Origin of the sequence: Streptomyces tyrfis, assembly GCF_037034285.1 — a bacterium.
Taxonomy (GTDB): Bacteria; Actinomycetota; Actinomycetes; order Streptomycetales; family Streptomycetaceae; genus Streptomyces.
Map to the genome: position 1 here is coordinate 1 of NZ_JBAGJZ010000021.1, position 115343 is coordinate 115343.

Annotated in this window: 84 protein-coding genes, 2 tRNA genes and 2 pseudogenes (1 of these 88 running past the window's edge); 31 read left to right on the forward strand and 57 right to left on the reverse strand. The window is 72.2% G+C overall.

Annotated features, from left to right (window positions below; all coding sequences use genetic code 11):
• Window positions 1-162 precede the first annotated feature (162 nt).
• Entirely contained in the window at window positions 163-1866 is a 1704-nt protein-coding gene (locus WA762_RS17730) for a bifunctional 3'-5' exonuclease/DNA polymerase (RefSeq protein WP_335936754.1), read from the forward strand.
• A 75-nt stretch (window positions 1867-1941) separates the two neighbouring features.
• Here the strand turns inward: WA762_RS17730 and WA762_RS17735 are convergent, their stop codons facing one another.
• The 3 genes from WA762_RS17735 to WA762_RS17745 all read right to left on the reverse strand — a co-directional run bounded on the left by WA762_RS17735 (window position 1942) and on the right by WA762_RS17745 (window position 5150).
• Window positions 1942-2352, reverse strand: a complete 411-nt coding sequence (locus tag WA762_RS17735; RefSeq protein WP_335936755.1) for a hypothetical protein — start codon at window positions 2350-2352, stop codon at window positions 1942-1944.
• A 346-nt stretch (window positions 2353-2698) separates the two neighbouring features.
• On the reverse strand, window positions 2699-3541 hold the full coding sequence (locus tag WA762_RS17740) for a dioxygenase family protein (protein WP_335936756.1): 843 nt from the start codon (window positions 3539-3541) through the stop codon (window positions 2699-2701).
• Between the two features lie 235 nt (window positions 3542-3776).
• Window positions 3777-5150: an alpha-lytic protease prodomain-containing protein gene (locus tag WA762_RS17745; RefSeq protein ID WP_335936757.1), complete on the reverse strand. Its 1374-nt coding sequence runs from the start codon at window positions 5148-5150 to the stop codon at window positions 3777-3779.
• A 152-nt stretch (window positions 5151-5302) separates the two neighbouring features.
• On the opposite strand from WA762_RS17745, the gene WA762_RS17750 reads away from it, so the two are divergent.
• Both WA762_RS17750 and WA762_RS17755 read left to right on the forward strand, forming a co-directional pair.
• The gene (locus WA762_RS17750; RefSeq protein ID WP_335936758.1) at window positions 5303-6442 is read left to right on the forward strand and encodes a DUF2804 domain-containing protein; all 1140 of its coding nucleotides are present in this window, start codon (window positions 5303-5305) and stop codon (window positions 6440-6442) included.
• 102 nt (window positions 6443-6544) lie between these two features.
• Complete coding sequence (locus WA762_RS17755; protein WP_335936759.1) at window positions 6545-7258, forward strand: phosphotransferase; 714 nt, start codon at window positions 6545-6547, stop codon at window positions 7256-7258.
• 125 nt (window positions 7259-7383) lie between these two features.
• On the opposite strand, the gene WA762_RS17760 is transcribed toward WA762_RS17755, so the two are convergent.
• The 15 genes from WA762_RS17760 to WA762_RS17830 form a co-directional block, all read right to left on the reverse strand.
• The gene (locus tag WA762_RS17760) at window positions 7384-8538 is read right to left on the reverse strand and encodes a glutathione-independent formaldehyde dehydrogenase (protein ID WP_335936760.1); all 1155 of its coding nucleotides are present in this window, start codon (window positions 8536-8538) and stop codon (window positions 7384-7386) included.
• 574 nt (window positions 8539-9112) lie between these two features.
• The gene (locus tag WA762_RS17765) at window positions 9113-12202 is read right to left on the reverse strand and encodes a hypothetical protein (protein ID WP_335936761.1); all 3090 of its coding nucleotides are present in this window, start codon (window positions 12200-12202) and stop codon (window positions 9113-9115) included.
• Between the two features lie 2 nt (window positions 12203-12204).
• The gene (locus WA762_RS17770) at window positions 12205-14052 is read right to left on the reverse strand and encodes an HSP90 family protein (protein ID WP_335936762.1); all 1848 of its coding nucleotides are present in this window, start codon (window positions 14050-14052) and stop codon (window positions 12205-12207) included.
• Window positions 14053-14111: 59 nt separating this feature from the next.
• Window positions 14112-15098, reverse strand: coding sequence for a hypothetical protein (locus WA762_RS17775; protein ID WP_335936881.1), 987 nt, complete (start codon window positions 15096-15098; stop codon window positions 14112-14114).
• 379 nt (window positions 15099-15477) lie between these two features.
• Window positions 15478-15551: transfer RNA gene (locus WA762_RS17780), tRNA-Thr, on the reverse strand.
• A gap of 230 nt (window positions 15552-15781) precedes the next feature.
• On the reverse strand, window positions 15782-17308 hold the full coding sequence (locus tag WA762_RS17785; RefSeq protein WP_335936764.1) for an alpha/beta hydrolase: 1527 nt from the start codon (window positions 17306-17308) through the stop codon (window positions 15782-15784).
• A gap of 173 nt (window positions 17309-17481) precedes the next feature.
• Window positions 17482-18687: a DNA polymerase III subunit delta' gene (locus WA762_RS17790; RefSeq protein ID WP_335936765.1), complete on the reverse strand. Its 1206-nt coding sequence runs from the start codon at window positions 18685-18687 to the stop codon at window positions 17482-17484.
• A 375-nt stretch (window positions 18688-19062) separates the two neighbouring features.
• Complete coding sequence (gene tmk / locus WA762_RS17795) at window positions 19063-22308, reverse strand: dTMP kinase (RefSeq protein ID WP_335936766.1); 3246 nt, start codon at window positions 22306-22308, stop codon at window positions 19063-19065.
• A gap of 310 nt (window positions 22309-22618) precedes the next feature.
• Entirely contained in the window at window positions 22619-25525 is a 2907-nt protein-coding gene (topA, locus tag WA762_RS17800; RefSeq protein WP_335936767.1) for a type I DNA topoisomerase, read from the reverse strand.
• Between the two features lie 505 nt (window positions 25526-26030).
• Window positions 26031-26228, reverse strand: a complete 198-nt coding sequence (locus tag WA762_RS17805; RefSeq protein WP_335936768.1) for a hypothetical protein — start codon at window positions 26226-26228, stop codon at window positions 26031-26033.
• Window positions 26229-26872: 644 nt separating this feature from the next.
• Window positions 26873-28387 (reverse strand): DUF7059 domain-containing protein, encoded by a 1515-nt coding sequence (locus tag WA762_RS17810; RefSeq protein WP_335936770.1) that lies wholly within the window; start codon window positions 28385-28387, stop codon window positions 26873-26875.
• A gap of 210 nt (window positions 28388-28597) precedes the next feature.
• Window positions 28598-29251 carry a small secreted protein gene (locus tag WA762_RS17815; RefSeq protein WP_335936771.1) on the reverse strand — a complete coding sequence of 218 codons (654 nt, stop codon included), beginning with the start codon at window positions 29249-29251 and terminating at the stop codon, window positions 28598-28600.
• A 311-nt stretch (window positions 29252-29562) separates the two neighbouring features.
• Window positions 29563-32010: a sodium-translocating pyrophosphatase gene (locus WA762_RS17820; RefSeq protein WP_335936773.1), complete on the reverse strand. Its 2448-nt coding sequence runs from the start codon at window positions 32008-32010 to the stop codon at window positions 29563-29565.
• Window positions 32011-32557: 547 nt separating this feature from the next.
• Window positions 32558-33031 carry an ATP-binding protein gene (locus WA762_RS17825; protein WP_335936774.1) on the reverse strand — a complete coding sequence of 158 codons (474 nt, stop codon included), beginning with the start codon at window positions 33029-33031 and terminating at the stop codon, window positions 32558-32560.
• 1039 nt (window positions 33032-34070) lie between these two features.
• The gene (locus WA762_RS17830) at window positions 34071-34424 is read right to left on the reverse strand and encodes an STAS domain-containing protein (RefSeq protein ID WP_003967428.1); all 354 of its coding nucleotides are present in this window, start codon (window positions 34422-34424) and stop codon (window positions 34071-34073) included.
• 78 nt (window positions 34425-34502) lie between these two features.
• Here WA762_RS17830 and WA762_RS17835 point away from each other — a divergent pair, with 78 nt between their 5' ends.
• Window positions 34503-36980 (forward strand): DEAD/DEAH box helicase, encoded by a 2478-nt coding sequence (locus WA762_RS17835; protein ID WP_335936776.1) that lies wholly within the window; start codon window positions 34503-34505, stop codon window positions 36978-36980.
• A 233-nt stretch (window positions 36981-37213) separates the two neighbouring features.
• Here the strand turns inward: WA762_RS17835 and WA762_RS17840 are convergent.
• From WA762_RS17840 to ssd, 7 genes and pseudogenes are all read right to left on the reverse strand, one after another.
• Window positions 37214-37435 (reverse strand): annotated as a pseudogene (locus WA762_RS17840) (Rv3654c family TadE-like protein); the annotation flags it as partial.
• 167 nt (window positions 37436-37602) lie between these two features.
• Window positions 37603-38037, reverse strand: a complete 435-nt coding sequence (locus WA762_RS17845; protein WP_443080618.1) for a TadE family type IV pilus minor pilin — start codon at window positions 38035-38037, stop codon at window positions 37603-37605.
• On the reverse strand, window positions 38024-38224 hold the full coding sequence (locus tag WA762_RS17850; protein WP_335936777.1) for a DUF4244 domain-containing protein: 201 nt from the start codon (window positions 38222-38224) through the stop codon (window positions 38024-38026). The genes WA762_RS17845 and WA762_RS17850 overlap by 14 nt, the downstream gene beginning before the upstream one ends.
• Before the next feature lie 194 nt (window positions 38225-38418).
• The gene (locus WA762_RS17855; protein ID WP_335936779.1) at window positions 38419-39216 is read right to left on the reverse strand and encodes a type II secretion system F family protein; all 798 of its coding nucleotides are present in this window, start codon (window positions 39214-39216) and stop codon (window positions 38419-38421) included.
• Window positions 39213-40067: a type II secretion system F family protein gene (locus WA762_RS17860; protein ID WP_335936781.1), complete on the reverse strand. Its 855-nt coding sequence runs from the start codon at window positions 40065-40067 to the stop codon at window positions 39213-39215. The genes WA762_RS17855 and WA762_RS17860 overlap by 4 nt, the downstream gene beginning before the upstream one ends.
• A 23-nt stretch (window positions 40068-40090) precedes the next feature.
• The gene (locus tag WA762_RS17865; protein ID WP_335936783.1) at window positions 40091-41239 is read right to left on the reverse strand and encodes a TadA family conjugal transfer-associated ATPase; all 1149 of its coding nucleotides are present in this window, start codon (window positions 41237-41239) and stop codon (window positions 40091-40093) included.
• Window positions 41236-42363: a septum site-determining protein Ssd gene (gene ssd / locus WA762_RS17870; protein ID WP_443080619.1), complete on the reverse strand. Its 1128-nt coding sequence runs from the start codon at window positions 42361-42363 to the stop codon at window positions 41236-41238. The genes WA762_RS17865 and ssd overlap by 4 nt, the downstream gene beginning before the upstream one ends.
• Before the next feature lie 502 nt (window positions 42364-42865).
• Between ssd and WA762_RS17875 the strand changes: the two genes are divergently transcribed.
• Window positions 42866-43705: an HAD family hydrolase gene (locus WA762_RS17875; RefSeq protein WP_335936784.1), complete on the forward strand. Its 840-nt coding sequence runs from the start codon at window positions 42866-42868 to the stop codon at window positions 43703-43705.
• Window positions 43706-44488: 783 nt separating this feature from the next.
• Here the strand turns inward: WA762_RS17875 and WA762_RS17880 are convergent.
• Window positions 44489-45313, reverse strand: a complete 825-nt coding sequence (locus WA762_RS17880) for a Fic family protein (protein WP_335936785.1) — start codon at window positions 45311-45313, stop codon at window positions 44489-44491.
• Between the two features lie 102 nt (window positions 45314-45415).
• On the opposite strand from WA762_RS17880, the gene WA762_RS17885 reads away from it, so the two are divergent.
• Window positions 45416-46411 (forward strand): ATP-binding protein, encoded by a 996-nt coding sequence (locus WA762_RS17885; RefSeq protein WP_335936786.1) that lies wholly within the window; start codon window positions 45416-45418, stop codon window positions 46409-46411.
• Window positions 46412-46668: 257 nt separating this feature from the next.
• Here the strand turns inward: WA762_RS17885 and WA762_RS17890 are convergent, their stop codons facing one another.
• Complete coding sequence (locus WA762_RS17890) at window positions 46669-47955, reverse strand: polysaccharide deacetylase family protein (protein ID WP_335936787.1); 1287 nt, start codon at window positions 47953-47955, stop codon at window positions 46669-46671.
• A gap of 474 nt (window positions 47956-48429) precedes the next feature.
• On the opposite strand from WA762_RS17890, the gene WA762_RS17895 reads away from it, so the two are divergent.
• From WA762_RS17895 to WA762_RS17920, 6 genes are all read left to right on the forward strand, one after another.
• Window positions 48430-51450 carry a bifunctional SulP family inorganic anion transporter/carbonic anhydrase gene (locus WA762_RS17895; RefSeq protein ID WP_335936788.1) on the forward strand — a complete coding sequence of 1007 codons (3021 nt, stop codon included), beginning with the start codon at window positions 48430-48432 and terminating at the stop codon, window positions 51448-51450.
• Between the two features lie 771 nt (window positions 51451-52221).
• A complete protein-coding gene (gene acs / locus WA762_RS17900) occupies window positions 52222-54201 on the forward strand; it encodes an acetate--CoA ligase (RefSeq protein ID WP_335936789.1) in 1980 nt (659 codons plus the stop codon).
• Window positions 54202-54748: 547 nt separating this feature from the next.
• The gene (gene nhaA / locus WA762_RS17905; protein WP_335936791.1) at window positions 54749-56152 is read left to right on the forward strand and encodes a Na+/H+ antiporter NhaA; all 1404 of its coding nucleotides are present in this window, start codon (window positions 54749-54751) and stop codon (window positions 56150-56152) included.
• 47 nt (window positions 56153-56199) lie between these two features.
• Window positions 56200-56736 (forward strand): phage holin family protein, encoded by a 537-nt coding sequence (locus WA762_RS17910; protein ID WP_335936792.1) that lies wholly within the window; start codon window positions 56200-56202, stop codon window positions 56734-56736.
• A complete protein-coding gene (locus WA762_RS17915) occupies window positions 56733-57824 on the forward strand; it encodes an alpha/beta fold hydrolase (protein ID WP_335936793.1) in 1092 nt (363 codons plus the stop codon). Before WA762_RS17910 ends, WA762_RS17915 begins: the two co-directional genes overlap by 4 nt.
• A gap of 106 nt (window positions 57825-57930) precedes the next feature.
• Entirely contained in the window at window positions 57931-58137 is a 207-nt protein-coding gene (locus tag WA762_RS17920; protein WP_335936795.1) for a hypothetical protein, read from the forward strand.
• Between the two features lie 147 nt (window positions 58138-58284).
• On the opposite strand, the gene WA762_RS17925 is transcribed toward WA762_RS17920, so the two are convergent.
• The 3 genes from WA762_RS17925 to nth form a co-directional block, all read right to left on the reverse strand.
• Window positions 58285-59490, reverse strand: a complete 1206-nt coding sequence (locus WA762_RS17925; RefSeq protein ID WP_335936796.1) for a MarP family serine protease — start codon at window positions 59488-59490, stop codon at window positions 58285-58287.
• 89 nt (window positions 59491-59579) lie between these two features.
• On the reverse strand, window positions 59580-60443 hold the full coding sequence (locus WA762_RS17930) for an NUDIX hydrolase (protein ID WP_443080622.1): 864 nt from the start codon (window positions 60441-60443) through the stop codon (window positions 59580-59582).
• Window positions 60444-60665: 222 nt separating this feature from the next.
• Entirely contained in the window at window positions 60666-61712 is a 1047-nt protein-coding gene (gene nth / locus WA762_RS17935) for an endonuclease III (protein ID WP_443080620.1), read from the reverse strand.
• Window positions 61713-61965: 253 nt separating this feature from the next.
• Between nth and WA762_RS17940 the strand changes: the two genes are divergently transcribed.
• The gene (locus WA762_RS17940) at window positions 61966-62640 is read left to right on the forward strand and encodes a Crp/Fnr family transcriptional regulator (RefSeq protein WP_335936800.1); all 675 of its coding nucleotides are present in this window, start codon (window positions 61966-61968) and stop codon (window positions 62638-62640) included.
• A 271-nt stretch (window positions 62641-62911) separates the two neighbouring features.
• On the opposite strand, the gene WA762_RS17945 is transcribed toward WA762_RS17940, so the two are convergent.
• From WA762_RS17945 to WA762_RS17960, 4 genes are all read right to left on the reverse strand, one after another.
• Window positions 62912-63742 (reverse strand): MBL fold metallo-hydrolase, encoded by an 831-nt coding sequence (locus tag WA762_RS17945; RefSeq protein WP_335936802.1) that lies wholly within the window; start codon window positions 63740-63742, stop codon window positions 62912-62914.
• Entirely contained in the window at window positions 63739-64647 is a 909-nt protein-coding gene (locus WA762_RS17950; RefSeq protein ID WP_335936804.1) for an NUDIX hydrolase, read from the reverse strand. Before WA762_RS17950 ends, WA762_RS17945 begins: the two co-directional genes overlap by 4 nt.
• A 431-nt stretch (window positions 64648-65078) precedes the next feature.
• Window positions 65079-65549, reverse strand: a complete 471-nt coding sequence (locus WA762_RS17955; RefSeq protein WP_335936805.1) for a RidA family protein — start codon at window positions 65547-65549, stop codon at window positions 65079-65081.
• Entirely contained in the window at window positions 65549-65707 is a 159-nt protein-coding gene (locus WA762_RS17960; RefSeq protein WP_003967454.1) for a DUF4177 domain-containing protein, read from the reverse strand. The genes WA762_RS17955 and WA762_RS17960 overlap by 1 nt, the downstream gene beginning before the upstream one ends.
• An 83-nt stretch (window positions 65708-65790) precedes the next feature.
• Here WA762_RS17960 and bagA point away from each other — a divergent pair, with 83 nt between their 5' ends.
• Together bagA and bagB are read left to right on the forward strand one after the other, a co-directional pair.
• Window positions 65791-66801 carry an ATPase BagA gene (bagA, locus tag WA762_RS17965; protein WP_335936812.1) on the forward strand — a complete coding sequence of 337 codons (1011 nt, stop codon included), beginning with the start codon at window positions 65791-65793 and terminating at the stop codon, window positions 66799-66801.
• Window positions 66798-68465, forward strand: a complete 1668-nt coding sequence (gene bagB, locus WA762_RS17970; RefSeq protein WP_335936813.1) for an ATPase BagB — start codon at window positions 66798-66800, stop codon at window positions 68463-68465. The genes bagA and bagB overlap by 4 nt, the downstream gene beginning before the upstream one ends.
• A 150-nt stretch (window positions 68466-68615) precedes the next feature.
• Here bagB and WA762_RS17975 read toward each other — a convergent pair whose 3' ends face one another.
• Window positions 68616-68969, reverse strand: coding sequence for a WhiB family transcriptional regulator (locus tag WA762_RS17975; protein ID WP_335936885.1), 354 nt, complete (start codon window positions 68967-68969; stop codon window positions 68616-68618).
• 387 nt (window positions 68970-69356) lie between these two features.
• Between WA762_RS17975 and WA762_RS17980 the strand changes: the two genes are divergently transcribed.
• Window positions 69357-71636 (forward strand): transglycosylase domain-containing protein, encoded by a 2280-nt coding sequence (locus WA762_RS17980; protein WP_335936814.1) that lies wholly within the window; start codon window positions 69357-69359, stop codon window positions 71634-71636.
• Between the two features lie 324 nt (window positions 71637-71960).
• Here WA762_RS17980 and WA762_RS17985 read toward each other — a convergent pair whose 3' ends face one another.
• Complete coding sequence (locus tag WA762_RS17985; RefSeq protein ID WP_335936815.1) at window positions 71961-72425, reverse strand: GatB/YqeY domain-containing protein; 465 nt, start codon at window positions 72423-72425, stop codon at window positions 71961-71963.
• Between the two features lie 105 nt (window positions 72426-72530).
• Between WA762_RS17985 and WA762_RS17990 the strand changes: the two genes are divergently transcribed.
• Window positions 72531-73469, forward strand: coding sequence for a metallophosphoesterase (locus WA762_RS17990; RefSeq protein WP_335936816.1), 939 nt, complete (start codon window positions 72531-72533; stop codon window positions 73467-73469).
• A gap of 142 nt (window positions 73470-73611) precedes the next feature.
• Window positions 73612-73685: transfer RNA gene (locus WA762_RS17995), tRNA-Pro, on the forward strand.
• Between the two features lie 251 nt (window positions 73686-73936).
• Here the strand turns inward: WA762_RS17995 and WA762_RS18000 are convergent.
• Window positions 73937-74440 carry an FBP domain-containing protein gene (locus WA762_RS18000; protein WP_335936818.1) on the reverse strand — a complete coding sequence of 168 codons (504 nt, stop codon included), beginning with the start codon at window positions 74438-74440 and terminating at the stop codon, window positions 73937-73939.
• Window positions 74441-74695: 255 nt separating this feature from the next.
• On the opposite strand from WA762_RS18000, the gene WA762_RS18005 reads away from it, so the two are divergent.
• Window positions 74696-74866 carry a hypothetical protein gene (locus WA762_RS18005; protein ID WP_335936819.1) on the forward strand — a complete coding sequence of 57 codons (171 nt, stop codon included), beginning with the start codon at window positions 74696-74698 and terminating at the stop codon, window positions 74864-74866.
• Window positions 74867-75353: 487 nt separating this feature from the next.
• Entirely contained in the window at window positions 75354-76157 is an 804-nt protein-coding gene (locus tag WA762_RS18010) for an SGNH/GDSL hydrolase family protein (RefSeq protein ID WP_335936820.1), read from the forward strand.
• A 157-nt stretch (window positions 76158-76314) separates the two neighbouring features.
• On the opposite strand, the gene WA762_RS18015 is transcribed toward WA762_RS18010, so the two are convergent.
• Together WA762_RS18015 and WA762_RS18020 are read right to left on the reverse strand one after the other, a co-directional pair.
• Window positions 76315-76704, reverse strand: coding sequence for a nuclear transport factor 2 family protein (locus tag WA762_RS18015; protein ID WP_335936821.1), 390 nt, complete (start codon window positions 76702-76704; stop codon window positions 76315-76317).
• A gap of 55 nt (window positions 76705-76759) precedes the next feature.
• Entirely contained in the window at window positions 76760-77596 is an 837-nt protein-coding gene (locus tag WA762_RS18020; protein WP_335936822.1) for a class I SAM-dependent methyltransferase, read from the reverse strand.
• A gap of 207 nt (window positions 77597-77803) precedes the next feature.
• Between WA762_RS18020 and WA762_RS18025 the strand changes: the two genes are divergently transcribed.
• Together WA762_RS18025 and WA762_RS18030 are read left to right on the forward strand one after the other, a co-directional pair.
• Window positions 77804-79654 (forward strand): S9 family peptidase, encoded by a 1851-nt coding sequence (locus WA762_RS18025; protein ID WP_335936823.1) that lies wholly within the window; start codon window positions 77804-77806, stop codon window positions 79652-79654.
• Between the two features lie 93 nt (window positions 79655-79747).
• On the forward strand, window positions 79748-80653 hold the full coding sequence (locus tag WA762_RS18030) for an SURF1 family protein (protein WP_335936824.1): 906 nt from the start codon (window positions 79748-79750) through the stop codon (window positions 80651-80653).
• 309 nt (window positions 80654-80962) lie between these two features.
• Here WA762_RS18030 and WA762_RS18035 read toward each other — a convergent pair whose 3' ends face one another.
• The 7 genes from WA762_RS18035 to WA762_RS18065 all read right to left on the reverse strand — a co-directional run bounded on the left by WA762_RS18035 (window position 80963) and on the right by WA762_RS18065 (window position 88879).
• On the reverse strand, window positions 80963-82489 hold the full coding sequence (locus WA762_RS18035) for a hypothetical protein (protein WP_335936825.1): 1527 nt from the start codon (window positions 82487-82489) through the stop codon (window positions 80963-80965).
• A gap of 179 nt (window positions 82490-82668) precedes the next feature.
• Window positions 82669-83244, reverse strand: a complete 576-nt coding sequence (locus WA762_RS18040; RefSeq protein ID WP_335936886.1) for a SigE family RNA polymerase sigma factor — start codon at window positions 83242-83244, stop codon at window positions 82669-82671.
• 580 nt (window positions 83245-83824) lie between these two features.
• On the reverse strand, window positions 83825-84889 hold the full coding sequence (locus WA762_RS18045) for an aspartate-semialdehyde dehydrogenase (protein ID WP_335936826.1): 1065 nt from the start codon (window positions 84887-84889) through the stop codon (window positions 83825-83827).
• Window positions 84886-86157, reverse strand: a complete 1272-nt coding sequence (locus WA762_RS18050; RefSeq protein WP_335936827.1) for an aspartate kinase — start codon at window positions 86155-86157, stop codon at window positions 84886-84888. The genes WA762_RS18045 and WA762_RS18050 overlap by 4 nt, the downstream gene beginning before the upstream one ends.
• 624 nt (window positions 86158-86781) lie before the next feature.
• Complete coding sequence (locus tag WA762_RS18055) at window positions 86782-87441, reverse strand: DUF5063 domain-containing protein (RefSeq protein WP_335936828.1); 660 nt, start codon at window positions 87439-87441, stop codon at window positions 86782-86784.
• A 119-nt stretch (window positions 87442-87560) separates the two neighbouring features.
• Window positions 87561-88160 (reverse strand): recombination mediator RecR, encoded by a 600-nt coding sequence (gene recR, locus WA762_RS18060; protein WP_335936829.1) that lies wholly within the window; start codon window positions 88158-88160, stop codon window positions 87561-87563.
• A 383-nt stretch (window positions 88161-88543) separates the two neighbouring features.
• Window positions 88544-88879 (reverse strand): YbaB/EbfC family nucleoid-associated protein, encoded by a 336-nt coding sequence (locus tag WA762_RS18065; protein ID WP_335936830.1) that lies wholly within the window; start codon window positions 88877-88879, stop codon window positions 88544-88546.
• 364 nt (window positions 88880-89243) lie between these two features.
• Here WA762_RS18065 and WA762_RS18070 point away from each other — a divergent pair, with 364 nt between their 5' ends.
• Window positions 89244-90041, forward strand: a complete 798-nt coding sequence (locus WA762_RS18070; protein ID WP_335936831.1) for an SLATT domain-containing protein — start codon at window positions 89244-89246, stop codon at window positions 90039-90041.
• 195 nt (window positions 90042-90236) lie between these two features.
• Here WA762_RS18070 and WA762_RS18075 read toward each other — a convergent pair whose 3' ends face one another.
• The 3 genes from WA762_RS18075 to WA762_RS18085 form a co-directional block, all read right to left on the reverse strand.
• On the reverse strand, window positions 90237-90887 hold the full coding sequence (locus tag WA762_RS18075) for a hypothetical protein (protein WP_335936832.1): 651 nt from the start codon (window positions 90885-90887) through the stop codon (window positions 90237-90239).
• A 345-nt stretch (window positions 90888-91232) separates the two neighbouring features.
• Window positions 91233-92072 carry a GntR family transcriptional regulator gene (locus WA762_RS18080; RefSeq protein ID WP_335936833.1) on the reverse strand — a complete coding sequence of 280 codons (840 nt, stop codon included), beginning with the start codon at window positions 92070-92072 and terminating at the stop codon, window positions 91233-91235.
• A gap of 246 nt (window positions 92073-92318) precedes the next feature.
• The gene (locus WA762_RS18085; RefSeq protein ID WP_335936835.1) at window positions 92319-93683 is read right to left on the reverse strand and encodes an aspartate aminotransferase family protein; all 1365 of its coding nucleotides are present in this window, start codon (window positions 93681-93683) and stop codon (window positions 92319-92321) included.
• A gap of 624 nt (window positions 93684-94307) precedes the next feature.
• On the opposite strand from WA762_RS18085, the gene WA762_RS18090 reads away from it, so the two are divergent.
• Window positions 94308-96365, forward strand: a complete 2058-nt coding sequence (locus WA762_RS18090; RefSeq protein ID WP_335936836.1) for a serine/threonine-protein kinase — start codon at window positions 94308-94310, stop codon at window positions 96363-96365.
• Between the two features lie 213 nt (window positions 96366-96578).
• Here the strand turns inward: WA762_RS18090 and dnaN are convergent, their stop codons facing one another.
• Window positions 96579-97706: a DNA polymerase III subunit beta gene (gene dnaN / locus WA762_RS18095; RefSeq protein ID WP_335936837.1), complete on the reverse strand. Its 1128-nt coding sequence runs from the start codon at window positions 97704-97706 to the stop codon at window positions 96579-96581.
• A gap of 569 nt (window positions 97707-98275) precedes the next feature.
• On the opposite strand from dnaN, the gene WA762_RS18100 reads away from it, so the two are divergent.
• Entirely contained in the window at window positions 98276-100036 is a 1761-nt protein-coding gene (locus WA762_RS18100; RefSeq protein WP_443080623.1) for a helix-turn-helix domain-containing protein, read from the forward strand.
• 197 nt (window positions 100037-100233) lie between these two features.
• Here WA762_RS18100 and WA762_RS18105 read toward each other — a convergent pair whose 3' ends face one another.
• Together WA762_RS18105 and WA762_RS18110 are read right to left on the reverse strand one after the other, a co-directional pair.
• Window positions 100234-101124: a glycoside hydrolase family 19 protein gene (locus WA762_RS18105; RefSeq protein WP_335936839.1), complete on the reverse strand. Its 891-nt coding sequence runs from the start codon at window positions 101122-101124 to the stop codon at window positions 100234-100236.
• A gap of 304 nt (window positions 101125-101428) precedes the next feature.
• The gene (locus tag WA762_RS18110) at window positions 101429-102325 is read right to left on the reverse strand and encodes a glycoside hydrolase family 19 protein (protein WP_335936840.1); all 897 of its coding nucleotides are present in this window, start codon (window positions 102323-102325) and stop codon (window positions 101429-101431) included.
• Between the two features lie 628 nt (window positions 102326-102953).
• On the opposite strand from WA762_RS18110, the pseudogene WA762_RS18115 reads away from it, so the two are divergent.
• Window positions 102954-104482: pseudogene (locus tag WA762_RS18115) on the forward strand (substrate-binding domain-containing protein).
• Between the two features lie 322 nt (window positions 104483-104804).
• On the opposite strand, the gene WA762_RS18120 reads toward WA762_RS18115, so the two are convergent.
• Window positions 104805-106088, reverse strand: coding sequence for an adenylosuccinate synthase (locus tag WA762_RS18120; RefSeq protein WP_335936841.1), 1284 nt, complete (start codon window positions 106086-106088; stop codon window positions 104805-104807).
• A gap of 185 nt (window positions 106089-106273) precedes the next feature.
• On the opposite strand from WA762_RS18120, the gene WA762_RS18125 reads away from it, so the two are divergent.
• Window positions 106274-107161, forward strand: a complete 888-nt coding sequence (locus WA762_RS18125; protein ID WP_335936842.1) for a diacylglycerol kinase family protein — start codon at window positions 106274-106276, stop codon at window positions 107159-107161.
• 445 nt (window positions 107162-107606) lie between these two features.
• On the forward strand, window positions 107607-108233 hold the full coding sequence (locus WA762_RS18130) for a hypothetical protein (RefSeq protein ID WP_335936843.1): 627 nt from the start codon (window positions 107607-107609) through the stop codon (window positions 108231-108233).
• Window positions 108234-109173: 940 nt separating this feature from the next.
• On the opposite strand, the gene WA762_RS18135 is transcribed toward WA762_RS18130, so the two are convergent.
• Window positions 109174-109704 carry a GbsR/MarR family transcriptional regulator gene (locus WA762_RS18135; RefSeq protein ID WP_335936844.1) on the reverse strand — a complete coding sequence of 177 codons (531 nt, stop codon included), beginning with the start codon at window positions 109702-109704 and terminating at the stop codon, window positions 109174-109176.
• A gap of 99 nt (window positions 109705-109803) precedes the next feature.
• Between WA762_RS18135 and WA762_RS18140 the strand changes: the two genes are divergently transcribed.
• From WA762_RS18140 to WA762_RS18150, 3 genes are all read left to right on the forward strand, one after another.
• A complete protein-coding gene (locus WA762_RS18140) occupies window positions 109804-110826 on the forward strand; it encodes an ABC transporter ATP-binding protein (protein ID WP_335936845.1) in 1023 nt (340 codons plus the stop codon).
• Window positions 110823-112457 carry an ABC transporter permease gene (locus WA762_RS18145; protein WP_335936846.1) on the forward strand — a complete coding sequence of 545 codons (1635 nt, stop codon included), beginning with the start codon at window positions 110823-110825 and terminating at the stop codon, window positions 112455-112457. The genes WA762_RS18140 and WA762_RS18145 overlap by 4 nt, the downstream gene beginning before the upstream one ends.
• Window positions 112458-112591: 134 nt before the next feature.
• Window positions 112592-112903 (forward strand): hypothetical protein, encoded by a 312-nt coding sequence (locus WA762_RS18150; protein WP_443080621.1) that lies wholly within the window; start codon window positions 112592-112594, stop codon window positions 112901-112903.
• 212 nt (window positions 112904-113115) lie between these two features.
• On the opposite strand, the gene WA762_RS18155 is transcribed toward WA762_RS18150, so the two are convergent.
• The 3 genes from WA762_RS18155 to WA762_RS18165 all read right to left on the reverse strand — a co-directional run.
• Window positions 113116-114381, reverse strand: a complete 1266-nt coding sequence (locus WA762_RS18155) for a cytochrome P450 (protein WP_335936848.1) — start codon at window positions 114379-114381, stop codon at window positions 113116-113118.
• Between the two features lie 193 nt (window positions 114382-114574).
• Window positions 114575-115294, reverse strand: a complete 720-nt coding sequence (locus WA762_RS18160) for a response regulator transcription factor (protein WP_335936849.1) — start codon at window positions 115292-115294, stop codon at window positions 114575-114577.
• Window positions 115291-115343 carry the final stretch of a sensor histidine kinase gene (locus WA762_RS18165; RefSeq protein WP_335936850.1) on the reverse strand. It continues 1522 nt past the right edge of the window, so the window shows 53 of its 1575 coding nt (coding positions 1523-1575); its start codon lies off the right edge, out of view; it ends in the stop codon at window positions 115291-115293. The genes WA762_RS18160 and WA762_RS18165 overlap by 4 nt, the downstream gene beginning before the upstream one ends.

Sequence of the window (115343 nt, forward strand, 5' to 3'; positions counted from 1 at the left end):
GGGCGGGGGGCCCCCCCCCCCCCCCGCCCGCGTTCCCGCCCTCCGCCGCGACTCGTCTTCCCGGCCCCCGCCGCAGCCCACCGCCGCAGCCCACCGCCCCGGCCCTCCGCCGCGGTCCGTCGCCGCGGTCCGTTGTCAGTGGTGGGTGCCAGACTCGGCGGCATGACCGGACGCTGGGCACTGGCCCCCACGGAGACCGGCGGAGCGCTCCTCGCCCCGCTGGACGCCTCCGGCGTGCCCTCCGCCCCGGTCCTGACGGAGCCCGACCTGGTGGCGGCCGTCCGTTCCCGGCCGGAGGTCACGCGCTGGGTCTGGCGTTCCACCCCCGAGATCTATCCCCGGCTGCTCACGGCGGGCGTCCCGGTGGACCGCTGCTACGACGTCGAGGCCGCCGAATCCCTCCTCCTCGCCCACGAGGGCCGCCTGGGCGAGCCGCGCTCCGCGGCCGCCGCCCACGCCCGCCTGCACAACGCCCCCGTTCCCCCGGACCCGCCGCCCCGCTCGGCCGAGCCGGGCTCTCAGTCCGCCCTCTTCGAGCCGCGACCCGGTTCGCAGCTGCCGTTCACCGATCTCATCCAGGTCTACGCCGACCAGCTCCGCCGCCACGACGCCACCGCGCACCCCGGCCGGATGCGGCTGCTGACCGCCGCCGAGTCGGCGGGCATGCTGGTGGCCGCCGAGCTGAACCGATCCGGTCTGCCCTGGCGGGCCGATGTGCACCGGGAGGTGCTCCAGGAGCTGCTGGGCGAGCGGTACGCGGGCGGCGGCGAGCCCCGCAGACTGGCCGAGCTGGCCGACGAGGTCTCGGACGCCTTCGGCAGACGCGTCCGCCCCGATCTCCCCGCCGACGTCGTGAAGGCGTTCGCCCAGACCGGCGTCAAGGTGAAGTCCACCCGGCGCTGGGAGCTGGAAGAGCTGGACCATCCGGCGGTGGCGCCCCTCATCGAGTACAAGAAGCTGTACCGGATCTGGACGGCGCACGGCTGGAGCTGGCTCCAGGACTGGGTGCGCGACGGCCGGTTCCGCCCCGAGTACCAGCCGGGCGGCACGGTCAGCGGCCGCTGGACGACCAACGGGGGCGGCGCGCTGCAGATCCCCAAGGTGATACGGCGGGCGGTCGTCGCCGACGAGGGCTGGTGTCTCGTCGTGGCGGACGCCGACCAGATGGAGCCGCGCGTGCTGGCGGCGATCTCGCGCGACCCGGGCCTGATGGAGGTGGCGGGCCACGCCGGCGACCTGTACACGGCCCTGTCCGACCGGGCGTTCCACGGCGACCGGGAACACGCCAAGCTCGCCCTGCTGGGCGCGATCTACGGCCAGACCTCGGGCGACGGCCTGAAGAACCTCGCGGCCCTGCGGCGCAGGTTCCCGCTGGCCGTGGCCTATGTCGACGAGGCCGCGAAGGCGGGCGAGGAGGGCCGCCTGGTACGGACCTGGCTGGGCCGGACCAGCCCGCCCGCGGCCGGGCACGAGGAGGACGGCGAGGCCGGCATCCCGCAGGACGCCGAGGCCGAGGCCGAATCCCTCGCCCCGGGCGGTGGGTTCACCCCGGGCTACGCGTCGACCAACGCGCGTGCGCGGGGCCGCTTCACCCGCAACTTCGTGGTGCAGGGCAGCGCCGCGGACTGGGCGCTGCTCCTTCTCGCCGCCCTGCGCCGGTCGATCGCCGCCGCCGGCCTCCGCGCCGAACTGGTCTTCTTCCAGCATGACGAGGTGATCGTGCACTGTCCACGGGAGGAGGCGGAGGCGGTCGTGGACGCGATCCGGGCCGCCGGAGACACGGCCGGGCGGACCGTCTTCGGCGAGACGCCGGTGCGCTTCTCCTTCACGACGGCGGTGGTGAAGCGCTACTCGGAGGCGAAGTAGGAGGCCAAGGACATCCCGTGCCGTCAGCCGGGTTCGGCGCCGGGAGCGCCGTTCTCGCGGTGCTCGGTACTCGCGCTACTCGCCGTCCTCGCGGCTCTCGTGGCCCTCGTGCCTCACGCGGTCGCCGTGCCGGAGGCCCCCGTTCCGCCGCACCGGGTCCGTACCGGCGTCCCGGGCCATGCCCGTATCCCTGCCGGAAGCCGCGTCGGTACCGGAACCCGCGCCCGCGCCCATACCCGCGCCCATACCCGTACCGGAGTACTCACCGGAGCCGGCGTGCTCGCCCGGTCCGGGGCCCGGGCGTCCGGGGCCGGTGGCAGGGCCCGACGCGGGTCCGTTCCCGACGCTGCCGAAGCCGGCCAGCCCGTGGTCGTAGTGCGCGGGGCGCAGATGCTGATGACGGTGCCGGGTGTTGAGCAGATGGATGACGAACGCCGCGATCGCGATCATCGCCAGGACGACCACGACGTTGACCAGGGTGTCCATGCGGAACCGGCCTCCTTCGACGTGCAGGCCGACACGACGGGCTCGCCTCACCGGAAAGCCGTACGTCCAGGCTACTCCGCAGTCCGGCGCCCGCCCCCTGACGGCCGCTCCCCGCCCCCGGGCTTCCTCGGGCACCCCCGGGCCCCCCGGCACTCCGGCTCCCCGGTGCCGCTGCGCGTCGGTCGCCGCACGCCGGGCGCGTCCGCACGCCGGCCCGCCGCCCGCGCACGTGAAGCAGCCCGGGGCCGGAAGGAACTCCGGTCCCGGGCCGGGCGCGGCGCGCACCCCGCGAGGACACCCCGGCACGCGCCGCGCGGCGGTCACACGCCCGTGCCGTGCTGCGCGCCTACCCGCGTGCCCACAGCGCGGGGACGTTCGGCGGTTCCCACCCGGCCATGGCCGAGTGCGCCTGCAGACAGCGGTACGTGACCCCGCCGTACGTGACGCGGTCACCCGCGTTGTAGAGCGTCCCGACCGTCCAGGTGCCGCCGGTCGGCGGGTCGGTCGGGGGATTGGTCGGCGGGTTGGTCGGGCCCGCGTCGACGTTGAGCACGAAGTCGAAGGTCCCCTGCTGCCCCGAACCGGCGCCCCGGACGTTCATCAGCAGCGCGGGGTCGAAGATGCTGTCGGTGTTGTTGCGCGGCTCGCCCGGGAAGTACAGCTGTGTCGTCAGGATGCGCGAACCCGGCGCCTGCACCTTGACGTGGATGTGCCGGGTACGGCCCGGGTACAGCCCCGGCACGATCGTGGTCAGGGTGAAGGCCCCCGACTGGTCGCTGAACTGGTGGCCCCGGAAGGCGAACCCGTTCATGTCGTACGCGCCGTATGTGTCGGCCTGCCAGAAGTCGAGGAGCGCGCCCGCGATGGGCTTGCAGGACCGGCCGAAGACATAGCCGCTCACGGTCAGCGGGGTACCCGGGGTGCCGGCGGTCACCAGGCTGGTGCGGAGGGGGGAGTTGGGCTTGAAGTACGGCCCCTCGATCTGCTCGTGCGTCGGACCGTCGCCGTCGTGGCAGTCCGGGGTGGGGGCGAGGGACTTGCCGCTGTCGCGGGAGTCCCGGGCCAGCGCCACGCCGCCACCGGCGAGCAGCGGGACGGTCCCGGCGACGAGGGCGGCCTTGAGAAGCGTCTTACGGCTGATCCGGCGGTCGCCGCCGGACTCCTCGGGCACTTCGGGAGTGGGAGTCATGGCTGATTCCTCGGTATGGGGAGGGAGTAGTGCATGACGGGGGGAGACAGTGCGAGGCGTGGAGGCTGGTGCGTGAGCGCGTGTGAGTGAGTGCGTGCCGTGTCAGTGCGTGAGTGCGTGCGTGTCAGTGCGTGAGTGCGTGCGTGTGAGTGCGTGAGAGCCGGACCATTCGGAGCCGGGCCCGGGGCCGGACCTCTGGGGTCCGGGCCCCCGGGAACCAGGGCATGCGGAACGGTCAGACCCGCTGCCAGAGCGCCGGGGTGTCCGGCGGGGTCCAGCCGGGCTGGGCCAGGTGCGCCTGGAGGCAGCGGTAGCTGTCGGAGCCGTAGGTCACGACGTCACCGGCCGCGTAGTTGGTCCCGGCCGCCCAGGTGCCGCCGGCCGGCGGCTTGGTGGGCGGATTGGTGGGCGGGTTGGTCGGGGAGGTGCCGCTGGTGACCAGGGTCAGCCCGTACGCCTGGAGCGCCGGATTCACCGGCTGGAAGTACGTCGTACCGCCCTGGGAGCAGTTGCCGGAGCCGCCGGAGGTGACGCCCTGCGCCTGGCTGCCGGAGATGAACGAGCCGCCCGAATCGCCCGGTTCGGCGCACACGTTGGTGCGGGTGACACCGGAGACAGTGCCCTCCTGGTACGTGACGCTGGTGTTGCGCTGCTGGACGGTGCCGCAGTGCCAGCCGGTGGTCGAACCGGAGCGGCAGACCGACGAGCCCTCAAGGGCCTCGGTGGAGCCCGCGACCGTCACATCGGCGTTGCCGTAGCCGTTCACCAGGGGGCGCGCGGTCCAGCTGGTGTTGGTGGCGACCCAGGAGTAGTCGCGGCCCGGGAAGGTGGAGCCCTGGAAGGAGCCCTGCGCCTGCTGGTTGTAGCCGTTGGTGGTGACGCCCGGCGTGCCGCAGTGACCGGCGCTGACGAAACCGTCCTGGGTGCCGCGCTTCACCGGGAAGCCGATGGAGCAGCGCCCCAGCCCGTTCATGTAGTACGCGTCGCCGCCCCGCAGATCTGCGAACGTGCGGGGATGCTCGGTCGCTTGACGTATCGTCACCAGCTCGCGCGACACCTTGGCGGCGGAGAGGAAGGTGTCCGCGGCGGAGGCGTCGGCGGCCTGCACGACCACGCGGTTGGCGGCGATGTCGACGTACCACACCGGAACGTCCTGGGGCGCCTTGCGCAGCGCGACTCGGTCCAACGACGCCTTCGCCGCGTCCAGTTCGGCGAGGCTGTGGTCGACGACGACCGCCTTCGCGCCGGCCCTGCCGATCAGCGCGGCCTGTCCGGCGTCGGTGGTGGCGACGGTCAGCGCCGCGTCGTCACCGGTCACCCGCGCGCCGGCGAAGTCGGCGCCGAGGGAACGCTTCAGCCCGGCGGCGACGGACGCGGCCCGGGCCTCGTGGCCGATCCTGGCGCGCGCCTGCTTCTCGGTCAGGCCGAGATCGCGGTGCATCGCCTTCAGCAGACCCGGCGAGAGCTGCTCGGCGGCGGCGGGGGTGGCGAGCTGGGGGGCGGGGTCGGCGGACGCGGTGCCGGTCAGACCGGCCATCGCGAGGCCGCCGATGGCGACAGTGGCGGTACACGCGGCCAGAGCACGTCTGCGGAGGATGGACCTCTCCACGGAACTCTCCTTGACATCGGGGGAATTGCCGCCAAGGTAGCCGCGTACACGTCATTTCCAGGAGATGCCGTTCGCCCCCTCACTTCGCGTTATGGGGTCCGTGACCAGCGACGACGTACCCCGCTCGGACCCGGCCCCAGTAGGCTCCGCGCATGGCCACCCATGAGCGCGAGATCACCGAGCCCGTCGACCTGTGCCTGCCGGACGGCCGGCTGAACCCGTCGGCCGTCGGCTGGTCCAGGCGGCCGCTGCACCGGGCGAACCTGCGGGGCTGGGGGCGCAACAAGCGCTGGGAGTACTGGTGCGTGACCACACCGACCCACCTCGTCGCGCTGACCGTGAGCGATCTCGACTTCCTGACCCTGGACACGGTGTACGTGCTGGAGTATGGGCCCGACGGACAGCACGGGCCGGACGGGCGGGACGGGACCGGCGTCCGGCACGCGCCCGGCCGTCGCGAGTTCGAGCGCACGGCGATCGCGCCCGGCGGCCGGGCCGGACGCCTCCCGGAGACGATCGCGGGCGCGGCCGGCTCACCCGCCGCTGTGGTCGGCCCGACCCGGCCCACCGGCGGCAGGGTCAGGATCGAGATCCGCGAGGAGGACGGCGGCACCCGGCTGCGGGCCCGCTGCCTCACCCCCTCCTCGCCGAAGGAGACCGTGGAGGTCGACCTCTTCGCCGCCCTGCCCGCCGGTCACGAGACGCTGTCCGTGGTCGTGCCATGGGACGAGCGCCGCTTCCAGTACACGTCGAAGCACACGGCCCGCCCGGCCTCCGGCACGGTCCGGGTCGGGGGCAGGGTCCTGGAGTTCGGCGACGACGCCTGGGCGGTGCTCGACCACGGCAGGGGCCGCTGGCCGCGTTCGGTCGACTGGAACTGGGGCGCCGCGTCGGGCCGCACCGACGGTCACACGGTGGGGCTGCAGTTCGGCGGCCGCTGGACGCGGGGCACCGGATCCACCGAGAACGCACTCTGCGTGGACGGCCGACTCACCAAGATCGGGGCGGAGTTGGAGTGGCGCTGGGCGCCCGACGACCTCATGGCCCCGTGGACGATCACGTCGCCGACCATCGCCTCACCGACCGGCGCCTCGCCGGGCGACCGGCCCGCTGTGAACCTCACCTTCGTCCCGTTCCACAACCGGTCCACCCGCACCGAGGCCGGGCTGATCGCCAACCGCACCGACCAGTGCTTCGGCCACTACTCCGGCCGCGTCCGGGACGACGAGGGGCGCGAGATCGTCGTGGACCGGCTGCTCGGCTGGGCCGAGGACGTCCGCATGCGCTGGTGAGCCCCCACGCGCCCGCGCCCCCGCCCGCGCCCATGAGGTCGTCCCCATGGCGTCGTCCCCCATGACGTCGTCCCCATGGGTTCGTTCCCATAGGTTCGTTCCATGCGAATAGGTGAGCTACTGGATTCCGGACGCACCGCCGACGTGTACGCGCTCGACGCGAACTGGGTCCTGCGCCGCTACCGTGACGGGCGGGACGCCACCCATGAATGGGCGGTCATGTCCTATCTCAGCGCCCATGGCTACCCGGTGCCGCGGCTGGGGCCGCGCGACGCCGACACGGCCCCCCGCGACCTGGTGCTGCGACGCCTGACCGGCCCGAGCATGCAGGCGTCCCTGGAAGCCGGCGACCTCTCCCCGGCCGATGCCGCCGCTCTGCTGGCCGAGCTCCTCGCGGAACTGCACACCGTCCCGGCCCGGCTCTCCCCGCGCCCCGAGGACCGGATCCTCCACCTCGACCTGCACCCCGGAAACGTACTGCTGACGCCCGAGGGCCCGGTGGTGATCGACTGGGGCGACACCGCCGAGGGCGCCCCCGCCCTGGACCGGGCCGTGACCGCCCTGCTCCTGGCCCGAACCGCGGTCGGCCCCCGGGCCGGGGCCCGCGCCGCCGCCCGCGCCCTGCTGGAGGCCCTGCTCCCGCGCCTCTCCACGCACGGCGGCGTCCCCGAGCCCTCGCTCGCGAAGGCCGCCGCGCGTCTGGCGGAGGCCGCCGCACGCCGTACCGCCGCCCCGACGACCGGGGCGGCGGAAACCGCGCTCACCGAGACCGCGCTGAACGACCGCGCGATGTCCCTGCTCTCCGAACTGGCGTGACCTCAGCCCTTTCTGACGCTGTTTCGGATGCGATTCGAATGCGATTCGGATGCCTTCCGGTGCCTTCCAGTGCCTTCCGGCGTCTTCCCGACGCCTTTCCGACGCCTTTCCAGCAGCCCCCCGGCTCAGCTTCCGCCGTCGGGGTGGAGGACGACCTTGGTCCAGCCGCGGTCGCGGTTGTCGAAGTGCTCGTAGCCCTGCGCCGCCTCCGCGAGCGGGAGTTCATGGGAGACGATCCAGGACGGCTTGGCCTTCCCCTGCTGGATGAGGTTGCACAGCCGGCGGTTGTACGCCTTGACGTTGGCCTGGCCCGTGCCCATCGACTGGCCCTTGAACCAGTAGGTGCCGTAGTCGAAGGCGATCTCCCCCTCGTCCTTGTACAACTTGTCCGGGCTGCCCGGGTCATGGGGCACGAAGACCCCCACCACACCGATGGCGCCGGTGAACTTCACCGACTGCACCAGGTTGTTGAGCGTCAGGTTCGGGTGCTCGTGACCCTGGGTGTCGTGCGCCTGGTACCCCACGCATTCGCAGCCGCGGTCCGCGCCCAGCCCGTCGGTGAGGTCGTTGACCTGGTCGATCGGTGAGCCCTTGGAGTCGTCGATGGGGATCGCGCCGATCTCCTCGGCCAGCCGCAGCCGGTCCGGGTGCCGGTCGACGACCATCACCTTCGCCGCGCTCTTCAGGTTCGCGGACAGCGCGGCCATCAGCCCGACCGGGCCCGCGCCGTAGATGACGACGCTCTCGCCCGGGCGCACCCCGGCGAGCTCCGTGCAGTGCCAGCCGGTCGGGAAGATGTCCGACAGCATCACGTAGTCGGTCTGCTTCTCCCGCGCCTCCTCCGGCAGCACCAGGCAGTTCGAGTCCCCGTACGGCACCCGCAGGAACTCCGCCTGGCCGCCGCTGTACGGGCCCATGCCCGCGAACCCGTACGCCGCGCCCGCCATCCGCGGGTCCGTCGGCGTGGTCAGGCAGAACGCCGTCAGCCCCTGCTCGCAGTTGCGGCAGAACCCGCAGCTGATGTTGAACGGCAGGCACACCAGGTCGCCGACCTTCACCCGGTCCACGCCGTCCCCGACCTCGATCACCTCGCCCATGTTCTCGTGGCCGAGGACACGCCCCTTCTCCATGTCGGTGCGGCCCTCGTACATGTGCAGGTCGGACCCGCAGATGTTGGTCGAGGTGATCTTCACCAGCACGTCCGTCGGCCGCTCGATCCTCGCGTCCGGGACGTCCTTGACGCTCACCGAACGTGGTCCTTCGTACACCAATGCCTTCATGGGACTGCCTCCGCGCTCGTCGGTCCGGCGCGCCCCTGCCCGCCGCCCCGCAGGAATCGGCCCGCTCTGGGGGATTTCAGCCCGCCCCGCAGGGATCGGCCCGCTCTGGGGGATTTCAGCCCGCCCCGCAGGGATCGGCCCGCCCCGGAGGGATCGGCCCGCCCCGGAGGGATCGGCCCGCCCCGGAGGAATCGGCCCGCCCCGGAGGAATCGGCGCGGGCGCCCGTCGGCCCGACGCGTACGCGCGCCGCTCCCCGGGCCGCCCGCTCGCCCCAACCGCCCGGACTCGGGCGGGAACGGGCGGGAACGCCTCTTCAACCGTCCCACCGCGACGCCGCATGTCAAACGCAGAACCGGGCCCGGACCGGCCGTGGCGGCGGCCGCGGCCACGGTCGAACGGGACAGCCGCGGCCACCGCACCGGACGCGCGGCCGGCCGCCGCCCCCACAACCAACCGCCCCGCCGCGTCGCCCACGCCCACGCCCACGACGCTCCCCCACGACATTGCCGCCCGCGTCACTCCCCCCGCGTCACTCCCCTCGTGGCGCTCCCGCCCGCGACGCTCCCGCCCGCGTCACTGCTCGTCGCGCAGCTCGGCCGCCAAGGAGGTCAGCGGCTCGGCCTCCTCCGTGTGGCCCAGGGCGGTCAGGCGGGAGACCGCCGCGTCGAGGCGGGCGAGCGCGGGGGCGGTGCGTTCCAGGTAGATGCCCTCCACGGCGCCCGCGAGGCGGACGCACTCGGCCCACTCGCCGGCGTGAGCCTCCTCCGGGCCCGGCTCGCCGAGCAGGGCGAGGGCCTTCTCCAGGGCGGCCAGGGCGTCCTCGTACTCACCGGCGTAGGCGTTGACCCGCCCGTGTTCGTAGGCCAGGGCGCTGTCCAGGGAGCGACCGCGGGCCTCGTACTCGGCTGCGCGGGCCTCGTCGGCGACCCGCCCGGCGTCGGCGAGGTAGACCAGCGCGTCGGCCAGGCCGTCGGGCCCCTGCCGCTGGGCCTGGAGGCGGGCGAGTTCGCGCAGGCAGCTGCTGAGCTGCTCGTAGCGCGGGGCCCGGGCGTGGGCGGCGAGCGCCTGGTCCGCCGCCTCGCGGGCCCGGCCGAACTCGCCGGACTCCCCGAGGAGTGCGGCCGTCTCCGCGGCGATCATGGCGTGGCTTCCCGGATCGTCGTCCCAGCCGGCCGACTCGGCCGCGAGGACGACCAACTCCGCCGTGGCGGCCTTGAGATCCTCCCCCGCGTACAACGCCCGGGCGCGGGTCAGACGCAGCTGGGCGACGAGCCGGTCGTCCAGCTCCCCGGCGGCGACGTCCGGTTCGGCCAGGAGGGAGTCGAGCAGAGCGATGCAGTCCTCGACGCGGCCCAGGTCGAGGCAGAGCTGGGCCGCGTTGCTGTAGGAGCAGTAGGCGTCCGTCCGGCTGCCGCGGCGCATTTCCAGCTCCGCGGAGCGCGTCAGGTGCCGCAGGGCCTCGTCGGGGCGGCCGAGGTGCATGCTCGCCTCGGCCAGATCGGCGTGGAGCCGGGCGGTGTCGACCGTGTCGGCCGGCCAGTCGGCGGCCCGTCGCAGGGCCTCGGCCAGGTCCGCGTGCGCGGCCTGCGCGTCCCGGAGGCCGAGCCGGAGCCGGCCGAGCAGTCCGAGCGCGCGGGGCAGGTGCCACTCGGGGCCCCGCGTCCTCAGCTGGTCGAGGAGGCCGTCGATCTCGGCGACCGCGGCGGGCAGGTCTCCGGAGAGGGCGTGGGTGCCGGCCCGCAGCTGCCGGGCGCCGGCGATCTGCCCGGCGAGGTCGTGCCGGGCGGCGAAGGCGTGCAGCAGGTCCAGCTCGGCGAAGACCGGTGCGACGTGCTCCTCGCTGCCCGAGGTCTGCAGGCGCAGACCGAGCGCGGCCGACCTCAGGCGCAGCAGCCGCGCCTCCTGGTGGGGGGCGAGGCCGGGCGTCTGCTCGTGCAGGCGGACCATGGACGCGTGGGCGGCGGTCAGCGCGGCGGCCTTCGCCTCGGCCCCGTCGGCGTCCGCCGCAGCCATGCCCTCGGCATCCGCCGCGACCGTGCTCTCGGCATCCTTCGCGGCCGTGCCGACGGGAGCCTCGGCAGCCGTGCCGACAGGGGCCTCCCCGGCCGTGCCGACGGGAGCCTCGGCAGCCGTGCCGGCAGGGGTCTCCCCGGCCGTACCGGCGGGAGCCTCGGCGGCGGCGAGCAGGGCGCAGGCGCGGGCGACCGCCGCGTCACCCGGCACTCCGGCCTCGTCGTACAGGCCCGCGGCCTCCTCGAAGAGAGCGGCGGCGAGGGCGTGCTCGTCCTTGTTGCCCGCCCGGCTCGCCTCGTCGTTCAGCAGGTCGGCGCGCAGCCGCGCCTGCGGACCCACGGCCGGGTCGTCGGGATGGACGTAGCCGTCGGCGGCGACGAGCGTGCGCAGCCGCGCCCAGCAGGCCCCGTCGTCGGGATGCCCCTGAACGTCCAACTCCCTGGCGCGGAGGATGAGTTCGGGCAGCGAATCCGGCACTTCGGCGGCGGGCCGCGCGGCGGGCGCGGCGGCCGGTTCGGCCGGGGCCGCCTCGTCGAGGCCGCGGGCGCGCAGGGTCAGTTCCAGCCCGTCCAGGAGCGGGGCGCGGTCGAGGCGGGTCCTGCGGCGGTCGGTGTGGGCCGTGGTCCCGTTGCGGGCGTCGAAGCGGGCGGCGAGGTCGTCGGCGCGGCCGCGCACCTCGGCGCGCAGACCGGCCGCCGTCCAGGCGCGGCCCGCGTATCCGGCGGCGGGCAGTCCGCCGTGGCCGAGGAACTCGACGCGCTGGAGGAGGACCTCGACGCCGGTGAGGAAGTCGAGCAGGTCCAGCGGCGAGTCCACCTCGTCGAACAGGTTGCGGTTCTCGGCCAGCAGCTCCAGGCCGCGTGCCTCGTTGCCGGTCAGCGCGCAGAACTCCAGGTGCCGGCCGACCTCTCCGGACATCGAGGGGTTGCGGCGGCAGCTGCGGTATCCGGCGAGGTGCAGCGCGCGGGCCGGCTCGACGCGGCCGGTGCGCAGCAGCGGCAGCAGGGCGTACGAGACGGAGCGGGCCGGCTCCTCCTGGCAGGACTCCTTCCCCGCCAGGACGGGCTCCCAGGCGTCCAGCGCCCGCTCGTCGTCGCCCGCCGCCCGGTGATACAGGGCGCGCTCGCAGATCTCGCAGGCCTCGCAGTCGCTGAGCCGGGTACGGGAACGGCCCGCCCACAGCTCGAAGGCGAGGTGGGCACCCTCGCCGACGTGGGCGGCGAGCTGGTACGCCTGCCCGTAGTAGGGCTGGAGGCCCAGGCCGGCCTTCTCATACCGGTCGCGCATCTCCGTCAGCCACTGGCGCAGGCTGGCCAGCGGTATCTCGGGCAGCGCGAGCAGGGCGTTGGCGACCCACTTGAACCGCCAGAACAGCGTGTGGCGGCGGCGCTCGTCGAAGACGTCGGGCTGCTCGTCGAACAGGGTGAGCAGGCGGGCGAAGACGACCGGCGACTTCCGGGGCTCGGAGCCGTAGGTGTAGGCCTCCTGGAGCTCGAAGAGCGCGTCGACGAGCGGGGCGGGCTCCGCGAACTGCTCGGCGGCCTCCACGAGTTCCTCGGCGGTGACGGTGCGGGTGCGGCCGTAGGGGCGCCGGTCGTTCTCCTGGAGCGCCCGGTACAGCTCGTCGGTGGTCTGGGGTGCGGTCGGCATCGTCAGCTGTCCTTGCGGAGGGCGTGGGCGAGAAGGTCGAGGAAGGAGCGGTTGATGAGGCTCGATTCGGCGGGCCTGAGCGGGCGCCGGGACAGCAGCACGGCCTGCCCGTAGAGGGCTTCGGCGCTGGTGCGGGCCAGCTCGGGCTCGTCGATCGCCACGGCGGCGCGGACCAGCGGGTTGAGCTGGTTGAGGATCAGCTGGGCCCGGGGGGCCTCCTGGCGCAGGGCCCCGAGGATGTCGCCCCACAGGCCGCCCTCCTGCTCACGGGCGAGCTGGGAACGGGTGCGCTCGTGCCGGGCCTCGCGGCTGTCGACGAGGAGAGCGGGGGCGGAGGCGGGCTGGAAGGTGCGCAGCGCGACGTCGCAGTCGAAGACGGCGAGGGCGTCGCGGGCCTGGGCGAGGTACGCCACGGCGGCCAGCTCCGTCTCGCGGTCGACGGGGTCGAGGTGGGCGGTGAGGGTCGCCGGGTCCAGGTCGGCGACATTGACCTCGGGCCTGATCTCGGGCAGCCGGTGGACCAGTTCGCGGTCGTACGTGTAGCCGCCGTTGACGACGCCGAGCCCGGCGGCCGAGGCGATCGACGCGATCTGCCGGAACTCCTCCACGCTCGACGTCACGAGCACGGTGCGGTGGGTGCGCGCGAACTCGTCGAGGGTGGTGTGCCCGTCGGTGGTCTCGAACGGCAGCCAGGGCAGCAGCATCCGCAGGATCTCGTCGTCGTGCACCGCGAGCGACTTCACGGCCAGGTGGTGGGTCCGGAGGAAACGGGCGAGCAGGTCCGGGTCGCTGGCGGCGGCCCGGGCGATCCAGGCCCGCAGCCGCTCGGCGAGGGCGTCGCGCACGGCGGCGAGCGTGTCGTCCTCGTACAGGGACTCGCGGGACGCCGTCGGGCGCAGGCTCTCGGCGTCGACGACGCAGCGGACGAAGAACGCCCAGTCGGGCAGGATCTCCTCGGCCTGCTCGGACAGCAGCATGCCCTTGACGTGCACCCGGTGGCCGTGGCGGCGCCCGGCCGGCACCGCCTCGGGCAGCACGCACGCGATGCCCTTCAGCCCCACGGCCGGCAGGTCCAGCTCGATGGCGTCCAGCGGCGTGAACCCGAAGACTTCCTCGCCGTACGCGGCCAGCGCGCGGGACCGGGCCCCCGGGGTCGGGTACGTACGCGCCCAGGGGGCGGGCTCGGGATTGACGGACGTGCCCGGGCCGCCCGTGCCGTCGTCGAAGGTCACCGGGTGGCGCAGCAGGGAGCCGAAGTGCCGGGCCAGCGCGTGCACCCGCGCCGGGCGGGTCCACTCGCCCGCGTCGGCGCGCGGCGTCAGCGTGACGGTGGTGCCGGGCCGGGGGCGGGCGGACGCGGGCAGGGTGCGGACGGTGTAGCTGCCGTCGCCGCGTCCCCGCCACTCCACGGCGGGCGCGTCGGGGGTGCGGGCGGAGCGGCTCAGGACGTGGATCTCGTCCGCGACCAGGAAGCAGGAGAGCAGGCCGATGCCGAACTGGCCGATGAAGTCGCCGCGTTGCTCGGCGATCCGGTCGGCCCGCTTGCTGCTGCGGCCGATCGTGGCGAGGAAGGCGTGTACGTCCGTCTCGGTGAGGCCGACGCCGTCGTCCTCGACGCGCACCACCGCGCCGTCGGCGTGCAGCCGGATGCCGAACGCGCCGGCGGAGGCGTCCGGTTCGAGGCCGTGGCGGGCGGTCAGCGCGTCCACCGCGTTCTGCAGGAGCTCGCGCAGATAGACACGGGGGCTGGAGTAGAGGTGGTGGGAGAGGAGATCGACCAGGCCGCGCAGATCCACCTGGAAGGTGCGGTCGGCGCCGGCCTGGGTCGCGGTGCTGTCGGGCGAAGTCATCGGGCAGTCCGGGGTGGGAGAGGCGGCTGATGGCGGGAGGGGCCGGGACCGGCGTGGGCTCAGGCCCGGCGGTGGAAGCGGGCGAACTGCTTCTCGGGGTCAGCGAAATAGGTCCAGGGCCAGCTGGTGCGGGCGCCGTCGAGCGCCCGGAAGACGCGCCGGACCGTGTGGCGTTCGCCCGACAGCGACAGGGCCATGGCGAACATGTTGAAGTCAAGCTGCCACCCCGGGCGCCGCGCGTAGGCGGGGTGCAGGATGCTGTGATCGGCGGCGTCCCGCAACTCGGCCTGGATCTCGGGGGTTTCGAGGCAGTCGGCCTGATCCGACTCGAACCACTCCTCGATGTGCGCCATGGCGATCACACAGCCGAGCCGGTGTCCCTGTGGGGCGCGGGCGAGCGCGTCACGGGCGAACGCCAGGGCCTGACCCGGCTCGCCGCCCCAACGCGGCTGCAACTGCGACAGCCATTCGACATGGGTCTCCAGGTCCAGCGGGTCGCGGCGCAGGGCCGCGTCGCGCCGGGTCTCGGTCACGGCGGAGTCCAACGACATGCCCCGGCCGGAGGTGAGCAGGCGACGCCACGGCGTGACCCACTCCGGCCGCAGCTCGGCCGCCTCGAACAGCTGCTCCTCGGCGATGTGGAGCCGCTCGTGGAAGACGCGCCACTGCTCCTGCGTGACGTCCACGGCGCGCGCGGCGGTACGCGCCTCCCAGCCCCAGTCGACATGGCGCGTCCCGGATATGAGCAGGGCCGTCGCCCGGTGCTCCTCGTCCTCCTCGACGGCCCGGCCGATCCAGTCCTGCACGCCGTCCACCTCGGCCAGCTGACCGAGAACGCAGTGGTCGCGGCCGAGGTCGAAGGGAGCCTGCGCCGCCTTCACCGCCTCCCAGTCCCCCGCACGGGCCGCCTCCACCAGCGCCAGCACCCGCCGGTCCCCGAGCGCGCGCAGCGCGTACGTCCCGCTCCTCTCCCTGCGCGGGACGGGCAGGGCGTGCGGATCCGCCACCGGCCCCTCCCCGCCCCTGCCGAACAGCTTGCCGAACATCCCGCGCCCTCCCCTGGTCCGCATGCTTGCCGGTGCAGCATAAGCGGGCCCACTGACACCCCTTCCACCACGTATTCACGGGTACTACACACCTCCGGCCCGACACCGCGCGGCGCCTCCGCGGCACCCGTCCCCGGACCGACGAACACGGCGCGGGACGCCCCACCCACAAAACGGCCCCTCGCTCACGCGGCACTCGCGGCCTACGCACCCTCACCGGCTCACCCGGACCCGCGCAAGCGAATCCCCGGCACCCGAACCCCGGCAGCCCGACCCCTGGCAGCCCGATCCCCGGCAGCCCGAGACGGCCTGCGCCCCGCCATGCCCCCGGGCAACAGAAAAGGCCGGGTCGGAAACAATCCGACCCGGCCTTCTTCTGAGCCGCCTTCGGGATTCGAACCCGAGACCTACGCATTACGAGTGCGTTGCTCTGGCCAACTGAGCTAAGGCGGCACGCCCTGTCGCACTATGGTGCGATCAGCAGCGTCGCCAAGTCTACACAGTTTCCGGGGGTGCTCCGCACCATCCCGGATCCGAACCCTTTCCGCAGGTCAGCGGCCCGGAACGCGGCCAGGCCCGGGGCCAGGCCCAGGGCTAGGGCCAGGTCCATGGCCGGGCTGAGGCCGGGTCCGGGGACCGGTTCGTGGCCGGGTCCGGGTCACGGGACCGGTCGGCGGAGTGGATCACGTGCACTGGGTGCCGTCGGCCGGCGGGGTGCCCTCCAGAAGGTAGGTGTTGATCGCCGTGTCGATGCAGTCGCTGCCCCGCCCGTAGGCGGTGTGGCCGTCGCCCCGGTAGGTGAGGAGCGTGCCGGAGGAGAGCTGGCCGGCCAGGGACTTGGCCCACTTGTACGGGGTGGCCGGGTCCCGGGTGGTGCCGACCACCACGATCGGGGCCGCGCCCTCGGCCTCGATGCGGTGCGGGGTGCCCCGGGACGGGACCGGCCAGTGGGCGCAGTTCAGGGCGGACCAGGCGAAGGCGCGGCCGAAGGCCGGGGACGCCTTCTCGAACTCGGGCAACGCGTCGGTGACGGCCTGGGCGTCGGCGAAGGCGGGCGGCAGGTCCAGGCAGTTCACGGCGGCGTTGGCGGCCATCAGGTTCGCGTACGTGCCGTCCGGTTCGCGTTCGTAGTAGCTGTCCGAGAGGGCCAGCAGACCGGAGCCGTCGCCCTTCGCGGCGGAGGCGAGGGCCTCCCGGAGCCGGGGCCAGCCCGATTCGTCGTACATGGCGGCGATCACCCCGGTGGTGGCGAGGGACTCGGTGAGCTCGCGGGAGTCGCCCGTGGGGATCGGCTTGGCGTCGAGGGACGCGAAGAGCCCCTTCAGTCGGTTGGCCGCGTCGGCGGTGGAGGCCGTGCCGAGCGGGCAGCCCGTCCGCTTGACGCAGTCGGCGGCGAAGGACTGGAACGCGGTCTCGAAGCCCGCGGTCTGGTCGCGGTTCACCTGGAGGGCGGGGAGCGACGGGTCCATCGCGCCGTCCAGGACCATGCGGCCGACCCGGGCGGGGAACAGCTCGGCGTAGGTGGCACCGAGATAGGTGCCGTACGACGCCCCGACGTAGTGGAGCTTCTCGTCCCCCAGCAGCGCTCGGAGCATGTCCATGTCGCGGGCGGTCTCGGCGGTGGAGACGTGCGGGAGGACCCGCGCGGAGTGCTGTCGGCAGCCGTCCGCGAACCGCTGGTAGGCGCTGGTCAGCCGGTCGGTCTCGGCGGCGTCGTCCGGGGTCTGGTCGACCTGGGTGTACGCGTCCATCTGCGGGCCGGTGAGGCACTGGACGGCCTCGCTGCCGTCGACCCCGCGCGGGTCGACGGCGACCATGTCGTACCGGGCCCGGACCTGGGCGGGATAGCCGAGGGCGGCGTAGCCCTGGAGGTAGCCGACGGCGGAACCCCCGGGTCCGCCCGGATTCACCAGGAGGGAGCCGATCCGCTCCCCGGGGCCGGTGGCCCTGACGCGGGAGACGGCGAGCTTGATGTCGCCCGCGTCCGGCTTCGCGTAGTCGAGGGGGGCCTTCATCGTCGCGCACTGGAAGCCCTCGGCGCCGCAGTCCCGCCATTTCAGCTGCTGCGCGTAGTAGGGCTTGAGCTCGGCCGGGAGGGCGGGTGCGGCAGGGGACGGGTTCGCCGAGCCGCCGCTGGTGCAGCCGGCGACGAGCAGCCCGGCGGTGCCGAGCGCGGTGGCGAGAAAGCGGAGCGGGCGCCTGGTGTCCATCCCCGGAGCGTAATGGCCGGGCGGTGACTCGCCCGCCTTGCTCCCCGTACGGGTGAAAAAGTGCTGACGAACGGTGACGGGCGCGGCGCGTGGGGCGCCTGCCGCCGTTCGCCGGCGCGTGCTTCCGTGTTCCCGTGGTGCCGGGCCGGTTCCGATGCCGCGTACGCCGGGGCTCAGCCCGCGCGCAGGGCCATGGTCATCGCCTCCACCGCGAGCAGCGGCGCGACGTTGCGGTCCAGTGCCCGGCGGCAGGCGATGACCGCCTCTATCCGGCGCAGCGTCCGCTCGGGCGTGGAGGAACTCGCGACGCGGTCGAGCGCGTCCTGGGCGTCCGTGTTGGCGATGGCGATCCGCGAGCCCAGCTGCATCGCCAGCACGTCGCGGTAGAACCCGGTCAGCTCCGTGAGCGCGAGGTCGAGGCTGTCGCGCTGGGTCCGCGTCCTGCGCCGCTTCTGCCGGTCCTCCAACTCCTTCATCACGCCCGCCGTGCCGCGCGGCATGCGGCCCCCGGCGCCGGCGCCGAGCGCGGCCTTCAGCTCCTCCGCCTCCTTGACGTCGACCTCCTCCGAGACCTGCTTGGCGTCCTCGCTCGCGGTGTCGATCAGCTCCTGGGCCGCCTTGAAGCAGCCCCCGATCTCCTCGACCCGCAGCGGCAGCTTCAGCACGGCGGCCCGGCGCGAGCGGGCCCGTTCGTCGGTGGCGAGGCGGCGGGCCCGGCCGATGTGGCCCTGGGTGGCGCGGGCGGCGGCCCCGGCCCGCTCCGGGTCCACCCCGTCACGCCGGATCAGCACGTCGGCGACCGCGTCGACCGGGGGCGTGCGCAGCGTGAGATGGCGGCAGCGGGAACGGATGGTGGGCAGCACGTCTTCGAGCGAGGGCGCGCACAGCAGCCAGACCGTGCGGGGAGCGGGCTCCTCGACCGCCTTCAGCAGGACGTTGCCCGCGCCCTCGGTGAGCCGGTCGGCGTCCTCCAGCACGATGACCTGCCAGCGCCCGCCGGCCGGGGACAGCTGAGCGCGGCGGACCAGCTCGCGGGTCTCCTTCACGCCGATGGAGAGCAGGTCGGTGCGGACGACCTCGACGTCGGCGTGCGTACCGATGAGGCTGGTGTGGCAGCCGTCGCAGAACCCGCAGCCGGGCGCGCCGCCCAGGGCCCGGTCGGGGCTGACGCACTGAAGGGCCGCGGCGAAGGCCCGAGCGGCGGTGGAACGGCCGGAGCCCGGCGGTCCGGTGAACAGCCAGGCGTGGGTCATCTTCGACCCCGGCGGCACCGGCTCCCCGGCGGCGTGGGCGGTGACCAGGGCGTCGGCGTCCCGGGCTGCGGCGCCCAGCTGCTCCTGCACCCGGTCCTGTCCGACCAGGTCGTCCCATACGGTCACGGGTCACCGCCCTTCCGGTGCTGTGCGGCCTCGCGGCCGGATGTGGCTACTCGTCGGTCCGGGGTCCCGGGCCGGGACCCGTCCGGTCACGGGCCCCGTCGATGCCCCTCGGCTCCCGTTTCCTCTCGGCTCCCCGTCCCCCTCGGTTCCCCGTCGGCTCCCATTGTGGAGGACGGGTCCGACACTCCCGGCACGGCCGCCGGAGAGCGGCCGTGCCGGGAACAGGATCGAGCCGGAACGAGGACCGGGGCGGGATCAGAACCGGACGGGATCGGACGGGAACGAACGGGACCGGACGGGATCACGACCGGACGGGATCGGATGGACCCAGCACCGGACGGGATCAGGACCGGACGGGAACGGCGTCGAACGGGATCAGCGTCGCGGCCCGCGTCCCCGGCCCGAGGGCGCGGAGCCCCCGTCGTCCCGGTGGTCGCCGCCCAGGAGCTCGTCCGCCAGGGTCGGCAGGTCGTCCAGCGGGGTCTCCTCGGCCCAGTCGGGACGCGGGCGCCGGGCGCGGCGTTCCTGGGCGTCCCAGTGGTCCTGCGCCTGCCGCGGCCCGCCCAGGTGCGGGTCGCCGATCTGCGGGAGCTCACGCGTGCGCTCGTTCTCGCTCTCGGCCCCGGCACCGGCCGGACGCCGCTCGTCCCGGAAGATGCCGCGCGGAACCCGGTCCACCGGATCCGCCGGGCGCGCGCCCCGCGCACCGGACTCGCCCCGCGCGCCGGACGCGCCCCGCCCGTCCCCCGCCGGACGCCCGTCCCGTACCGGAGGAAGGACCGCCGTCTCGTCCGCGGCGCCCGCGACGCCGTGGTCTCCGGTCCGGCCGGCGGGACCGTCGTGGTCCGCCGGGTCCCGGAACTTCGGCAGCATCGCCGTCTCCGCCTCGTCGGAGCGCACCGGGCGTGCCGGACGTTCCGCGTGCGGCGGGCGGGTCCCCGGCGAGGGCACCTGCTGCGTCACGTCGTTCGGGTCGACGATGGGCGTCGGCACCGTGATCTCGTTGTCCGGCACGGACGCCGCCGCGGCCGCCTCGGCCCTGGCCGCCTCCGCCGCCTCGGCCCGGCGCCGGGCCTCCTCCGCGCGCAGCAGGGCCTCCTCGGCCGCGCGCTGCTTCTCCAGGCGCCGCTGCTCGGCCTCCCTGCGCTGCCGGGCCTCTTCCTCGGCCTTCTTGCGCAGCCGGGCCTGCTCCGCCTCGCGGGCCGCCTCCTCCGCCTCCAGCCGGCGTCGTTCCTCCTCGGCCTTGCGCCGGGCCTCCTCGGCCCGCTGCCTGGCCTCCTCTGCCTGGCGCTCGGCCTCGCGCCGGCGCGCCTCCTCCAGCTCGCGGCGCTTGCGCTCCTCCTCCTCGGCGCGGAGCTTGGCGAGCTGTTCCTGCCGCTCGCGCTCCAGCCGCTCCTCCTCGGCCTTGCGGGCCGCCTCCTCCTCGGCCTTGCGCCGGGCCTCCTCCTCGGCCTTCCGGCACGCCTCCTCCTGGGCCTTGATCTCGGCCTCGGACAGCGGAAGCAGCTGGTCGAGCCGGTGGCGTACGACCGTGGTGATCGTCTCCGGGTCCTGGCCCGCGTCGACCACCAGATAGCGGGTCGGGTCGGCGGCGGCCAGCGTCAGGAAGCCGGAGCGCACCCGGGCGTGGAACTCGGGCGGCTCGGACTCCAGCCGGTCGGGCGCCTCGGTGAACCGTTCCCGCGCGGTCTCCGGGTCGACGTCCAGCAGCACCGTCAGGTGCGGTACGAGTCCGCTCGTCGCCCAGCGCGAGATCCGGGCGATCTCGGTCGGGGAGAGGTCGCGGCCCGCGCCCTGGTAGGCGACGGACGAGTCGATGTAGCGGTCGGAGATCACGATCGCGCCGCGCTCCAGCGCCGGGCGGACCAGCGAGTCGACGTGCTCGGCGCGGTCGGCCGCGTACAGCAGCGCCTCGGCCCGGTTGGAGAGCCCGGCCGACGACACGTCGAGCAGGATCGAGCGCAGCCGCTTGCCGACCGGGGTCGCGCCCGGTTCCCGGGTGACGACGACCTCGTGCCCCTTGGCGCGGATCCACTCGGCGAGCGCCTCGACCTGGGTGGACTTGCCGGCGCCGTCGCCGCCCTCCAGGGCGAGGAAGAAACCGGTCGCGGCGGGGGCGACGGCCGGCTCGCCGCCGCGCAGCGCCTCGCGCAGGTCGCGGCGGAGCGGCACGCCGGAGCGGTCGTCCGTCTTCGCGAGCACGATCACCGCGACGGGCAGCAGCAGCGCGCCGGTCAGCATCAGGGCGAAGGCCGCTCCGCCATGGGCGAAGACGAAGGAGCCGGACGCCAGCCGGTGGGCGCCGATCGCCGCGGACAGCAGCGGACCGGCGAGCGCGCCCAGCGCGACGAGGACCCGCACGAGGGCCTGGAGGTGCTCCGTGGTCCTGGCCCGGCGCGACTCCTCGGTCTCCTGGTCGACCAGGACGTGCCCGGTGCGGGCGGCGACGCCCGCCGCGTATCCGGCGAGCACCGCGATCATCACGACGGTCGCCGTGTCCGGGACCAGGCCCATGGCGAGCATCGCGATGCCGGTGACGGCGACGGACAGCGCCAGCAGCCGGCGCCGCGACAGCGTGGGCAGCACCTTCTCCGCCGTACGGATGCCGACGCCCGCGGCGCCGGTCAGTCCGAGAATCAGCAGGGCGAACGTGGCCGGCCCGCCGCCCATCTCGCCCGCGTGCAACGCGGCGACGGCAGCGGCGGCGGCGATCGCCCCGGCGACGGCGGCCGAGGCGCCGATGATCACCGGCACGGCCCCGGTGCGGCCCCGGTCGGGCTCTCCCGCGGCCGACGGCCGGCGCAGGCCCTCCAGCGGGGAGCGCGGGCGCGGCGTCCGGTCGCCGGGCAGCTCCAGGAAGTACAGGACGGAGACCGAGGCCGAGAACAGGCCGGCCGCCACGTACGAGCCGAGCGCCGCCTGGTGGAACGAGAACCACTCCAGGCCCGAACCCAGCAGGTTGCCGACGAGCGTGGTGACGAGCAGGGCCGCCCCGGCGACCGGGATCGCGACGAAGCCCGTGCGCAGCGAGAGCCGGCGCAGCGCGTCGAGGTGGTCGGGGAGCGGGCGCACCGCCGCGCCCTGGGGGGGCGGGGCGGGCAGCAGCGCGGGCGCGGCGCCGTCCTTGGCGATCGTCCACAGGCGTTCGGCCGCGCCGGTCACGAAGACGGTGACGAGGATCATCAGGAGCGCCTGCCGCGGCATCCAGTCGATCCACAGCGGCGCGACGACCAGCAGCGCGAGCCGGAGCCCGTCCGTCCCGATCATCAGCCACCGCCGGTCCAGCGGCCCGTCCGGCGCGGTGAGCGTCGTCAGCGGTCCGAGGAGCACGGCTCCGAAGAGCAGGGTGGCGAGGATGCGGGCGCCGAACACCGTGGCCACGGCGAACGCCGCCCCCCGGTACCCGGCCCCGAATGAGCCCTCCAGGACCGCCGCTTGCAGCGACATCAGCACCAGCACGAGAAGGGCGAGGGCATCGCCGACGCCTCCGACGAACTGGGCGCTCCACAACCGCTTCAGCGGAGGGATGCGCAACAGGGCTCGTACGGCGCGCTCGCGTGAGTCTGCGGCAAGTGTGTCGGAGGTGGGGCTCACGACCGTTGGCTGCTCGGCTCGCGTCATCCGTCCAGCCTATCCGGACCGGCCGGGTCGCCGGATGCCCCGCCCGAACATGTGGACAACGTGGCGTGGCCTGTGGACAGCGCGGCGCGGCACGGCGGCCCGCTCTCCGCGCCGCGCCCGGGTGCCGCGCCCGGGTGCCGTGCCACGGGCCGCGCGGACCGGCCGTCGGTCGCCCGGGCCCGGGCCCCGCGCCCCAGGCGTCGCGGCCACGGCCCTCGCGCCGCCGTCCCGTACCCCGGCCCCCGTACGGCCCAGGGGCGACCCGGGCCGGGGCGTCCCCGCGCCGCGCCCAGTCCGTCGGCCCTCAGCCTCAGCTCTCCGCGGAGGCCGTGGTGGGTTCCTTCGCGGCGGCCGTCTTCTTCGCCGCGGTCTTCTTCGCGGCCGTCGTCTTCTTCGCGGCCACGGCCTTCTTGGCGGTCGTGGTCTTCTTGGCCGCCGTCTTCTTCGCCGCGGTCTTCTTCGCGGTCGCCTTCTTGGCCGGCGCCTTCTTCGCCGTCTTCTTCTTGGCGGGGCCCTTGGCCCGCTTCTCGGCGAGCAGCTCGTAACCGCGCTCCGGCGTGATCGTCTCGACGCTGTCGCCGGTGCGCAGCGTGGCGTTGGTCTCGCCGTCGGTGACGTACGGGCCGAAGCGGCCGTCCTTGACCACGACCGGCGCCCCGCTCACCGGGTCGGCGCCCAGCTCCTTCAGCGGCGGCTTGGCGGCGGCGCGCCCGCGCTGCTTGGGCTGCGCGTAGATCGCGAGCGCCTCTTCCAGGGTGATGTCGAAGAGCTGCTCCTCGGAGGCGAGCGAACGCGAGTCCGTGCCCTTCTTGAGGTACGGGCCGTAGCGGCCGTTCTGCGCGGTGATCTCGACGCCGTCGGCGTCCTCGCCGACGACCCGCGGCAGCGACATCAGCCGCAGCGCGTCGGCCAGCGTCACCGTCTCCAGCGACATGGACTTGAAGAGCGAGGCCGTCCGCGGCTTCACCGCGTTCTTGCCGGTCTTCGGCGTGCCCTCGGGCAGCACCTCGGTGACGTACGGGCCGTAGCGGCCGGCCTTCGCGATGATCTGGTGCCCGGTGACCGGGTCCGCGCCGAGCTCGAAGTCGCCGCTCGGCTTGGCCAGCAGCTCCTCCGCGTACTCCACGGACAGCTCGTCCGGAGCCAGGTCCTCCGGCACGTCCGCGCGCTGGTGGCCCTCGGCGTCCTTCTCGCCGCGCTCGATGTACGGGCCGTAGCGGCCGACCCGCAGCTTGATGCCGTTGCCGACGGGGAACGAGGAGATCTCCCGGGCGTCGATCGCGCCGAGGTCGGTGACCAGTTCCTTCAGGCCGCCGAGGTGGTCGCCGTCGCCGTTGCCCGCGTCGGAGGCCGCGCCCGCGCCCGCCAGATCGTCGCCGCCCGCGCCGAAGTAGAAACGCTTCAGCCACGGCACGGCCTGGGCCTCGCCCCGCGCGATGCGGTCGAGGTCGTCCTCCATCTTCGCGGTGAAGTCGTAGTCGACGAGCCGGCCGAAGTGCTTCTCCAGAAGGTTGACCACGGCGAACGACAGGAAGGACGGGACCAGCGCGGTGCCCTTCTTGAAGACGTAGCCGCGGTCCAGGATCGTGCCGATGATCGAGGCGTACGTCGACGGGCGGCCGATCTCGCGCTCTTCGAGCTCCTTGACCAGCGACGCCTCGGTGTAGCGGGCCGGGGGCTTGGTGGCGTGCCCGTCGGCCGTGATCTCCTCGGCGGACAGCGCGTCGCCCTCGGCGACCTGCGGGAGGCGGCGCTCGCGGTCGTCGAGCTCGGCGTTCGGGTCGTCGGCGCCCTCGACGTACGCCTTCATGAAGCCGTGGAACGTGATCGTCTTGCCGGAGGCGGAGAACTCGGCGTCCCGGCCGTCGCTCGCCCGGCCGCCGATCCTGACGGTCACGGAGTCGCCGACCGCGTCCTTCATCTGGGAGGCGACGGTCCGCTTCCAGATCAGCTCGTAGAGCCGGAACTGGTCGCCGGTGAGGCCGGTCTCGGCGGGGGTGCGGAAGCGGTCGCCGGAGGGGCGGATCGCCTCGTGCGCCTCCTGCGCGTTCTTGACCTTCCCGGCGTACGTGCGCGGCTTGTCCGGCAGATAGCCGGCCCCGTACAGCTGCGTGACCTGCGCCCGGGCCGCGGCGACCGCGGTGTCCGAGAGCGTCGTGGAGTCGGTGCGCATGTACGTGATGAAGCCGTTCTCGTACAGCTTCTGCGCGACCTGCATGGTGGCCTTGGCGCCGAAGCCCAGCTTCCGGCTCGCCTCCTGCTGGAGGGTCGTCGTGCGGAAGGGGGCGTACGGGGAGCGACGGTACGGCTTCGACTCGACGGACCGCACGGTGAACGCGCTGTCGGCGAGCGCGGCGGCCAGGGCGCGGGCGTTCGTCTCGTCCAGGTGCAGCACCTGGCCCGAGCCGGGCTTCAGCTGCCCGTCCGGGCCGAAGTCGCGGCCCTGGGCGACGCGGCGGCCGTCGACCGTGACGAGGCGGGCGGTGAGGGACGACGGGTCGGCGGCGTCCGCCGGCCTCGCGCCGCCGGACGCGGCCGCCCCGTTGGCGCCCGTTCCGGTGGAGAACGTTCCGGTCAGGTCCCAGTACTCGGCGGAACGGAAGGCGATGCGCTCGCGCTCCCGTTCGACGACGAGACGGGTCGCCACGGACTGGACCCGGCCGGCCGACAGCCGGGGCATGACCTTCTTCCACAGGACCGGCGAGACCTCGTAGCCGTACAGCCGGTCGAGGATCCGGCGGGTCTCCTGGGCGTCGACCATGCGCTGGTTGAGCTCGCGCGGGTTGGCGACGGCGGCCCGGATCGCGTCCTTGGTGATCTCGTGGAAGACCATCCGGTGGACCGGGACCTTGGGCTTCAGGACTTCCTGCAGATGCCACGCGATGGCCTCGCCCTCGCGGTCCTCATCGGTGGCGAGGAAAAGTTCGTCGGACTCGGCGAGGAGCTGCTTGAGCTTCCTGACCTGGGCTTTCTTGTCCGCGTTGACGACATAGACGGGCTGGAAGTCGTGCTCGACGTCGACGCCGAGCCGGCGGACCTCGCCGGTGTACTCCTCCGGTACCTCGGCGGCGCCGTTCGGCAGGTCGCGGATGTGCCCGACACTCGCCTCGACGACGTAACCGGGGCCGAGGTAGCCCTTGATCGTCTTCGCCTTGGCAGGCGACTCGACGATGACGAGTCGGCGGCCGCCCTGTGCGGTCTCGCTGGTCGGGGACAACTTCGCTCTTCTCTCCGGTCGACGCTCGGTGGGCATCCGGGCAACGCCATGGCGCTGCCGACGGTGCCGTCGCTGCGGAGTGTGACGGTACAACCCGCCCCCGTGTCAAACGGCAAAAGCCCGCAACGGCCACTCGAACGGTAACCCGACTCCCGCCATTCCTGCCGCCCGGACCACCCGCTTCGCCGGGCCCATGACCGCCGCCCAGCGGTTTCCGACCACTACGGCGGCGGTGCCGGACGGCCCGGCATGTCCGCCGCCCGGCGTGGGGCCCTCCGGGCGTGTTCCCCGCCGCGCCCTGCCGGTGTCCGGCGGGGAGACGCAGGCCCCGCGGGGCACGGGGGCCCGGCGGGACAAGGGGATCCGGCTGCGGGAGAAAGAGGAGACGGACCGGCGGAATGCGCGGGTCAGAGGGGAATGCGTGAGTCGGGTGGGAATGCGGGCGTCAGGTGTGCATGCGGAGGTCGGACGGGAAGTGCTCGGGTGGGAAACGGATCAGAGTGGATCAGATGCGAGTGAAGCACCACACACCGAGAACGAGAAAAAGTACGCCGAACAGTGTGGCGAGCGTGGCGGAAGCGAGGGGGCTCGCTCCGTGAGCCACCGGCGCGCGGTGGAACACCCGCGTCCCGGTCCACAGCAGGAGTGCGGCGCCGAACAGCGCGAACACTGCTCCGGCGAGGACCGCGGGTCCGCTCTCCATGTCCGTACGCCTCCCTGTCGCTGTTCGGCCGGGGCCCGTGCCGTCCGGTCAGGTGGAGGCTGTCACCCCGGGGCGTCCGGAACGCGAACCCCGGGTGAATGGCCGGAATCGCACTCCCCTGCGACCACGGGCCACGGGATGGCGTGGCGTGGTGCGGTACGGCGTGGCATGGTGCGGGCGGCGCGGTACGCGTGGCGTGGCGCGGTACGACGTGGGGCCCGCGCGGTGCGACGTGGGAACGACAGGCGCCGAACACCGTGCGCGGGGCGGCAGGCGGCGGGCGACGAACGCCGGACGACAGGCAGCGGCCGACGGGCGAGCACACCATCCCGCCGGACGCCAACCGGAACGCGCGGCACAGCACCCTCACCCGAGACGGCGAGCCCGAAGGCGCAGGTGACATGAGCGCCTCCCATACAAGAGGTACTACAGCCGAGCCGGAGCGGAACGGCCCCTGAACCGAACCGGACGGAGCTGAACGACCCCGGACCGACGCAGAACCGAGCTGGACGAAGCTGAGCAGGGCGACGCGGAAACGCGGCTCACCCCGACCCCGTCCCCGTCCTCCTCCCTCCTTCCCGTCCCCGTCCCGGCCCGGCCCCGTTCCGCCCCTTCCCCAGGAGCCGTCGTCCCCGGCGGAACCGTCACCCGTCCGACGGCACCGGCTCCAGGAAGCCCTCCTCCACCAGCAACCGGATCGCCTGCGGGGTGCGGTCGCGCAGCAGCACCGGGTCCTCGTTCATCAACTGGGCGATCGCGTCCAGGATCCGGCCCGCGGGCAGCGTCCCGTCGCACACCCCCGCGAAGCCCGCCCCGACGGCGTCGACCTTCGTCGCCCGCCGCATCCCGCGGTTCTGACGGAGCACCACGTGCTCGGGGTCCTCCGCGCCCGGCAGTCCGACCTGCTCCTGCACGACCTCGGCGGCCAGGGCGAACCGACCGGTCAGCAGCCCGGCGTCGTCCTGTTCACGCAGGTAGTCCTGACGGGCGAAGTGCGCCTCGACGGCCGGACCCAGCGGCTGCTCCACCGCGTGCGGCCACTCCTCGATCACGATGGACGGCTTCCCCGCGGCGGCCGCGGCGGACTTCCGCAGAGTGATCCAGCCGAAGCCCACGCCCTTGGTCCCGCGGGCCTCGAACTCGTCCAGCCAGGCGTCGTACCGTGCCGCGTACTCGGCGGGGTCCGTGCGATGGTCGCCGCTGTCGCGCAGCCACAGCTCCGCGTACTGCGTGACGTCCTGGACCTCGCGCTGCACGATCCACGCGTCGCAGCCGTGCGGCACCCAGGAACTCAGCCGGGTCTGCCAGTCCTCGCCCTCCACGTGCTGCCAGTTGGCGAGGAAGTGGGCGTACCCGCCCTCGTTGAGCCGGTCCCCCGACTGCCGCACCAGCGTCCGGCACAGGTCGTCGCCCGCCATCCCGCCGTCGCGGTAGGTGAGACGGGCGCCGGGCGAGATGACGAACGGCGGGTTGGAGACGATCAGGTCGTACGTCTCCTCGCCGACCGGCTCGTACAGCGAGCCCAGGCGCAGGTCCGCCGCGGGCGCGCCGGACAGGGCCAGCGTCAGCCGGGTGAATTCCAGCGCGCGCGGGTTGAGGTCGGTGGCCGTCACCCGGGAGGCGTGCAGCGAGGCGTGCAGCGCCTGGATGCCGGAGCCCGTGCCCACGTCGAGCGCGGAGGCGACCGGCTTGCGGACCGTGATCCCGGCGAGCGTGGTGGACGCCCCGCCGACCCCGAGGACCACGCCCTCCTCGCGCGAGCCGATGCCTCCGGCGCCGCCGACCGCGCAGCCCAGGTCGGAGACGATGTACCAGTCCTGGCCCTCGGGCCCGCCGTAGGGCCGCACGTCGACCACGGCACGCACCTCGTCGTCGGCGCGGACCACCCAGCCGTCCTCCACGCACTCCGCCAGCGGGAGCGCGGCGCGGGCGCGCTCGTGGGGAACGGGCCGCTGGAGCAGGAAGAGCCGCACCAGCGTCTCCAGCGGGGAATCCCCCCGGGTGGCACGGAGCGCCGGAACCGTCTCGCTGCGGGCGAGCGCGGCATAGGCGGGCGCGCCGAGCAGGTCGAGGAGCCCGTCGGCGGTGAAGGCGGCGGCGAGCAGGGCTTCGCGGAGCCGGGGCGAACGGTCGGGCGCGGGAAGGCGGGTCGTACTCACCCGACCATTGTGTCCGCTCCCGCCGACAACGGCGGCCCCGCCCGCGCCCGCCGGCCGGGCCGCCGCCCGCGTCGGCGGCGTCGACCGCCCGGTGACCGACAGCCCGGCGGCCCGGTGCTCGGCGCACTCGGACCACCGGGCTGCCGGGCTGTCGGGCCGCCGGGCCGCCGGGCCGCCGGGCCCCTCAGATCAACGGCCCGTCCAGCGAGCTCATGACTTGTCGCCGGACGTGGCGGTCGGGGACGGGGAGTCCGACCCGGTGGTGTCCGAACCGGTGGTGTCCGAACCGGGAGCGTCTGCCTTCGGCGGCGCGGAGGCGGACGGCTTCTGACAGCCCTTCTGCTTCGCCATCGCGTTGCCGACCTCGCCGGACTGCAGCCTCTTCAGCGCCTTGTCGCCACCGGTGCTGATCTTGTTCAGCTCGTCCGCGATGCCCTTGAGGCCGTCGGCGAACTTCGCCTGGTCCTTCGTGTCGAGGGCGTCGACCCTCTTCTGCAGGTTCGCGTAGGCCGCGGAGGAGGAGTTGAGCTCCTTCACCGCCTCCTTGTGCGTGGTCTCGCCGTTGTCGACGGGCGGCGGGCCGGCCGACTCGACGGCCGAGCCCAGTGCCTTGTACGCCTGCGAGATCTGCTGGAAGGCGGCCGAGTCGGTCTTCTGGACATCGGCGGGCTTGCTGTTGTCGGCGGTCTGCTGCTGGATGGCGGCGTTGGCGTTCGCGATCTTCTGCAGCTGGGGCTGGACCTGGTCGCAGACCGTCTTGGCCCAGTCGTTCACCTTGTCGCTCTTGTCGTCGCCACCGCAGCCCGACAGCGTGAGTACCAGTACCGCACCGCCGGACAGTGCGGCCGCAAGCTTCTTGTTCACCGGATCGGTCCCTTCCAAGACTCTCGGCCCCGGAACTTACACGTCGGCCGCCCTCCGCCCGGGTGCCGTGCGCCCGGTGGATGACCTTTTGCAGCCATTTGCACCAAACGAAATGAGGGAGATACAACTCACCCACACAGCCTTCAGAACACGCGAACACCGGAACGAGCAATCACGCGAACGGGTAAGCGTGTGCGGCCGGCGCCCATACGGGCCGGCGTGTGCGGGTCGGCGCATACGGATCAGCGCATACGGGTCAGCGCATACGGGTCAGCGTGTGCGCGGTCGCGCAGCTGCGGGGAGCCCCCGCCTCACGAAACGGCCGCCCGGTCGGGCCGGGCCGGACCGCCGTCGCCCCCGGGCCCCGTGTCCGGGCCCTCCTCGTCCCCGACCGCGACCCCCCGCCGCTTGGAGACGTAGACCGCGCCGACGATGACGACGACGGCGAGCACCGCCACCGCCGTCCGCACCCCGGGGCTGGCGTGCCGCCCGTAGCTGAACCGCACCACCGCCGGGGCGATGAGCAGGGCGACCAGGTTCATCACCTTCAGCAGCGGGTTGATGGCCGGGCCGGCGGTGTCCTTGAACGGGTCGCCGACCGTGTCGCCGATGATCGTCGCGGCGTGGGCCTCGCTGCCCTTGCCGCCGTGCCGGCCGTCCTCGACGAGCTTCTTGGCGTTGTCCCACGCGCCGCCGGAGTTCGCGAGGAACACCGCCATCAGCGTCCCCGTGCCGATGGCGCCCGCGAGATACGAGCCGAGCGCCCCGACGCCGAGCGTGAACCCGACGGCGATCGGCGCCAGTACGGCGAGCAGGCCGGGCGTGGCGAGCTCGCGCAGGGCGTCCTTGGTGCAGATGTCGACGACGCGGCCGTACTCCGGTCGCTCGCCCCGGTCCATGATCCCGGGGTGCTCGCGGAACTGCCGCCGCACCTCGTGGACCACGGCGCCGGCGGACCTGGCCACCGCGTTGATCGCCAGCCCGGAGAAGAGGAAGACGACCGCGGCGCCCAGCATCAGGCCCACCAGGTTGTTGGGCTGCGAGATGTCCAGACTGAGCGACATCGACCCGGCCCCGGCCGCCACGTCGTCGACCGCCCCGGCGATCGTGTCGCGGTACGAGCCGAACAGCGCCGACGCCGCCAGCACCGCTGTGGCGATGGCGATGCCCTTGGTGATGGCCTTGGTGGTGTTGCCGACGGCGTCCAGGTCGGTGAGGACCTGCGCGCCCGCGCCCGTGACGTCACCGGACATCTCCGCGATGCCCTGCGCGTTGTCGGAGACCGGTCCGAACGTGTCCATGGCCACGATGACGCCCACGGTGGTGAGCAGCCCCGTGCCCGCCAGGGCCACCGCGAAGAGCGCCAGCGTGATCGACATGCCACCGAGTAGGAAGGCCCCATAGACGGCCAGCCCGATCAGCAGGGCCGCGTAGACGGCGGACTCCAGGCCCAGCGAGACGCCCGCGAGCACGACGGTGGCCGGACCGGTCAGCGAGGACTTGCCGATGTCCCTGACGGGACGCCGGTTCGTCTCGGTGAAGTAGCCGGTCAGCTGCTGGATCAGGGCGGCCAGCACGATCCCGACGGCGACGGCGGCCAGGGCGAAGAGCCGGGGGTCGCCGCTGCGCGAGGTGATGGCGACCTCGGTGACCCCGGCCAGGTCCGCGTACGAGGACGGCAGGTAGAGGAAGACGCCCACGGCCACCAGCGCCAGCGAGATCGCGGCGGAGAGGAAGAAGCCGCGGTTGATGGCCGTCATGCCGCTGCGGTCGGCGCGCCGCGGGGACACCGCGAAGATCCCGATCATCGCGGTGACCACGCCGATCGCCGGAACGATCAGCGGGAGGGCCAGACCGAAGTCCCCGAAGGCGGCCTCGCCGAGGATCAGCGCCGCCACGAGCGTCACGGCGTACGACTCGAAGAGGTCGGCCGCCATGCCCGCGCAGTCCCCGACGTTGTCGCCCACGTTGTCCGCGATGGTGGCGGCGTTGCGCGGGTCGTCCTCCGGAATGCCCTGCTCGACCTTGCCGACGAGGTCGGCGCCGACGTCCGCCGCCTTCGTGAAGATGCCGCCGCCGACCCTCATGAACATGGCGATCAGCGCGGCGCCGAGTCCGAACCCCTCCAGCACCTTCGGGGCGTCGGCCGCGTAGACGAGCAGGACGCAGGAGGCGCCGAGCAGCCCGAGCCCCACGGTGATCATGCCGACGACGCCACCCGTGCGAAAAGCGATCCTCATCGCCCTGTGCGAAACGACGGTGAGGTCCTTTTCCGGTTCGCCTTCTTCCGGAGTCGCCTCACGCGCGGCGGCGGCCACTCGGACATTGCTGCGCACGGCGAGTCGCATGCCGATGTATCCGGTGGCCGCCGAGAAAAAAGCGCCCAGCAGAAAGAACAGGGAGCGCCCGGCGCGCTGCGACCAGTTGTCGGCAGGAAGCAGAAGGAGCAGAAGGAACACCACGACCGCGAACACGCCGATGGTACGGAGCTGCCGGGCCAGATACGCGTTCGCGCCCTCCTGGACGGCGGCCGCGATCTCCTTCATCCGCTCGGTCCCCTGGCCCGCCGCCAGTACCTGCCGCAACAGCAACCGGGCGACGACCAGCGCGGCGACCGCGACGACCGCGACGGCGACCACGATGACACGGTTGTCGTCCGTGAGCACCGCGGCCGCGAGGGAAGACGCCCGGCCCGGACGTGCGGAGAATGCGGAATCCTGTGCCGGCCCTGCCAGTGGAATGTCGAAGATCTCCGCCATACGTCCTCCTTGACGCTCAGCGTTCAAGACGTGGACGGATTGTAAGGAGACCTGGGTGAGCGAGCAGCGCACTGTGACCGCAATGGGCGTTCACGACCGGATCGATAAGAGATCGGGGCCGCGGATCACTCCGAATGCAGTAATGACACCGAATGACGAAAGACGAAACGGGCGGGAATCAAGGAAACAAGTAATCAAGGAAATCAACGAATCAGCGGCGCCGGGACGACGACGGGCGCGTCGGACGGCGAGGGCGCGCCGGGGCGACAGCCCATCGGTCGGCGCGGCGATGTGCGGCGAGAGGCGGCACGGGTGCCGTGGAGGTCGTCGGACGGCGGAGTCACGCGCCCCCGATCCCCGAGTACGGCTGCGGAACCCGGGGCGACCGCAGGCCCCGGGCCCGAGCCGTCACTCCACAAAGGCCCGGGCCCTGGTCCTCACGACCACAGAGACCCGGGCCTCGCCGCCTCAGGGAAGAGACGAGCGCCACCTCGGGCAGGGGGCGAAGGCCGGCTCAGGGAAGCGGGGAAGGGACGAGCGCCGCCCCTCAGGGAAGAACGGTCACCGGCGTCTTCGGCCAGGTCATACGGATCACTCCGCCGTTGACGCCCGATCTGACCTCCACGTCGTCGACGAGGCCGCTGATGACCGCGAGGCCCATCTCGTCCTCGCCGTCGACGTCGGTTCCGGGCCCCGGTTCGTCGAGGCCCGCGCCGGGCATGTCGCCGCGCGCCGCGGAGACCTCTCCGGGGGCGGGCGCGTCGCCCGGCCCGGGCACTTGGTCGCCGACCTCGATGGAGAAGGACTTCTCCTCCTCGATCAGAGCGACGGAGACGGGAGCGGTGATGTCGTGACTGCGGTGCAGCCCGACCGCCCGGCTGCAGGCTTCACCGACGGCGAGTCGGACCTCGTCGAGCACGGCTTCGTCGACCCGCGCTCGGCGCGCCACGGCGGCCGCCACGAGGCGCGCCGTCCTGACGTGTTCGGGCTGGGCACTGAAGCGGAGTTCAACGGTGGCCATGCGATCCCCCTCAGACGTACGGGCGTGCATCCCAGGAGCCCGGGCAGGTGGCCCGCCGCTCCGGCTCTTCTTCCGGTTTTCCTCTGGTCTTCACTTCGGCCCTCACGCGGTCCTCTTCCAGCCTGCCAGGCGTCGGCCCCGCCCTGGACCGAGCTGCCTCGTCCGGCCCTCCAGGGGCTCCTCATACGGTCCTCGCCCGGAAGCCGACCTTCCGCCCGGGACGAACCAACCCGTCGGCCGATCCGCGCCGGAACCGCCGACAGTCTCCGGACGGCTACGGCCGACGATCACCGGCCGCACCACCGACGCCCTCGCCCGAGCGGTCCAGTCGGCCCGATCCCGCGACCGGCCCGACCCCGCGACCGGTCCAGCCGGGCGACGAGCCCAACCGGACAACGCCGACAGGGCGACGGGCCGTCCGGGCGACGGACAAACCCGACCGCTGATCGAGGCCGGTGATCGGACCGGCGAAGGCCCAGGGGCACGCCCCGTCCTGTCATCGCGCGGACCCGCTGTCATACGCGGGCCGCCACCGAACCGCCGGCCCCGGGCATCGCTGCCGAACGCCACCGAACCCAACCAGTCGTCCGATTCAACCCATCGACTTCGACCCATCGACTTCAACCGTTCGGCTTCGACCGTTCGACTCTTACGTTCGACCAATCGACTACCCAAAAACAGGGCGCCCGACCCGCTCGGCGAGCAGAGATCCGGGAATATCCGGAATCGGCCGGCCAACCTCGACAAACCGAACCATCCGCTCCCGGGCATCCACGACCCAGCCGTCCGGGCCGCCCGGCACTCCCTCTTCGGGCACGCCCGTACTCGGACGTATCGGACCAACCCGCGAACATTCGGCGCACGTCGGCCGACGGCCACCGGCGCGCCGGCGCCATACCGACCCCCGCCACCCTCGGCGGAGACGTCCGGCGTGTACCCGATCGACCGTCGGCCAGTCCGGTCACCGGGGCGCACAGGGTCCCGGGCGCGGGCCCCACACGCGGGCGACCGGCCCGGCGAACCGGGCGGACCGCAGCCGTCAGTCGGTGGCCGCGACCGCCTCGTCGACCGTGGTGTGAATCGGGAACACCTTGGTCAGACCGGTGATTCGAAAGATCTTGAGAATGCGCTCCTGGTTGCACACGAGGCGCAGCGAGCCCTCATGGGCCCGGACGCGCTTCAGGCCGCCCACGAGCACGCCGAGGCCGGTGGAGTCGAGGAAGTCGACGCCTTCCATGTCGACAACCAGGTGGTAGCTGCCGTCATTCACCAACTCGACCAACTGCTCGCGCAGCTTGGGCGCGGTATACACATCAATCTCGCCACCGACCTCGACGACCGTGCGGTCGCCACCAGGGCCGGACACATTGCGAGTCGACAAGGACAGGTCCACGGATCCTCCAGCACCTTGCTATCGAGCGGTCGCCCCTCGGTCTCCCCGGCGGAGCCAGGGGACGGATCGCCAGCCGCGATGGCATTCAATCACTTACCAGCAGCCATGCACGACGCCTTGGGACCATTGTCCGTCACGCCAGTGACACACTCGGTGCCGATGGCCAAGAATCACCGCCCCAGTCGACCACCCGGGAACAGAGACTCCGGCTCCTCTCCCGACCTGGTCCTCGACCGGCTCGCCGCAGCGGCGGGCCGGTCCGCGCGCATCACTCATACGGAGCACTTGCCCCCGCGTACGGGCACCCATGCCATCTGGCCCGACCGCATCCGGCCAGAAGTGATCGCCGCGATCCAGGAGGCCGGAATCGATCACCCCTGGGTGCACCAGGCGGTGGCCGCCGAGCACGCCCTGGACGGCGAATCCGTGATCATCGCCACTGGCACGGCGTCCGGGAAGTCGCTCGCCTATCTCGCCCCGGTCCTCACCGCCCTGCTCGACGGCTCCGAGGCTCCGAACGGGCGGGGCGCGACCGCCCTGTACCTCGCCCCCACCAAGGCTCTGGCCGCCGATCAGCGGCGTGTCGTGAAGGAACTCGCGGCTCCTCTCGGCACCGCCATCAGGCCCGCCGTGTACGACGGCGACACACCGGTCGAAGAACGCGAATGGGTGCGCCAGTACGCCAATCACGTCCTGACCAATCCCGACATGCTGCACCGCGGCATACTCCCGTCCCACCCCCGCTGGTCCTCCTTCCTGCGCGCCCTGCGCTATGTCGTCATCGACGAGTGCCACACCTACCGGGGCGTCTTCGGCTCCCACGTCGCCCAGGTCATACGCCGGCTGCGCCGCCTGTGCGCCCGCTACGGGGCCGATCCGGTCTTCCTCCTCGCCTCGGCCACCGCCGCCGAACCCGCCGTCGCGGCGGGCCGACTCACCGGCCTCCCCGTCACAGAGGTCTCCGACGACTCCTCCCCCCGCGGCGAACTGGTCTTCGCCCTGTGGGAGCCGCCGCTGACCGAACTGCACGGCGAGAAGGGCGCGCCCGTTCGCCGCACCGCCACCGCCGAGACCGCCGACCTCCTCACCGACCTCACCCTGCAGGGCGTCCGCTCGGTCGCCTTCGTGCGCTCCCGCCGCGGCGCCGAACTGATCTCCGTCATCGCCAAGGAACGCCTCGCCGAGGTGGACCGCTCGCTGCCGGCCCGGGTCGCGGCCTACCGCGGCGGCTATCTACCCGAGGAGCGCCGTGCGCTGGAGCGGGCCCTGCACTCCGGCCGACTCCTCGGTCTGGCCGCCACCACCGCCCTGGAGCTCGGCGTCGACGTCTCCGGCCTGGACGCCGTCGTCATCGCCGGCTACCCGGGCACCCGGGCGTCGCTGTGGCAGCAGGCCGGCCGTGCCGGGCGGTCCGGCCGAGGCGCCCTGGCCGTGCTGGTCGCCCGAGACGATCCGCTGGACACCTTCCTCGTGCACCATCCCGAGGCGCTGTTCCAACAGCCTGTGGAGTCGACCGTCCTCGACCCGGACAACCCGTACGTCCTCGCCCCGCACCTGTGCGCCGCCGCCGCGGAGCTCCCGCTGACCGAACCGGACCTGGAGCTCTTCGGCCCGGCAGCGACGGAGCTGCTGCCGCAGCTGGAAGCCGCGAAACTGCTGCGCCGACGGGCATCGGGCTGGCACTGGACCCGCCGCGAACGTGCCGCCGACCTCACCGACATCCGGGGAGAGGGCGGCCGCCCCGTCCAGATCGTCGAGGAGGGCACCGGCCGGCTGCTGGGCACGGTCGACGAGGCCGCCGCGCACACCTCCGTCCATGAGGGCGCCGTCCATCTCCACCAGGGCCGCACCTACCTGGTCCGCAAGCTGGACCTGGAGGACTCCGTCGCTCTCGTCGAGGAGGCGGTGCCGCCATATTCCACGACGGCCCGCGACACCACGGCCATCGCCGTCCTGGAGACCGAGACCGAGATCCCGTGGGGAGACGGCCGGCTCTGCTACGGCTCGGTCGAGGTCACCAATCAGGTCGTCTCCTTTCTGCGTCGCAAACTCATCACCGGGGAGGTGCTCGGCGAGACCAGGCTGGATCTGCCGCCCCGCACCCTGCGTACGCGCGCCGTGTGGTGGACGGTCACGCAGGACCAGCTCGACGCCGCCCGCGTCAACCCGGAGATCCTGGGTGGCGCCCTGCATGCGGCCGAGCACGCGTCCATCGGGCTGCTGCCGCTCTTCGCCACCTGTGACCGGTGGGACATCGGCGGCGTCTCCGTACCATTGCACCCGGACACCCTGCTGCCCACGGTCTTCGTGTACGACGGCCACCCGGGCGGCGCCGGGTTCGCCGAGCGGGCCTTCCATACGGCCCGTGCCTGGCTGACCGCGACCCGTCAGGCCATCGCGTCCTGCGAATGCGAGGCGGGCTGCCCCTCCTGCATCCAGTCCCCCAAGTGCGGCAACGGCAACGATCCCTTGCACAAGCGAGGAGCCGTACGCCTCCTCGGCGAACTCCTCCGATCCGCCCCGCCGGAGCCGGAGAATCTCGAGAAGCCCGAGTAGCCGGAGAAGCCAAAAAACCCGGAGGAGCTGGGACGAACTGGAAGGACTGGAGGAGCCCGTGAAGCCTGACTCCCCGGTGTCCCCGGGTGCAGTGCTCCCGGGCGCAGCGCTTCCGGGTCCCCCGATCCCGGCCCCGGAGCAGGCATCGGGGGCTCGGGAGGAGGAGCCTGCGGAGGGCCGGCCCGGGATCTGACCTCCGGTTCGTACGGCCCGAGCGCCACCCGGGCCGTCACATCGGCGATCTCCCCGCGGACGGCGCACCGCACCACCGTCGCTCCTTGTGCCGCGGCCACCTTCTCGGCCGCCCGGCACGCCTGCTCGGCTCCTCCCAGGGCCCGGTCGGCCGCCGCCAGGGCGGCCAGGTCCGCCGCCCCACCGGCCCGGTGTCTGACGACCACCACCTGTCCGAGCGCCAGCACGATGGCGAACACCACGCACAACGTCGCCGTCGTCATCGCCACCCACACCGTCGCCAGCCCAGCGTCCCCGCCCGGCGCGTGCTCTCCCTCCCCGTCCGGAAGCGGTGCGCCGCCCGCGTCGGCCTTCCTCTTTTCCCCTTCCTCGCGCGTTTCTTCCTCCTCGCCCGCTCCGGTCGCGTCGCCTCCGCTCCCCGCCACTCCGATCACATCCCCTCCCAGCCCTGTCCCGGTGCCGCCCTCACCGTGTCCTCGGCCAGGGCCGCCGCCTCCGCGTGCAGAGTCAGGGCCAGCGGGCCGAGGCCGGGCGTCGGGGCCGCCACCCGCACACGCCACAGCTCACCGGCCCGTTCCATCGAGACCTCCGCTCCGCGGGGAGCCGCCGCCCGTGCGGCCTCCAGCGCCTGGGGCTCCGGCTCCGAGCGGGCCGCCGCTCTGGCCCCGGCCCTGGCCGCGTCCACGCAACGAATCTGGGCCGAGGCGGCCATCAGCGCCCAGACCAGCGACAGGGCGAAGACCACCAGCACCGGAACCGCCATGGCCGCTTCCGCCGTCACCGCGCCCCGGTCCCTCGTCCCGCCGACGACGGCCCCGGAACGATGTCCGTCACCCGACCGTCGGCTCGCTCTAGAACTTCGCATCGAGTGCTTCCTTCACCAGTGACTGCAACGCGGACATGACCGGCTGGCTGGTGACCACCTTGTAGAGCACCGCCGCGAACGCGCAGGCAGCGATCGTCCCCACCGCGTACTCGGATGTCGTCATCCCGTCGTCCGACCGGACCCGGCGCATCACGCCCCGCACCCAGTTCCTGATTCGCTGTGCCATGACAAACCCCCATGTCACGCATGCTTCGCATACGCGTTTCGTAATGCTCCGACGCTTCACCTTGATCGCTTTTCAACCGCTTTGAGTCGTTTTGTGTTGTGGATCGTCCTGCATGGAAAGCCGCTGGTTCTCCCGTCAGCTCTCCTTCAGCCGGCCCTCCTCCCTCAGCAGTTCCTTCCTCAGCAGTTCCTTCCTCACCTGGTGTGGAGCAGGCCGCTCGCCAGCCCGATCACGACAGGCGCCACCCCGACGGCCAGGAAGGCAGGAAGGAAGCAGAGCCCCACGGGTGCGGTGATCAGCACACCCGCCCGCTGCGCACGGGCCACGGCCGCGCTCGCCCGCTCCGCCCGCATCGCCTCGGCCAGCCGCGCCACCGGTTCCGCCGCCGGAGCTCCTGTCGCCCCCGCCCGGTACAGGCATCGGGACAGCTCGTGGGAGCCCGGTATCTCGCCGAACCTCCCCCAGGCCACCGCCGGTTCACCGCCGAGCCGGATCTCCGCCGCGGCCCGCGCCAGTCGCTCGCCCACCGGTCCGCCCAACGACTCACCGACAGCCTCCGCCGCCTCCCTCGGCCCTGCTCCGGCGGAGACGCAAGCCGCCAGGAGATCCGCCGCCAACGGGAGCTGGCGCACCGCCTCGGCCGCCTCCGCGTCGTCCGCCGCCGGACGCCGACCGCGCCGGGCCCGTAGCCACCGCCAGGTGCCGTACGCCGCCATCAGCCCGGCCACGCACCCCGGCAGGCCGCCGACCAGCACCGCTGCCGCCGTGGCAGCGGCCATCGGCAGCGCCCAGTCCTTCGCCCGGGCACCGGACACCGTCCACCCGCGGCGTCCCCGCTTCTCAGGACCGATCGCGAGCAACAGCGCGCCCCTGCGGCGCACCGCACGCCTTCTCCTGCGCCCCACCAGGGCGAGCACCAGCCACAGGGCCGCGCCCACGCCCGCCGACACGACCGCCGCCCCGTGGACGGCTTCGCCGGCCGCCCCGCTCATGCCGCCTCCCCCGCTCGTACGATGCGGCCGGCCCAGCCGAGCCCGGCCGCCTCCAGCAACCCGCCCGTCACCAGGCAGGCCAGCCCGGCCGGGGTGTGCAGCAGCACCCGCAGCGGTTCGGCTCCCAGCGCCGCCCCCAGCCCCAGTCCCAGCACCGGCAGCAGCGCCAGCACGGCCACCGTCGACCAGGCTCCCGCCAGTTGGGCCCGCAGCTCCTCTCGTCTGCGCCGTTCCGCCCGCAGAGCGCCCTCCAGACGGTCCAGCCCCGCGGCGAGTCCTGCTCCCCCGTCCACCGCCACCCGCCAGCAGGCCGCCACCCCGGCAAGCCCTTCCAGCCCCGGTACCCGTGCCGCCTGACCGAGCGCCCCCGGTACGTCGCCGCCGAACCGTGCCGCGGCGCACACACCGGCCTCCGCCGGCCCCATCGCCCCGGTCCCGCGCACAGCGGCGAGCAGCGCCCGCCCCGGTTCACGACCGGCCCTCAACTCGCCCGCGACAGCACCGCACAATGCGACGACGCCGTCGGCCCGGAGTTCCTGTTCCCGTCTCAGCGCCCGCCGCCGCAGCCACCGCCCCACCCAGGGGACCGCCGCCGCACCGGCCGGCAGAGGAAGCAGGGACTGCCCCAGCACGGCCACGACCAGCGCCACCGGAAGACAGAGCCACTCCCGCCGTTCCCGCACCCGTTTCCGCGACCAGGTCCACGTCCGCTCCCACCACCGGCACAGCGGCGGCTCCGCCGCGCCGCCGGTGAACATCGCCCGCGCTCTGCGCCGTCCCCGGCCCCGCACCACCAGCGACCACGCGACCACCGACAGGCACAGGGCCGCCGCGCAGTCCGCGCCCGTCACCGCTCCGGGCGTGGCGCCCCCGTTCACAGCGCGCCCCCGATCAGCGACCGCAGCCGCTCCCAGCCCCGCTCCTCGACGAAGCCGGCGCCGCCCCAGCGCAATGCGGGCTCGGTCACGACCAGCCCGGCCGCGTCCCTGCCCAGGACATGCACCTCCGCGATCCGCCGCCGCCCCGCCCGGTCCCGTACGAGGTGGACGACCACTGACAGAGCCGCCGCCAGCTGGCTGTGCAGCGCCGCCCGGTCCAGGCCCGCCGCCGTCCCCAAGGCCTCCAGCCGAGCCGGGACGTGCTCGGCGGCATTGGCGTGAACCGTCCCGCAACCGCCCTCGTGCCCGGTGTTCAGCGCGGCCAGCAGCTCGGTGACCTCGGCGCCCCGAACCTCCCCGACCACCAGCCGGTCGGGGCGCATGCGCAGCGCCTGCCGCACCAGGTCACGGAGGGTCACCCGTCCGGCGCCTTCCTGGTTCGCCGGGCGCGACTCCAGCCGCACCACATGCGGGTGATCCGGTCGCAGCTCCGCCGAGTCCTCGGCGAGCACGATTCGCTCCTGTTCCCCGACCGCGCCCAGCAGACTCGACAGAAGCGTCGTCTTCCCGGCGCCGGTACCCCCGCTGATCAGATACGAGACCCGGGCCTCCACCAGCGCCCTCAGCAGCCGGTCGCCGCCCGGCGGCACGGTACCCGCCGCGACCAGCTCCGCCAGCGAGAAGGCCTGGGGCCGGACCACGCGCAGCGACAGACACGTCGAGCCGACGGACACCGGCGGCAGCACGGCATGCATGCGGGTGCCGTCCGGCAGCCGGGCGTCCACCCAGGGCCGGGCGTCGTCGAGCCGCCGCCCCGCCACGGCCGCCAGCCGCTGCGCCAGCCTGCGCACCGAGGCTGCGTCCCGGAACGTCACCGCGGTGAGTTCGAGCCCGCGGCCCCGGTCCACCCACACCCGGTCCGGCGCCGAGACCAGTACGTCCGTCACCGCGGAGTCGGCGAGGAGCGGCTCCAGCACCCCCGTGCCGACCAGCTCGCCGCGCAACTCATCGGCCGCGCTGAGCACTTCGGCGTCCCCCAGCAACCGCCCCTGGGCCCGTAGCGCGGCCGCGACTCCGGCAGGGGTCGGCGCCGCGCCGCTCTGCGCCAGCCGTTGCCGTACGGCGTCGAGCAGCACATCGGTCATGGCGCGCCTCCGACGCCGCGTCCCGCCATGCCGTCCGAGGTCGATGCCCGTTCCCAGAACGCCGCGCAGAACCTGGCCAGTGGGTCGCGCGGACCGCCGCCCGGAGGAACCCCGCTGTCCTGAGCCGCCGACAGCCCCACGTCGACCGGGAGCTCACCGGCGAGCGGCAGGCCCAGGGACTGCGCGACCCATCGCTCGTCGAGGCCCGCCGCGTAGGGTCCGCGGGCCACCACTCGCAGGTCGTCCAGGACCATCCGGGCCATCGACGCCACGCGCTTCGCCGCCGCGACCGCACGGAGCTCCCCCGGCACCACCAACAACCCGAGATCCAGCTGGGCGAGCGCCTCGGCCACCGACTCGTCGACCCGGCGCGGCAGGTCCACGACCACCACTCCGCCGAGCCTGCGCGCTGCGGCCAGCACCGCCCGCATGGCCTGCGGCGGGATGGTCACACAGTCGTCACGGCCCCAGCTGAGCACCCGCAGCCCGTGCAGCGACGGCAGCGACTCCTCCAGTGCGCCGCCACCGACCCGCCCCTTCGAGTGGGCGAAATCCGGCCACCGCATACCCTCGGCCCGCTCGCCTCCGAGCAGCACATCGATCCCCCCGCCGAGCGGATCACCGTCGATCAGCATCGACCTGCGCCCCGACCTGGCGGCGGTCACCGCGAGGGCGCAGGCCAGTGTGGACGCTCCGGAACCACCCCTTCCACCGATCACCCCGACGGTGAGCGCGGGCCGACCGACGCCCTCCACCGCGTTGGCGATCTGATCGACGAGCCAGCCCTCCGCGTCGGGCAGCCGCAGCACGTATTCGGCTCCGATCTCCACGGCGCTGCGCCAGACGGCCGGGGCGTCCTCGTCCCGCCCGACGAGCATCACCCCCCGCCTGCGCGCCGCTCCGCGGCACCTGTGGGCGGCGTCGTCCCCCACCAGAACCATCGGGGACTGTTCCCAGCTGCCCCTGCGTTCGGGCAACGAGTGGTGAACTTCCGGTTCCGCTCCGGCGGCCGCGCACAGCCGCAGGAGATCGTCGAGGAGTTCCACGTCCTCGGTCACGATCAGTGGTCCGCCCCGGCGCGCTCCGGCGGCCGGCAGACGATCCCGTGCGATGGATTCGGCCACGATCTCCGTCCCCCTTCTCACTGCACGTTCATCGCGGTTCGCGACGATCTCGGAGACGTTCCGAGATCCGCGATTCCGCTGCCCGCGGACTTCGCGGTCGGAATCACCGTGCAGTGCTTCCGGAAAACTTGTGGATCTTGCTCGAAATCTGTGGACACCCTCGGCGTTGTGAATAACTCCGTCACCCATACCGGCGACATCCGGAGCGCACCCCTTCCGTCACGCAACGTGACGGCCCAAGATGATGAGGAACCGGTCGCCAGCAGGCCGGCCGGACCGAATTGGGGGGAGAATGATTGATTCCGATTGGCAGAAACGTGCCCGGACATGCGACGACCCCCGCCGGGGGGGAGAGCGGGGGTCGTCCCCACGGCCGACTCGGGGGGGGGAGGAGCCGGACCGGGTTAGCACGGTCGCGAACGATCCGTGACTTCCATGGTGTACCCGAGAGCCTTCTCAGGCAAACCCACGCGCCGGAGTTTACGCCGAATGGTGGGCCCCTATGCTCTGCGTTGTGGAAAACCGCTTCTTGCCGCGCACTGCAGCCTTCTTCGACCTGGACAAGACGGTCATTGCGAAGTCTTCGACGCTGACCTTCAGCAAGTCCTTCTACCATGGCGGACTGATCAACCGCCGCGCCGTACTGCGCACCGCGTACGCACAGTTCGTGTTCCTTGCCGGAGGTGCAGATCACGACCAGATGGAACGGATGCGGGAATATCTCTCCGCGCTATGCAAGGGCTGGAACGTCCGGCAAGTGAAGGAAATCGTCGCCGAGACTCTGCACGACCTGATCGACCCGATCATCTACGACGAGGCGGCGACGCTCATCGAGGAGCATCACACCGCCGGCCGCGACGTGGTGATCGTCTCCACCTCGGGCGCCGAAGTCGTCGAGCCCATCGGTGAGCTGCTCGGCGCCGACCGGGTCGTCGCCACCCGCATGGTCGTCGGCGACGACGGCTGCTTCACCGGGGAGGTGGAGTACTACGCCTACGGACCGACGAAGGCAGAGGCGATCAAGGCGCTCGCCGTGTCGGAGGGGTACGACCTCTCGCGCTGCTACGCCTACAGCGACTCCGTCACCGACGTACCGATGCTGGAGTCCGTCGGCCACCCACACGCGGTGAATCCGGACCGCGCCCTACGGCGCGAAGCGACCCTTCGCGAGTGGCCGATTCTCGTCTTCAACCGCCCGGTCCGTCTCAAGCAGCGGCTGCCCACGTTCTCGATGCCGCCGCGCCCGGCACTGGTCGCGGCAGCGGCGGTGGGTGCGGCCGCGGTCACGGCCGGACTGGTCTGGTACACCGCACGCCGACGGACTCCTATGGCCTCCGCCTGACACCGGGCCGGGCGACACCTCCCGACCAGCCGCCCCGCCTCTCGCCGCTCCGACGAGGGTCCGCCCGCCCCACCACGGCGGGCGGACCGGCCGTACATCGCGCCCGCTCCTCGCCCTCGCCGGTCAGGCAGGACGACTCACCCCGCCCAATCAGGCGATATGCGTAACTCACCCGTAATTGAATATAAAAGTAAAGAAGTGAGGTCATCTCTACCACTCCTCCCGTCCCCGGAGGTACAAAGGACTCAACGGCCCGCGAGACCAAGGACGTCCGAGAGGATCACCTGTAACGCATAAACGGCCCCACGGACCGAGCATGAAAACCGAGCACCCACGCGACGTCGACCCGTCGATTACGGGCCAGCCGCACCAGGGAACGGGCAAAGCCCCCGACCTGATGGGCACATATCGAGGACGCCTGGTAACTGGGTGGACATGCCAGCGGCGGTACCGAGGGCGGTACCGCCGCAACCCTTGTGCAGCCGGCGAGATCCATGGCGTGGACATCGCTCGCGACTCCGTGCCGCCGACGGGCGTGACTGTCGGCGCAGGCATGGCCCGTAGCGGGCAACTCCCTTGGGGCAGGCGGAAAACGCGGCCGTGACGCGAAGCAGCTCGCCCTGATCCGGTCTCCTGGCATCACGAAGCCCGCCTACACCGGCATCACGGACCCGCCACGCTGCGCCGACGCCCCACCGCCGCAGTACGCCGCGCGCCCGGTCACCGCATTACCCCGGGCGCCCTCCGATGTCGCTTCACGCCCGTCCCGTCACACGCGTCGCCTCACGCGGCGCCGCGCTGCAGCGCCTCGCACACCGCCGTCGACTCCCTGACGCCCAGTTCCACGGATCGCCCGCAGTGCGCGATCCAGGCCGCCATTCCGTCCGGCGTTCCGGACAGGTACCCCTCGAACGCCGCCGCGTACGCCGCCCGGCCCTGTTCCGCGTGGCCCACTTCGGCAGGACAGATCGACTTGGGGTCGAGCCCGGTACCGATCAAGACGATCCGTTCGGCGGTCCGGGCGACAAGGCCGTTGTGCGAGCAGAAAGGACGCAGGGCCAGCAGTTCACCGTGCACGACCGCTGCCGTCACCAGCGCGGGCGCGGCAGTCCCCGAAAGGAGCAATCCGGAAAGCCCGTCCAGCCGCCCGGCCACCTCGTCGGCATCGGGCAGCGGCGCTTCGATCAGAGGCTCGTCGACGCGTTCACCCGCGAGCCGCGGTCGGCCGACGGCGTCCTCCGGCTCCGCCCGCCCGGCCGCCACCAGGTGCAACCGCGCCAGCACCCGCAACGGCGACTGCCGCCAGATGGAGAGCAGTTGCCCCGCCTCGGCCGTGAGCCTCAGAGCCGCCCCGATCACCCGCGCCTCGTCGTCACCGCTGAAATCGCTGCGCCGACGCACCTCCTCCAGGCTCCAGTCGGCGCCGTACAGCGCAGCCGAACCGCGGGCTCCGCGCAGCGCGGCTTCGGCCGTGACCTCGTTGCTGCGGCGTCTCATGACGCGATGTCCGTAGACCCGGTCCACGGCCTTGCGCACGGAGTCCACCGACTCGGCGACTCCCGGCAGAGCAGCCAGGGCGGCGAGCGGATCGGGGGCAGTCGTACTCATAAGTAGCGAGGCTACGCGCCCGCCCCGCCGATAACACACGGGAGTGGGCATCTTCACGAGGCGCGACAGCGCACCGCATCCATAGGGCTACCCTAGGTGAACATGAAGATCGCTTTCGTAGGCAAGGGCGGCAGCGGCAAGACCACGCTGTCCTCGCTCTTCATCCGCCACCTCGCAGCCAATGAAGCCCACGTCGTCGCGGTGGACGCCGACATCAACCAGCACCTCGGGGCCGCCCTCGGCCTCGACGACCAGGAGGCCGCGGCGCTGCCGGCCATGGGGGCCCATCTGCCGCTGATCAAGGAGTACTTGCGCGGGAGCAATCCGCGCATCGCCTCCGCCGAGACGATGATCAAGACAACCCCGCCGGGCGAGGGCTCGCGGTTGCTGCGGGTCCGCGAGAACAATCCGATCTACGACACGTGTGCCCGCACGCTCCGGCTCGACGACGGCGACATCCGGCTGATGGCCACCGGCCCGTTCACCGAGTCGGATCTCGGCGTGGCCTGCTACCACTCCAAGGTCGGCGCGGTCGAGCTCTGCCTCAACCATCTCGTCGACGGCCCCGAAGACTACGTCGTCGTCGACATGACAGCCGGATCGGACTCGTTCGCTTCCGGGATGTTCACCCGCTTCGACATGACCTTCCTGGTCGCCGAACCGACCCGCAAGGGCGTCTCGGTCTACCGGCAGTACAAGGAGTACGCCCGGGACTTCGGGGTCGCGCTCAAGGTTGTGGGCAACAAGGTGCAGGGCAGGGACGACCTGGAGTACCTGCGCGCCGAGGTCGGTGACGACCTGCTGGTGTGCGTCGGGCACTCCAACTGGGTCCGAGCGATGGAGAAGGGCCGGCCGAACCGCTTCGAGCAATTGGAGGCGGACAACCGGATGGCCCTGCAGACGATGCAGGACGCCGCGGACGACTCATACGAACTGCGCGACTGGGAGCGCTACACACGGCAGATGGTGCACTTCCACCTGAAGAACGCCGAGAGCTGGGGCAACGCGAAGACGGGCGCCGACCTGGCCGCCCAAGTCGATCCCGCCTTCGTGCTCGACGAACGGTACGCGCGGGACGAGGCCGCACAGCCCGCCTGACGGAGTCCGCCCGGCCGTGGAGACGGTCGGCTGTGCCGCATGTCCGTGACAACACGGCGATGAGCACGGCGAGGGCCGATCTCCGCGTCCGAGGCGCGGCTGCGAACCCGGAGTACGGGGCCGGGTTCGCAGCCGGAACCGAAGCGCGGCCGAACATGCGGCCGACGCCGATGCGCAGCCGGGTCCGGTTCGCAGCCGGGTCCGGCCGGTGCGCGGCCAGATCCGGGGCCGCGCACCGGCACGCTCGCCGATCGTGGTCAGTCGGTAGGCGTCCGCCCCGGCTCGGCCTTTCCCGCCGCCCGGCTCGTCGGCTTCGACGGCTTGCCGGCGCGTACGCCCGCTGCCGCGCCCGTTCGCCCGATCCCGCCGAGGAATTCTGCCCAGCCCTCGGCCGGAGCCTGACCGACGCCGAGCGTGCGGAGCTTCTTCAGCGTCGGTGGGTCCTGCGCGTCCAGCCAGTCGACCAACTGCCGGAAGGAGACGCACCGCACGTCCGCTCTGGTGCAGACCTTCACGATGGTCTGCTCGACGGCACGCATGTACGTACCGCCGTTCCACGACTCGAAGTGATTGCCGATGATCAGCGGTGCGCGGTTTCCGTCGTAGGCGCGGTCGAACGCCTGGAGCAGACCGTCACGCATCTGGTTTCCCCAGTGCCTGTGCCGGGCCGGGTCGCCCTGTGTCGTGCCGGACTGGTTGAACATGAAGTTGTAGTCCATCGAGAGGGTCTCGAACTCCCGCCCGGGCACCGGCACGAGCTGCATCGGCAGGTCCCAGACCCCGCCCTTCCTCTTGGGCCAGACCTGTTCGCCGACGCCGCTCGAGTCATAGCGGAACCCCATCGTCCGTGCTGCGGCCACCATGTTCTTCCCGCCCTCCAGGCAAGGGGTGCGGCCGCCGACGAGTTCCTTGTCGTAGTCGAAGGGGAGCGGCTCCTCACCCTTGAGAGCGGGGACGTTGGTCTTCCAGTTCTTCACGAAGGACTTGGCCTGGTCGATCTCGCTCTTCCACTGCTCCACGGTCCAGGTCCCGACGCCGCCGTCGGGGCCGCAGAAGTGGCCGTTGAAGTGGGTACCGATCTCGCTGCCGTCCTCCCAGGCGCCTCGCATCTGGACAAGAGTGTTCCGGATGCCCTCGGTGTCGTTGAAGCCGATATCGGAGCTCCCGGCGTCGTGCTCCGGCGGGTCGTAGAGCTTCCGTTTCGTCTCCGGGAGCATGTACACGCCGCTGAGGAAGTAGGTCATGTCGGCGTGATACTTGCGGCCGACCTCGCGAAAGCGGGAGAACAGCTTCTGGCCGTCCTCCCCGGCTCCGTCCCAGGAGAACACCACGAACTGCGGCGGTTTCCGTCCGGGCGCCAGGCGCGTGACCGCGGGCTGGTTCGGCTGTCCGCCGGTGAACGCGGTGGAGCCGTCGCCGAGGAGGCGGAACACGCGCTCGGGCGCGGATCGCGGAGCGCCGTTCCTCGACCCCGCCTCCGGTTTCCCCGCACCGGGACCGGCGGCTCCGGATACCGCGCCCGGCTCGGAGGCGCAGCCGGCCATTCCCGCGGCCAGCGCGAGCGCAACGACGCACAGGCCGCTCCGCCCGGGGACACTCCCCCTCGCGGTTCCCCTCTTCGTGCCATCGGCCCTCACTGCGTCGCTTCTCCCGCCGTCGGCCTGTGCGACACCGGACCTCGGGCACCGGCCTTCGCGACACCGCCCGTCATGGCTGCCACCGTCATCGCGTCCACTCACCTTCTCCCTCGCAGGGAATTAGCGCTGAATGTACCGATATGCAGCGATCAGAGTCGCGCGGATACGCGACAGCCGTGGAACAACATTCCCGACATAAAAAATACCTATTCACTGAATTGGGTGATTCGCTAGCTCATTTGATCCCAACGATGGACATAGGCCTTTACTCTCCATTACCGTTTATTTACCAAGAGTTGGGAAACGTTCAGCAGCGCGCCCTCACTTCGCGGGCCGCTTTCCCCACATTTCGCGCCCACGCCACCCGAAGGAGACCGGAACATGTCCGCCTGCGTGCCCTCACGCCATGACCGCGCGTCCCGTACTTCCCGCCCGTCCCGCTCGTCAGGGGTGAAGCGGCCCCATAGCCCGCCATCGTCGCCGCCGGGCGGCCCACGTTTCCGCGTCACGGGTGCGGACCTCTCCGCGTCGATCACGGTCTTCCTGCTCGCCGTCCCCATGTCGCTCGGTCTCGCCGTCGCCATGGACGCCCCGCTGACGGCCGGGCTGATCTCCGCCGCGATCGGCGGCATCGTCGCCGGGCTCCTCGGCGGCACACCCCTCCAGGTCAGCGGTCCGTCCGCCGGACTGACCGTGGTCACGGCCGAGTTGATCCAGCTCTACGGCTGGCGCACCACCTGCGCGATCACCATCGGCGCCGGTCTGCTGCAGCTCCTGCTGGGCTCGCTGCGGGCGGCGCGCAGCGCTCTCGCGGTGAGCCCAGCCATCGTGCACGGCACGCTCGCAGGCATCGGCGTGGCCATCGCTCTCGCCCAACTGCACATCGTGCTCGGCGGTTCCCCTCAGAGCTCCGCCGTTTCCAATGTCCTCGCCCTTCCCGACCAGTTGAGCCAGGTGAATCCGCCGGCGCCTCTGATCGGCGCTCTGACCATCGCCGTCCTGCTCCTGTGGCCGCGGACGCCCGGCCGCGTCGGTCGGGTGGTGCGACGGGTCCCGACGGCCCTGGCAGCGGTGGTGATCGCAACGGTGGTGGCCGCGACCGCGACGCCGGGAATCACCCGTGTCGATCTGCCCTCCTGGCGCTCTCACGCACTGCCGGAAATGCCACAAGGTCCAGTGCTCGCGCTCGCGACCGCCGTGTTCACGGTGATGCTGGTGGCCAGTCTGGAGTCCCTGCTCGCGGCAGTCGCCGTGGACAAGCTGTCGGCCGACCGCGTCGGCGGACGAGCGGCCGCCCGGGGCACAAGCCCCCCTTCGTCATCGAGGGCGAGGCCGACGCCGGACGTGCCCTCCGGCCGCGTCACGCCTCCCGCCACGGACGTGGATGCCGTCTCCGGTACGGATGCGGATACGGCCTCGGCCACTGGCACCAGCACGGCTTCGGCTTCGGCTTCGGCTTCGGCTTCGGCTTCGGCTTCGGCTTCGAGCATCGACACGAATCCGCTCGCCCCCGCAGCTCCCTCCCCGGCACTGCCCCACTCGCCTTCTCCTCCGAGCGATCCGCCAGGCCCTGTCGGCTCCCTCCCGTCTGCCGCTCCCTCCTCCGCCGCGCAGGCCTCGCCGCCCGGCCTTCCCGCCAGGCGCTCCGACCTCGACCGCGAGTTGCGTGCGCAAGGCATCGCCAACACTCTGTCGGGGCTGGTGGGCGGGTTGGCGGTATCCGGGGGCGCGGTGCGCAGTTCCGCGAACGTACGGGCCGGGGCCACGAGCCGAGCCTCGACCGTATTGCACGGCGTCTGGGTGGTCCTCGCCGCCGGAGTGCTGGTCGCCGTCCTGGAGCTGATTCCCCTGGCGGCGCTCGCCGCGCTGGTCATGATGGTCGGCGTCCAGATGGTGAGTTTCGCCCACATCCGCAACGTTCATAAGCACCGGGAGTTCCTGGTGTACGGCGCGACGATCAGCGGCGTCGTTCTCTTCGGTGTGCTGAAGGGAGTGGCGATCGGCATCGCGGTGGCGGTGGTCGTGGCGCTCCACCGGCTGGCCCGCACCAGAATCACCGTCACGGACCAGGGCAATCGACATCTGGTGGTCGTACGGGGCCAGTTGACGTTCCTCGCGGTCCCCCGACTCAGCCGGGCGCTCGGCCGACTGCCGCAGAACGGCGATGTGGTCGTCGAGTTGGACGGATTCTTCATGGACCACGCGGCGTACGAGGCGATTCAGGACTGGAGCATCGCGCAGACGGCACATGGTGGCCGGGTCATCTTCACGGGCAGGTCCGGGGGCCGTATTGCGGAGCCCGCCTCGACGACCCGGGCGGGCCAGACGACCCATGCGGCCCAGACCTGCTGCAGCCCTTGGACGCACTGGCGCAACCATCGCTGCCATGCGCGGACCGAGTCGGCGCTCAGCCTCCGCAGTCGACGTGAACGTCAAGGGGACACCGGCATTCCGGCATCGCCCCACACCCCCGGCTCAGATCCCGCCTCGGGGCCCGGTTCCGGCAGCACCACCCGCCCCGACCACGACTCCGACAGCCCGGCCGGCCCCAACCCCGTTCCCGGGACCGACGGCGCCCCGGTCCCGGACGACACACCGGCCGTGTCCCGGCACCGAACAGGCGGAAACCGCCTGGTCAGCGGCGTGAGTTCGTTCCAGCGCCACACCGCCCCGCTGGTGCGCGAGGAACTGGCCCGGCTGGCCCGGGAGGGACAGCGCCCCTCCCAGCTCTTCATCACCTGCGCCGACTCCCGTCTGGTCACCAGCATGATCACGTCCAGCGGTCCGGGCGAGCTGTTCACCGTGCGCAACATCGGCAATCTGGTGCCTCCGCCGAAAGCCGAGTCGGGAGACGATTCGGTGGGCGCCGCCATCGAGTACGCGGTTGACGTGCTGAAGGTGGAGTCGATCACCATCTGTGGGCACTCCGGGTGCGGTGCGATGCATGCACTGCTCGAAGGCACACGGACCTCGGACGCTCCCCCGACCCCCCTGTGGCGCTGGCTGAGACACGGGCTGCCGAGCCTGAGACGGATGGCGTCACGGCATCATTCCTGGGCCCGGATCTCCGGCCGCCTGCCAACGGACGCGGTGGAGCAGCTCTGCCTCACCAATGTGGTGCAGCAGCTGGAACACCTGCGGGCCCATGAATCGGTGGCCCGACGGCTCTCCGAGGGCACCCTCCATCTGCACGGGATGTACTTCCACGTGGGCGAGGCCCAGGCGTACCTGCTGACCGAGAGCGCAAGCACGGGGTTCGCGCTCGACGAGGTCTTCGACCGGGTGGACCCCGGCGACGCCTGCGCCGCCCCTGGCTCCGGCTCTGGCTCTGGCTCTGGCTCCTCATCGGAAACGCCCGGTGCTCCTTCCGATCCAGGCACCCTGGAACGCACCGGGGCCTGACCGGCCGGTCCGCGAAGGCCCGTGCTCACGCCCCCGCGCAAGCGCAGAGCCCGACCGTGCCCGCGCCCCATGAAGGCTGATGTCGTGCGGAGGCCCGTGCCCTGCAATCACCCCGGGCCCCACACCCGTGCCCCACCGGCATACCCGTGCCCCACCGGCACCCGGGCTCGGACCCGCCTGGGTGCCACCGGAGGCATGCGTCTTCGGGGCGTCCGGGCGCGCGGAGGCCCCGGCCCGGGCGCCGGACCGCCGGGGTCCAGCGGTCCGCGGGCATTTCCGGGCCACGGGCCGAGGGTGGGTGCTCGCGGCCGAGGAGGCTCCCGCGCGCCGAACGCTCATGGCCGAGAACGTCACGGTCCGAACGCTCACGGTCGGAACGCTCACGGGCAGAACCGCGCACGGCCGGACGGCTGAGGCGGTCGAAGACGCTCGCCGACCGGAGGCAAGCGAGCGAGTCCAGAAACGAACGAGTCCAGAAAGAAGCGAGCATTGAACCAGATGCGCCTCCGGCCCGTAGGAAGTTCCGTGAGACCTCATAGACCTCGTGGCCCCGCCTCTTCGCACCCCGCCTGCGCAGCAGCACCCACAGCGCTTCACGGCGCACCGCGTCGTGTCCCTGCACGCCACACCGCACGGCGCCGCGCAGCATGGGAAGGCGGGGCCACGTCCCCATACACCGAAACACAGGTCTAAACCAATTCTCGGCAGACCCTTGTCACCTGGCCCCCTGGCCTGATGAGCTATGCGCGGGACACAACGGACACCCTGGGAATGGGAGATGTCGTGAGCAATGACAGCCTGGCCAATCTGCTTCGTGAGGAGCGCCGGTTCGCGCCGCCTGCCGATCTGGCCGCGAACGCCAACGTCACAGCGGAGGCGTACGAGCAGGCCGAGGCTGACCGGCTGGGCTTCTGGGCCGAGCAGGCCCGCCGTCTGACCTGGGCCACGGAGCCGACCGAGACGCTCGACTGGAGCAACCCGCCGTTCGCGAAGTGGTTCGCGGACGGCAAGCTCAACGTCGCGTACAACTGCGTGGACCGGCATGTGGAGGCCGGCCACGGCGACCGGGTCGCCATCCACTTCGAGGGCGAGCCCGGCGACAGCCGCGCCATCACGTACGCCGACCTCAAGGACGAGGTCTCCCGCGCCGCGAACGCGCTCACCAAGCTCGGCGTCCGCAAGGGCGACCGCGTCGCCGTCTACCTCCCGATGATCCCCGAGGCCGCCATCGCGATGCTGGCCTGCGCCCGCATCGGCGCCGCGCACTCGGTCGTGTTCGGCGGGTTCTCCGCCGACGCCATCGCCGCCCGGATCCAGGACGCGGACGCCAAGGTCGTCATCACCGCCGACGGCGGCTACCGGCGCGGCAAGCCGTCCGCGCTCAAGCCGGCCGTGGACGAGGCGGTCTCCCGGATCGACGGCGTCGAGCACGTGCTCGTGGTCCGGCGCACCGGCCAGGACACCGCATGGACCGAGGGCCGTGACATCTGGTGGCACGAGATCACCGGCCGGCAGCCCGCCGAGCACACCCCCGAGGCGTTCGAGGCGGAGCAGCCGCTCTTCATCCTCTACACCTCCGGCACCACCGGTAAGCCGAAGGGCATCCTGCACACCTCCGGCGGCTACCTCACCCAGGCCGCGTACACCCACCACGCGGTGTTCGACCTCAAGCCGGAGACGGACGTCTTCTGGTGCACCGCGGACATCGGCTGGGTGACCGGCCACTCGTACATCGTCTACGGTCCGCTGGCCAACGGCGCGACGCAGGTCATGTACGAGGGCACTCCCGACACCCCGCACCAGGGCCGTTTCTGGGAGATCGTGCAGAAGTACGGCGTCACGATCCTGTACACCGCGCCGACCGCGATCCGTACGTTCATGAAGTGGGGAGACGACATCCCCGCCAAGTTCGACCTGAGCAGCCTGCGGGTCCTCGGTTCGGTCGGTGAGCCGATCAACCCCGAGGCATGGATCTGGTACCGCAAGCACATCGGCGCCGACAGGTGCCCCATCGTGGACACCTGGTGGCAGACGGAGACGGGCGCGATGATGATCGCGCCGCTGCCGGGCGTCACGGAGACCAAGCCGGGCAGCGCCCAGCGCGCTCTTCCCGGCATCTGCGCCACGGTCGTCGACGACGAGGCCAACGAGGTGCCCGACGGCGGAGGCGGCTACCTCGTCATCACCGAGCCGTGGCCGTCGATGCTCCGTACCGTCTGGGGCGACGACCAGCGCTTCATCGACACCTACTGGTCGCGCTTCGAGGGCAAGTACTTCGCCGGCGACGGCGCCAAGAAGGACGAGGACGGCGACATCTGGCTGCTCGGCCGGGTCGACGACGTGATGCTCGTGTCCGGGCACAACATCTCGACCACCGAGGTCGAGTCGGCGCTCGTCTCCCACCCGTCGGTCGCCGAGGCCGCCGTGGTCGGCGCCGCCGACGAGACGACCGGCCAGGCCATCGTCGCCTTCGTCATACTGCGTGGTTCGGCCACCCCCTCCGACGAGCTGGTCGCGGAACTCCGCAACCACGTCGGCGCCACGCTGGGCCCGATCGCCAAGCCGAAGCGGATCCTGCCGGTCGCCGAGCTGCCGAAGACCCGCTCCGGCAAGATCATGCGACGGCTGCTGCGGGACGTCGCCGAGAACCGCGAGCTGGGCGATGTGACGACGCTCACGGACTCCTCGGTCATGGATCTCATCCAGAACCAGCTGCCGCCGTCCTCCGGCTCCGGTTCCTCCGAGGACTGAGCACGGCGCACGCTTCCGGGACCGGACGCGGCCCGCTCGCCCCGGGACCCGAAGCGGCCCGCATCTCCGGGGACCGGGCGCGGCCCGCTTCCAGGACCTCCGGGCGCGCCCTTCCGCCGAAGCGTCGGAGCGTCCCGGCACCGCGCCTGTGAGGCGGCGCCGGGGCGAGCGGGGCGCCGCATCGACAGAGCTCGGAACAGCACCCGCGGAGCTCGGCACCGGCGAGGCACCACACGGCAGCGCACGGCAGTCCAAGGCAGCGCAGTGCAACCTGCCCCGGGCCGTCGCAGCGGTGCCTCCCAGGCCGCCGGCGGTGGCGCACGCGACCGTCGCGGAGGGTACGTCCCCGAGGGGCATCCGGTAACGCATCCGGGTGCCCCTCGGAAATTCAAGGTGAAGATCACCAGCCACGACCCGGCACATCCCGGGTACAGTGGCAGGCGCGTCAACAGCACAACAAAAAATCTCCACCGGGTGCGCCGGGAAGTCTGGTCGGCAAGTGCATCAGCCATGCCCTCGCTGCCGTACCGACCCGGAGGTCCCCCTCGTGGCCGCGCCCACCCCCACGCCTTCCCCTCGCCGTGCCTTTCTCGGGCGGCTCTCGCTCCCCGAGCGCAATTTCCTCGCGGACGCCCTGCGTACCGAGACCGTCGGCGGAATGATCCTGCTGGTCGCGGCCGTGGCGGCGCTGATATGGGCGAACGCCTTCGGTTCCAGTTACGCGACCGTCAGCGACTTCCACCTCGGCCCCGCCTCGCTGGGCCTCAACCTCTCCGTCGAGCACTGGGCCGCCGACGGACTGCTCGCGATCTTCTTCTTCGTCGCGGGCGTCGAACTCAAGCGGGAACTGGTCGCGGGCGAACTTCGCGACCCCAAGGCGGCCGCTCTCCCAGTCATCGCCGCGCTCTGCGGCATGGCGGTGCCGGCCGCCGTCTACACGGCCGTGGCCCTGACCGGCGGGGGCTCCACCAGCGGCTGGGCCGTCCCCACCGCCACAGACATCGCCTTCGCGCTCGCCGTCCTCGCGGTCATCGGCACCTCGCTGCCGAACGCCCTGCGCGCCTTCCTGCTGACGCTCGCCGTCGTCGACGACCTCTTCGCGATCCTGATCATCGCCGTCTTCTTCACCGAGAGGATCAACTACGCGGCGCTGATCGGCGCTGTCGTCGGCCTCGTGCTGTTCTACGTGCTGCTGCGCGCCAAGGTGCGCGGCTGGTACGTCTACGTACCGCTCGCCGTGGTCATCTGGGCCCTGATGTACAACAGCGGCATCCACGCCACGATCGCCGGAGTCGCCATGGGCCTGATGCTCCGCTGCACCAGGCACGAGGGCGAGGCGCGATCCCCCGGCGAACACATCGAGCACCTGATACGTCCCCTCTCCGCCGGTGTCGCGGTGCCGCTGTTCGCCCTCTTCTCCGCCGGTGTGTCGCTCTCCGGCGGCGCGCTGGCGAACGTCTTCACCCGGCCCGAGACGCTCGGCGTCGTCCTGGGGCTCGTCGTCGGCAAGACCCTCGGCATCTTCGGGGGCACCTGGCTGGCCACCCGCTTCACCAGGGCGGAACTGAACAAGGAACTGGCCTGGGCGGACATCTTCGCGGTCGCGTCCCTCGCCGGCATCGGCTTCACCGTCTCGCTGCTCATCGACGAGCTGGCCTTCGCCGGCGACGAGAGCACGATCAACGAGGTCAAGGCCGCCGTGCTGCTCGGCTCCCTGACCGCCGCCGTGGTCGCCACGGCTCTGCTGAAACTCAGGGTGCGCAAGTACCGGATGCTGCACGAGGCCGAAGAGCTCGACGAGGACATGGACGGCGTGCCCGACGTCTACGAGCAGGACGACCCGGCGTACCACCTGCGGATGGCCGCGATCTACGAAAAGAAGGCGGCCGAACACCGACGCCTTGCCCAACTGGCGGGGGCAGCGAGCACCAAGCCGGACAGTCCGGCATGATCGGACACCAGATGTATTGAGCTGGAGAGCAGAAGAGGGAGTCAGGGATGAGCGACCCCGGCAACATCGCGGGTAACGCCGACCGCAGTCTCGGACAGCTGGTCGCGGTGGCGACGGCCGAGATGTCCGCACTGGTGCACGACGAGATCGCCCTGGCCAAGGCCGAAGTACGGCAGGACGTCAAGCGCGGCGTCACCGGCAGCGTGGTGATCATCATCGCGGGCGTGCTGTTCCTGTTCGCGATCCCGGTGCTGAGCTTCGCGGCGGCGTACGGGATCCACTATCTGGGGCTGGGGCTGGCCTGGTCGTTCCTGGTCACCGGCGTCGGCTTCATGCTCCTGGCCGCGCTGCTCGCGCTGTTCGCCGTGGCCAAGCTCAAAAAGGTGAAGCCGCCGGAGAAGTCCATCGCCTCGGCCAAGCAGACGGCGGCGGTGCTGCAGGGCGTCAAGCCGCACCCGCGTGCCGCCGACGCGTCGACGACGGGCCGGGCCGGGGCCGAGATCAGCAGCACCCGGGCGGACAGGGCGCTGGAAGCCGCTCCGGAGCAGGACGAGGCGTCCGCTGTGGCACGCTCGTCCGCATGATGGTCCCCGATTCCAGCGCATCCGACCCGGTAGGCCCGAAAAGCCGGGCAGGCCAGGACGGCCGCTCCGGTCAGCCCGATAGGCCCGGTCAGGACGGTAGGCCCGGTCAGGACAGCCGGTCCGGCGCGTCCGACGCGTCCGGCGCGTCCGGCGCGTCCGGCCAGCCAGGCGTCGGGGGGCCCGTGCGTCTCGACGGGCCGTGGACTCACCGGGACGTGGCGGCCAACGGCGCCCGCTTCCACATCGCCGAGCTCGGTGAGGGGCCCCTCGTCCTGCTGCTGCACGGCTTCCCGCAGTTCTGGTGGACCTGGCGCCACCAACTCACCGCGCTGGCCGACGCCGGATACCGCGCCGTGGCGATGGATCTGCGGGGCGTGGGCGGCAGCGACCGGACGCCCCGGGGGTACGACCCCGCCAACCTGGCGCTCGACGTCACCGGCGTGATCCGCTCGCTCGGCGAACCGGACGCGGCGCTCGTCGGGCACGACATGGGCGGCTATCTCGCGTGGACGGCGGCCGTGATGCGGCCGAAGCTGGTGCGCCGTCTCGTGGTCTCCTCGATGCCGCATCCGCGCCGCTGGCGTTCCTCGATGCTCTCCGACTTCGCGCAGACCCGCGCCGGCTCCTACGTGTGGGGCTTCCAGCGCCCCTGGGTGCCGGAGCGTCAGCTCGTCGCGGACGACGCGGCGTTGGTGGGCCGGCTGATCCGCGACTGGGCCGGTCCCCGCACCTCGGACTTCCCCGACGACGCGACGCTCGACGTCTACCGGCGCGCCATGTGCATCCCGTCGACCGCGCACTGCTCGATCGAGCCGTACCGCTGGATGGTGCGTTCCCTGGCCCGTCCGGACGGGATCCAGTTCAACCGGCGGATGAGGCTGCCGGTGCGCGTCCCCACGCTGCATCTGCACGGTTCACTCGATCCGGCGATCCGCACGAGGAGCGCCGCCGGGTCCGGCGAGTACGTCGAAGCGCCGTACCGTTGGCGACTTTTCGACGGTCTGGGGCACTTCCCGCACGAGGAGGACCCCGACGGGTTCTCCGCCGAACTCATCAACTGGCTCAAGGACACCGAGCCCGACCGGTAACCGCGCGCGCACGGTTGTGCGACGAACAGCCAATTGCCCGACGCATAGGCCGATTGGCTGACGGATGGGCGGTTACCGACCATGGGGCACGGGCAGACGTCGAGGTATGGGCTGGACGCACGACTTCGGTGACGCGGCACACGACCATCGCTCGACCGCCATGGCGGATCCGGGCCATCACGAGGGGGGCAGCGGCCCCCGCGGCAGGGTGCACGGCACGCGTGTCGCGCGCGATCCCCGCCTCGGCATCCCGCGCATTCTGCGCCGCCGGGCCCGCTGGGTCTCGGCGCGGCTCCGTCACCCTCGCGGCTGACGCCTGCCCCGGTCCGCCGGAACGCTCACGCCCAGAAGGGCCTGGCCGGTTGTCCTGCCCGGATGTCCGGGCAGGATGTCCGGGCAGGACCGCGTCGGCGCGTCCGTTCGTTCCTCCGTACCGGATGCCGCGCGGGCCGGCGGGTCCTCAGAGAGCGCACCCCTGGCTGTCGACCTGCTGGTTGGCGGAACGGCCGTGTGCGATGTCCTGGCGGATCTCGTCGGCGGTCAGCGCGTAACCGGTGTCGGGGTCGTCGAGCGACTTCGCGAACACGACGCCGTACACCTTGCCGTCGGGCGTCAGCAGCGGTCCTCCCGAGTTGCCCTGGCGGACCGTCGTGTAGAGCGAGTACACGTCGCGGCGGACGGTGCCCCGGCGGTAGATGTCCGGGCCGTTGGCGTCGATGCGGCCCCGGACGCGGGCGGCCCGTACGTCGTACGAGCCGTTCTCCGGGAAGCCCGCGACGATGGCCCCGTCCCCCGTCCGGGCGTCGTGGTCGGTGTCGGTGAACTCGAGGGGCTTCGCGTCCAGGCCCGGTACGTCGAGCACGGCGATGTCGCGCTGCCAGTCGTAGAGGACGACCTTCGCGTCGTACAGCCGGCCCTGGCCGCCGATCTGCACGGTCGGCTCGTCGACGCCGCCGACGACGTGGGCGTTGGTCATCACCCGGCGGTCGGCGAACACGAATCCGGTGCCTTCGAGGACCTTCCCGCAGCTCGGGGCGGTGCCGACGACCTTGACGATGGACTGCTTGGCGCGGACCGCGACGGGGCTGTCGCTCAGCGTCGGGTCCGGCGGCCGCACCTCCGTGATCGGCTCGTTGTCGAAGGGGCTGAAGACCTGCGGGAAGCCGTTCTGGGCGAGCACCGAGGAGAAGTCCGTGAACCAGGTGGACGCCTGCGCGGGCATCACCCGCGAGATGCCGAGCAGCACCGATGAGCTGCGGACCTCCCGGCCCAGCGTCGGCAGCGTGGTGCCGGCCAGCGCCGAGCCGATGAGCCAGGCGACCAGCAGCATCGCGACCACGTTGACCAGCGCGCCCCCGGTGGCGTCGAGGGCGCGCGCCGGCGACCACGTGATGTACCGGCGGAGCCGGTTCCCGAGATGCGTGGTGAGCGCCTGTCCCACCGAGGCGCACACGATGACGATGACGACCGCGACGACCGCCGCCGTCGACGAGACCTCGGAACCGTCCGTCATCTGGTCCCACAGGACCGGCAGCAGATAGACGGCGACGAGGCCGCCCCCCAGGAAGCCGGTCACCGACAGGATGCCGACGACGAACCCCTGTCGATATCCGATGACGGCGAACCACACGGCGCCGGCCAGCAGCAGGATGTCCAGCACGTTCACCGTCTACAGCCTCACAGATTCGTCACCGGGCCCGTCCTTCTTCGGCTGGTTCCGGGCGGGGCCGGACAGCGCAGCACGGAGTCAGCCTGTCATGCGTGCCAGTCGAGCTGCACCTGCTTGGCCGTGTCCCACGGGCGTTCCCAGCCCGCGAAATGGAGGATCCGGTCGATCACTCCGGCGGTGAACCCCCAGACGAGGACGGATTCGACCAGGAACGCCGGGCCCTGGTGTCCTCTGGGATGGATCACCGTCGCGCGGTTGGCGGGGTCAGTGAGATCCGCCACGGGAACGGTGAAGACCCGGGCCGTCTCACCCGGATCGACGACCCCGACCGGGCTCGGCGACCGCCACCAGCCGAGGACCGGCGTCACCACGAAGCCGCTCACCGGGATGTAGAGCCGCGGCAGCACACCGAAGAGCTGGACCCCGCGCGGGTCGAGACCGGTCTCCTCCTGCGCCTCCCGCAGCGCGGCCCGGAGCGGCCCGGTCGTCGCCGGGTCACCGTCCTCCGGGTCCAGGGAGCCGCCGGGGAAGGACGGCTGTCCGGCGTGGGACCGCAGACTCCCGGCTCTCTCCATGAGGAGCAGTTCGGGACCGCGCTCGCCCTCGCCGAACAGCACGAGAACGGCGGACTGCCGCCCGGCGCCGTTCTCCGGCGGCAGAAATCGGCTGAGCTGCCCCGGCTCGACCGTACGCGCGGCGCCGACCACCGGGGAGAGCCAGTCGGGCAGGCCCTCCGTCGTCACGGCGAGGGCGTCCGCCCCGTGGGCGCCGCCGCCTCCGTACGCGCCGCCGCCTCCGTGGACACCACTTCCCCCGTACGGGGCCCGGGCGCCGCCACCGGGCTCGCCGTGGGCCTGCGGGCCGGAGGGCGTACTCGGGCCGGAGGGCGTACTCGCTGCCTGTGGGCCGGAGGGCCTGTCGGCGGCCTGCGGGCCGGGCTCGTACGACATCCGCCGGTCGTGCGAGGGCCGCCGGGCCGGCTCGGGCGAAGTCCGGTCGGGTCCGCTCCGGTCGTGTGCGGTCGTCTCGCGCGCGTGGCGCGTGGTCGGCCCGTGGCCGGTCCGTTCCTCCGGGCTCTGCTGGTCAGCGCTCTGTTCTCGCGTCTTCATGGGCACCCCTCGTCTCACAACGCCTGACGTCCCGCATTTCGTTCCGGAGCGAACCCGGATACGTCAGCCGCCCCCGGGGCCGGGCGCGGGCTTGCCGGGATAGTCCGCCGGCGGACGCAGCCGCTGCCCGGGCTGGCCGCCCATCTCGTACTTCAGCAGCTTCCTGGCCTTCTCCGGGTCGGTCTCGCCCTCCCCGTACGCGGGACAGAGCGGGGCGATCGGGCAGGCGCCGCAGGCGGGCTTGCGGGCATGGCAGATGCGCCGGCCGTGGAAGATGACGCGGTGCGAGAGCATCGTCCACTCGCTCTTCGGGAAGATCGCGCCGATCTCGGCCTCGACCTTCTCCGGGTCCTCCTGCTCCGTCCACTTCCAGCGGCGGACCAGGCGGCCGAAGTGCGTGTCCACGGTGATGCCCGGCACGCCGAACGCGTTCCCGAGGACGACATTGGCGGTCTTCCGGCCGACCCCCGGCAGCGTGACGAGGTCGGACAGCCGCCCCGGCACCTCGCCGCCGAAGTTGTCCCGGATCGCCGCGGAGAGCCCTACGAGCGACTTGGCCTTGGCCCGGAAGAAGCCCGTCGGCCGGACGATCTCCTCCAGTTCCTCCGGGACCGCCGCGGCCATGTCCTCGGGGGTGGGGTAGGCGGCGAAGACCGCTGGGGTGGTCTGGTTGACCCTCAGGTCGGTGGTCTGGGCGGAGAGGACCGTTGCGACGAGGAGCTCGAACGGGTTCCGGAAGTCCAGCTCGGGGTGGGCATAGGGATAGAGGTCGGCGAGCTCGCGGTTGATCCTGCGGGCGCGACGGACCATCGCCAGATGCGTTTCCGGCTTCGCGCCCGCGCGTGCGCCGGTCTTCACGCCCGCCGATGCGCCCTTGCCCGCACTCTTGCCCGCGCTCTTCGTGGTCGCCGCAGCCCTCTTCCCGGCGGCCGTCGCGGCGGTCCTCGTGGGTGCCGCGGCGGTCTTCGCGGTTGTCTTCGCGGTTGTCGCGCTCTTCGACTCGATCACCCCTTTCGCGCCTTTCGCCACCTTTGCACCGGCGCTCCGGAGCTGGGTGGCCGCAGGGCGTTTCGTCACCTTTTTCGAGCGACTCGCACCCTGTTCGCCCACAGCGGAATCACGGCCTTCCGACACCCCATCAGCCCCCTTGGCCTGCGCTCTCACCGGCGATTTGGACACCCGGCCAGCCTAGAGCCACACGTCGACATCCGCCCCAGTCACGGCGTACACACCCCCGATCGGCCCCCTGCCGCACTGTTCGGCACGTCCGTGCGTCAAACTGGTTTGTGATTGATCGCACTGTTTTACCGTCCGGCATGATGGGGACCACGGTTCCCTGAACAGGCCGACAAGGAGAGAACTCGTGGACGACGTTCTGCGGCGCGCCCCGCTTTTCGCGGCGCTCGATGACGAGCAGGCCGCGGAGCTCCGCGCCTCGATGAGTGAGGTGACCCTCGCACGCGGCGACGCGCTCTTCCACGAGGGCGACCAGGGCGACCGCCTCTACGTGGTCACCGAGGGCAAGGTGAAGCTCCACCGCACCTCCCCCGACGGGCGAGAGAACATGCTGGCCGTCCTCGGCCCCGGAGAGCTCATCGGTGAGCTCTCCCTCTTCGACCCGGGCCCGCGCACCGCGACCGCGACCGCGCTGACCGAGGTCAAGCTCCTCGGCCTCGGACACGGCGACCTCCAGCCCTGGCTGAACGCCCGCCCGGAGGTGGCGTCGGCCCTGCTGCGCGCCGTCGCCCGCCGCCTCCGCAAGACCAACGACCAGATGTCCGACCTGGTCTTCTCGGATGTGCCCGGCCGTGTCGCCCGCGCCCTCCTCGACCTCTCGCGCCGCTTCGGCGTCCAGTCGGAGGAAGGCATCCACGTCGTCCACGACCTGACGCAGGAGGAGCTGGCCCAGCTGGTCGGCGCCTCCCGTGAGACGGTCAACAAGGCCCTCGCGGACTTCGCGGGACGCGGCTGGCTGCGCCTGGAGGCGCGCGCCGTGATCCTGCTGGACGTGGAACGCCTGGCGAAGCGCTCCCGCTAGGGGGCGTCTGACACATACCTGCGGCGCACTCATTTATCAGACACCCCCTAGGCCCTGCCCGGCCGGGGCGCCCTCGGCGGGGGTCGCCCGGCCGGTCGTTCGACGCCGATCCCGCACGGGTCCGGGCTCACGCACGGGTCCGGGCTCACGCACGCGTCCGGCGCGCCGGGCCGACGAGGCCCACCGGGTCCGGGCCGACCAGGCCCACCGTTGTGAGCCCACCGGGCTCACCGAGCCCACCGGCTCGCCGGGGCCCACCCAGCCCCGGCCCCTACAGCAGGCCGTGCTCGCTCAGGTATGCCAGTTGTGCCCGCACGGAGAGCTCCGCCGCGGGCCACAGCGACCTGTCCACGTCCGCGTAGACGTGCGCCACCACCTCGGACGGCGTCCGGAGCCCGGCCTCGACCGCCGTCTCCACCTGGGCCAGCCGGTGCGCACGGTGCGCGAGGTAGAAGTCGACCGCGCCCTGCGCGTCCTCCAGCACCGGGCCGTGTCCCGGCAGCACCGTCTGCACGCCGTCGTCGACGGTCAGCGAGCGCAGTCTGCGCAGCGAGTCGAGGTAGTCGCCGAGCCGCCCGTCAGGGTGCGCGACGACGGTGGTGCCGCGTCCGAGGACCGTGTCCCCGGTGAGCACCGCCCGGTCGGCCGGCAGGTGGAAGGAGAGCGAGTCCGCCGTGTGCCCGGGCGTCGGCACGACCCGCAGCTCCAGTCCCCCGGTGGTGATCACATCGCCCGCCGTCAGCCCCTCGCCGCCGAGGCGGAGCGCCGGATCGAGAGCGCGTACCTCGGTACGGGTCAGTTCCGCGAAGCGCGCCGCGCCCTCCGCGTGGTCGGGGTGCCCATGGGTGAGCAGGGTGAGCGCGATGCGGCGGCCGGACCGTTCCGCGGCGGCGATGACCGCCCGCAGATGCGCGTCGTCCTCCGGTCCCGGGTCGACGACGACCGCGAGGTCCGAGTCGGGCTCCGCGAGGATCCAGGTGTTGGTGCCGTCCAGCGTCATGGGCGACGGGTTCGGGGCGAGGACGTTGACGGCCCGGGCGGTCGCGGGCCCGGAGAGGACCCCGCCCCGGGGCTGCCCGGGAAGTGCGGCGGCGTCGGTCATGCGGTCTCGCCTCCCGTGCCGGGCCCGGTGACCGGAGCACTCGGGATGTGCTTGGTGAACTCGTCGTGTCCCGGCCAGCTGAGCACCAGCTCGTCGCCCTCCAGCCCGGCCTTCGCGAGGACGGGCGCGAGATCCTGGGAGTCCGCGGCCTTCAGCGCCTCGGCCGCCGTGCCGTACGGCCTGAGCGAGCGCAGGGTGGAGACGGTCGGCGGCATCATCAGCAGATCGCCCCGGTCGTATCCGTCGGCAGCCTCGCCGGGACGAATCCACACCGTGCGGTCGGCCTCCGTGGAGACATCGCGGGTGCGCTGCCCCTCGGGGAGCGCGGCGACGAAGAACCATGTGTCGTAGCGGCGCGGCTCGAACTCGGGGGTGATCCAGCGCGCCCACGCGCCCAGCAGATCGGAGCGCAGCACCAGCCCCCGCCGGTCCAGGAACTCCGCGAAGGAGAGTTCGCGGGCGACCAGCGCCGCCCGGTCGGCCTCCCAGTCGTCGCCGGTGGTGTCGCCGACCACGGTGTCGGCGGCGGGACCGGCGAGAAGTACGCCCGCCTCCTCGTACGTCTCACGGACCGCCGCGCACAGGACGGCCTGGGCCTCGGCCGGAGTCCCGACGCCGAGCCGCTCGGCCCAGCTCTCCAGCGCGGGCCCGGCCCAGCCCACCAGCCGGTCGTCGTCGCGCGGGTCGACGCCGCCGCCCGGGTACGCGTACGCGCCGCCGGCGAAGGCCATGGAGGTCCGGCGGCGCAGCATGTGGACGGCGGGCCCGTCCTCGAAGCCCGCGACGGGATCCCGCAGCAGCATCACGGTCGCGGCCCGCCGAGGCGTCGCGGGCGTCAGTTCACCTGCGGCGAGGGCCCGGATCCGGTCGGGCCATTCCGGTGGGTACCACTGACCATTGGACATGGCCGGAGGCTATCCGGAACCGCGCCGATGTTCGAGAGGTCCGGTGACGGCCACCACTCCCCCGACGCACGGCCGGACGCAGGCCCCGGACGCACGGCCAGGGCCAGGACCAAGACCAGGACCGCCGCAGGACGGACGCTCCGTACCCGCACCACCGAACGGGTCCACACCGGCGCACGCCCCCGGGCACACGCCCGCGCACGCCACCCCCACACGCGGATCGGGCCGGATCCGCGCCCCGGCCCCAGGCCAGTGCGCCCCGATCCGACCCGACCCGAAGCAGAAGCCGACCCGAGGCAGAAGCCGAAGCCGACCCGAAGCCGATCCGCGCCCAGCCGGATCGGCCCCGATCCCCCGCCTCGGACCGCCGGCCCCGAACCTCGGCCCTCCGGCGGCCCTCCAGCAGCCCTACGGCGGCTCTACGGCGGCTCTCAGCCCTCGGTCAGCTCGACCTGGACCTCGACCTCCACCGGCGCGTCCAGCGGCAGCACCGCGACGCCCACCGCGCTCCGCGCGTGCACGCCCTTGTCGCCGAGGACCTCGCCCAGCAGTTCGCTGGCCCCGTTGATCACCGCGGGCTGCCCGGTGAAGTCGGACGCCGAGGCGACGAAGCCCACGACCTTCACCACCCGGGCGATCCGGTCCAGGTCGCCGGCGACGGACTTCACGGCGGCCAGGGCGTTGAGCGCACAGGTCCTCGCCAGCTCCTTGGCCTCGTCCGGCGTGACCTCCGCGCCTACCTTGCCGGTCACCGCGAGCTTTCCGTCCATCATCGGCAGCTGGCCGGACGTGTACACGTACGCCCCGGACCGCACGGCCGGCTGGTACGAGGCCAGCGGCGGCACGACGTCCGGCAGGGTCAGCCCGAGCTCGGCCAGCTTCGACTCGACGACGCCCGCCACTACGCCTTCTCCCGCTTCAGGTAGGCCACGAGCTGCTCGGGGTTGTTCGGGCCGGGAACGACCTGGACCAGCTCCCAGCCGTCCTCGCCCCAGGTGTCCAGAATCTGCTTGGTCGCGTGCACGAGAAGGGGCACGGTCGCGTATTCCCACTTGGTCATGCGCCCGACTGTAATGCCTGTGTAATCCCGGGCACGCGCAGCCTCGTGCGTAGCCTGCGGCCCGACTGGTTAGGCTCGAATACGTGAGCAGGTTCCAGGTCGTCAGCGGCAAGGGTGGTACCGGTAAGACCACGGTCGCCGCCGCCCTCGCGCTCGCCCTCGCGGACGGGGGCAGGCGCACCCTCCTCGTCGAGGTCGAGGGCAGGCAGGGCATCGCCCAGCTCTTCGAGACGGAATCGCTTCCGTACGAGGAGCGCAAGATCGCCGTCGCCCCGGGCGGCGGCGAGGTCTACGCCCTGGCGATCGACGCGGAGCGGGCCCTGCTCGACTACCTCCAGATGTTCTACAAGCTCGGCAGCGCCGGCCGGGCGCTCAAGAAGCTCGGCGCGATCGACTTCGCCACCACCATCGCGCCCGGCGTACGCGACGTGCTGCTGACCGGCAAGGCGTGCGAGGCCGTGCGCCGCAAGGACAAGCAGAACCGGTACGTCTACGACTACGTGGTCATGGACGCCCCGCCCACCGGCCGCGTCACCCGCTTCCTCAACGTGAACGACGAGGTGGCCGGACTGGCCCGGATCGGCCCCATACACAACCAGGCGCAGGCCGTGATGCGGGTGCTCAAGTCCCCCGAGACCGCGGTCCACCTGGTGACCCTGCTGGAGGAGATGCCGGTCCAGGAGACCGCGGACGGCATCGCCGAGCTGCACGCCGCCGAACTTCCGGTCGGGCGGGTCATCGTGAACATGGTGCGCCCGCACCTGCTGGACGAGGAGGCGCTGCGCACCGCCGCGCGCGGCCGCCGCAAGGAGATCGCCAAGGCGCTGACCCGCGCCGGCGTACACGGTTCCGCCGCCCTCGTACGGCCCCTGGTCGAGCAGGCCGCCGAGCACGCCCAGCGGGTGGAACTGGAGCGCGAGCAGCGCGCGGTGCTCGCGGGCCTGGGGCTTCCGGGATACGAACTCCCGCTGATCGGCGAGGGGATGGATCCGGCGGGCCTCTACGACCTGGCGGCCGAACTCCGCAAGCAGGGCGTGGGGGACGAGACGGCCGAGGGGCCGGGACAGAGAACCGGACACGGGGCGGGCGCATGACACAGGGCACAGACGCGGAGACGGCCGCCGGGAGCACCGGCCCCGCGCAGATCATCGACGTCGGCCCCGACTCCGCGCCCGTGCCCGCGCCCGTGCTGGACGCCGACGCGCTGCTCGACGACCCCGGCATCCGCATCATCGTGTGCTGCGGTTCGGGCGGCGTCGGCAAGACCACCACCGCCGCGGCCCTGGGCGTACGGGCGGCGGAGCACGGCCGCAAGGCCGTCGTGCTCACCATCGACCCCGCCCGCAGGCTCGCCCAGTCCATGGGCATCGACTCGCTGGACAACGTCCCCCGCCGGGTCCCGGGCATCGAGGGCGACGGAGTCGGCGAACTGCACGCCATGATGCTCGACATGAAGCGGACCTTCGACGAGATCGTGGAGGCCCACGCGGATCCCGAACGGGCCCGCGCCATTCTGGAGAACCCCTTCTACCAGTCCCTGTCGGCCGGTTTCGCGGGCACGCAGGAGTACATGGCGATGGAGAAGCTCGGTCAGCTTCGCGCCCGCGACGAGTGGGACCTGATCATCGTCGACACCCCGCCGTCGCGCTCCGCGCTGGACTTCCTGGACGCGCCGAAGCGGCTCGGATCGTTCCTGGACGGGAAGTTCATCAAACTGCTGATGGCCCCGGCGAAGGTGGGCGGCCGGGCCGGGATGAAGTTCCTCAACGTCGGCATGTCGATGATGACCGGCACGCTGGGCAAGCTGCTCGGCGGGCAGTTCCTGCGCGACGTGCAGACCTTCGTCGCGGCGATGGACACCATGTTCGGCGGCTTCCGCACCCGCGCCGACGCGACGTTCCGGCTGCTGCAGGCTCCCGGTACGGCGTTCCTCGTCGTCGCGACACCGGAACGGGACGCGCTGCGCGAGGCCGCGTACTTCGTGGAACGGCTCGCCGCGGAGGACATGCCGCTGGCCGGTCTGGTGCTCAACCGCGTCCACGGCAGCGAAGCGGCCCGGCTCTCCGCCGAGCACGCCCTGGCCGCCGCGGAAAATCTCGACGCGTTCGGCATTGTGGATCAGGAGGAAGGGAAGGCTGCACTGCGTGACCCGGCCGACGGGCCGGTCGCCGCTCCCGAAGCCACCCCCACGGCCGCCCCCGAGGCCGACCCCGAGGCCGACCCCGAGACATCCGCCGACGCGACGACCGCGGCGACGACCGACCCCGCCGTCACCGCGGCCACAACCGCAGCCGCCCCCGCCGAGCCCGAAGAGCACCAGAAATCCACAACGCCCGCAGAACCCGGCGAAGCGCACACGGAACACGAAGCACACCCGAGACGTGAGGAACACACGAAGCACAAGGCCCACGAGCAACGCGCGGAAGACGAGCAACGCACGGAAGACGCAGACCACTCGGGCCCCCAGCAGCACAAGGGGCCCCAGGGCCGACACGCGTCCCCGACCCCGACCGTGAACCACCTGACGGCGGCGTCCCCGACCGTGGACCAGCTGACGGCGGCCCTGCTGCGACTGCACGGGGAGCGCATGCAGGTGGTCGCACGTGAGCGGCGCACCCGCGACAGCTTCACCGCGCTGCACCCCGAGGTCCCCGTGACCGAAGTGGCCGCGCTCCCCGGTGACGTGCATGATCTCGCGGGCCTCCGGTCCATCGGTGACCGCCTCGCGTCCGGGCCGCTCGACGGCGGAGCCGCGTGACCTCCGGGCCCGGCGGCGGAGCCTCATGGCCGCCTGGCCCGACGGCAAGACCGCGTAGCCGCCCGGACACGGTCCGCTCCGTCGGCCGACCGGGGCGGGGCACCCCGGACGTCCGCCCGCTGATGGACCCGCGTCACCGTCCGTGCCCGCTCATCCCACGGCGGCGTACCTCGCGTGCAGCTCGTCGTCGTCCAGTCCGATCGCCACGGGCAGAATGCCGCCCGTGGACTGCTCGTACTCGCTGCGCGCGGTCTCCAGCAGCCGGCGCCAGGACGTGACGGTCGGCCGCCTGCGCAGCAACGCGCGGCGCTCACGTTCCGTCATTCCGCCCCACACACCGAATTCGACGCGGTTGTCCAGCGCGTCGGCCAGGCACTCGGTCCGCACCGGGCATCCGGTGCACACCGCCTTGGCCCTGTTCTGCGCTGCTCCTTGTACGAACAGTTCATCCGGATCAGTAGTGCGGCAGGCTGCCTGCGCACTCCAGTCGGTTACCCAGCCCATCACGGCGCCGTCCTCTCCCGAATCGAGGCTCCCCCACGGCGGTAGCGGCATATTCACCGCTGCCAGTTGAGGACGTTACGGAAGGTGGCGACAGCACAACACCCCCTTCGGGCCCAATCTTGAATGGCCCGAACGGACTATGCGTATGCGGCAGATCACCCAGGGGAGTGAGGTGAAGACATACCTGAACATCCCCGAAGAATCAGGGCAGTTCCCCCGAATCACAACGGACTTTCAATGACACACAAGGCGATTTCGGGAGCGCCCTGACTCTTGGCCGGATCCCGCACGGGGGATTGATACGGAACCGGGCTGCCGTGACAGTTGAGTGCAGCTTAGGCCAAGGCATATACCTGTGTCCGGCGAATGAGAACGTAGGCTGCCCCCATGCCAAAAAAGCGCTCGGGCGGGGGTCTCTCGACGACCCAGCAGGCCGCCAAGTTTCTCGGTGTCGCCGCACTTTCCGGAGTCGTGCTCGCCGGCATCGCGCTGCCGGCCGCCGGAGCACTGGGGCTCGCCACCAAGGGAACGGTCGAGGGATTCGACGAGATCCCGGCCAACCTCCAGACTCCGCCGCTGAGCCAGCGCACCACCATCCTGGACAGCAAGGGCGGACTCATCGCCTCCGTCTATTCGCGCGACCGCACGGTGGTCGACCTGAAGGACATCTCGCCGTACATGCAGCAGGCGATCGTGGCGATCGAGGACGCCCGCTTCTACGAGCACGGCGCGATCGACCTGAAGGGCATCCTGCGCGCGCTGAACCGCAACGTGCAGTCCGGCGGGACCGCGGAGGGCGCCTCGACCCTCACCCAGCAGTACGTGAAGAACGTGTTCGTCGAGGAGGCGGGCGACGACCCCGACAAGGTCGCGCAGGCCACCCAGCAGACCCTGGGCCGCAAGATCCAGGAGCTGAAGTACGCGATCCAGCTGGAGGAGAAACTCGGCAAGAAGCGGATCCTGACGAACTACCTGAACATCACCTTCTTCGGGCAGCAGGCGTACGGCGTCGAGGCCGCCTCCCAACGCTACTTCTCCAAGCCGGCGAAGAACCTGACGCTGGAGGAGGCCGCGCTGCTGGCCGGTCTCGTGCAGTCGCCGAGCCGTTACAACCCGGTCAACGCCCCGGAGGGGGCGACCAAGCGCCGCAACACGGTGCTCCAGCGAATGGCCGATGTCGGTGACATCACCCAGGCCGAGGCCGACAAGGCGAAGGCCAAGCCCATCAAGCTGAAGATCAAGAAGCCGAAGAACGGCTGCATCACGGCCGTCAACGGGGCCGGCTTCTTCTGCGACTACGTGCGCAACGTCTTCCTGACCGACCCGGCCTTCGGCAAGACCAAGGAGGACCGGGCCAAGATCTGGAACCAGGGCGGTCTCACGATCCGCACGACGCTGGACCCCCAGTCCCAGCAGTCGGTGCAGAACTCGGTCAAGAGCCACGTCTACCAGACGGACAAGGTCGCGACGGCCGTCACGCTGGTCCAGCCGGGCACGGGCAAGATCATGGGGATGGGCCAGTCCAGGCCGTACGGCTTCGGTCCCAACGAGACCCAGTACAACTACTCGGTCAACAAGGACATGGGCGGCTCGAACTTCGGCTTCCCGACCGGTTCGACGTTCAAGCCCTTCGTGGCCGCCGCCGCCATCGCCCAGGGCCGGCCCGCCACCCAGGTCTACTCCTCGCCGTACGAGATGCCCTACCCCACGGTGCAGACGTGCGACAAGCCGTATGTGAACGTCAGCGGCGAGCGGGTGCCGAACGAGAACAAGTCGGAGGTCGGCCCCTACGGGCTGAAGGAGGCGATGGCGAAGTCCGTCAACACCTACTTCATCCAGATGGTGGAGGACATCGGTCTCTGCCCGGTCACCCAGCTGACCGACAAGCTCGGCGTGGTGCAGGGCAACGGCGACAAGCTCCCGCAGAGCCCCGCCATCGCCCTCGGCTCCAAGGGGCTCTCGCCGCTGACCATGGCCAGCGCCTACGCCGCCTTCGCCAACCGCGGCACGTTCTGCACGCCGATCGCCATCGAGTCGGCGAAGACGGCCGACGGCAAGTCCCTCCAGGTGCCGAAGACCCGCTGCAGTCAGGCCATGGCCCCGAACGTCGCGGACACCGTCAACTCCCTGCTGCGCGGCGTGATCGACTCCGGTACCGGTCAGCAGGCCGGACTCCAGAGCCGCGACAGCGCGGGCAAGACCGGTACGACCGACTACCGCATGAACGCCTGGTTCGTCGGCTACACACCGAACATGTCCGGCGCGGTCTGGGTCGGCAGCCCGTCCCAGGACGTCGAGATGGTGAACATCACCATCGGCGGCGTGTACCAGGCCAAGGTCTACGGCGGACAGGTCCCCGGGCCGATCTGGCGCGACGCGATGACGGGCGCCCTCAGCGGCCTTCCCGCCCCCTCCTTCAACACCGTCGACATCCCGGACCCGGCGAAGGGCGGCGACGGCGGCCAGGGCGGGAACCAGCCGGACCCCGGGGACGGCAAGCACGACCAGAAGCCGGACGACGGGTCGGGCGACAAGTCGGGCGACAAGCCCGGGAGAAACCACGGCGGCGGCAACCCGTTCGCCGGCGTCACCATCCCGCCGGACCTGCTCGGCGGGAACAACGGAGACCACCGCGGCCAGTCCAACGGCGAGACGCAGGGCCCCTGAGCCCATCGCCCGCCCGGCGCCCCGTACGAGGGGCGCGACGCACGACGGAGGCGGGGCTCCCGGACCAGAGGATCACGGTCCGGGAGCCCCGCCTCCGTGCTGAGCCGGTCGTCCATACGCCGAGCGGCCCGTCGGCCTCCCGAAACCGTTCCGAGGCGGATCGCCGCCCAGTCCGATCCCGGCGCGGTCCGCGTCACCGCGTGCGGCCGGCTTCACCCCGACGGCTTCGTACGAACGGCTGACGGCTCGGCTCTGCTTTGTTCGGCTCGGCTCGGCTCGGCTCCGGACGTGGCGTACGCCGTGCGGCCGCGGGGCGCGGACGCCTCAGCCGGCCAGGAGCTTCTTCACCGCGGCGGCGACCCGGCCGCCGTCCGCCCGCCCCGCGACCTTGGGAGACACGATCTTCATGACGGCGCCCATGGCGCGCGGCCCCTCGGCCCCGGCGGCCTTCGCCTCCTCGACGCCGGACGCCACGATCGCGGCCAGCTCGTCGTCGCTCAGCTGCTTCGGCAGGTAGGCGTCGAGGATCTCACCCTCCGCCTTCTCGCGCTCGGCCTGGTCGGCCCGGCCGCCCTTGGCGAACGCCTCGGCCGCCTCGCGGCGCTTCTTCGCCTCCTTGGCGATCAGCTTCTGCACCTCGTCGTCGGAGAGCTCGCGCGCCGACTCTCCGCTGACCTCCTCCTTCGCGATGGCGGTGAGGGTCAGCCGGAGCGTCGACGAGGTCAGCTCGTCACGCGCCTTGATGGCCGTGGTGAGGTCTTCCTTGAGCTTGGACTTGAGCGTGGTCATGTGTTGATTGTGGCAGGCACGCGCCCTCCCGCGCCCGCCGGTTTCCGCCCGGGCCCGCCTCCGCCGGTGTGCCCCGGGGCGTGCGGCGTCTGCGACGATGGAGGTATGCGCGCACGCTACGGAGTCCCCCTGAAAATCACGGCAGTCGGCGCGGCGATCGGCGCGGCCGGTCTCGCCTACGCCGCCGGATTCGAGGCCCGCTCGTTCCGTCTGCGGCGGGTCGCCGTCCCCGTACTCCCCGCCGGGGCACGCCCGTTGCGCGTACTCCAGGTGTCCGACATCCACATGGTGAGCGGCCAGCGCAAGAAGCGCGCCTGGCTCCAGTCGCTCGCGGGCCTGCGCCCCGACTTCGTCGTGAACACCGGCGACAACCTCTCCGACCCGGAAGCCGTGCCCGAGCTGCTCGACGCCCTCGGCCCGCTGATGGAGCTCCCGGGCGTGTACGTCTTCGGCTCCAACGACTACTACGGTCCCCGCCTGCGCAACCCCGCCCGCTACCTGTTCGAGAAGGCCCAGGGCAAGCACGGCCTCAACGGGAACGCACCCGCGGTCGGCGTGGTCCACAACCCGTGGGAGCCGATGCGCGACGCCTTCGACGAGGCGGGCTGGCTCGGCCTGTCCAACACCCGTGGCCGCCTCAAGATCGACGGCCTGGACATCGCCTTCACCGGCCTCGACGACCCGCACATCAAGCGCGACCGCTACGCGGAGGTGTCGGGCGGTCCCGAGACGGGCGCCGACCTCTCCATCGGCGTGGTCCACGCCCCCTACCTGCGCTCCCTGGACGCCTTCACCCAGGACGGCTACCCGCTGATCCTGGCCGGCCACACCCACGGCGGCCAGCTCTGCGTCCCCTTCTACGGCGCCCTGGTCACCAACTGCGACCTCGACACCGACCGGGTCAAGGGCCTCTCCACCCACTCCCTCGGCGGCCATCGTGCCTACCTCCACGTCTCCGCGGGCTGCGGCACCAACCGCTACACCCCGGTCCGCTTCGCCTGCCCCCCGGAGGCGACCCTCCTGACCCTGACGCCTCGCGACTGACCCCGCCGCCCCACGCGTCGGCCCACCGCACCGGCCTCGCGCCGCCCGGTTCGCGTGCTCGGCCGCAGAGGCAAAAGTGGATTTCGTCTGCGGCCCGGGGTGGGCTACAGTATTCGATGTCGCCAGGGAAAACGGCGGCGATCGGGGTGTGGCGCAGCTTGGCAGCGCGCTTCGTTCGGGACGAAGAGGTCGTGGGTTCAAATCCCGCCACCCCGACAGTGATACCAGGAAGGGCCTGATCCATTCAATGGATCAGGCCCTTCCTGGTATTGAGGGCGTTGAAGCTCGGTCCGAGCCCGGGACCGCCGCCCGGATCTGGCTACGGGCCCAATGTGTGCGCCGCATCGCCTCCGGACACCTCATGCCGGACACCGTGTGTCGAACGCCACCGTGGGCCCCAGGTCTCGGGCGACCGGGGCCACGGAGGCAGTGGGTGTCGCGGGCCGTCGCCGGGTCCGTAGGGCGGTTCAGGCAGCGGTGACCTTGGCGACGAAGGCGTCGAGGTTGTCCGACATGCGGGCCAGGCGCTCGTCCAGGTCGAGGCTCTCCTCGTACCGGCCGGCGCGCAGCTTCGGCTGGCGCTTGCCGCGTACGTACAGGGGGCAGGCGAGGTCCTCGCAGACGTAGATCCCGACCGTGTTGCCCTCGCGGCCGCGGGGGCCCGCGAGCGGAGCGGCGAGCAGGGTGACACCGGAGGACGCGTGACCGGTCAGACAGATCTGGCAGAGGCTGGACTTCACGGCGCTGGTACGCCTCACGGAGGGCACCCGCAACGAGATTCCCAGCGGGCCCTGCGGCCGGGGCAGCACCAGGTGGGCCCTCAGTGGCGCCCCCGGATCCACCCAGCCCAGGAAGTCGAGGTCCTCCCAGGGGAGTTCGTCGAAGTCGAGCGGCAGCCTGAGTCGTGCCGCGTCCCCCTTGGTGCAGTTCACGAAGGACGAGCGGATCTGTTTCTCACTGAGCGGTTCCACAGCGGTCGACCATAAGCCCGACGGGCGGGGCCCGCATTCGAATATCGGCGGCGGCCGGACGGCGGCTTCGCGGCCGACGCGCATCACGTAGTGCGTCCGATCACCTGCGAACGGTGAGGGTTTTCGGTGGCCGCACCCGGAGGCATGCCGGCCTCCCGGAAGAACGCTTACCAGGATGCCTGATATGCGGCCTTTGCGCGTGCGTGTGAACCTGGTAGTGGCCCATCGTCCGGATCCATCACAGGAGGCACGATCGTGGGCAAGAAGCAGAGTCGGCAGAACCGCGGCGGGCGCACCGGTGGCCACGAACGCAGCGCCGCTTCGGAGCCGAGGGAGAAGACGCGGCCGACGACCAACCAGGACACGGTGCGATCGATCTCGGAGCAGGTCTCTCACCGGAAACAGCGGAGGTTCGGCCACAACTGACCCCCGCGGACCCCGTTCCCGACCACAACTGATCGCATAGACCCAGACCCACCGCCCTTCGCGGCGGCGTCCCCACAGGGCGCCACCGCGGGGGGCGGTTTCTTGTCGCTCGGCGGCCATTCGCCGCGCGGGCAGCCCTCGTCACGGCCATGGGCAGCCTGGTGATCCCGATGGCCGACCTCGATGCCGGATGCGCCCAAGAAGGGGCTCGGTGATCGCTTCGGCGGACCGGGCGTCCCGTACGGATCCGTAGCTCACCCCGCCCAACCACGCCACGCACCCCACCACGCTCCACCAGCCTCGTCATGCCCCACCGCGACGCGTCGGCGGGGGCTGTCTACGCGCGGAGCTCAGGCGAACGAACGATCATTCGGGCATATCAGACCAGTTCTCGCGCGGCTATTACCGGCGGGTACTCGGAGCTGCTAGAAACATGGCGCTCCATCAACCCCCCACCCACCCCCCACACTTCGGAGGGCTGACAGCCGTGTCCGTACGGAGATTCCGGGCGTCCGCTTCCACTCTGGTCCTCGCCGCCGCAGCCGCTCTGGGAGTCGCCCAGCCGGCATCCGCGAACTCGGCCGCCGTCGGCGGGTACGTCGCTCTCGGCGACTCGTACTCGTCCGGCGTCGGCGCGGGGAACTACCTGTCCGACAGCGGCGACTGCCGTCGCAGCACCCAGGCCTACCCCTACCTCTGGGCCGCCGCGAACTCGCCATCCTCCTTCGCCTTCGTCGCCTGCTCGGGCGCCACGACGAGCTCCGTGGCGAACAGCCAGCTGGGCGCGCTCAGCTCCTCCACGGGCCTGGTCAGCGTCACCGCGGGCGGCAATGACGTGGGCTTCGCCGACGTCATGCAGGACTGCGTGCTGTCCAGCGAGGCCACCTGCCTGAGCAGCGTGGGCTCCGCCGTGTCCCAGGTGCAGAACTCCCTTCCCTCCCGCCTGGGTTCGCTCTACGCCTCGATCAAGTCGCGTGCCCCACAGGCGCACGTGGTGGTGCTGGGGTACCCGCGCTTCTACAAGCTGAGCGGAAACTGCGTCGCCGGACTCTCCGAGAAGAAGCGGGCGGCCATCAACAACGCGTCCGACATCCTGAACGGCGTCATCGCCAAGCAGGCGGCCGACGCCGGGTTCACCTTCTCCAGCGTGGTGGACGAGTTCACCGGGCACGAGCTGTGCTCCGGAGACGCCTGGCTGCACAGCGTGTCGATCCCGGTCTACAACTCGTACCACCCGAAGGCGGCCGGCCAGTCGAGCGGCTACCTTCCGGCGTTCCGCTCGGCCGCGTAGCGCCGCATGGCACCGTGGAGCGGCAGGACGGGCACGCGCGCGGTCACGCGGCCGGGCCGGTGGCCGTCGTGCCGCCCGGCCGCCCCGTGCCCGCGCGTCGGCCCTCGTACGCCGTTCCACCGGGCCGCCCAGGCACCGGCGCGCGGGCGCGCGCGCTTCAGTACCGCTCGACCAGGTGCTCCCGGCCCGCCGGGGGCTCGTAGGGCTCGGGCCAGAAGGCGGTGATTCCGGCTATCCGCCCCCGTGCGTCGAACGTGAAGAAGTGGACGGCGGGCGACTCCTGCCGGCCCGCCGTGAACAGCGTCCGCGCGGCCGCCTGCCGCCCGTCCCGGTCGGCCACGATCCGTTCGACGCGGACGTGCCACTCCCCCGGGTGCTCCCGGTTGAATCGCGCGTACCGCTCCTTGCCCCGGACGCGTTCGCGGGTCTGCGGCAGGTCGAACAGCACGTCGTCGGCGAGCGTCGCGGCGAAGGCGTCCCAGTCGCGGTTCTCGGCCGCGGTCCAGTACGTCTCCACCGTGGCGCGCGGATCAGCAGTCGTGGTCATGGTCCGAGTGTGGACCCCACCACTGACAACGGCCCGTCCGCGGCCGCGGACGGGCTCAGGAGCCGGCCGGGCGCGACGCCTTGATCGAGTACATCAGCGGAATGCGCGGCCGGTCCGCGGGGAAGCGGTAGAAGCCGTCCGGCTGCTGCTCCAGCGCCGCGAAACGGGCGAAGAGCGAGACGTCGTGCTCGTGCAGGAACTCGATCCGCAGGCCCGTGGCGGCCAGTGCCGAGACCACGTCGCCGATCGGATGCTGCCATTCGACGCTGCGGTTGTGGACGGTCGGCGCGTCGAAGTCGGCGTAGGTGCCGGGAGTTTCCTCCACCCACGCGTCGCGGCTGAAGTAGTCGTGGACGATCTGCCTGCCCGTCGAGTCGTCCAGGCAGTCCGTGAGCGGGTGGAACTCCGCGAGGTAGAGGAAGCCTCCCGGAGCGACCAGCGAGGCGGCGGTCTCGGCCCAGCGCCGGGTGTCCGGCAGCCAGTTCAGGGCGCCGACGCCGGTGTAGACGATGTCGTACGAGGAGTCCGGGACGGCCTGCGCCGCGTCGTGGACGTCGGCGGTGACGAACGCCGCTTGGTCCTGGGTGAATCCGAGCTCACGGGCCAGACCGCGCGCCACCTCGACGGCCGGCTCCGAGAAGTCCAGACCGACGACGCGCGCCGCGCCGTTCCGCGCCCAGGAGAGGGTGTCCACGCCGATGTGGCACTGGAGATGGAGCAGTGACTTGCCGGTGACGTCACCGACCTCCGCGAGTTCGAAGTCGCGCAGGGCTTCCTTGCCGGCGCGGAAGGAGTCGAGGTCGTAGAAGTCGCTCGCGACATGGATGGGGACCCGCTCGTCCCAGCGCGCGCGGTTGGCATGTCGCCAGTCGTCGGGGGTCTCTGCATACATGCCGGGAGGTTATCCACAGGCTGAGGACGACGCGAACGAATTGTCGGCGTTCCGGCGCAGAATGGGGGCATGACTGAGATCACCGGCTCGACGGCTTCCCCTGCGGCTTCCCCGGCGGCGTCCTCCGCCCGGACGACCGCTCCCGCGCCCGCACGCCCATCATCCGGTTCCGGACCCGCTTCCGCGGCTGGGGAGGGGGCCGGGTCCGTGCCGGTGTGGGAGCAGCGTTTCCGGGCTCCCAGGGTGTCGTTGCCGGACTGGGCGGAGGACGCCCCGGACCGCGCGCTGTTCGTCTCCAACGCGACGGGGACGCACGAGCTGTACGCGTGGGACCGCGCCACCGGCGAGCAGCGTCAGGCGACCGACCGGCCGAACGGGACGACGGAGGGTCTGCTGACGCCGGACGGCGAGTCGATCTGGTGGTTCCACGACACCGACGGGGACGAGTTCGGGGTGTGGATGCGCCAGCCCTTCCACTGCCCCGGGGGCGGGAAGCCGGTGGACGAACCGGCGGCGCCCGGTCTCGGCCCCTCGTATCCGGCGGGGCTCGCGATCGGACGCGACGGCACGGCGGTGATCGGCCGCTCGACCGACGAGGACGGGACGACGGTCCATGTCGTGCGCCCCGGGTCCGCCCCGGTCGAGATCTACCGCCACCGCGAGTCGGCCGGCGTCGGGGGGCTCAGCCATGACGGGACGCTGATCGTGCTGGAGCACACCGAGCACGGAGACGCGATGCACTCCGCGCTGCGGGTGGTGCGGCCGGACGGGTCCGTGGTCGCGGAGCTGGACGACACCGAGGGAGGGACCAAGGAGCTGGGGCTGTCCGTGCTGGGCTTCGCGCCCGTCGCCGGCGACAGCAGACTGCTGGTCGGGCATCAGCGCCGGGGGCGCTGGGAGCCGATGATCTGGGACCCGCTGACGGGCACGGAGACGGATCTCGCGATCGACCTGCCCGGCGATGTGGGCGCCGAGTGGTATCCGGACGCCTCCGCGCTGCTGATCGTGCGCGGCTTCGAGGCGCGCAGCGATCTGTGGCGGTACGAGCCGGGTGCGGGCGGGGCCCTCGTCCGGGTGGAGACGCCCGCGGGTTCGGTGTCGGGCGCCACGGCCCGGCCGGACGGCACGGTGGAGTACTTGTGGTCCTCGGCCGAGCGGCCGCCCGTCATCCGGTCCACCTCGGGGGCGGTCGTGCTGGATCCGCCCGGGCCGAAGGCCCCGCCGTCCGTGCCGGTGGAGGACGTGTGGGTGGAGGGGCCCGGTGGCCGTGTGCACGCCCTCGTGCAGCGGCCCGCCGCCCCGGCCGAGGGGCCGTTCCCCACCGTCTTCGAGATCCACGGCGGGCCGACCTGGCACGACAGCGACGCCTTCGCGTCCGGCCCCGCCGCCTGGGTGGACCACGGCTACGCGGTCGTCCGGGTCAACTACCGCGGTTCCACCGGGTACGGCCGCGCCTGGACGGACGCGCTCAAGCACCGGGTCGGGCTGATCGAGCTGGAGGACATCGCCGCGGTGCGGGAATGGGCGGTGTCGTCGGGGCTCGCGGACCCGGCGAGGCTGGTCCTGGCGGGCGGTTCCTGGGGCGGCTATCTGACCCTGCTGGGCCTCGGCACGCAGCCGGACGTCTGGGCCGTGGGCCTGGCGGCCGTCCCGGTCGCGGACTACGTCACGGCGTACCACGACGAGATGGAGGACCTGAAGGCGCTGGACCGCACGCTGCTGGGCGGCACGCCGGAGGAGGTTCCCGAGCGTTTCACGGCCTCGTCGCCGCTGACGTACGTCGACGCCGTGCGGGCGCCGGTCTACATCTCGGCGGGGGTCAACGACCCCCGCTGCCCGATCCGCCAGATCGAGAACTACGTGGACCGGCTGAAGGAGCGCGACGCCGTACACGAGGTCTACCGGTACGACGCGGGGCACGGCTCGCTCGTCGTGGAGGAGCGGATCAAGCAGTTCCGTCTGGAGCTCGACTTCGCCCGGCGCCATCTGGCCCCGGACGCCGCCGCCGTCCCCGGCTCCGCGTCCGGTCCGGCGTCCCGTCCGGCGTCCGAGAAGTGAGGGAGGAGTGAGGAGCGGGTCGTCGGGAGGCGGGCGGGTGCGTAGCCGGTACCCCGCGCCGGGGGAAGGGAGCCGTGCCCGTACCGTGGAGGGGTGTACCGGTTCCTGCTGACCCCGCGGTGGTGGGGGATCAACCTGTTCGTCGTGCTGGCCATCCCCTTCTGCGTCCTCATGGGGACCTGGCAGCTCGGCCGCTTCGAGGACCGCGTGCAGACGCACAACGCCGCCGAGGCGCAGCCGGCCCCGGGCACGAAGGCCCCCAAGCCGATCGACGACCTGCTGCCCGTCGACACGGCGACCTCCGGCCGTCCCGCCACGGCCACCGGCCGGTACGCGGACCAGTTCCTGGTGCCGGACCGTGAGCTGGACGGCAAGAAGGGCTTCTACGTCCTGGGCATGCTCCGTACGGACAGCGGCAAGGCTCTGCCGGTGGTGCGCGGCTGGCTGCCGGGCGAGGCCGGACGCACCGCCGTGCCGGACGCGCCGACCGGCACGGTCACGGTCACCGGCGACCTCCAGGCGTCGGAGAGCTCCGGCACCACGGGGGTCCATGCCGCGGGCGGGCTCCCGGACGGCCAGGTCGGCATCATCGGCGCGGCGTCGCTGCTCAACCTCGTCCCGTACGACGTCTACGACGCGTGGGTAACGCTCCAGGACACCGGCGCGTCCGGCGGGCTGCGTCCGGTGCCGGCCGCTGCGCCGCAGGGCACCGGGCTGGACCTGAAGGCGTTCCAGAACCTGGGCTACACCGGTGAGTGGTTCGTCTTCGCCGGGTTCGTGCTCTTCATGTGGTTCCGGCTGGTCCGGCGCGAGGCCGAGGCCGCACGCGATCTGAAGCTCGGGCTGATCGAGGGGCCGGACGCGGGTGCGGGCACGGATGCGGATGCGGGAGTGGTCCTGGCGACGGGTACGGGCGCGGGCGCGGCCGCGGGGGCGGGCGCGGATGCGGCCCCGGACGCCGAACCTGACAAGGGCGACAAGAACGAGGTCCCGGTCTAGGCCGAGACAGAGGCCGTCCCGGTCCAGGCCGGGACGGAGGCCAAGGCCGCGGCCGGACCGAGGCCGACGAGGAAGCGGACGCGGTCCTGGCCCCGAGCGCGGTGTCGAGTGTGGCGGCCCCGCCGGGCGCGTGTCTGAACGCGGTCACCGGCCCCGCTGGTCCCGGGCGCACGCCCGAGCACGGTCCCGGCAAGCGGCAGGCGGCAGGCGGCAGGCGGCAGGCGGCAGGCGGCAGGCGGGACAGGGTGCCCTTACAGCAGGAGCGCCCTGACACGTGTAGGTTCCGTGGCGTGTGCCGGTGGCCCGGCCTCATGTGGCGGGGGCCAGCACCCCGGTCCGGTAGATCGTGCCCGCGCAGGCGTTGGAGATCTTCGTCTCCGCGACCGGCGCCCCCGCCTCCGGCGTGTGCGTCACCGCGACGCTGCCGTCCTGCAGTCCGCCGCCGTCCTCGCTGCCGAGCTGCGCGGCCGTCGCCACGGCCCCGTCTCCGGAACCGGTGCTGGGACCGGCCGCGGAGCCGCCGTTCGCGCCGCCCGTGCCCTCCGTCGGCGTCGGGCTCGGTGAGCCCCCGGCGACCGGGCAGGTGTCCTTCGGCACCCAGGCGAACCGCACCTCGTACGCCATGGACGGCTTCAGCGCCACGGCGCCCTGCTCCTGCGAGGGGTCCGGCAGCCCGGGCGCCGCGTCGCCCGCGGCGTGCTGGACGACCGTGATCCTGGCCGGGTCGGCCGCCCCCAGGGCCTGGAAGCCGATGCTTCCGGCGCTCTTCACCGAACAGTCGACGTCGGAGACGTTGGCGATCCGGAAGGTGCCGTACACGGTGCCGTCGGGGCCCGCCGCGCCCGCCTGGGCGGAGGCCACGCCGAGCTGTCCCGGGTCGCAGACCGGCGGGACGGACGCCGCGGAGGCGGCCGGGTCGGAGCCTCCGCCGGCCAGGTTCCCGTCGGCGCCCAGACTGTCGCCGCCGGACGGGCTGCTCGTGCTCACGGGGTGGTCCGGGTCGTCGGTGTCCTGTCCGTCGGAGCCGCCGCCGTGTTCCTTCCGCCCGGCTCCGGTGCCGCTCTCCGTGCCGTTGCCGCCCTGCGCCTGCTCGCCGTGACCGGCCATGGCGGGGTTGGCGGTGTCCGAGCCGTCCGAGTTCGCGACATGGACGAACGCGGGGATGGCGGTGCCGATGAGCAGTGCGGCGGCCGCCATGCCTACGACGGCCTGCCGCCGTCTGGCACGCCGGGCGGGCACCGCTCGGCGCAGCTGGTCGAGAGCGCCGTCGCCGGGCTCGATGTCCCGGACCGCCCCGTGCAGCATGCGGCGCAGTGCGACCTCATCCAGGAGGTCCGGTGCGTCCGAGCCGCCGTCACCGCGCGAACCGAAGCCCACGACCGTCACGGAGCCCGCGCCGGAGCCGACGCCCTTCTTCGCGGGGGCGGCCTCGTCCGTACCGGAGCGCGTGCCCGTCACATCGGAGCGCTTGTCCGTCGCACCGGAGCGCTTGTCCATCACACCGGAGCGCTTGTCCATCACACCGGAGCGCTTGTCCGTCGCACCGGAGCGCGTGCCGGTGCCGCCCGCGGGCGCGTCCGCGCTCCCGCTCGCGCCCGGCTCCGGCTCCGCCTCGGGGCCGGTGGCCGTCCGCGCGTCGGGGACCACCGCCATGTGCGCCCGTACGTCCGGGATCGCGTCGGCCGGCACGTCCCGGGACGCGTCGGCCCGTACCCGTGCGTCGGAGTCGGGGCCCGCCCCGGGGCCGGCGTCCGAGCCCACCCGCGCGGCCGTGCCGGGGGTCGTGGCCGGCGTCCCGTCCGAGGTCGCGGCGGCTTCCCGCTCGTCGTTCACCATCGCGTTTCCAGTCCGCCCGGACCCGGGCTCCCGCCCCGGGCCGCTGCCGCGACCGTCCGCAGAGCCGCTCTCGGAGCCACTCCTGGGACTTCTGGGGCTCCCGGGGCCCTCGGGGCCTCCACCGCCCTCGCGGCGGCTCTCGTTCTCGTGTGTCCGGTCGTTCCCGCTGCCGTGCCGGCTCATCCCTGTGCCTCCATCACGACACGCAACGCCGCGATCCCGCGCGATCCGTAAGCCTTGACCGAGCCCAGGGATATCCCCAGCGTCTCGGCGACCTGAGCCTCCGTCATGTCCGCGAAATAACGCAGCACCAGCACCTCCCGCTGGCGTCGTTGCAACCCACGCATCGCCTTGATCAGGGCGTCCCGCTCCAGCTGGTCGTACGCGCCCTCCTCCGCGCTCGCCATGTCCGGCATGGGCTTGGACAGCAGCTTCAGCCCGAGGATGCGGCGGCGCAGCGCGGAACGCGAGAGGTTGACGACGGTCTGACGCAGATACGCCAGGGTCTTCTCCGGGTCCCGTACCCGGTTGCGCGCCGAGTGCACCCGGATGAACGCCTCCTGCACCACGTCCTCGCAGGACGCGGTGTCGTCCAGCAGGAGCGCGGCGAGGCCGAGCAGCGAACGGTAGTGGGCGCGGTAGGTCTCGGTGAGATGGTCGACGGTGGTTCCGGCAGCCACGCCCTCCTCAGCGCCCTCGCGCGGGGACGACAACCGGGTGGGACGCGCGGCGGGCATGGGCGCGATCACCGGCATGCCGCCGGGCGCACGGGGCCGCCTGAGCGGACGCACCGAAGCGCCGCGCAGGGGGCCCACCACTGTGATGTCGAGAACCTCTGCCACGCCAGTTGGACACGTTTCCCCCCATCAGGGTTGTACGCGCGCGACACCGCGTTCGACGCGGTGCGACCTGCCCTCATACGTACCCGCTCTTCCCCAAATGCCCCGAATATGCGCCCTGTCGTGCAAGAAGTGACCGCATAGACGCGCACTTTCCGGCCGCCGGTTGCGACGGACCGAAAGGTCATCGTCGGATACCTCGACACCCCAGCTCAAGAGGTTCAGACTTTCAACTTGCACACAGGGAGTTCACAGATCGTACAAATCAGGTTCGATCAGACTCGGCCAGACCAGATCGGATGCGGATCACACCCGGATCACGCCCGGGCTCACACCCCGGATCACGTCCGGATCGGGCGTGGGTCAGGCACGGATCACGCCTCCGATCGGGCGTGGATCACGCTCCGATCAGGCACGGCTCAAGCACCGATCAGGCTCGGACCAGGCATTGACCAGGCACTGACCAGGATCGGACGAGGCGCGGATCAGGCCCGGATCAGGCGCGGGGGAACTCCGCGGCCACCGCCTCGGCGATCTGAGCCACGTTCAGCGCGGCCCCCTTGCGCAGGTTGTCGCCGCAGACGAACAGGTCCAGGGCGCGAGGATCGTCCAGCGACCGGCGCACCCGGCCGACCCACGTCGGATCGGTGCCGACGACGTCGGACGGCGTCGGGAAGTCCCCCTCCGCCGGGCTGTCGTAGAGCACCACGCCGGGCGCCGTGGCGAGGATCTCGTGGGCGCGGTCGACCGCGACCTCGTTCTCGAACCGCGCGTGCACGGACATCGAGTGCGTCGCGACGACCGGCACGTAGACACAGGTCGCCGCCACCCGCAGGCCGGGCAGCCCCAGGATCTTGCGGCATTCCTCACGGATCGCCAGCTCCTCCGACGACCAGCCGTCGCCCGCGTCGGTCCCGGCCCAGGGCACCACGTTGAGGGCCACCGGCGCGGCGAAGGGGCCGTCCTGCGCGTCCCCGACGGCCCGGCGCACGTCCCCCGGACGGGTGCCCAGCTCGGTGCCGGCCACCAGCGACAGCTGTTCGCGCAGCGCGGCCACCCCGTCGCGGCCCGCGCCGCTCACCGCCTGGTACGAGGAGACGACCAGTTCCCGCACCCCGAACTCGGCGTGCAGCGCGCCGACCGCGACGATCAGCGCGAGCGTCGTGCAGTTCGGGCTCGCGACGATGCCGCGCGGCCTGATCCGTACGGCGTGCGGGTTGATCTCGGGCACGACCAGCGGAACGTCCGTGTCCAGCCGGAACGCGGCGGAGTCGTCGACGACGACCGCGCCCTTGGCCGCGGCGATCGGCGCCCACTGGGCGGACACGTCGTCGGGCACCAGGAACAACGCCACGTCGACGCCGTCGAAGACGTCCTCGGCGAGCGGAAGGACCTCGCTCTCCTCACCGCGCACGACCAGTTTGCGGCCGGCCGAGCGCGGCGAGGCGATCAGTCTCACCTCGCCCCAGACATCCGCGTGCTGCGAGATGATCTGGAGCATGACGCCGCCGATCGCCCCGGTCGCTCCGACGACCGCGAGCGAAGGGCGGCGGGCGGTCATCGGCCGGTGCCCCCGTAGACGACGGCCTCGTCGGAGTCGCTGTCGAGCCCGAAGGCGGTGTGCACGGCGCGCACGGCCTCGACGACGTCGTCGGCGCGGGTGACGACCGAGATGCGGATCTCGGATGTCGAGATCAGCTCGATGTTCACACCGGCGTCCGAGAGCGCCTCGAAGAAGCCCGCGGTGACCCCGGGGTTGGTCTTCATACCGGCGCCGACCAGGGAGATCTTCGCGATCTGGTCGTCGTAGCGCAGCGACTCGAAGCCGATGGTGCCGCGGTTGCGCTCCAGGGCGTCGATGGCCTTGCGGCCCTCGGCCTTCGGCAGTGTGAACGAGATGTCGGTCAGCCCGGTCGACGCGGCGGAGACGTTCTGCACCACCATGTCGATGTTGATCTCCGCGTTCGCGATCGTGCGGAAGATCGCGGCGGCCTCACCCGGCTTGTCGGGCACGCCGACAACAGTGATCTTGGCCTCGGAGACGTCATGGGCGACTCCGGAGATGATCGCGTGCTCCACCTTCTGGTCCCCTCGCGGCTCGTTGCTGACCCAGGTCCCGCGCAGTCCGGAGAAGGACGAGCGGACGTGGATCGGAATGTTGTAACGGCGTGCGTACTCCACGCACCGGTGCAGCAGCACCTTGGAACCGGACGCGGCCAGCTCCAGCATGTCCTCGAAGGAGATCCAGTCGATCTTCCGGGCCTTCTTCACGACCCTCGGGTCGGCGGTGAAGACCCCGTCCACGTCGGTGTAGATCTCGCAGACCTCGGCGTCCAACGCGGCGGCGAGCGCGACCGCGGTGGTGTCGGATCCGCCCCGGCCGAGGGTGGTGATGTCCTTCTTGTCCTGGGACACGCCCTGGAACCCCGCGACGATCGCGATGTTCCCCTCGTCCAGCGCCGTGCGGATCCGGCCCGGCGTCACATCGATGATGCGCGCTTTGTTGTGGACCGAGTCGGTGATGACGCCCGCCTGGCTGCCCGTGAACGACTGGGCCTCGTGGCCCAGGTTTTTGATCGCCATCGCCAGCAGGGCCATGGAGATCCGCTCTCCCGCGGTCAGCAGCATGTCGAACTCGCGCCCGGCGGGTATCGGGGATACCTGCGCGGCGAGATCGATCAACTCGTCCGTCGTGTCGCCCATCGCGGACACCACGACAACCACCTGGTTGCCGCTCTTCTTGGCATCGACGATTCGCTTGGCGACGCGCTTGATGCCCTCGGCATCGGCTACGGAGGAGCCTCCGTACTTCTGCACGACAAGGCCCACGTGCGCTCCTCGCTCAGTCCGTTACTGCGGTCGACTCAGTTTAACGAGCGGCCCGAAATCGCCCTGTCGATACCACATGGTGAGATGTCCCGCTCACCACGTGATCATCGGCGTGCCGTCCCGAGCCGCTCGTACGGGGCTGCTGCCCGCCGATCGGGGGCGACACTCCCAGGTGTGGCCCAGCCCACACACGCACACGCCGGACCGCGCCCCGCCGCGCCCCGCCGCGCCCCGCGAGGGACCCCCTCCAGCGTGGATCGGAATCCCCCGGTCCGCCCGTCGGAACCCGCGGGCGCCGCCGTACGGGAGGGCCGGTGGCCCGTACGGGGCGGCCGACGCCAGGGCGCGCGGGCGTCGCGGTCGCCGCCGCCCGGGACGCGTCCAGCCGTCGGACGGCACGGCTCGCCCCGCGGCTCGGCGCACGGCCCCGAGCGGGAGGGAGATACAGGGCCCCGGGCAGGGGGAGACGCATGCCCCGGGCAGGGGGAGACGCATGCCCCGGGAAAGACGGAGAAGACGCAGGGGGCGGGGGGACACGACACACGGCGGCCGGCCACGTGCACCGCGCACGATGTCAGAGGACCCGCGGGAACGCCCGCGGGAGCGCGCCGGAGTACGCGAGGGCTACTGGACCGGGCGGAGCCCCAGCGGGCCCGCGATCTCCTCGGCCATCACCCGGCCCGCCTCCTCGGCGAGGTCGTCGTCGATGGTCTCCGAGTCGGTGTCCAGCCCGTCCAGCTCCTGGAGGGGCTGGTTGAGGCGGATGTGGGCGATCAGGGACTGGAGGGCGCGCAGGGCGGCGGACGCGGTGGAGCCCCAGTTGGAGAAGTACGAGAACTGCCACCACCACAGGGCCTCGGTGACCCGGTCCTCCTCGTAGTGGGCCAGGCCGTGGCGCAGATCGGTGACGAGGTCCGCGAGGTCGTCCGAGATGCGGGCCGGGACCGGCGCCTTGCGCGGCTCGTACGGGTCGAAGACCTCGGAGTAGACGTCGATCGGCTCCAGCAGGGCGGCGAACCGCTCGCGCAGCCCGTCCGCGTCCGGCTCGGCGCCCAGGTCCGGCTCGTAGCGCTCGTCGGGGACGATGTCCTCGTACGCGCCCAGCCGCCCGCCCGCCAGCAGCAGCTGGGAGACCTGGAGCAGCAGGACGGGCACGGCCTCCTCGGGCTCCTCGACCTTCGACACCTCGGTGACCGCGACGATGAACGTCTTGATCTGGTCGGCGATCTGGACGGCGAAGTCGTCCGGGGCCTGCGTGACGGAGTTCAGCGTGGCGTCAGACATCGAGGAGACCTCCCGTGGGCACGGTCGCGAACGCTGAGTAGAACATAGCGTCGCTGAACGCGAAAACACCGCGAGTCGCGACAATGGTCACCGTTGGTACATCTGGTGACATGAAAGCGTCACACATCGAGCAGACGCCTCCCCTCGAAGGCGCGGCCCAGGGTGACCTCGTCGGCGTACTCCAGGTCGCCGCCCACCGGCAGGCCGCTGGCCAGCCTGGTGACCCGCAGGCCCATGGGTTTGACCATGCGCGCCAGGTACGTCGCGGTGGCCTCGCCCTCCAGGTTGGGGTCGGTCGCCAGGATCAGCTCCGTGACGGCGCCGTCGGCGAGCCGGGCGAGCAGTTCACGGATGCGCAGGTCGTCGGGGCCGACGCCCTCGATCGGGCTGATCGCGCCGCCGAGCACGTGGTACCTGCCCCGGAACTCGCGGGTCCGCTCGATCGCGACGACGTCCTTCGGCTCCTCGACCACGCAGATGACCGCCCGGTCGCGGCGCGCGTCGCGGCAGATGTTGCACTGCTCCTGCTGGGCGACGTTGCCGCAGACCGAGCAGAACCGGACCTTGTCCTTGACCTCCAGGAGGGCATGGGCGAGACGGCGCACATCGGTGGGTTCGGCCTGCAGGACGTGGAACGCGATCCGCTGGGCGCTCTTGGGACCGACGCCGGGCAGTCTGCCCAGCTCGTCGATGAGGTCCTGGACCACGCCTTCGTACAACGGAAACGCCTTCCTCTTCCTGTTCCCGCACGGTGCGCGGGCGGTGGCCGCGGACGGCGGGCCACGGGGTGGCCGGGGCCGTGCGCCGCGGACGGTGTGCCACCGGCGGTGGAGCGCGCGATGGGATCGGGCTATGAGTACAACTTACGAGTTCCCGTCGCCGGCCAGAAGCCCGGAGCGGTCCGAAGGCCGAGCGGGCCGGTCCGGGGCGCGCGGCACGGCGGTCGCCCGCTCCGGACCGCGCGTCCGCGCCCACTCGCGGGCGCGTGTGCACGCGCGGGTGGGCGCGCGGCGGCCCTTCAGACCGGGCGCGCGGCGGCCTCGGACCGGGCGCGCAGGGCTCAGAGCGGGAGCGCGGCGACTCAGAAGCGGGAGCGCGGCGGTCAGAAGGGGAGGCCGGGCACACCGCCCAGGCCCTGGGCGAGCGGGCCCAGCTTCTGCTGCTGGATCTGCTGGGCGTTCTCGTTCGCCGCCTGGACCGCGGCGACGACGAGGTCCGCGAGCGTCTCGGTGTCCTCCGGGTCGACGGCCTTCGGGTCGATCACCAGAGCGCGGAGCTCGCCCGAGCCGGTCACGGTCGCCTTCACCAGACCGCCGCCCGCCTGGCCCTCGACCTCGGTCCTGGCCAGCTCCTCCTGGGCCGCCGCGAGGTCCTGCTGCATCTTCTGAGCTTGCTGCAGCAATTGCTGCATATTGGGTTGACCCGCACCGGGAATCACGGTCACTCCTGGCAATTCGACGACGAAAAAACTCGGTACGCCGAGCCTACGTGGTCACCGCGCGGCCCGCCCCACCCGCTGGCGGGCAACTCTTTCGGGTGAGTTTCGGTCAGCGTCGACCTGACGCCCATACCTGATCACAGGCCCCCCGCGCCCGGGCCCGCCGCGATTCCGACGCCGCCGCCCACCATTCGGCGGTAGGAAGGGCGTACGCGTCAGGGCACACAGGCACACCGGCCGTCACGCAAAGTTACGTGAGCGGGACAGCCGGCCGCGCCGGAGAGCAGTGATCACAGCACCGCCGAGACCACCGCCGCACATCAGGCGTCACCAAGCAGAATGCAGAACGCAGAGGAGTACCCCGGTGAGTCAGCCGGAGATGCAGCCCGAAGGGCCCCGCAACGAGTCCGGTCCGGCCGGCTCGGCCGGTTCCTCCGGTTCGGGCTCCGGCGTACGCGGCCGCGTTGCGCGGGGCCGGGACGGGGACCTGACCGGCACGCCGTTCCCGCTCGGCGACTGGGGTGAACCCGCCGAACGCCTCGAAGAGCTGTACCGCTGGGTCGAGGACGAGGCGCTGCGCACCGCCGACTGGTATCTGAACGACCGGGTGGGGAAGCGGCGCGCCGCCAGGGCGCTGCGGATCGGCGCGGCGGCCGGGGCGGTCGCGGGCACCGCCCTGCCCCTGCTCGACCTCACCCGGGCGCTCCCCGGGGCCGCGGGGTGGGGCTATCTGTCCCTGTTGCTGGGGGCCGCGTGCCTGGCGTGCGACCGGTACTTCGGCCTCACCTCGGGCTGGATGAGGAATCTCGCCACCGCCCAGGCCGTGCGGCGGCGTCTGCAGACGCTCCAGTTCGACTGGGCCTCGGAGTCGGTACGGGAGGTGCTGGGGCCGACCGAGGGGACGGCCAGCGAGGCGGCCGAACGCTGCCTGGGGGTGCTGCGGCGGTTCTCGGAGGACGTCACGGAGCTCGTCCGGAACGAGACCGCGGACTGGATGGTGGAGTTCCGGGCCGGGCCGACGCCGATGGGTCTCCAGGCCCTGTCGTCCGGCAGCGGGTCCGGCGGGCGCACGGACCAGAACGCGCAGCCGGGGCGGTTCCCGATGCAGACGATCGCCCGGCCGAACATGCCGCGGCAGCGGCCCCCGGAGTCCCCGCGGTGAACGCCACCGCGGCGAACGCCGCCGCGGGGCGCGGAGGGGGAAGCAGAGCCGGCCGGCTCGCACGTCCGCGACGGGCGCGGGATTCGGAAGTGCGCGACGGACGCGGGATTTCGGAATCCGTGACGGGTGCGGGACACGGAACGCGTACGGCTCCGGTGCGTCCGGCCGGGCGGCGGGCCGGACGCACCGGACCGGTCAGCTGAAGACGATCATCGAGCCCTGGGCGAGGCTGCGGGTGACGGCCGCGTGCAGGCCGAGCCAGACGTGCCGTTCCCGGGCGAACGGACTGTCGTCGTACGGGATCGGGGCCGCCGGCTCCTCCAGTTCGGTCGGCGCGGCGGGCGGCAGCGGGGCGACCGGCGGATTCGCCGGGTCGATGCCGAGGGACGGGGCGACGAATTCCAGCTCCCTCAGCAGCCCATGGCTGGAACCGAGCGGGCCGCCGCCCGCGAGCAGGTCGTCGTCGGAGAGCGGGGCGGCGAAGTCCAGCGGAACGTACGCGCCCGCGTGGTCGTAGTGCCAGACCAGGTGGGACTGACGGGCCGTCGCCTCGAACATCTCCAGCAACTGCTCGTAGTCCCCGCCGAGTTCGTCGACGGGTGTGACGGCGAGGCCGCTGAGCTGGAGCAGATAGGCGCGGCGCAGGAAGTGCAGGGCGTCGTAGTCGAAGCCGGCGACCGGCGCCACGTCGCCGGTCAGGCCCGGCATGTACGCGTACACGGGGACGGGCGGGAGTCCGGCCTCGCCCAACACCTTGTCGTAGGCGGCGATCTCTTCGGCGAACGGGTTGTCGGGGCTTTGGCACAGCACATCGACGAGGGGGACCAGCCACAGGTCACAGGCCACGAAGTCTCGCTCTCCAGCGGGTGCGCAACGGAATTTCACAACGGTCGGAACAGCGTAATGCGGGGGGCATGTCGCGCACAGTGGCGGTGGCCCGAAGGAGTACGCCGGCACGCGTGCCGGAAGCCTTCGCTGGGCCGTGTCTGACAAATAGCGCCGTCCGCCCGCAGGGCGGGGCGCGCGGTGTCCGGTGCGTGCAATCGCAAGGCGGAGGATCATCCTCGTACTGGACGTACTTGGATGACTCCGACAACGCGGCGAGCAATGGGGTCTCCCCTGCTCGAGCGAAGCCGAGAGCTCGGGGAAGTGCCGGGCGTCGCGCGCCAGGCGGGATTTGTCAGACACGGCCTAAGGGCTGGGGGCGGATGGGCCCGGGGGTCCGGGGAGGCCGGTGAGCGCGGTGAGGCCGGTGGGCCCGGCGGACGTCCTGGGGGCGGCGGGGCCAGCGGCCGGCGATGCGGCCGGTGAGGGGCCCCGGTCCAGGGCGGCGGGGCCTCCGGCCGCGACTCGGTCCGCCCAGCTCAGGGCGTGCGCGTGGTGGTCGTCCATCACCGCCCGCACCGCGTCGTGATCGCAGAGGGTGATCGCGGCGACGAGTTCCGGGTGGCCGTGCCAGAGCCAGTCCCGGGCGCGCGCGTCATGGCGCAGATACGGCACCGCGAACACCCATGCCTGGACGCGCAGCCGGTGCAGGAAGTCGTTGATGTACGCGTTGTCGAAGAGCGCGCCCAACTCGCGCCAGAAGCGCAGGTCGTAGCCGATGAGGATGTCGAGGTCACCGCCCTGTGCCGCCCGGGCGGCCTCCTGGGCCCTGCGGCGCACGGCGACCAGGCAGTCCTGGTACGCCGCCGATCGCACGGCCGGGGGCGAGGCGTCGCAGCCCTGGAAGACCGTGCGGATGACGCCGTCGATGACCAGGGTGCGGGCCTCGATCATCGCCCGGTAGTCGGCGACGCTGAACTCCCGCACCCGGAAGCCCCGGTGCTGGTCGGATTCGAGCAGGCCCTGCGCCGAGAGGTCGAACAGCGCCTCGCGCACCGGAGTGGCCGAGACGCCGTACTGCTCGGCGATCTGTTTGACGGTGAACTCCCGTCCCGGCTGCAACCGCCCGGCCAGCACTTCGTCGCGCAGCGCGTCCGCGATCTGCTGCCGCAGCGTGCTGCGGGTCACAGCTCCGCCCGCGCGCATGGTGCCCCTCCCCTGCTTTCGCCTCCGGTCACCTTAAGGCAGCGGCTCCTTCTGCCCGGATCCGGGCAGAAGGATGAGCGATGGCGAACGGGAAACGACGCCGGGGGGCCGCGAGAGGCGGCGAAGGCCATTGGAGGCGCCGGAAGCGGGTGCGGGACGCCCGAGCGCGGGCGGGCCGGGACGTCGTCCGGCCCGCCCGCCCGTACGGCGCGTGCGCGCGGACGCGCACGGTTCGGAGGCGGACGGCTACCGGGTGTGCTCGTCCGCGACCGAGAGCGCCGCGTCCAGCGCCGCGAGACCCGCCCTGGCCTCTTCCTCGGTGATGTTGCAGGCGGGGACGGCGTGGGTGCGGTTCATGTTGATGAAGGGCCAGAGGCCGTTCTTCTTCGCCGCCGCGCCGAAGGCCGCCATCGGCGCGTTGGCCTCGGCCGACGGGTTGTAGGGGACCAGCGGCTCGCGGGTCTCCCGGTCGCGGACCAACTCCAGCGCCCAGAACGCGCCGACGCCGCGGACCTCGCCCACCGACGGGTGCCGCTCGGCGAGTTCGCGCAGGCCGGGGCCGAGCACGGTCTCACCGATGCGGGCGGCGTTCTCGACGACCTTCTCGTCCTCCATCACGTGGATGGTGGCGACGGCGGCCGCGCAGGCCAGCGGGTGGCCGGAGTAGGTGAGACCGCCCGGGTAGGGGCGGGTCGCGAAGGTGGCGGCGATCTCGGCGGAGATGGCGACGCCGCCGAGCGGCACATAACCGGAGTTGACGCCCTTGGCGAAGGTCATCAGGTCCGGCACGACGTCGAAGTGGTCCGCGGCGAACCACTTGCCGGTGCGTCCGAAGCCGGCCATCACCTCGTCGAGGACGAAGACGATCCCGTACCGGTCGCAGATCTCGCGGACGCCCGCCAGATAGCCGGGCGGCGGCGTCATGATGCCCGCCGTGCCGGGGATGGTCTCCAGGATGATCGCCGCGACCGTGCCGGGGCCCTCGAAGGCGAGGGTGTCCTCCAGGTGCTGGAGCGCGCGGGCACACTCCTCGGCCTCCGTGGTGGAGTGGAACGGCGAGCGGTAGAGGAACGGGGTCCAGAAGTGGACGACGCCCGCCGAACCGCTGTCGGACGGCCAGCGGCGCGGGTCACCGGTCAGGTTGATCGCGGCGGAGGTGGCGCCGTGGTACGAGCGGTACGCGGAGAGCACCTTGGTGCGCCCGGTGTGGAGCCGCGCCATCCGGATGGCGTTCTCCACGGCCTCGGCACCGCCGTTGGTGAAGAAGATCTTGTCCAGGTCGCCGGGGGTGCGCTCGGCGATCAGGCGCGCCGCCTCGGAGCGCGCCTCGATCGCGAAGGCGGGGGCGAAGGTGGCGAGTCTGCCCGCCTGCTCCTGGATCGCCGCGACGACGACGGGGTGCTGGTAGCCGATGTTGGTGTAGACGAGGCCGCTGGTGAAGTCCAGGTAGCGGTTGCCGTCGTAGTCCCAGAAGTACGCCCCCTCGGCGCCGGCGACGGCGAGCGGGTCGATGAGGTCCTGGGCGGACCAGGAGTGGAAGACGTGCGCGCGGTCGGCGGCCTTCACGGCCGCACCGGCAGCGGGGTCGGCAAGAGGGGCATGAGGGGTCATGCGGTGAGCGTAGATCGCACCGGGAGCGGGCGGACATGACCACCTTGTATGGCGTGCGGCCCTCTGGTGGGCAGGGTGTCGCGTCACGGCCCGGCGTACTCCCGTACGAGCGGGGGGCGGGGGGCGGCCGTCCCGGCCGCCTGGAGCGGCGGGGACCTTTCCGTACGCGGAGGCGTGGGGCCGCTTCCGTACGCGGAGTCGCGAGACCCGTTTCCGTACGGGGAGCAGCGGGGCCCGTTCCGTACGCCGACCGCGGGCCGCGTACCGCGAGTCGGGGGAACCGGGGTGATCCGGCGGCCGTCTCCGTCTCCGGACACCGGACGGGTGCCGGACGGGTGCCGGACAGGTGCCGGACAGGTGCCGGACAAGGTGCCGGACAGGTGCCGGGCGAGGCATCGGGCATGCACCGGCAGGCGTCCGGGCGGGCATCGGGCCGGGGAGAGAGCGGGACGAACGCGGGCAGAGACGCGGGAAGGAACGCGGAGCGAGAGGTGCGGAGCCGCCCGCGGAGGGCCTTGACCAGGCCTTCGCGGAGGGCCTTGATCCGGCTCCTTCGGGGTGTCGTCGCGCGCCGCTATCCTCAACGCGTTCCGGCGTATCGCCGCACGGGGGAGGACGCACACCATGGAGAAGCTCGGGCCTGCGGACCCACAGCGCATCGGCGGCTACCGCCTGCTGGGCCGGCTCGGCGCAGGTGGCATGGGCCAGGTGTTCCTGGCCCGCTCCGACCGCGGCCGCACCGTGGCGATCAAGCTGGTGCACGGTGAGCTGGCCGGACAGCAGGAGTTCCGCGACCGGTTCCGCCAGGAGGTGCGGGCGGCGCGCCGGGTCGGCTCCGTCTGGACGGCCCCGGTCCTGGACGCCGACACCGAGGCCGCCGTGCCCTGGGTGGCGACCGGTTATGTCGCCGGCGTCTCCCTTCAGGCCACGGTCTCCGGCCGGCCCGGCTCCGGTGCGGGTTCGGCCCCGGGCGGGTACGGGCCGCTGCCCGAGCGCTCGGTCCACATCCTGGGGGCGGGGCTGGCCCACGCGCTCCAGGCCATCCACACCGCCGGGCTCATCCATCGCGATCTCAAGCCCTCCAACATCCTGCTGACGATCGACGGCCCGCGTGTCATCGACTTCGGCATCGCCCGGGCGCTCGACACCGTCGCCGACGGCGGCCTCACCCGGACCGGGGCCCTGGTCGGCTCGCCCGGCTTCATGTCGCCCGAGCAGGTGCGCGGCGAGCGCGTGACACCGGCGTGCGACGTGTTCTGCCTCGGCTCGGTGCTGATGTACGCGTCGACCGGCCGGCTGCCGTTCGGGGCGTCCGACAGCGGTGCGCACGCGCAGATGTACCGGATCGCCCAGGAGGACCCGGACCTGACCGGCGTCCCGGTGGACCTCGTCGAGCTGATCGCGGACTGTCTGCGCAAGAATCCGGCCGCCCGCCCGTCGACGGGCGCGATACTGGAGCGCCTGCCGGACTGCGAGGCGACCGAACCGTGGCTTCCGGGCGCGCTCATCGCCCAACTCGGCCGCCACGCCATGGAACTCCTGGACTCGGAGGACCCCGAAGGCCCCGAAGTCCCGGAAGACCGGGTGGGTCCCGAGTACCGGGAGGGCCCCGGGGGCTCCGGACATCCCATGGGCCCGGGGGAACCGGCGGAGGGCCCCGGGCGATGGGCGGTCGGCGGCGGTTCCGGCACGGCGCCCATCCCGTCCGCCGGGCCCCCGGCCCCGCACGGCTTCTCCGCCTCTTCTCCCGCCTCCGCCATATCCGCCACGCCTCCGGGGTCGGAGGCGCCGGCCGACCGGACCCCCGCCGGCCCCGTCCACACCACGCCCGCCGGCGCCCCCATATCCGGGCCGTCCCCCGTGCCGCCCGCCGCGCCGCCGTCCCACGCGTACGGGTACCCGCCGCAGCAGAGCGCGCAGCCGCACCCCGGTCAGACGGGGTTCGGCGCGCCGCAGGGCGGCGCCGGGTACGGCTATCCGCAGATGCAACCCCCGTACCAGCAGCCCGGGTTCGGGGCTACGCCGCCCTACGGCCCGCTCGGGCCCCTCACCCCTCTCGGCCCCGCTCCGGAGCGGCCCGGCCCGGAACCCGTGCGGCGGGGCAGGGGAGCGACGATCGCCCTGATCCTGGTGGCCGTGCTGGTCGCGATCGGCGCGGGTGGATCCGTCTACGCGCTGATGAGCGACAAGGGCCGGAAGGCGGATCCGTCCCCCACCGCGTCGCCCTCCGACGGCGCCTCCTCGGGCGCGGACGGCGCCGGGGGCCCGACGGCCACGGATCAGAGCCGTTCCTCCGACGACCGGCGGAGCGGCTCCAACTCCGGCTCCATACCCACCGGTTTCCTGGGCGAGTGGTCGGGCTCCCTCGACAACGCCTCGGGCCGCTCCACCCGAAAACTCACCGTCCGCCAGGGCACGGTGGGCCGGAACGTCCTCACCCTCACCGCCGACGGGCCACTCGACGGCGGCGGCTCGTACCACTGCGTCTTCGAGGCCGCCCTGGCCACCGAACCGACTTCGTCCGGCACGGTGGAGGTGGGCGCCTCCACGGTGGTCGTCGGCGAGCCGATGTCGTCCTGCTCACCGGGCAAGCCCACCATGCTCACACTGCTCCCGGACGGTTCCCTGCGCCGCGAGAACATGGACGGCAGCGGGCAGTTGACCTACACCAGGTCCGGCTGACACGTCCTGGCGAGAGCCTCCCGGACGGGAGCCCTTCCGGCGGACGCCCCTCCGGCGAGCGACCTCCCGGCCCGCGCAGGACGACGACGGTGGGACGGCGGCAGCCGGACGACAGCCATGCACGACCACATCGGGTCGACAGCCATGCACGAAAGCGTCGGGACGACAGCCGTGCACGGCGGCATCGGGACGGCAACCGGGTGAAGTCTGCCTTCAGAGCAGGGGCTTGACCGACATCACAAGGTGCTGGTGATCGGGGTGCGACGCCTGCCGGAGCGCTTCCTCCCGGGACTCCCAGCCGGTGACCATCGCGCGCTGCCCCGGGCCCATCAGGTCGAAGCGGACCACCGACGTGCGGAGCAACGACAGCGCGCTCGACAGGTATTCCGGGCTGAACGCGACCGTCATCTCCTCGGCGCCGATGAGCTCGGCGTCCAGCCGCTGGGAGGCCACGTCGTCCTCGTATCCCACCTGGAGCAGCACCGAGCCGCCCGAGAAGGTCAGTCGCAACGGGCTGTTGCCCTCCGCGATCACACCGACCCGCCTGACCGCGTCGCCCAGCTCCATGCAGTCCACGAGCGCGCGGACCGGGTCCGTCATCGCGAACAGCTTGTCGTGGCGCGGGAGCCGGCCCCCCAGCAGCCGCAGCGTCGTTCGCCGTCCGCCCTGCTCGAAACCGGCCGCGCCGCCGTCCAGCGCCAGTCGGCACGGACCGGACCGGTCGAAGAAGCTGGTGATCTCGGACAGTCTGCGCGCGGACAGCAGCACATCCGCCGAGACGTCCTCCGCCCGGGGCCGCCACGGAAGCGTGCGCACCGCGAACTGGTAGCGGTCCGTCGCGGCGAGCGTCATCGTGTCGCCGTCGAGCACCAGCCGCAGACCGGTCAGCGTCGGCAGCGCGTCGTCCCAGCCCGCCGCCACCGACACCTGGGAGACCGCCTCGCCGAACGCCTCCGCGTCCACCTCGCCGATCCACTCGGGCATGTCCGGCAACGCCGGATAGTCGTCGAGCGACAGCATCGAGAGCCCGAACAGGGCATCGCCGCTCGTCAGGGACAGCCTGGCCCCCTCGATCGCGCACTCCACCGTGCCGTAGGGCAGCACCCGGCCCACGTCGACCAGCCGCCGCCCCAGGACGAGCGCCCTTCCCGGGCGGATGACCTCCGCCTCCACCTCGGTGCGCGCGGACGCCTCGTAGTCGAGACCGGATATGCGCAGTCGCCCGTCCTCCGCCTCCAGCAGCAGCCCGGCCGGCACCGGGGAGGCCGAACGGGACGGAAGGAGCCGGCTCGCCCAGATCACGGCGTCGGTCAGTGCGCTGCTCTCGATGCGGAATTCCATGGCCCTGGTCTCTCCCCGGTCGGCTCTGGCCCTGCTCGCGATCCTGATGGTGAGCCGACTCTAAAGGCCGCCACTGACAGCGGCGCGGGTGGGGAACGGTTGCGGCCGACGGCAGCGGCGACCCCCGTGAGCCGCTGCCGTCGCCCCCGTGCCCCTCCCCCGAAGGGCGCCGCAACCGTTTCCGGACTCTACGGCGTCAGGTACGCGACAGAAAGATTCAGTTCGCACTGTGTGAGCCGCCGGAAGTATCAGGTTGCACAGTGAAACCGGTACGCTGCGCTCCGGTTTTCGGCGGGCCCCGGAGGCGTGCGGACGCCCGCGTACGGACGTGCGCGCGGGGCGTACGAAGACGCCGGGCGCACGAACGCGGAGTGTCCGGCGGCACAGGGCTGCGAGGCGCGGACGCGGGGGCCCCGGAGCGTACGAAGCGCGATGCCCCGGAGCGTACGAAGCGCGATGCGCCGGAGCGCGCGACGCGTGGTGCGCCGGAGCGCGGGTAACGGAAGCGCGGGAGCGCGAGGAGCGGAGGACGGGTGCACGAGCGGGAGCGGGCCGACGACATAGTGCGGATGTACCGGCTGGCCCGAACCGGTGGCTCGCGGGAACTCCTGCGCTGGCTGGCCGGCCGGGCCGGCGGCTGGGCCGGGCTGCTCGACCCGGGCGGCGGCGTCCTGCACGGCGTGACCAGGGGCCCGGACGTCGCCGACGCGACGACGCCCGGCCGCGCCGGGACCAGCCGCCCCACACCGCCGGCGGAACGCCCCACGCCGTCGACGGAGCGCTCCGCACCGTCAGCGGGACGCCCCGCACCGTCGACGGGTCGCCCCACGCCCCCAGCGGTGCCCTCCGCTCCGGCCGCCGGTACCGCCGCGCGGGCCGCCGAGGCCGCCGCGCTGGCGGCCGAGGGAGCCAGGCAGCTGGCCTCGCACGGCGCGCGCTCCTCCTCGTTCGACCGGGGACGGCACACCGCGCTGCTCCTCCGCCTCGACGGCCCGCCCGACACCGCTCCCCCGCTGCTGGCCGTCGTCGCCCCGCGCCCGCTGCCGGAGCGGCTCGCCACCCTCGTCTCCGACGTCGCCGCACCGCTCGCCATGTGCTGGTCGGCGGAGACCGTGGAACGCCGGCGCCGCCGTGTGGACCTGGCGGAGTCACGCAACCGGGAGGCGGTCCTGCACCTGATCATGACGGGCCAGCTGTCCATCGCGCATCAGGTCGCGGGCGCGCTGAAGCCCGAACTGCCCGACCCGGTACGGGTGTACGTCGTGGAATGCCCCGCAGGGCGCCGCGACGAGGTGGCCCGGGTCTGCGCGGAGCTGTCCGGCGGCAGGTCCTGGATCGTGCGGTGCCCGGTGTACGCGCGCCACCTGATCCTGATCACGCCGGCCGGACCGCACGCGACCGCCTCGCCGTCCGCCCGGCCGGACGCGACCGCCCCGCCGGTCGGGCGGCGGATCGCCGACGCGGTGGAGGAGTGCGTCGTCGGGGCCGGCGAGGACGTACCGCTGTCCGACACGGCGATCGGGTACCGCCAGGCGTTCCACGCCCTGGCCGTGGCCCGTGGACTGCCCGCCCGGCACGCCCGGTTCGGCTCCGCGCCGGAGGCGGCGCTGGTCGTCGGCGCGGCCGGTGCGCGCTGGGCCGACGAGCTGCTGCACCCGCTGCTCACCCACGTACCGCGGCGCGGCCAGGACCCCGGGAGTCAGGAGCTCACCGCGACGCTCTCCTCCTGGCTGTCGTTCTCCTCGCACGCCACCCAGCATCTGAAGATCCACCGGAACACCCTCGCGGCTCGGCTGCGGCTGATCGGTGAACTGCTCGGCCTCGACCTGACCCGGCTCGCCGACCAGGCCGCCCTCGACCTGGCCCTCCGCATCCGCGCCACCCCGAGCGTGCCCCGCACGGACCCGCGGACGCCCGGAGACCCAGGAACGCCCGGGAACCCAGGTACGCCTGGAACGCCTGGAACGCCTGGAACGCCTGGGGCGTACGAGACTCCCGCGGCCCCCGGCCCCCGCCCGCTTCTGGACGACATCCTGCGCGGACCGGCCGTCCAGGAGTGGGCGGCGCACCAGTTGCGCCCGCTCGCCGCACCGGGCGACTCCCGCCCGGCCGCCGACCCGCACACCACCCTTCGCGTCTGGCTGGACTGCGAGGCCCAACTGGCCCGGACCGCCGCCGTGCTGGGCATCTCGGTGCCGGGCGTGCGCAAGCGGCTCACGCGTCTCGAAGCGGCGCTCCAGCGCTCGCTGCTCCAGGCCCCGAGCGCCCGCTACGACCTGTGGCTGGCCTTCCGGGCCCTGGAGGTCGCCGGCACGCCCACCACCCCCTGAAGCCGAGGCCCTGAAGCCGAGCGCCGGGGCCCTGGCTCAGGGGGGCCGGGCGCCGGGCCCGGGGCGCGTACGCGTGATGGGGGCGCGTCCGGCAGGGCCGGATGCGCCCCCATCACGTGCGGGAGAGGATTCCTCACCCGCCGACGCGCGCGGCACGCACGGCGGCGGGTGAGGAATCCGCGGACCAGCGGGGCCGGTCAGCAGCTGAGGTTGTTCCCTGGGGTGGTGCCCAGGATCTGCACGAACGCCTTGTAGCGGTCGATACGGCTCTGGACCTGGGCGGGGTTGCCGCCATTGCACTCCAGGCTGCCGTTGATGGAGCGGATGGTCTCGCCGAACCCGGCGCCGTTCACCATCGCCTGGTGCGCGGTCATGGTGCCGGGCCCGTTCTGCGTGTTCCAGTACCAGAGGCCGGTCCGCCAGGCGACCGCGGCGTCCTGCTCGACCAGGTACGGGTTGCCCAGCAGGTCGATGCCGAGGGCGTCGCCCGCGGCCTTGTAGTTGAAGTTCCAGCTGAGCTGGATAGGACCGCGGCCGTAGTACGCGGCCTGCCCGGCCGGGCAGCCGTAGGGCTGGCTGCTGTCGCAGTAGTGCGGGTAGTTCGACGTGTTCTGCTCGACCACGTACACCAGGCCGCCCGTCTCATGGCTGACGTTGGCGAGGAACGCCGCCGCCTCCTGACGCTTGACGGTGTCGCTGCCGGTGTTGGCGAAGCCCGGGTAGGAACTCAGCGCCGCCGTCAGTCCGTTGTACGTGTAGAAGGGGTTCCGGTTCGGGAACATCTGGTTGAACTGGGCCTCGCTGACGACGAATCCGGACGGGTTGCCCGGGTCCGTGCCACCGCCGCCACCGCCGCAACTGCCCTGATCGGCCCAGACGTCGGAGCTGCCGGGCGTCTCGTTCTGGGTCCACCACTTGGCGGTCCAGTTGTGTCCGTTGTAGGAGGCCGTGCCGCCGCCGGTGTAGACGGACGAGGGGTTCCAGGGTGCCGCGCAGTCGGCCGCCGCGGCCGTCGTGGCGGGGAGGACGACGACCATGGCGACGACCGCGCCCAGCGCGGCGAACAGGCCCAGGATGCGTCTGATCACGTGATCACTCCTTCGATGCGGCGCACCGAAACGGACGGTGCGCCGCCATGGGGGGTGACGGCCACTCAAGCGCCGCCGCTCGAAGCCTGTCAAGGTCTAGACCATCCTCGGAAACTCTTGCGAATCGGCGCCTCCGGGGCGGGGCCGCCGCGTCCGAGGTCGCCCGCAACCGCCCTCAACAGACGTAATGCAGGCGGGAGTTCGTATAGCTGACGGGTGATCAGGGATCGGCTGGCCCGAAGGAAACGCCCGGGCCCGTCCAACATGCGGAACGCGTTTCTCCATTCAGCAGGACAGCCGGGAGTCAGCAGGACAGCTGGGAGCCCGGCGCCACGTCGAGGATGCCGGTGATCCGCTCGTACCCGGCGACTCGTGCCGCCACCGAACCGGGATTGCCGCCGTCGCACTCCAGGGCCCCGTTCAGCGAGCGGATCGTCTCACCGAAGCCCGCGCCGCCGACCATGGCGTCGTGCGAGGTCATGGTGCCGGGGCCGTTCTGCGTGTTCCAGTACCACAGGGCCGTCCGCCAGGCGACGGACGGATCCTGCTCCACCAGCCAGGGGTTGTGGAGCAGGTCGAGCCCGAGCGCGTCGCCGGCGGCCTTGTAGTTGAAGTTCCAGCTGAACATGATCGGGCCCCGGCCGTAGTAGGCCGCCTGCCCCGCCGGACAGCCGTAGGGCATGCTGTAGTCGCACTTGCGCCAGTAATTGGCCTCGTTGATCTCCTTCACATACCGCAGCCCGACCGACTCGAAGTCGGCGTGGGTCAGGAACGCGGCGGCCTCCCGGGCGCGCGTCTCCGGCGTCCCGGTGTTCGCGAAGCGCGGGTAGGCATGCAGGGCGTCGATCAGGCCCTGATACGTGTAGAAGGGGTCCCGGTCCGGGAAGATCCGGTCGAACTGGGCCTCGCTGATCACGAAGTCGGAGACCCCGCCCGTACAGGCCCCCCGGTCGGCCCAGACGGCCGCCGCGCCCGGACTCCCGTTCCGTGTCCACCACTTGGCCGTCCAGTTGCGTCCATGGTGCGATACGCCGACGCCCGCCGTGTACTCGGCCGAGGCACTCCACACGGGCGCGCACTCCGCCGTCACGGACGCGGCCGCGTGCGCGGCTGTCGCCGTGGCGACGGCGGGGAGAAGGCAGGCGACCGTCGTGACGACGGCGCCCAGCACGGCCAGACGGCTCCTGATGCGGTTCAGCACTGCACACTCCTTCGGCGGGGCACGCCGAACACCCGGCGAGCCGACTGCGCGTCCCGCCACTGAAGCCGCATTGGTCTGGACCTGTCAAGGGTGTAGTTCCTGCCTCCTCCCGGATGCCCCGCCCCAAGGCATCCGCCCGAAAGGCGCCGCCCGGAGGGCCCCAGCCGAAGGCCCCCGCCCTGGACACCTGCCCAAGGCGTCGCCCCGAGCGAGCGGTGGGACGGTATGCACGGATTCGGCCACCCCATGGAATCAGCCGCGATACGGGCGGAGAACGGCGGGCGAATGCCTGCCGACGAGCTCTCTCGGCCCTCGCCCGCCCTCCGGCGCTCGTACCGTGTCCCCGGGATCGGGGCCGCACACAGGTACGACACCGGCTGGAACCGGCCATCGCACCACGCCCGGTTCGACCCACCGCACAGGACCGGCCGGCCGGTCGCACAGGACCGACCCACCACGTGGCGGACCGCATGACGGACCGGCCCGTGACGGACCGGCCGTCCCAACCGACCGGTCGACCCAACCGACCGATCGACCGATCGACCGACCGGCCGACGACCAGCCGCACACCGGCACCGCTCGGGGCCCGTCCCCCCGAGCGTCCGGACGAGGGGAGTGCGAGGAAATCATGGAGTGGTTCAGCGCCGAGAACGTCGTGGCCGTGGCCACCACCGTCCTGGGCGTGCTGGCGTCCATCGGCGTGCTCTGGTACGAGCGCCGGGTGCCCCGCCGCAAACACATCGGCTACCGGGTCCAGATGGACACCCCGATCGGAAGCGCCGTCAGCGAGGGCCGGGCCGACGTCCGGCTCGGCCTCTTCAGCGAGACGCCCGACATGGCCGACGCCACGCTCGTTCTGCTGCGGATCGAGAACGACGGCTCCCAGTCCATCGCGGACAACGACTACACCGGACGCGACCTGCACGGCCTGACCGTCGAGTTCACGGGTCGCACGGTACGCGGCATCGCGGTCACCCAGGCGCCCGGCGCCGACCATCTGATGGAGCACTTCGCACCGGACGGCGGGATGCGCCACGAGGGCCCGCTCATCCGGCTGCCCCGTGTACCGCTCAACCGCGGCGAGCACTTCAAGCTGCTGGTGCTGCTCGCCGGCGGGACCGTGGACAGTCCGATCAGGATCACCGGCGGTATCCGGGACGGGGAGGTGACGCCGAACCGTGCCGCGCGCCCCGACGACAAGCCGCCGATGTTCGGGCGGGCCGCCCGGCTGATCACCGTGGCGCTGACCGTCTGCGTCATCACCCTCGCCTCGATCATCCTGGTACGGGACGACAGCCCGCCCCCGATGGGCTGCGTCCGCGGCCGGCTGACGGTGACCGGTTCCACCGCCTTCGAGCCCGTTCTGCGCGAGCTGGCGGACAAGTACGAGAAGGCGTGCGAGGGCTCCCGCATCGACGTCGACCCGCCCGGCAGCACCGCGGGCGTACGGGAACTGGCCGAACGCGGGGCGAAGTCCGGGAAGTCCGGCTCGCCCGCGCTGATCGCCCTCTCCGACGGCCCCAAGCCGGACGGCTTCCCCCAACTCCGCGAGAGCCGGGTCGCCGTCTCGCTCTTCCGCCTCGTCGTCAACGACCGGGTGCCGCTGAAGAACCTGACCCTCGCGGACGTCCTGAGGCTCTACCGGGGCGACATCCGCAACTGGAAGGAACTCGACGGGCCCGACCTGCCCGTTCTCCTGGTGAGCCGGGACGCCAACTCCGGGACCCGCGAGGTCTTCCAGCGCCGTGTGCTCGGCCGCAACGAACCCGCCCAGTCCTCCCGCGACTGCGTCACGAAGGACGACCCGCAGGCCCCGGTCATCCGCTGCGAACTCGACTCCACGGAACAGGTGCTGTCCGCCGTGGGCCGGCTCGACGGAGCGATCGGCTACAGCGAAGTGCGGTCCGGTACCAGGCTGTCGGGGGCCCACCAGCTCGCCATCGAGTCCGCCGTCCCGTCCGTCGACACGATCGGCACGGGCACGTACCCGTTCCGGGAGATCGAGTACGCCTACACCTATGGCCGGCCGCCCGCCGACTCCCTGGCCTCCAGCTTCCTGGCCTATCTGAGCCGGGGCAACGGCCAGGACGTCATCCGCGCCCGGGGCACCTGCCGTGCGCCACCCCGCAGGGCCTGCGCGTCTGCGGCGAGAACTGACCCCGCCGGCCGCGGGACCGTGCTCCCGCCCCCGGAGACCACCGCGCAGGAAGCCACGGCACGCAGGAAGCCGCCACGCGCACGCGGGCCACCGCGCGCACGGGCCCGGACTCGGGACCGGCCGGGCATGCGCGGTCGCACCTGCGGCCCAGGGGCGGAACGTGAGGGCCGACGCACGCGAGCCCCGGCCGGAACACACGCGAGTGAGGGCCGGGACATGCCGTCCCGGCCCTCATCACCGCGCTCTCGGCCCACCGCGCTCACGGCGTCGGTGAGACCACCTGCCGGGCGAACCCCGCAGGACCCGCCGGGGCGAAAGCCCCTAGAGGAAGGAGTTGATCTCGATGGTCTCGGTGCGGCCGGGGCCGACGCCGATCGCGGAGATCGGGGCTCCGGACATGTCCTCCAGCGCCTTCACGTACGCCTGCGCGTTCTTCGGCAGATCGGAGAAGGTCTTGGCCTTCGTGATGTCCTCCGACCAGCCCGGCAGCATCTCGTACACCGGCTTCGCGTGGTGGAAGTCGGTCTGGCTGTACGGGAGTTCCTCGACCCGCTTGCCGTCGATCTCGTACGCGACGCAGACCGGGATCTGCTCCCAGCCGGTCAGCACGTCCAGCTTGGTGAGGAAGAAGTCGGTGAGACCGTTGACCCGGGTCGCGTACCGCGCGATCACCGCGTCGAACCAGCCGCAGCGGCGGTCGCGGCCGGTGGTGACGCCGCGCTCGCCGCCGATCCGGCGCAGCGCCTCGCCGTCCTCGTCGAACAGCTCCGTCGGGAACGGCCCGGCGCCGACGCGCGTGGTGTACGCCTTGAGGATGCCGATGACCCGGCTGATCTTCGTCGGGCCCACGCCGGAACCGGTGCAGGCGCCGCCCGCGGTCGGGTTCGACGAGGTGACGAACGGGTACGTGCCGTGGTCGACGTCGAGCAGCGTGCCCTGACCGCCCTCGAAGAGGACGACCTTGCCCTCGTCGATGGCGTTGTTCAGGATCAGCGTCGTGTCCGCGATGTAGGGCTTGATCTGCTCCGCGTACTGGAGCATCTCCTCGACGATCTTGGCGGGCTCGATGGCGCGCCGGTTGAAGGCCTTGGCGAGGAGCTGGTTCTTCTGCTCCAGGGCCGCCTCGACCTTCTGCTCCAGGATCGACTCGTCGTAGAGGTCCTGGACGCGGATGCCCACACGGTTGATCTTGTCGGCGTATGTCGGGCCGATGCCGCGGCCGGTCGTGCCGATCCTCCGCTTCCCGAGGAAGCGTTCCGTCACCTTGTCGATCGTGACGTTGTAAGGGGTGATCAAATGGGCGTTGCCGCTGATCAGTAGCTTGGACGTATCCACGCCACGCTCGTTCAGCCCGCTCAGCTCGGAGAGCAGGACCGCCGGATCGACGACGACACCGTTTCCGATGACCGGGGTGCACCCCGGCGAGAGGATTCCGGAGGGGAGGAGATGCAGTGCGTACTTCTGGTCGCCGACGACCACCGTGTGTCCGGCGTTGTTTCCGCCCTGATAGCGCACCACGTAGTCAACGGAGCCACCGAGCAGGTCGGTGGCCTTTCCCTTGCCCTCGTCACCCCACTGAGCACCGAGCAGCACAAGTGCGGGCACAGGCGTACACCCCTTCCGGGCGGGGCATGTCCAAGGTCAGGGGGCGTACGAAACGCCGTACATGCCGTACGGCGCCGTACGGCAGTGCCTGAACCGTCGAACCGGGTGCCCCGGTATAGACGAAGCCCCTGGCGCAATAGCGCAAGGGGCTCTTGCACCAAGATGCTACCCGAGGAAGGACCGAGGTGTCGGCTGCCCAGCCCCCCGGCGACGGTGCGCACCAGCTGCTGGTGGTCATCGACCCGGTAGCCCGCCGGACCGACGGCGAGTCCGTTCGCATCGCGAAGGACGTGCTCAGCGCCGGTTCGCATGCCAAGATCTGCCTGCCCGAAGGGCCCGAGGAGTTCGCGCGGGCCCTGTCCCGCCGGGGTTGCCGGCGGCCGGTGGTGGTCGGCGACGACCACGCGTTGCGGCAGGCGGTGACGCTGCTGCACCGGGAGCGGGAGTCGGGCGAGAAGTCGCTGTCGCTGGTCCCGGTCGGCGCCCCCGCCTCGCTGGAACTCGCCCATTCGCTCGGCGTGCCCCGGGGCGCTGTGGCTGCGGCGCGCACCGCGCTGGACGGCGCCGTGCGCAGGCTGAACCTGCTGGTCGACGACAGCGACGGCGTCGTCCTGGGGGCCCTGCACATTCCGGCCCCGAGCGCGCCGCCGGACGCCATGGCCGCCCCCACCGGGGTGACGGCGGTGTGGGACACCTGCCGCTCGCTGGTCCGCTCCCTGGTACGCCCGGCCCCCTCGGCGCCGGCGGGCGCGGCCCGCACGCACCGGCTGCGTGTCGAGGCGGACGGCGTCCTGCTGAACGACCTGGACCGCCCGGTCGAGTCCGTGACGGTGACCTCGCGGAACCGCGACGGGGGCCTCGCGGAGGTGGTGATACGTCCTCCGGCGGCCGCGCCGGTCATGGCGGAGGCGAAGGCGGTCACGGTCTCGGGCGCGGACTTCCGCTATCGGGCCGATGTGCAGGTCGGCGGCCCGGTCAGGACGCGCACCTGGACCGTACGGGCGGGGGCCTGGGGGCTGGTGCTGCCGGTGACCGAGCCCGAAGCCGGGGCCGGGGCGGAAGCGGTGGGGTAGCGACGGCCGAAGCGGAACCACAACGGCCGCCATCCGGGCACCTGGGGCGAAACCACCCGGCGCGGGCCCGCCCGCCCCGGAAACTTCGACCCCGGACACTTCGACCCCGGAACCCTCCGCCCCGGAAACTTCCACCCCGCAACCTGTCGACACAGGCCCTGTCCGGCACGGAACCTTCCAGGGCAGGGCCTTCCCGGCACGGCAACTCGAAAGCTCGGCACTCGGAAACCCGGCGGCCCGGGCGTGGGAACCACGGCTTGGACGTGGGGCCCCAGGGCCTGGACGTGGAACCCAGCGCTTGGGCGTGGAGCCCGCCGCCCTGGGCGTGGAGCCCGCCGGCCTGGGCGTGGAGCCCGCCGGCCTGGGCGTGGAGCCCGCCGGCCTGGGCGTGGAACCCGGGACGCGGGAGCGAACGAAGCGGAACGGACGGAGGGCGGGGCGAAGCTTGTCGAACGACACCCACGACACGGCCCCGGTGGTCGACGCCGCCAACCTGACCGACGCGGACACCGTGGCCGACGTGGCCGACGTGGCCGACGTGGCCGACGTGGCCGACGCGAATGCCGTGGTCGACACGGATGCCAGGGCCGGCGCTGAGCCCGAGACCGGCGCGGATGCCGAGAACGGCACGGACCCCGTGGCCGACGCCACCGACGCCGCCGACTCCGATGGGTCGGGACCAGGCGCCGAGGCGGACCGGCCCGAAGGGACCGGATCCTCCATCGGGGTGACCCCGGCGGCGGGGGCGGCACCGGTAGCGGCGGGGACGGCACCGGTAGCACTCGATCGGCCGAGAACGGCGGAGGCACTGGAACGGTACCGACGCTCGGCCCTCACCTGGGCGGGTGCGGGTACGACACTGCTGGTCGTCGCCCCGCTCCTAGCCCTTCTCGGAGATGGCTTCGCCTCGGCCGCCCCGACCGTCGCCGGTCCGGGCGCGGCGGTGCTGCTGGGCGGGGCCGCCGTGCGGGCCCGGGCCGGGCCCGGCGGATGCGGAGGATCCTCGGAGCCGGGCCGTGGACCGCCCACACTTCGGTCGCCCTGCAGCGCGGGACACGGGGCGCCGCCGTAGTGTCGGGCGGACCCGGACCAGGTGAGCTGTTGGCCCTGGTGCCGCACACCGCGGGGCGGGCGTCGGACGCATCCCGCCATGACCGGGCGGGCAACCGCCCACCGGCGACCGGATCCCACCGGGGGACCGATGCCGACTCCAGCTGCGGGACCATTGCTGACTCCGATAGCAGGTCCGAGGCCGGATCCAAGGCCGGATCCGAGGCCGGGTTCGCTCCGGCCGGATCCGCTCCGGGCGGCTACGACTCGTTCGCGGCTGCGGCGGAGCAGCAGGCCCGGCTGCGCGGCCCGGACCCCGTGGCACCTCGCCCGGTCGGTGATGTGCGGCCGGGGCAGGCGGTGCGGTGGTGGCGGGTGCCCGAGCTGCGGGAGGCCGCCGGCGCGTGGACACCGCTGTGGTCGCTGGGTTACGCGGGCTCGATCGCGGTGCTGTCCGGAACCCTGGGCCGCGAGCAGATCCCGGATCTGCTGAGGGTGGTTGCCGTGTTGAGCGCCGCGTTCGGGCTGTTCACGGCCTGGCGGGCGATCGCCTCGGGAATCCCGACAGCACGTCTGGTGGCCCATGCCGCCGTCGCTCCGGCTTCCAGGATCCACCGGTACGCGCTGCTTCACGACGGATCGGGACACGGCGCGGGCACCGGGCCCGTGCTCGTCGTCTTCCCGGCTGAGCGAACGGACGGTGGCGGCGCCTCCTCGGAACCGCTCCGCGCCCGTTCGACAGAGGGCGCGGGCGAGGGGCCGCAGAAGAGTCCCGAAGAGCCACACGAAGTACCCGGGGAGGTGCGCGGCGAGACGCCCGGTGGGACCGGCGGAGTCGGTGTCTCGCCGGAGGGGCTGCTGCGCATTCTCCCTCCGGGACCCGTCAATCACCCCTGGGCCGGACTGCCCGCGCCGACCGGCACCGTCGAACTGCGTGGATGGCTCGACGGACGGTCGGTGCGTCAGGGAGCGCGGGTTTCGTCGGCGGTCGGCAGGTCGAGGGTCTTCCGGTACTCGCTCCAGCGGTCCATCATCCCGGCCAACTCCGCCTGCACGAACTCGAAGAACGCCGCGGTCTCCGCGAGTCTGGCCCCGGCCGGGGTGTGTTCGCCCAGGACGTGGGCACCCTCCTTGAGCGTGCTCTCCCAACGGGTGAGCACCCGGTCGCGGTTGGCGAAGGTGGTGTACCAGAGCTCGTCGTGCAACCGGTAGCGGTCCCGCCGCGAGCCCGGTTCGCGCTCGCGGCCGACCATGCTCACCTGCGTGAGGTAATTGATCGCGCCGGACACCGCGGCGGGGCTGATCTGCAGCGCCAGGGCCAGCTCGGCGGACGTCATCGTCCCGTCGTCGTCCGCGAGGAGCGCGGCGAAGACACGCGACGCCATCCGCTGCATCCCCGCTGATGTCAGATCGGAGGCGAACCGCTCCACGAACCGGGACACGGCCTCCGCGTCCCGCCCGGCACGCGCGCTCTGTTCGGTCTCGCCGGCCATCACCGATCGTCTCCCCTGCTTCTCCGGTCCTCACCGTGCCCCCAAGTTTATACGCTTCCTTAACTTCACAAGTTCATGAAAGTAGCGTAGCTTCAAAACATGACGAAGGCAATCACGGTGGCCGGGCTGCACAAGTCGTTCGGTCGGACGCACGCGCTGGACGGTCTGGACCTCGCGGTCGAGACCGGTGAGGTCCACGGCTTCCTCGGGCCCAACGGCTCCGGGAAGTCCACCACCATCCGGGTGCTGCTGGGTCTGCTGCGGCCCGACTCCGGCACCGCCCGGCTGCTCGGCCGCGATCCGTGGGCCGACGCGGTCGAGCTCCACCGGCGGGTGGCGTATGTCCCCGGTGACGTCACGCTGTGGCGCAACCTGTCGGGTGGTGAGGTGATCGACCTGTACGGGCGGCTGCGCGGCGGCCTCGACCGGAGCCGGCGGGCCGACCTCGTCGAGCGGTTCGAGCTCGACCCGACGAAGAAGGGGCGCACGTACTCCAAGGGCAACCGGCAGAAGGTCGCCCTCGTCGCCGCCTTCGCCTCCGACGTGGATCTGCTGATCCTCGACGAGCCGACCAGCGGCCTCGATCCGCTGATGGAGGGGGTCTTCCAGGGCTGCGTCGCCGAGGAACGCGCGCGCGGGCGGACGATCCTGCTGTCCAGTCACATCCTCAGCGAGGTCGAGACGCTCTGCGACCGGGTCAGCATCATCCGTCAAGGGCGGACGGTCGAGACCGGCTCGCTCGCGGAGATGCGCCATCTGACCCGGACGAACATCAGCGCCGAGCTGGCCGGCGCGCCCGACGGGCTGGCCCGTCTGCCCGGCGTCCACGACCTCCAGGTCCAGGGCCTGCGGGTGACACTCCAGGTCGACACGGACAAGCTGGACGCGGTGCTCAGAACGCTCTCCGCAGCGGGCGTCCGGACGCTGACCAGCACACCGCCCACGCTGGAGCAGCTCTTCCTCCGCCACTACGCGACGGAATCGGCGGACGCGACCGCCTCGACGGACGGGTGGAGCGCAGCCGTCACGACCGGCGCACCGAGCCCGACCGGCAGAGCGGACGGGACGGACGGGACGGACGGGACGGACGGCGGCGAGGACATGGAGGTGACGGCGCGATGACCGCTGTGACCACGGCCGCCTCCCCCGGTGCGGGGGCCCGGGCCGGCTCCCTGAACGAGCAGTTCGCCGGTGTCTGGACACTGCTGCGGCTCGCTCTGCGGCGCGACCGGATCATGATGCCGATCTGGGTGATCGTGCTCGGCGGCTCCTTCGCCTCGGTCGGCAAGTCCTTCGCCTCGCTGTATGACACCGCGGCTCAGCGCGCCGAGCTGGCCGCGTCGATGAACGGCAACAGCTCCCTCCGGGCGCTGTACGGGCCGGTCTTCGACGACTCCGTGGGCGGGCTGGTCAGTTGGCGGATGGTCTGTTTCGGCGGGGCGCTGGCCGCCGTGATGAGCCTGATCGTCGTCATACGGCACACTCGGGAGGAAGAGGAGACCGGCCGTCAGGAGATGCTCTCCTCCGCGATGGTGGGGCGCCGCGCCCCGCTGACCGCCGCACTGCTCGCCGCGTTGATCGCCAACGCGGCGCTGGCGCTGGTCATCGCGGTCGGCCTGGCCGGGTCGGGTGCCGGTGGGCCGGGCGCGGTGGCACTCGCCGCAGCGGTCGCCGGGACCGGTGTGCTGTTCGCCTGCACGGCGGCGACGGCCGCGCAGTTCACCGAGAGCGCGCGGCTCGCGAAGGGGCTCACGGCGGCGGTGCTCGGTGCCGCGTTCGTCCTGAAGGCGGCGGGCGACGCGGCGACGGACGACGGCTCGTCCGTTCTGACCTGGCTCTCGCCCCTCGGCTGGGCGGAGAACGTCCGGGCATACGCCCTGACCCGCTGGTGGGTGCTGCTCCTCATGGCCGCCGCGATCGCGGTTCAGGCCGTCCTCGCGTACGCCCTGGCGGGGCGGCGTGATGTCGGCATGAGCTTCCTGGCGACCCGGCCCGGGCCCGCGCGGGGCCGGATCGCGTCGGCGTCCGGGCTCGCGCTGCGACTCCAGCGGGGTGCGCTGCTCGGGTGGACGTTGTCCTTCGCCGCTGTCGGCGTCGTCTTCGGCGGGCTGACCGACGGGGCGGCGGACCTCGTCGGCGACAACCCGAAGACACAGGAGATCTTCGAGCGGATGGGCGGGCAGACCGGCCTGACCGACGCGTTCCTCGCGGCGATGGTCTCCATGCTGGGCGTGGTCGCGGCGCTGTACACCGTGGCGTCGGTGCTGCGGCTGCACGGCGAGGAGACCGCCGGGCGCGCCGAACCCGTGCTCGCCTGCGGGGTGAGCCGGCCGCGCTGGGCGGCGGGGCATCTGGTCCTCGCGTTCGGCGGGGCGGCCCTGATCATGGTGGTGGGCGGTCTCGGCCTGGCCGCCGGCCACGGGCACCGGCTCCCGGCCGTGCTGGGGGCGGCTCTGGTCCAGCTGCCGGCGATCTGGCTGCTGGGCGGTGTCACGGTCCTGCTGTACGGGGCGTTCCCGAAGGCCGCCACGGCGTCCTGGGGCGTGGCGGGGATATGCCTGGCACTGGGATGGATCGGGCCCGCCCTGGATCTGCCGCAACCGGTGATGGACGTGTCGCCGTTCACCCATCTGCCGAAACTGCCGGGCGGCTCCGGAATGGAGTGGGGTCCCGTGCTGGCGTTGACGGTGACCGCGGCGGCTCTGGTTGGCGCCGGAATGGTGGCGCTGCGAAGACGCGATGTCCTGACCTGACCCGGTGGCACGGGTGCCCGGGCAACCCGGGCACCCGGCACCGAGCACCCGGCACCGAACACCCGACCGCAACCTTGCCGTGGCGCGACCGCGTCCCCCGGGTCATGGACAATCGGAAGGAAGCCATTCGCGGAGTGGCCGGATGTCTGGCCGCCGCTGTCGGCGGGGCCGCGGGGATGCTCGCTTGGGCCCCCTACGGTCGGCGAGGCATCTTCGGCGGCTTCGAAGGGGCGTCGGAGTGGAACGTGCTCTGGCTCGGGCTGCCGGTCATGGCGCTCGGCGGCGTCACCGCCGGGATCGCGCTCTTCGCCCTGGCGTGGGGAAGGTGGCGGACAGCTCTCGGGGCGGTGACACTCCTCGCTGCGCTCACCGCCTTTGGAGTGGCCTTCGACGTGCTGGCCGGCCCGCCGCCGAGCTGCGAGCCGAGTCCTGAATCGGGGTGCTGAATCGGGGGGCCGGCTTGGGGGCCTGGGGCCGGGCGCTGAGTCGGGGTGCGGGATTGAGGCGATGCCGGATTGAAGTGGTGGCGGATTGAGGGGGCGAATCGGGTTGGCGAGGGGAGTTGCCGAGTTGGGATGCGGTGCAGGGGCACTGAGCCGGGGGTGGCTGTCCCTCCCCTCTCCCGCTGTCCCTCCCCTCTCCCGCTTTCCCGCCTCGTCTACAGCTCGACGCGGAGTTCCTTCAGTCCTCGGATGACATAGCCCGGGTTCCATTCCGGTTCGGCCGCCAGCCGGAGGTTCGGGGCGCGGCGCAGCAGCTCGCCGAAGGAGGCGGCGAGTTCGACCCTGGCCAGTGGGGCGCCCAGGCAGAAGTGGATGCCGGCGCCGAAGGTGATGTGCGGATTCTCGCGGCGGGCCAGGTCCAGGACGTCCGGGTCCGTGAAGCGGGCGGGGTCGCGATTGGCGGAACCGAAGAGCAGGGCCACTTCGGAGCCACGAGGGATGACCGTGCCATCGATCTCGATGTCGTCAAGGACCCAGCGTTCGAACATCTGGAGGGGGGTGTCGTATCGCATCAGCTCCTCGATCGCCGTCGGCAGCAGCCCGGGGTCGGCGTGCAGGGCGGCGAGCTGTTCGGGGTGGCGCAGCAGCGTCCACCAGCCGTTCACCGTGGTGTTGACGGTCGCCTCGTGCCCCGCGTTGAGCAGCAGAACGCAGGTGGAGATCATCTCCTGTTCGCTCAGCCGCTCCCCGTCGTCGTGGGCGGCGATGAGCGCGGAGACGAGGTCCGTACCGGGATTCCTCCGCCGTTCCTTGATCAGCTCACGCAGGTACGCGGAGAATTCGAGCGAGGCGCGTACGGCGGCACGGGCCGTGTCGTCCGACGGGTTCAGCTCGAACATTCCGCAGATCGCCGCCGACCAGGGCCGCAGCGGGGCGCGGTCGGACTCCGGAATGCCGAGCATCTCCGCGATGACCGCCACGGGCAGCGGTTCCGCGACGGCCTTGAGCAGGTCGCCGCCGCCGGATTCGACGAACGAGTCGACGAGCTCGGCCGCGAGCCGCCGCACCGTGGGGACGAGTCGCTCGACCGTGCGCGGGGTGAACGCCTTGGAGACCAGGCGCCGGATCCGGGTGTGATCGGGCGCCTCCAGGTCGAGGAGTCCCTGACCGTTCAGGGTGTGGAAGGGCTCGTGCTCGGCGGGCGGCGGGGTGCGGCCGAACTCCTCGTGGGTGAAACGGTGCAGATAGGTACGGCCCAGGCGCCGGTCGCGCAGGAGGGCGGACACATCGGCGTAGTGCGGGACGAGCCACTGGTCGCTCGGCTCGAAGTAGTGCACCCGCCCGGCTGCCCGCAACCCGGCGTAAGCCGGATACGGATCGGCCACGAACGCCGGTGACCAGGGGTCGAAGGACGCGTGCGGTCCGGAGGGCTCGGACGCTCCGGCAGGAGCGTCGGCCGTGGGACGGGAGGAGGGGTACATATACGGACGCTAACCGGCCAAGGTCGTCGTCGACCAGCCCCCGTTCTCGATGGGCTGCCTCGTTCTCGGTGGGCTGCCCCGTTCTCGATGGGCTGCCTTCGGGCCAGTTCGGGCATGCTTCGGGTCGGCTTCGGGCCGGCCCCCGTTTCCGGTGGTTCGGATCCCGTCCCCGTTCCTTCCGCGTTCGGGCCGGTCAGGAGGGTGTGACCAGCCTGGCCTCGTACGCGAAGACGGCGGCCTGGGTGCGGTCGCGCAGGCCCAGTTTCACCAAGATGCGACTGACGTGCGTCTTGACGGTGGACTCGGCGACCACCAGGTACGAGGCGATCTCCGCGTTCGACCGGCCCTGGGCGATGAGGACGAGCACCTCCGTCTCGCGTTCCGTGAGGTCCCCGACCCGGGCGAGCGTGGGCGCGCGCGGGGTCTCGGCGAGCTTGGAGAACTCGTTGATCAGCCGCTTGGTCACGGCCGGTGCGAGCAGCGCCTCGCCGGCGGCCACCACCCTTACGCCCTCAGCCAGTTGGCGGGCCGAAGCGTCCTTGAGGAGGAAGCCGGACGCCCCCGCGCGCAGCGCCTGGTACACGTACTCGTCCAGGTCGAATGTGGTCAGTACCAGCACCTTGGCGTCCGCGTCGGCGGCGACGATCTCGCGGGTGGCCTCGATGCCGTTGAGCTCCGGCATCCGGATGTCCATCAGCACCACGTCGGGGCGCAGCGCCGCGACCCGCGCGATGGCCTGCCGCCCGTCGACCGCCTCGCCGACGACCTCGATTCCCGGCATGGCGTTGAGCAGGACCGAGAAGCCCTCGCGGACCATCATCTGGTCGTCCACGATCAGCACCCTGATGGGCGGGGCGGCAAAGGACGCGGCGGAGGAGGGGGAAGGGAAAGGAGAAGGGGAAAGGGAGGTCATGCCTGGTCCAATGTGTCCGTCGACTTCATCGTGTCCACCACGTCCATCC

What these genes read in the sequence shown, in the direction of transcription:
- WA762_RS17730 (WP_335936754.1), top strand. Translation starts at nt 163, where the DNA reads ATGACCGGACGCTGGGCACTGGCCCCCACGGAGACCGGCGGAGCGCTC.
- WA762_RS17735 (WP_335936755.1), bottom strand. Translation starts at nt 2,352, where the DNA reads ATGGACACCCTGGTCAACGTCGTGGTCGTCCTGGCGATGATCGCGATC.
- WA762_RS17740 (WP_335936756.1), bottom strand. Translation starts at nt 3,541, where the DNA reads ATGACTCCCACTCCCGAAGTGCCCGAGGAGTCCGGCGGCGACCGCCGG.
- WA762_RS17750 (WP_335936758.1), top strand. Translation starts at nt 5,303, where the DNA reads ATGGCCACCCATGAGCGCGAGATCACCGAGCCCGTCGACCTGTGCCTG.
- WA762_RS17755 (WP_335936759.1), top strand. Translation starts at nt 6,545, where the DNA reads ATGCGAATAGGTGAGCTACTGGATTCCGGACGCACCGCCGACGTGTAC.
- WA762_RS17760 (WP_335936760.1), bottom strand. Translation starts at nt 8,538, where the DNA reads ATGAAGGCATTGGTGTACGAAGGACCACGTTCGGTGAGCGTCAAGGAC.
- WA762_RS17765 (WP_335936761.1), bottom strand. Translation starts at nt 12,202, where the DNA reads ATGCCGACCGCACCCCAGACCACCGACGAGCTGTACCGGGCGCTCCAG.
- WA762_RS17770 (WP_335936762.1), bottom strand. Translation starts at nt 14,052, where the DNA reads ATGACTTCGCCCGACAGCACCGCGACCCAGGCCGGCGCCGACCGCACC.
- WA762_RS17775 (WP_335936881.1), bottom strand. Translation starts at nt 15,098, where the DNA reads ATGTTCGGCAAGCTGTTCGGCAGGGGCGGGGAGGGGCCGGTGGCGGAT.
- WA762_RS17785 (WP_335936764.1), bottom strand. Translation starts at nt 17,308, where the DNA reads ATGGACACCAGGCGCCCGCTCCGCTTTCTCGCCACCGCGCTCGGCACC.
- tmk (WP_335936766.1), bottom strand. Translation starts at nt 22,308, where the DNA reads ATGACGCGAGCCGAGCAGCCAACGGTCGTGAGCCCCACCTCCGACACA.
- WA762_RS17805 (WP_335936768.1), bottom strand. Translation starts at nt 26,228, where the DNA reads ATGGAGAGCGGACCCGCGGTCCTCGCCGGAGCAGTGTTCGCGCTGTTC.
- WA762_RS17820 (WP_335936773.1), bottom strand. Translation starts at nt 32,010, where the DNA reads ATGGCGGAGATCTTCGACATTCCACTGGCAGGGCCGGCACAGGATTCC.
- WA762_RS17825 (WP_335936774.1), bottom strand. Translation starts at nt 33,031, where the DNA reads ATGGCCACCGTTGAACTCCGCTTCAGTGCCCAGCCCGAACACGTCAGG.
- WA762_RS17835 (WP_335936776.1), top strand. Translation starts at nt 34,503, where the DNA reads ATGGCATTCAATCACTTACCAGCAGCCATGCACGACGCCTTGGGACCA.
- WA762_RS17845 (WP_443080618.1), bottom strand. Translation starts at nt 38,037, where the DNA reads ATGCGAAGTTCTAGAGCGAGCCGACGGTCGGGTGACGGACATCGTTCC.
- WA762_RS17850 (WP_335936777.1), bottom strand. Translation starts at nt 38,224, where the DNA reads ATGGCACAGCGAATCAGGAACTGGGTGCGGGGCGTGATGCGCCGGGTC.
- WA762_RS17855 (WP_335936779.1), bottom strand. Translation starts at nt 39,216, where the DNA reads ATGAGCGGGGCGGCCGGCGAAGCCGTCCACGGGGCGGCGGTCGTGTCG.
- WA762_RS17865 (WP_335936783.1), bottom strand. Translation starts at nt 41,239, where the DNA reads ATGACCGATGTGCTGCTCGACGCCGTACGGCAACGGCTGGCGCAGAGC.
- WA762_RS17875 (WP_335936784.1), top strand. Translation starts at nt 42,866, where the DNA reads ATGCTCTGCGTTGTGGAAAACCGCTTCTTGCCGCGCACTGCAGCCTTC.
- WA762_RS17880 (WP_335936785.1), bottom strand. Translation starts at nt 45,313, where the DNA reads ATGAGTACGACTGCCCCCGATCCGCTCGCCGCCCTGGCTGCTCTGCCG.
- WA762_RS17885 (WP_335936786.1), top strand. Translation starts at nt 45,416, where the DNA reads ATGAAGATCGCTTTCGTAGGCAAGGGCGGCAGCGGCAAGACCACGCTG.
- WA762_RS17890 (WP_335936787.1), bottom strand. Translation starts at nt 47,955, where the DNA reads ATGGCCGGCTGCGCCTCCGAGCCGGGCGCGGTATCCGGAGCCGCCGGT.
- WA762_RS17895 (WP_335936788.1), top strand. Translation starts at nt 48,430, where the DNA reads ATGTCCGCCTGCGTGCCCTCACGCCATGACCGCGCGTCCCGTACTTCC.
- acs (WP_335936789.1), top strand. Translation starts at nt 52,222, where the DNA reads ATGGGAGATGTCGTGAGCAATGACAGCCTGGCCAATCTGCTTCGTGAG.
- WA762_RS17910 (WP_335936792.1), top strand. Translation starts at nt 56,200, where the DNA reads ATGAGCGACCCCGGCAACATCGCGGGTAACGCCGACCGCAGTCTCGGA.
- WA762_RS17915 (WP_335936793.1), top strand. Translation starts at nt 56,733, where the DNA reads ATGATGGTCCCCGATTCCAGCGCATCCGACCCGGTAGGCCCGAAAAGC.
- WA762_RS17920 (WP_335936795.1), top strand. Translation starts at nt 57,931, where the DNA reads ATGGGCTGGACGCACGACTTCGGTGACGCGGCACACGACCATCGCTCG.
- WA762_RS17930 (WP_443080622.1), bottom strand. Translation starts at nt 60,443, where the DNA reads ATGTCGTACGAGCCCGGCCCGCAGGCCGCCGACAGGCCCTCCGGCCCA.
- WA762_RS17945 (WP_335936802.1), bottom strand. Translation starts at nt 63,742, where the DNA reads ATGACCGACGCCGCCGCACTTCCCGGGCAGCCCCGGGGCGGGGTCCTC.
- WA762_RS17950 (WP_335936804.1), bottom strand. Translation starts at nt 64,647, where the DNA reads ATGTCCAATGGTCAGTGGTACCCACCGGAATGGCCCGACCGGATCCGG.
- WA762_RS17960 (WP_003967454.1), bottom strand. Translation starts at nt 65,707, where the DNA reads ATGACCAAGTGGGAATACGCGACCGTGCCCCTTCTCGTGCACGCGACC.
- bagB (WP_335936813.1), top strand. Translation starts at nt 66,798, where the DNA reads ATGACACAGGGCACAGACGCGGAGACGGCCGCCGGGAGCACCGGCCCC.
- WA762_RS17975 (WP_335936885.1), bottom strand. Translation starts at nt 68,969, where the DNA reads ATGGGCTGGGTAACCGACTGGAGTGCGCAGGCAGCCTGCCGCACTACT.
- WA762_RS17980 (WP_335936814.1), top strand. Translation starts at nt 69,357, where the DNA reads ATGCCAAAAAAGCGCTCGGGCGGGGGTCTCTCGACGACCCAGCAGGCC.
- WA762_RS17985 (WP_335936815.1), bottom strand. Translation starts at nt 72,425, where the DNA reads ATGACCACGCTCAAGTCCAAGCTCAAGGAAGACCTCACCACGGCCATC.
- WA762_RS17990 (WP_335936816.1), top strand. Translation starts at nt 72,531, where the DNA reads ATGCGCGCACGCTACGGAGTCCCCCTGAAAATCACGGCAGTCGGCGCG.
- WA762_RS18015 (WP_335936821.1), bottom strand. Translation starts at nt 76,704, where the DNA reads ATGACCACGACTGCTGATCCGCGCGCCACGGTGGAGACGTACTGGACC.
- WA762_RS18020 (WP_335936822.1), bottom strand. Translation starts at nt 77,596, where the DNA reads ATGTATGCAGAGACCCCCGACGACTGGCGACATGCCAACCGCGCGCGC.
- WA762_RS18035 (WP_335936825.1), bottom strand. Translation starts at nt 82,489, where the DNA reads ATGGTGAACGACGAGCGGGAAGCCGCCGCGACCTCGGACGGGACGCCG.
- WA762_RS18040 (WP_335936886.1), bottom strand. Translation starts at nt 83,244, where the DNA reads ATGCCGGTGATCGCGCCCATGCCCGCCGCGCGTCCCACCCGGTTGTCG.
- WA762_RS18045 (WP_335936826.1), bottom strand. Translation starts at nt 84,889, where the DNA reads ATGACCGCCCGCCGCCCTTCGCTCGCGGTCGTCGGAGCGACCGGGGCG.
- WA762_RS18055 (WP_335936828.1), bottom strand. Translation starts at nt 87,441, where the DNA reads ATGTCTGACGCCACGCTGAACTCCGTCACGCAGGCCCCGGACGACTTC.
- WA762_RS18080 (WP_335936833.1), bottom strand. Translation starts at nt 92,072, where the DNA reads ATGCGCGCGGGCGGAGCTGTGACCCGCAGCACGCTGCGGCAGCAGATC.
- WA762_RS18085 (WP_335936835.1), bottom strand. Translation starts at nt 93,683, where the DNA reads ATGACCCCTCATGCCCCTCTTGCCGACCCCGCTGCCGGTGCGGCCGTG.
- WA762_RS18090 (WP_335936836.1), top strand. Translation starts at nt 94,308, where the DNA reads ATGGAGAAGCTCGGGCCTGCGGACCCACAGCGCATCGGCGGCTACCGC.
- dnaN (WP_335936837.1), bottom strand. Translation starts at nt 97,706, where the DNA reads ATGGAATTCCGCATCGAGAGCAGCGCACTGACCGACGCCGTGATCTGG.
- WA762_RS18100 (WP_443080623.1), top strand. Translation starts at nt 98,276, where the DNA reads ATGTACCGGCTGGCCCGAACCGGTGGCTCGCGGGAACTCCTGCGCTGG.
- WA762_RS18135 (WP_335936844.1), bottom strand. Translation starts at nt 109,704, where the DNA reads ATGGCCGGCGAGACCGAACAGAGCGCGCGTGCCGGGCGGGACGCGGAG.
- WA762_RS18140 (WP_335936845.1), top strand. Translation starts at nt 109,804, where the DNA reads ATGACGAAGGCAATCACGGTGGCCGGGCTGCACAAGTCGTTCGGTCGG.
- WA762_RS18145 (WP_335936846.1), top strand. Translation starts at nt 110,823, where the DNA reads ATGACCGCTGTGACCACGGCCGCCTCCCCCGGTGCGGGGGCCCGGGCC.
- WA762_RS18155 (WP_335936848.1), bottom strand. Translation starts at nt 114,381, where the DNA reads ATGTACCCCTCCTCCCGTCCCACGGCCGACGCTCCTGCCGGAGCGTCC.
- WA762_RS18160 (WP_335936849.1), bottom strand. Translation starts at nt 115,294, where the DNA reads ATGACCTCCCTTTCCCCTTCTCCTTTCCCTTCCCCCTCCTCCGCCGCG.